The organism is Streptomyces sp. NPDC048484 (assembly GCF_040651415.1).
Lineage (GTDB): Bacteria > Actinomycetota > Actinomycetes > Streptomycetales > Streptomycetaceae > Streptomyces.
Genome location: NZ_JBEZJY010000008.1, coordinates 171,799 through 269,383, shown reverse-complemented (window position 1 = coordinate 269,383; position 97,585 = coordinate 171,799). Strand labels below are relative to the sequence as shown.

General features: G+C 69.6%; 71 protein-coding genes and 2 pseudogenes (1 of these 73 cut by a window edge). 25 read left to right on the top strand and 48 right to left on the bottom strand.

What is annotated here, in order from left to right:
* Window positions 1–95: 95 nt before the first annotated feature.
* The 6 genes from AB0D14_RS11165 to eccD all read right to left on the bottom strand — a co-directional run bounded on the left by AB0D14_RS11165 (window position 96) and on the right by eccD (window position 7,375).
* Window positions 96–548: a hypothetical protein gene (locus AB0D14_RS11165; protein WP_362777023.1), complete on the bottom strand. Its 453-nt coding sequence runs from the start codon at window positions 546–548 to the stop codon at window positions 96–98.
* Between the two features lie 5 nt (window positions 549–553).
* Window positions 554–1,306, bottom strand: a complete 753-nt coding sequence (gene dapB / locus AB0D14_RS11160; RefSeq protein ID WP_362777021.1) for a 4-hydroxy-tetrahydrodipicolinate reductase — start codon at window positions 1,304–1,306, stop codon at window positions 554–556.
* A 36-nt stretch (window positions 1,307–1,342) separates the two neighbouring features.
* Window positions 1,343–2,722 (bottom strand): pitrilysin family protein, encoded by a 1,380-nt coding sequence (locus AB0D14_RS11155; protein WP_362777019.1) that lies wholly within the window; start codon window positions 2,720–2,722, stop codon window positions 1,343–1,345.
* The gene (locus AB0D14_RS11150; RefSeq protein ID WP_362777017.1) at window positions 2,719–4,965 is read right to left on the bottom strand and encodes a polyribonucleotide nucleotidyltransferase; all 2,247 of its coding nucleotides are present in this window, start codon (window positions 4,963–4,965) and stop codon (window positions 2,719–2,721) included. The genes AB0D14_RS11155 and AB0D14_RS11150 overlap by 4 nt, the downstream gene beginning before the upstream one ends.
* Before the next feature lie 384 nt (window positions 4,966–5,349).
* Window positions 5,350–5,637, bottom strand: a complete 288-nt coding sequence (gene rpsO, locus AB0D14_RS11145) for a 30S ribosomal protein S15 (protein ID WP_020128575.1) — start codon at window positions 5,635–5,637, stop codon at window positions 5,350–5,352.
* A 226-nt stretch (window positions 5,638–5,863) separates the two neighbouring features.
* Window positions 5,864–7,375: a type VII secretion integral membrane protein EccD gene (eccD, locus tag AB0D14_RS11140; RefSeq protein ID WP_362777013.1), complete on the bottom strand. Its 1,512-nt coding sequence runs from the start codon at window positions 7,373–7,375 to the stop codon at window positions 5,864–5,866.
* A gap of 406 nt (window positions 7,376–7,781) precedes the next feature.
* On the opposite strand from eccD, the gene eccCa reads away from it, so the two are divergent.
* The 7 genes from eccCa to AB0D14_RS11105 all read left to right on the top strand — a co-directional run bounded on the left by eccCa (window position 7,782) and on the right by AB0D14_RS11105 (window position 17,060).
* Window positions 7,782–11,750 (top strand): type VII secretion protein EccCa, encoded by a 3,969-nt coding sequence (gene eccCa / locus AB0D14_RS11135; RefSeq protein ID WP_362777011.1) that lies wholly within the window; start codon window positions 7,782–7,784, stop codon window positions 11,748–11,750.
* 64 nt (window positions 11,751–11,814) lie between these two features.
* Entirely contained in the window at window positions 11,815–12,066 is a 252-nt protein-coding gene (locus AB0D14_RS11130) for a hypothetical protein (RefSeq protein WP_362777009.1), read from the top strand.
* Window positions 12,067–12,189: 123 nt separating this feature from the next.
* Window positions 12,190–12,714, top strand: coding sequence for a hypothetical protein (locus AB0D14_RS11125; RefSeq protein ID WP_362777008.1), 525 nt, complete (start codon window positions 12,190–12,192; stop codon window positions 12,712–12,714).
* Window positions 12,714–14,990 carry a hypothetical protein gene (locus AB0D14_RS11120; protein ID WP_362777006.1) on the top strand — a complete coding sequence of 759 codons (2,277 nt, stop codon included), beginning with the start codon at window positions 12,714–12,716 and terminating at the stop codon, window positions 14,988–14,990. Before AB0D14_RS11125 ends, AB0D14_RS11120 begins: the two co-directional genes overlap by 1 nt.
* Before the next feature lie 15 nt (window positions 14,991–15,005).
* Complete coding sequence (locus tag AB0D14_RS11115) at window positions 15,006–15,557, top strand: hypothetical protein (RefSeq protein WP_362777003.1); 552 nt, start codon at window positions 15,006–15,008, stop codon at window positions 15,555–15,557.
* 168 nt (window positions 15,558–15,725) lie between these two features.
* Window positions 15,726–16,238, top strand: coding sequence for a hypothetical protein (locus tag AB0D14_RS11110; RefSeq protein WP_362777001.1), 513 nt, complete (start codon window positions 15,726–15,728; stop codon window positions 16,236–16,238).
* A gap of 504 nt (window positions 16,239–16,742) precedes the next feature.
* On the top strand, window positions 16,743–17,060 hold the full coding sequence (locus tag AB0D14_RS11105) for a DUF397 domain-containing protein (RefSeq protein WP_362777000.1): 318 nt from the start codon (window positions 16,743–16,745) through the stop codon (window positions 17,058–17,060).
* Between the two features lie 201 nt (window positions 17,061–17,261).
* Here the strand turns inward: AB0D14_RS11105 and AB0D14_RS11100 are convergent, their stop codons facing one another.
* Entirely contained in the window at window positions 17,262–17,750 is a 489-nt protein-coding gene (locus tag AB0D14_RS11100) for an ATP-binding protein (RefSeq protein WP_362776998.1), read from the bottom strand.
* A 160-nt stretch (window positions 17,751–17,910) separates the two neighbouring features.
* On the opposite strand from AB0D14_RS11100, the gene AB0D14_RS11095 reads away from it, so the two are divergent.
* Window positions 17,911–18,762: a helix-turn-helix transcriptional regulator gene (locus AB0D14_RS11095; protein ID WP_362776994.1), complete on the top strand. Its 852-nt coding sequence runs from the start codon at window positions 17,911–17,913 to the stop codon at window positions 18,760–18,762.
* A 12-nt stretch (window positions 18,763–18,774) separates the two neighbouring features.
* Window positions 18,775–18,963, top strand: coding sequence for a DUF397 domain-containing protein (locus AB0D14_RS11090; protein WP_362776992.1), 189 nt, complete (start codon window positions 18,775–18,777; stop codon window positions 18,961–18,963).
* A 113-nt stretch (window positions 18,964–19,076) separates the two neighbouring features.
* On the opposite strand, the gene AB0D14_RS11085 is transcribed toward AB0D14_RS11090, so the two are convergent.
* The 7 genes from AB0D14_RS11085 to eccB all read right to left on the bottom strand — a co-directional run bounded on the left by AB0D14_RS11085 (window position 19,077) and on the right by eccB (window position 26,439).
* Complete coding sequence (locus tag AB0D14_RS11085; protein ID WP_362776989.1) at window positions 19,077–19,376, bottom strand: WXG100 family type VII secretion target; 300 nt, start codon at window positions 19,374–19,376, stop codon at window positions 19,077–19,079.
* A 59-nt stretch (window positions 19,377–19,435) separates the two neighbouring features.
* The gene (locus AB0D14_RS11080; RefSeq protein ID WP_362776987.1) at window positions 19,436–19,777 is read right to left on the bottom strand and encodes a WXG100 family type VII secretion target; all 342 of its coding nucleotides are present in this window, start codon (window positions 19,775–19,777) and stop codon (window positions 19,436–19,438) included.
* A 116-nt stretch (window positions 19,778–19,893) separates the two neighbouring features.
* Window positions 19,894–21,102, bottom strand: coding sequence for a S8 family serine peptidase (locus AB0D14_RS11075; RefSeq protein ID WP_362776986.1), 1,209 nt, complete (start codon window positions 21,100–21,102; stop codon window positions 19,894–19,896).
* A gap of 96 nt (window positions 21,103–21,198) precedes the next feature.
* Window positions 21,199–22,932: a hypothetical protein gene (locus tag AB0D14_RS11070; RefSeq protein ID WP_362776984.1), complete on the bottom strand. Its 1,734-nt coding sequence runs from the start codon at window positions 22,930–22,932 to the stop codon at window positions 21,199–21,201.
* Window positions 22,932–23,384 (bottom strand): hypothetical protein, encoded by a 453-nt coding sequence (locus AB0D14_RS11065; protein WP_362776983.1) that lies wholly within the window; start codon window positions 23,382–23,384, stop codon window positions 22,932–22,934. The genes AB0D14_RS11070 and AB0D14_RS11065 overlap by 1 nt, the downstream gene beginning before the upstream one ends.
* Window positions 23,385–23,649: 265 nt before the next feature.
* Window positions 23,650–24,906, bottom strand: coding sequence for a type VII secretion-associated serine protease mycosin (mycP, locus tag AB0D14_RS11060; protein ID WP_362776980.1), 1,257 nt, complete (start codon window positions 24,904–24,906; stop codon window positions 23,650–23,652).
* Between the two features lie 9 nt (window positions 24,907–24,915).
* Window positions 24,916–26,439 carry a type VII secretion protein EccB gene (eccB, locus tag AB0D14_RS11055; RefSeq protein ID WP_362776978.1) on the bottom strand — a complete coding sequence of 508 codons (1,524 nt, stop codon included), beginning with the start codon at window positions 26,437–26,439 and terminating at the stop codon, window positions 24,916–24,918.
* A gap of 218 nt (window positions 26,440–26,657) precedes the next feature.
* On the opposite strand from eccB, the gene eccE reads away from it, so the two are divergent.
* From eccE to AB0D14_RS11015, 8 genes and pseudogenes are all read left to right on the top strand, one after another.
* Window positions 26,658–27,986: a type VII secretion protein EccE gene (eccE, locus tag AB0D14_RS11050; RefSeq protein ID WP_362776977.1), complete on the top strand. Its 1,329-nt coding sequence runs from the start codon at window positions 26,658–26,660 to the stop codon at window positions 27,984–27,986.
* The gene (locus AB0D14_RS11045; protein ID WP_362776975.1) at window positions 27,986–28,795 is read left to right on the top strand and encodes a hypothetical protein; all 810 of its coding nucleotides are present in this window, start codon (window positions 27,986–27,988) and stop codon (window positions 28,793–28,795) included. Before eccE ends, AB0D14_RS11045 begins: the two co-directional genes overlap by 1 nt.
* A gap of 329 nt (window positions 28,796–29,124) precedes the next feature.
* Window positions 29,125–33,108, top strand: a complete 3,984-nt coding sequence (locus AB0D14_RS11040; protein WP_362776973.1) for an SCO5717 family growth-regulating ATPase — start codon at window positions 29,125–29,127, stop codon at window positions 33,106–33,108.
* Window positions 33,109–33,489: 381 nt separating this feature from the next.
* Entirely contained in the window at window positions 33,490–35,331 is a 1,842-nt protein-coding gene (locus AB0D14_RS11035) for an ABC transporter substrate-binding protein (protein ID WP_362776971.1), read from the top strand.
* Window positions 35,332–35,426: 95 nt separating this feature from the next.
* The gene (locus AB0D14_RS11030) at window positions 35,427–36,509 is read left to right on the top strand and encodes an ABC transporter permease (RefSeq protein WP_362776969.1); all 1,083 of its coding nucleotides are present in this window, start codon (window positions 35,427–35,429) and stop codon (window positions 36,507–36,509) included.
* 23 nt (window positions 36,510–36,532) lie between these two features.
* On the top strand, window positions 36,533–37,471 hold the full coding sequence (locus AB0D14_RS11025) for an ABC transporter permease (RefSeq protein ID WP_362777050.1): 939 nt from the start codon (window positions 36,533–36,535) through the stop codon (window positions 37,469–37,471).
* Entirely contained in the window at window positions 37,468–38,610 is a 1,143-nt protein-coding gene (locus tag AB0D14_RS11020) for an ABC transporter ATP-binding protein (protein WP_362776966.1), read from the top strand. The genes AB0D14_RS11025 and AB0D14_RS11020 overlap by 4 nt, the downstream gene beginning before the upstream one ends.
* A pseudogene (locus AB0D14_RS11015) lies at window positions 38,607–39,658 on the top strand (ABC transporter ATP-binding protein). Before AB0D14_RS11020 ends, AB0D14_RS11015 begins: the two are co-directional and overlap by 4 nt.
* Before the next feature lie 159 nt (window positions 39,659–39,817).
* On the opposite strand, the gene AB0D14_RS11010 reads toward AB0D14_RS11015, so the two are convergent.
* From AB0D14_RS11010 to rimP, 9 genes are all read right to left on the bottom strand, one after another.
* Window positions 39,818–40,780 carry a bifunctional riboflavin kinase/FAD synthetase gene (locus tag AB0D14_RS11010; protein ID WP_362776964.1) on the bottom strand — a complete coding sequence of 321 codons (963 nt, stop codon included), beginning with the start codon at window positions 40,778–40,780 and terminating at the stop codon, window positions 39,818–39,820.
* Between the two features lie 225 nt (window positions 40,781–41,005).
* Window positions 41,006–44,182, bottom strand: coding sequence for a trypsin-like peptidase domain-containing protein (locus AB0D14_RS11005; RefSeq protein ID WP_362776961.1), 3,177 nt, complete (start codon window positions 44,180–44,182; stop codon window positions 41,006–41,008).
* Window positions 44,183–44,620: 438 nt separating this feature from the next.
* Entirely contained in the window at window positions 44,621–45,526 is a 906-nt protein-coding gene (truB, locus tag AB0D14_RS11000; protein ID WP_362776959.1) for a tRNA pseudouridine(55) synthase TruB, read from the bottom strand.
* Window positions 45,523–46,020 (bottom strand): 30S ribosome-binding factor RbfA, encoded by a 498-nt coding sequence (gene rbfA / locus AB0D14_RS10995; RefSeq protein WP_362776957.1) that lies wholly within the window; start codon window positions 46,018–46,020, stop codon window positions 45,523–45,525. Before rbfA ends, truB begins: the two co-directional genes overlap by 4 nt.
* A gap of 58 nt (window positions 46,021–46,078) precedes the next feature.
* Window positions 46,079–46,375, bottom strand: coding sequence for a DUF503 domain-containing protein (locus AB0D14_RS10990; RefSeq protein ID WP_328493632.1), 297 nt, complete (start codon window positions 46,373–46,375; stop codon window positions 46,079–46,081).
* A gap of 363 nt (window positions 46,376–46,738) precedes the next feature.
* Window positions 46,739–49,936, bottom strand: a complete 3,198-nt coding sequence (gene infB / locus AB0D14_RS10985) for a translation initiation factor IF-2 (protein ID WP_362776954.1) — start codon at window positions 49,934–49,936, stop codon at window positions 46,739–46,741.
* A 164-nt stretch (window positions 49,937–50,100) separates the two neighbouring features.
* Complete coding sequence (locus AB0D14_RS10980) at window positions 50,101–50,382, bottom strand: YlxR family protein (RefSeq protein WP_362776953.1); 282 nt, start codon at window positions 50,380–50,382, stop codon at window positions 50,101–50,103.
* Window positions 50,383–50,485: 103 nt separating this feature from the next.
* Window positions 50,486–51,568 (bottom strand): transcription termination factor NusA, encoded by a 1,083-nt coding sequence (nusA, locus tag AB0D14_RS10975; protein WP_362776952.1) that lies wholly within the window; start codon window positions 51,566–51,568, stop codon window positions 50,486–50,488.
* Window positions 51,569–51,570: 2 nt separating this feature from the next.
* Window positions 51,571–52,089 carry a ribosome maturation factor RimP gene (gene rimP / locus AB0D14_RS10970; protein ID WP_362776950.1) on the bottom strand — a complete coding sequence of 173 codons (519 nt, stop codon included), beginning with the start codon at window positions 52,087–52,089 and terminating at the stop codon, window positions 51,571–51,573.
* A 206-nt stretch (window positions 52,090–52,295) separates the two neighbouring features.
* Here rimP and AB0D14_RS10965 point away from each other — a divergent pair, with 206 nt between their 5' ends.
* From AB0D14_RS10965 to AB0D14_RS10955, 3 genes are read left to right on the top strand one after another with little or no spacing between them, the layout of a single operon-like run.
* The gene (locus AB0D14_RS10965) at window positions 52,296–52,850 is read left to right on the top strand and encodes a hypothetical protein (RefSeq protein ID WP_362776948.1); all 555 of its coding nucleotides are present in this window, start codon (window positions 52,296–52,298) and stop codon (window positions 52,848–52,850) included.
* A gap of 59 nt (window positions 52,851–52,909) precedes the next feature.
* On the top strand, window positions 52,910–53,413 hold the full coding sequence (locus AB0D14_RS10960; protein WP_362776946.1) for a ferritin-like domain-containing protein: 504 nt from the start codon (window positions 52,910–52,912) through the stop codon (window positions 53,411–53,413).
* 28 nt (window positions 53,414–53,441) lie between these two features.
* Window positions 53,442–54,335 carry an aminoglycoside phosphotransferase family protein gene (locus AB0D14_RS10955; protein WP_362776943.1) on the top strand — a complete coding sequence of 298 codons (894 nt, stop codon included), beginning with the start codon at window positions 53,442–53,444 and terminating at the stop codon, window positions 54,333–54,335.
* Between the two features lie 168 nt (window positions 54,336–54,503).
* Here AB0D14_RS10955 and AB0D14_RS10950 read toward each other — a convergent pair whose 3' ends face one another.
* From AB0D14_RS10950 to AB0D14_RS10910, 9 genes are all read right to left on the bottom strand, one after another.
* Window positions 54,504–56,198, bottom strand: a complete 1,695-nt coding sequence (locus AB0D14_RS10950; RefSeq protein ID WP_362776942.1) for a proline--tRNA ligase — start codon at window positions 56,196–56,198, stop codon at window positions 54,504–54,506.
* Between the two features lie 112 nt (window positions 56,199–56,310).
* A complete protein-coding gene (locus AB0D14_RS10945; RefSeq protein WP_362776941.1) occupies window positions 56,311–56,880 on the bottom strand; it encodes a GNAT family N-acetyltransferase in 570 nt (189 codons plus the stop codon).
* Window positions 56,881–56,977: 97 nt separating this feature from the next.
* Window positions 56,978–57,826 (bottom strand): GNAT family N-acetyltransferase, encoded by an 849-nt coding sequence (locus tag AB0D14_RS10940; RefSeq protein WP_362776938.1) that lies wholly within the window; start codon window positions 57,824–57,826, stop codon window positions 56,978–56,980.
* Window positions 57,827–58,022: 196 nt separating this feature from the next.
* On the bottom strand, window positions 58,023–59,180 hold the full coding sequence (gene ispG / locus AB0D14_RS10935; protein WP_362776935.1) for a flavodoxin-dependent (E)-4-hydroxy-3-methylbut-2-enyl-diphosphate synthase: 1,158 nt from the start codon (window positions 59,178–59,180) through the stop codon (window positions 58,023–58,025).
* A 167-nt stretch (window positions 59,181–59,347) separates the two neighbouring features.
* Window positions 59,348–60,652 (bottom strand): site-2 protease family protein, encoded by a 1,305-nt coding sequence (locus tag AB0D14_RS10930; RefSeq protein ID WP_362776933.1) that lies wholly within the window; start codon window positions 60,650–60,652, stop codon window positions 59,348–59,350.
* Window positions 60,649–61,914 (bottom strand): 1-deoxy-D-xylulose-5-phosphate reductoisomerase, encoded by a 1,266-nt coding sequence (dxr, locus tag AB0D14_RS10925; protein WP_362776930.1) that lies wholly within the window; start codon window positions 61,912–61,914, stop codon window positions 60,649–60,651. The genes AB0D14_RS10930 and dxr overlap by 4 nt, the downstream gene beginning before the upstream one ends.
* A gap of 197 nt (window positions 61,915–62,111) precedes the next feature.
* Entirely contained in the window at window positions 62,112–64,847 is a 2,736-nt protein-coding gene (secA, locus tag AB0D14_RS10920; protein ID WP_362777047.1) for a preprotein translocase subunit SecA, read from the bottom strand.
* Window positions 64,848–64,941: 94 nt separating this feature from the next.
* Window positions 64,942–65,418, bottom strand: a complete 477-nt coding sequence (locus tag AB0D14_RS10915; RefSeq protein ID WP_362776928.1) for a hypothetical protein — start codon at window positions 65,416–65,418, stop codon at window positions 64,942–64,944.
* Window positions 65,419–65,568: 150 nt separating this feature from the next.
* A complete protein-coding gene (locus AB0D14_RS10910) occupies window positions 65,569–67,515 on the bottom strand; it encodes an acyl-CoA dehydrogenase family protein (protein ID WP_362776927.1) in 1,947 nt (648 codons plus the stop codon).
* A gap of 416 nt (window positions 67,516–67,931) precedes the next feature.
* Between AB0D14_RS10910 and AB0D14_RS10905 the strand changes: the two genes are divergently transcribed.
* Complete coding sequence (locus AB0D14_RS10905; RefSeq protein ID WP_362776924.1) at window positions 67,932–68,945, top strand: LacI family DNA-binding transcriptional regulator; 1,014 nt, start codon at window positions 67,932–67,934, stop codon at window positions 68,943–68,945.
* A gap of 71 nt (window positions 68,946–69,016) precedes the next feature.
* Window positions 69,017–71,113 carry a glycoside hydrolase family 31 protein gene (locus AB0D14_RS10900; protein ID WP_362776922.1) on the top strand — a complete coding sequence of 699 codons (2,097 nt, stop codon included), beginning with the start codon at window positions 69,017–69,019 and terminating at the stop codon, window positions 71,111–71,113.
* A 98-nt stretch (window positions 71,114–71,211) separates the two neighbouring features.
* Here the strand turns inward: AB0D14_RS10900 and AB0D14_RS10895 are convergent.
* The 6 genes and pseudogenes from AB0D14_RS10895 to AB0D14_RS10870 form a co-directional block, all read right to left on the bottom strand.
* Window positions 71,212–71,462 (bottom strand): annotated as a pseudogene (locus tag AB0D14_RS10895) (hypothetical protein); the annotation flags it as partial.
* A gap of 204 nt (window positions 71,463–71,666) precedes the next feature.
* A complete protein-coding gene (locus AB0D14_RS10890; RefSeq protein ID WP_362777052.1) occupies window positions 71,667–71,903 on the bottom strand; it encodes a hypothetical protein in 237 nt (78 codons plus the stop codon).
* 237 nt (window positions 71,904–72,140) lie between these two features.
* The gene (locus tag AB0D14_RS10885) at window positions 72,141–74,129 is read right to left on the bottom strand and encodes a beta-galactosidase (RefSeq protein ID WP_362776919.1); all 1,989 of its coding nucleotides are present in this window, start codon (window positions 74,127–74,129) and stop codon (window positions 72,141–72,143) included.
* A gap of 161 nt (window positions 74,130–74,290) precedes the next feature.
* Entirely contained in the window at window positions 74,291–75,247 is a 957-nt protein-coding gene (locus tag AB0D14_RS10880) for a carbohydrate ABC transporter permease (RefSeq protein ID WP_362776916.1), read from the bottom strand.
* 5 nt (window positions 75,248–75,252) lie between these two features.
* Window positions 75,253–76,221 (bottom strand): ABC transporter permease subunit, encoded by a 969-nt coding sequence (locus AB0D14_RS10875; protein ID WP_362777045.1) that lies wholly within the window; start codon window positions 76,219–76,221, stop codon window positions 75,253–75,255.
* Window positions 76,222–76,339: 118 nt separating this feature from the next.
* Entirely contained in the window at window positions 76,340–78,022 is a 1,683-nt protein-coding gene (locus tag AB0D14_RS10870) for an extracellular solute-binding protein (RefSeq protein WP_362776914.1), read from the bottom strand.
* A gap of 467 nt (window positions 78,023–78,489) precedes the next feature.
* Here AB0D14_RS10870 and AB0D14_RS10865 point away from each other — a divergent pair, with 467 nt between their 5' ends.
* Complete coding sequence (locus AB0D14_RS10865) at window positions 78,490–81,474, top strand: glycoside hydrolase family 3 C-terminal domain-containing protein (RefSeq protein WP_362776913.1); 2,985 nt, start codon at window positions 78,490–78,492, stop codon at window positions 81,472–81,474.
* A 95-nt stretch (window positions 81,475–81,569) separates the two neighbouring features.
* Here the strand turns inward: AB0D14_RS10865 and AB0D14_RS10860 are convergent, their stop codons facing one another.
* The 3 genes from AB0D14_RS10860 to AB0D14_RS10850 form a co-directional block, all read right to left on the bottom strand.
* Complete coding sequence (locus AB0D14_RS10860) at window positions 81,570–83,015, bottom strand: aldehyde dehydrogenase family protein (protein WP_362776911.1); 1,446 nt, start codon at window positions 83,013–83,015, stop codon at window positions 81,570–81,572.
* A gap of 227 nt (window positions 83,016–83,242) precedes the next feature.
* Complete coding sequence (locus AB0D14_RS10855) at window positions 83,243–84,982, bottom strand: PucR family transcriptional regulator (protein WP_362776909.1); 1,740 nt, start codon at window positions 84,980–84,982, stop codon at window positions 83,243–83,245.
* Between the two features lie 211 nt (window positions 84,983–85,193).
* A complete protein-coding gene (locus AB0D14_RS10850; protein WP_362776908.1) occupies window positions 85,194–87,317 on the bottom strand; it encodes an ATP-binding protein in 2,124 nt (707 codons plus the stop codon).
* Between the two features lie 366 nt (window positions 87,318–87,683).
* Between AB0D14_RS10850 and gabT the strand changes: the two genes are divergently transcribed.
* Together gabT and AB0D14_RS10840 are read left to right on the top strand one after the other, a co-directional pair.
* Entirely contained in the window at window positions 87,684–89,033 is a 1,350-nt protein-coding gene (gene gabT / locus AB0D14_RS10845) for a 4-aminobutyrate--2-oxoglutarate transaminase (RefSeq protein ID WP_362776905.1), read from the top strand.
* A 490-nt stretch (window positions 89,034–89,523) separates the two neighbouring features.
* Window positions 89,524–90,240 (top strand): phosphatase PAP2 family protein, encoded by a 717-nt coding sequence (locus AB0D14_RS10840; RefSeq protein WP_362776902.1) that lies wholly within the window; start codon window positions 89,524–89,526, stop codon window positions 90,238–90,240.
* Window positions 90,241–90,250: 10 nt separating this feature from the next.
* On the opposite strand, the gene AB0D14_RS10835 is transcribed toward AB0D14_RS10840, so the two are convergent.
* The 7 genes from AB0D14_RS10835 to AB0D14_RS10805 all read right to left on the bottom strand — a co-directional run.
* Window positions 90,251–90,703 carry a hypothetical protein gene (locus tag AB0D14_RS10835; RefSeq protein ID WP_362776900.1) on the bottom strand — a complete coding sequence of 151 codons (453 nt, stop codon included), beginning with the start codon at window positions 90,701–90,703 and terminating at the stop codon, window positions 90,251–90,253.
* 182 nt (window positions 90,704–90,885) lie between these two features.
* Entirely contained in the window at window positions 90,886–92,322 is a 1,437-nt protein-coding gene (locus AB0D14_RS10830; protein ID WP_362777044.1) for an FAD-dependent oxidoreductase, read from the bottom strand.
* Window positions 92,323–92,396: 74 nt separating this feature from the next.
* Window positions 92,397–93,197, bottom strand: coding sequence for an ABC transporter permease (locus AB0D14_RS10825; protein ID WP_362776898.1), 801 nt, complete (start codon window positions 93,195–93,197; stop codon window positions 92,397–92,399).
* Window positions 93,198–94,127: an ABC transporter permease gene (locus AB0D14_RS10820; protein WP_362776896.1), complete on the bottom strand. Its 930-nt coding sequence runs from the start codon at window positions 94,125–94,127 to the stop codon at window positions 93,198–93,200.
* Window positions 94,127–95,341: an ABC transporter ATP-binding protein gene (locus tag AB0D14_RS10815; protein WP_362776893.1), complete on the bottom strand. Its 1,215-nt coding sequence runs from the start codon at window positions 95,339–95,341 to the stop codon at window positions 94,127–94,129. The genes AB0D14_RS10820 and AB0D14_RS10815 overlap by 1 nt, the downstream gene beginning before the upstream one ends.
* Complete coding sequence (locus tag AB0D14_RS10810; protein ID WP_362776890.1) at window positions 95,338–96,582, bottom strand: spermidine/putrescine ABC transporter substrate-binding protein; 1,245 nt, start codon at window positions 96,580–96,582, stop codon at window positions 95,338–95,340. The genes AB0D14_RS10815 and AB0D14_RS10810 overlap by 4 nt, the downstream gene beginning before the upstream one ends.
* A gap of 62 nt (window positions 96,583–96,644) precedes the next feature.
* A protein-coding gene (locus tag AB0D14_RS10805; protein WP_362776888.1) for a gamma-aminobutyraldehyde dehydrogenase crosses the window boundary here: on the bottom strand, window positions 96,645–97,585 show its 3' portion. 580 nt of this gene lie beyond the right edge of the window; only the last 941 of its 1,521 coding nucleotides appear in the window; its start codon lies off the right edge, out of view; the stop codon is at window positions 96,645–96,647.

The window sequence follows — 97,585 nt, the reverse complement described above, 5'->3', positions numbered from 1 at the left end:
AGTAGCGGGTGCTGGGCTGTGTGGGGATCGGGCTTGGGGGCCCTACCCGGGGGGTGGAGGGGCCCCTTCGCCGTATCGCCACTCGGACACAGCACTCAGGCGTGTACGCGCTTTCCGTCGTGCAGGGCGATCGCGTGCTGCATCGCCCTGCGGGCCCGCGGGGTGTCGCGGGCGTCGTGGTAGGCGATCGCCAGCCGGAACCAGCTGCGCCAGTCGTCGGGGGCGTCCTCCGTCTCCGCCTTGCGCCGGGCGAAGACCTCGTCGGCCGAGTCGCGGTCGATGCGCCCGCCAGGTGTGCGCTTCAACTCGTCGACGGGCAGCCCGCCTTCGGCGTCGAGCTCGGCGGCGAGCCGATTGGCCCCCTTGACGAACTGGGTGTTCTTCCAGAGGAACCAGACGCCGATCACCGGCAGGATGAGGACGGCCACCCCGAAGGTGACGGTGAGCAGCGTGCCGTGCTGAATCAGCATCACCCCGCGGCTGCCGACCAGGACGAAGTAGACGACCAGAACGGCGGCCGTGACGGCGTACGTGATCTTCGCAGTCATGGCGGTTACTTCAGATCCAGGAAGTGTTCCAGGCCGAAGGTGAGGCCCGGGGTGTCCACGACGCGGCGTACGCCGAGCAGGATGCCCGGCATGAAGCTGCTGTGGTGCAGGGAGTCGTGGCGGATCGTGAGGGTCTCGCCCTCGCCGCCGAGCAGCACCTCCTGATGGGCCAGCAGGCCGCGCAGCCGGACCGCGTGCACCGGGACGCCGTCGACGTCCGCGCCACGGGCTCCGTCCAGACCCGTCGCCGTGGCGTCGGGCTGCGGGGCGCTGCCCGCCTGCTGCCGGGCGGCGGCGATGAGCTGGGCGGTGCGGGTGGCGGTGCCGCTGGGGGCGTCCACCTTGTTCGGGTGGTGCAGCTCGATGACTTCGACCGACTCGAAGTACGGCGCGGCCGTCTCCGCGAACTTCATGGTGAGGACCGCGCCGATGGAGAAGTTCGGGGCGATGAGCACGCCCGTCCGGGGTGACGCGGCCAGCGAGGTGTTCAGCTGTGCGAGGCGCTCTTCGGTCCAGCCCGTCGTACCGACCACGGCGTGGATACCGTGGCGTACGCAGAAGTCGAGGTTCTCCATGACCGAGGCGGGTGTGGTGAGTTCGACGACGACCTGGGCGCCGGCGTCCGCCAGGGTCGCCAGTTCGTCGTCGCGGCCCAGTGCGGCCACCAGTTCCAGGTCCTCGGCGGCCTCGACGGCCCGTACCGCCTCTGATCCGATACGCCCCTTGGCACCGAGGACCGCCACGCGCAGCTTGCTCATCTGTTCTTGCTTCCTTAATCGAGGACTTGTGCCGGTCTACGCGACGGCTTCGTGCAGACGGGACGCCTGCTTGTCCTTCAGCGGGCCGATGACCGACAGGGAGGGCCGCTGTCCCAGGATGTCGCGGGCCACGTCCCGGACGTCGTCCGGGGTGACCGAAGCGATGCGGGTCAGCAGGTCGTCGACGGACATCTGCTCGCCCCAGCACAGTTCGCTCTTGCCGATACGGTTCATCAGCGCGCCCGTGTCCTCCAGGCCGAGGACCGTGGAACCGCGGAGCTGGCCGACGGCGCGGTCGATCTCGTCGTCGGACAGTCCGTGCTGGGCGACCTGGTCGAGTTCGTCGCGGCAGATCTTCAGCACGTCGTGGACCTGGCTCGGGCGGCAGCCCGCGTACACGCCGAAGAGGCCGCAGTCGGCGAAGCCCGAGGTGTACGAGTACACGCTGTAGGCCAGGCCGCGCTTCTCCCGGACCTCCTGGAAGAGGCGGGAGGACATGCCGCCGCCCAGTGCGGTGTTCAGGACGCCCAGGGCCCAGCGGCGCTCGTCGGTGCGGGCCAGGCCCGGCATGCCGAGGACGACGTGGGCCTGCTCGGTCTTGCGGCCGAGGAGTTCGACGCGTCCGGCGGTGCGGATGTTGCGGGAGCCGTCGCGAGGGTCGATCGGGATGGCGGCCTGCTGCTTGAGCGCGCCCGCCTTCTCGAAGACGGCGCGGACCTGGCGTACGACCTTGTTGTGGTCGACGTTTCCGGCGGCGGCGACCACGAGGTGGGTCGGGTCGTAGTGCTTCTTGTAGAAGCGCCGGATGCGGTCCGCGGTGAGGGCGTTGACCGTGTCGACCGTGCCGAGGACCGGGCGGCCGAGGGGGGTGTCGCCGAGCATCGTGTGCGCGAACAGGTCGTGCACGCAGTCGCCCGGGTCGTCCTCGGTCATCGCGATCTCTTCGAGGATCGCGCCGCGCTCGACGTTCACGTCCTCTTCGCGGATCAGCGAGCCGGTGAGCATGTCGCAGACCACGTCGATGGCGAGCGGCAGGTCGGTGTCGAGCACGCGTGCGTAGTAGCACGTGTACTCCTTCGCCGTGAACGCGTTCATCTCGCCGCCGACCGCGTCGACCGCGGAGGAGATGTCCAGGGCGCTGCGTTTCTGCGTGCCCTTGAAGAGGAGGTGTTCCAGGTAGTGCGTGGCGCCGTTCAGAGCCGGCGTCTCGTCGCGCGAGCCGACGTGCGCCCAGATGCCGAAGGTGGCGGAGCGCACGGAGGGCAGGGTCTCGGTGACGATGCGCAGGCCCCCGGGGAGGGTGGTCTTGCGGACCGTACCGATGCCGTTCTCGCCCTTGATCAGGGTTTGGGTACGGGCGACGGCCCGCGCCTCCGAGGAGGTGCGGGCCGTCGCCGTAGAGCTGCTCGACGTCACTTGTCGGTGTCGTCCTTCTTCTCGCCCGCGGCGGAGCCGCTGTCAGATGCAGTGCCGTCGCTCTCGCCGTCGATCACGGGGATGAGGGAGAGCTTGCCGCGGGAGTCGATCTCGGCGATCTCGACCTGGACCTTGGAGCCCACGCCGACCACGTCCTCGACGTTCTCCACGCGCTTGCCGCCGGCGAGCTTGCGGATCTGCGAGATGTGCAGCAGTCCGTCCTTGCCCGGCATCAGCGACACGAACGCACCGAAGGTCGTCGTCTTCACGACGGTGCCCAGGTAGCGCTCGCCGACCTCCGGCATGGTCGGGTTGGCGATCGCGTTGATCGTGGCGCGCGCGGCCTCGGCCTGCGAGCCCTGCTGGGCACCGATGTAGATGGTGCCGTCGTCCTCGATCGTGATGTCGGCGCCGGTGTCCTCCTGGATCTGGTTGATCATCTTGCCCTTCGGGCCGATGACCTCACCGATCTTGTCCACGGGGATCTTGACCGTGATGATCCGCGGGGCGTTGGGGGACATCTCGTCCGGCGTGTCGATCGCTTCCATCATCACGTCGAGGATGTGGAGGCGGGCGTCACGGGCCTGCTTGAGGGCCGCGGCCAGGACGGAGGCCGGGATGCCGTCCAGCTTGGTGTCGAGCTGGAGGGCGGTCACGAACTCCTTGGTGCCGGCGACCTTGAAGTCCATGTCGCCGAAGGCGTCCTCCGCACCGAGGATGTCGGTGAGGGCGACGTAGTGCGTCTCGCCGTTGATCTCCTGGGAGATCAGGCCCATGGCGATACCGGCGACAGGGGCCTTCAGCGGCACACCGGCGTTCAGCAGCGACATGGTGGAGGCGCAGACCGAGCCCATGGACGTCGAGCCGTTGGAGCCGAGGGCCTCGGACACCTGACGGATCGCGTACGGGAACTCCTCGCGCGTCGGCAGGACCGGCACGATGGCGCGCTCGGCGAGGGCGCCGTGGCCGATCTCGCGGCGCTTCGGGGAGCCGACGCGGCCGGTCTCGCCCACCGAGTAGGGCGGGAAGTTGTAGTTGTGCATGTAGCGCTTGCGGGTCACCGGGGAAAGGGTGTCCAGCTGCTGCTCCATCCGGAGCATGTTCAGCGTGGTGACGCCCAGGATCTGGGTCTCGCCACGCTCGAACAGGGCGGAGCCGTGCACGCGCGGGATGGCCTCGACCTCGGCGGCGAGCGTACGGATGTCCGTGACGCCGCGGCCGTCGATGCGGACCTTGTCCTTGATGACGCGCTCGCGCATCAGGGACTTGGTCAGCGAGCGGTACGCGCCGGAGATCTCCTTTTCGCGGCCCTCGAACTGCGGGAGCAGCTTCTCGGCGGCGATCTCCTTGACGCGGTCCAGCTCGGCCTCGCGCTCCTGCTTGCCGGCGATGGTGAGCGCCTGGGAGAGCTCGCTCTTCACCGCGGCGGTCAGGGCCTCCAGGACGTCGTCCTGGTAGTCCAGGAAGACCGGGAACTCGCCGGTCGGCTTGGCGGCCTTCGCGGCGAGGTCGGCCTGGGCCTTGCAGAGGACCTTGATGAAGGGCTTCGCGGCGTCCAGACCGGCGGCCACGATCTCCTCGGTGGGCGCCTCGGCGCCGCCCGCGATCAGCGTGATCGTCTTGTCGGTGGCCTCGGCCTCGACCATCATGATCGCGACGTCGCCGTCCTCCAGGGCGCGACCGGCGACGACCATGTCGAAGACGGCGTCCTCGAGCTCGGTGTGCGTCGGGAACGCGACCCACTGGCCGTTGATCAGCGCGACGCGGACGCCGCCGATCGGGCCGGAGAAGGGCAGACCGGCCAGCTGTGTGGACGCGGAGGCGGCGTTGATCGCCACGACGTCGTACAGGTGGTCGGGGTTGAGCGCCATGATCGTGGCGACGACCTGGATCTCGTTGCGCAGGCCCTTCTTGAAGGACGGGCGCAACGGGCGGTCGATGAGGCGGCAGGTGAGGATCGCGTCCTCGGAGGGCCGGCCCTCACGGCGGAAGAAGCTGCCGGGGATCTTGCCGGCCGAGTACATCCGCTCCTCGACGTCCACCGTGAGGGGGAAGAAGTCGAGATTTTCCTTGGGCTTCTTGGAGGCGGTGGTGGCCGACAGCACCATGGTGTCGTCGTCCAGGTACGCCACGGCGGAGCCGGCGGCCTGCTTGGCCAGGCGGCCCGTCTCGAAGCGGATGGTGCGGGTGCCGAAGGATCCGTTGTCGATAACGGCCTCGGCGTAGTGGGTCTCGTTCTCCACTAGCGTTTTCTCCGATACTTTTCGTCTTTCGTCCCGGCCTGCCCGTGTGGCAGGGGGACGCTTCTTCGGAGAAGCGCGCCTTCTCATGCGGGCCGGTCTTCGATCGAAGCACCCGGGCTCACATCCCCCGGGGGCCACTACCGAGGACCGGCGGCGGCGAGGTGCGCTTCTCCTCGTGTCGTGCGGTGTGGCGGCCGTACGGCGCTGCGCGCTGTCACGGTGCCACGCTGTGTCCTGCGTACTGCGGTCCTGCGTATTACGTACTGCGGTCCTGCGTATTGCGTCCTGCGTTGTGCCACCACACTACAAAGGGGTGGTGACACTCCGCACGTACAGCAAAGGGAGCGGTCCCCTAAGAGTGGGAACCGCTCCCTTCACGATGTCTTACTTGGCGCCCGCCGCACCGCGGCGGATGCCCAGGCGGTCGACCAGCGCACGGAAGCGCTGGATGTCCTTCTTCGCCAGGTACTGCAGCAGGCGACGGCGCTGACCGACCAGGATCAGCAGACCACGACGGGAGTGGTGGTCGTGCTTGTGGGTCTTGAGGTGCTCGGTCAGGTCCGAGATACGGCGCGAGAGCATCGCGACCTGGACCTCGGGGGAGCCGGTGTCGCCCTCCTTCTGGCCGAACTCCGTGATGAGCTGCTTCTTCGTAGCGGCGTCGAGCGGCACGCGTACTCCTCGTAGTCTTTGTCGATGCCCACCGAGTGCCCCTGGTCCACTTCTCAGGGGAGCTTCCATAACTCGGGAGGCGGGATCCGCTGGGCGCGTCCTCCAGGGCCGGGCTCTTGGCGCTCCCTGAGGGGCGCCTCGCGCTAGGCCCGGAGGTGCATACACAAACGGCCGCTACACAGGCTACCAGCACACTCGCGCATGCCTCACCAGACCTATGTGAAGCTCAGCTGGTCATGGCCCGAGCGGCCGCGTACACGTCGAAGACCGCCAGTGCCAGCGGCACGAGGGTCAGCAGGACGAAGCTCTCCGCGATCTCCAGGAAACGGCCCCAGAAGGGGGTGACGCCACGGCGCGGGACAACCAGACCGATGGTGGTGACCAGTGCGGCGGCGGCCGCGATGGCCGCGACGAGCCAGAGCGTACGGATGTCGAGGGCCGACCGGTCGCCGGTCAGGGCATCACGGATGAGCGTCGTCGGCGGGTTGAGCGTCAGGCCGAGGCCGAGCAGGACCAGGGCGCCCAGTCCCGCGGCCAGCGTGGCGGCAACCTGCGCGGTGTAGCGGAAGAGGTGGGCACGCATCAGCATCGCGACGCCGGTGGCGAAGGCGAGCAGTTGGGCCCATACGTTGTCGGAGAACCCGAGTACGGCCGAGCCGCCGACAGCCAGCAGGGCGCAGCCTCCGACGAGGCCGACCAGGAGTTCGTGGCCGCGGCGGGTCCGGGCGGCGATGGCCTCGGCGTCGACCGGCTCCTGGGGCGCGGGTTCGGCGCCGTACCCGCCGCGTGCGGCTTGCGGCGGGTCGAAACCGATCGGGAGGCGGGCGAACCGTAGGGACATGCCGGGGAGGAAGGCGAGGGCGCCGACGGCGAGCGGGGCGCACAGCGCGGCCGTCTCGGTGGGCTCCAGGTGGGCGAGCGTCGCTACGAAGGTCGTCAGCAGGCCGACGGAGGAGGCGAAGACGAAGGCCACGAACGGGCCGTCGGCACGCGGCGACGCGATGGTCAGGACCACCGAGGCGATCAGCACGGCTGTGCAGGCGAGCAGGAACTGGAGCCTGCCCACTCCCTGGTGTTCGGGGAGAGCCAGCAGTCCGGAGCCGGCCACGCCGAGGTTCGGCAGAGCTCCGAGGCCGAGTGCGAACGCCGAGGCCCGGTCGTCGTAGATCCGTGCCCGCACCGCGCCGAGAACGAGCAACAGCAGGCCCGTGACCGCGGCGAGGATGCCCGGCAGACCGTGCATGTCGTGCCGGGGGTCGGCGGTCCACGCGACGAAGGCGAGCAGGGTCGCGAGCACTCCACCGCCGATGAGCCCGGCGCCACGTGTGAGGTCGCCGTTCCACAGTGTCCGGTCGCGGGTCACCGCGGAGGCGACCGCGTCGGAGACATCGTCGAAAACGGCGGGCGGCAGCGACTCGGAGAAGGGGCGCAGGCTGAGGATCTCGCCGTTGAGGATGCGCTGCGCGGCGAAGGATCGGGCACCGTCGAGGACGGCACCGTCCCGGCGTACGAGGTGATAGCCGACCGGGGCGCCTTCGGCCGGACTCTGCTGGGACAGCCGCAGGATCTCCGGGTACAGGTCGGCGACCGGGATGTCGTCGGGCAGGGCCACGTCGATCCGGCCGTCGGGCGCGACGATGGTGACCCGGCAGAAACCGAGGCCCGCGCCCGCCGCTGAAGGAGCCCCTGGACCGGGCCCTCCGTTTCCGGTGGTCATCGCGGAGGCCGTCATGCTCACCTGCTGCTCCCCCTCAGTGAAGATTCGCGTTTCGCGTGATGGTTCTGCGTTCATGCTCGGTCGTACGCGGTGCTGCATGCGTACGAGGTACTGCGTGCGTACGAGGTACTGCGTACACGTGCGCGATGTGGAGGTTTCGCGTTCGTTACGGAACCCTCATCCCGCGGGCCGTGCCACGACACCGGACAAAAGAGGCGCTCCGGGCGGGACTTGGGCTCGCGCCCCTCCACAGAGCGCGTAATGCCCTGTTTCTTCAGTCTGGTTCGTGTGTGCTGACACGCATGTCCGGCACCCTACCGCCAGCCGGTGTCGGTGCCGATCAGTAGGATCACCAATCGCGATCGACGTCCGCCTGACACGGGGCGGCGGACGGAACACCTCGGTCCGGCAAGGGAACTGGAGCCTAGTGAGCCACATCGTCGTCAAGCGCCCGCCGCGGACGCTGCCGTCCGAAGTGCCCACGGAAGAGGTTCTGCTGCAGCCTCCGCCCGAGCTGCCGCGCGGGCAGCAGGAGGGCGTCCTGATGCAGCTGCTGCCGACCCTCGGCATGGGCGGCTCGGTGGTCTTCTTCTTCATGAGCCCGATGCCGTTCATGCGGATCATGGGCATGGTGATGATCGCCTCGACGGTGGCCATGACGATCGCCATGGTGGTCCGCTACCGCAAGGGCACCCAGGGACAGTTGGCCGACCTGCGGCGCGACTACCTGAGCTATCTGTCGCAGACCCGGCGCTCCGCGGTGAACACCGCGAAGGCGCAGCGCGACGCGCAGTACTACCTGCATCCGTCCCCCGAGCAGCTGTGGGCGCTGGTCGCCGAGGGCAGCCGGGTGTGGGAGCGCCGGGCGGGTGACGAGGACTTCGGACAGGTGCGTGTGGGGCTCGGCCCGCAAGGACTCGCCACCCCGCTCGTGCCGTCACCGACCGCTCCGGTGGACCAGTTGGAGCCGCTGACCGCGAACGCGATGCAGCGCTTCGTCGCCACCCACAGCACGCTGGAAGACCTGCCGATGGCGGTCTCCCTGCGCGCCTTCTACCACGTGACGGTCAGCGGCGAACCGAACACGGTGCGGGGCACGGCCCGCGCGCTGGCCGCCTCGCTCGCGTCGCTCCACTCCCCCGAGGACCTGGTGATCGCGGTCGCCACCGGCCGCGAGGCCGCACCGGAGTGGGAATGGACCAAATGGCTGCCGCACTGCCAGGCCGCGGGCCCCGCCGACGGAGCGGGCAGCCGCCGTCTGATCACCGGCGACCCGATGGAACTGGACGCGATGCTCGCCGCCCGACTCCAGGGCCGCCCCCGCTTCCACCCGAGCGGAGCTCCGCTGCAGGAAGAACCCCACATCGTCGTCGTACTCGACGGCCTGTCGCTGCCACCGACATCGATGCTGGCCAGTCCCGAGGGACTGCAGGGCGTGACAGTCATCGAGGTCGTGCCGGGCGAACCGCACGGCGCACGCGGGGACCTGTCCGTCGTCGTACAGCCTCGATCGCTGCAGCTGGAGTCGGGACACGGCCTCGTGTACGAAGGCACTCCGGACGTGCTGTCGTACGAGGCCGCGGAGGCCCTGGCCCGGCAGCTGGCCCCGCTGCGGGTGGCCACGGGCGGGGACGACGGCGAACCGCTGCTCGCCAACCTGGAGTTCACCGAGCTGCTGGGTCTCGGTGACGCCGGCTCCGTCGACACGAGGCGCACCTGGCGGCCGCGCTCGCAGACGGAGCGGCTGCGTGTTCCGATCGGCCTCGGCGAGGACGGCCGTCCGGTGATGCTGGACCTCAAGGAGGCCGCGCAGGAAGGCATGGGTCCGCACGGCCTGTGTGTCGGAGCCACCGGTTCCGGCAAGTCCGAGCTGCTGCGTACGCTCGTACTCGGTCTGGCTGTCACCCACTCCTCCGAAACCTTGAACTTCGTCCTCGCGGACTTCAAGGGTGGTGCGACCTTCGCGGGCATGGCCCAGATGCCGCACGTCGCGGCCGTGATCACCAACCTGGCGGACGACCTGACGCTGGTCGACCGCATGGGCGACTCGATTCGCGGCGAGCTCAACCGCCGCCAGGAGATGCTGCGCGACGCGGGCAACTACGCCAACATCCACGACTACGAGAAGGCGCGCGCTGCGGGCGCCGCGCTCCAGCCGATTCCGTCGCTGGTCATCGTGATCGACGAGTTCAGCGAACTGCTGACCGCCAAGCCGGACTTCATCGAGATGTTCGTGCAGATCGGCCGTATCGGACGTTCGCTGGGTGTGCACCTGCTGCTGGCGTCACAGCGCCTGGAGGAGGGCCGGTTGCGGGGACTTGAGACATACCTGTCCTACCGGATCGGTCTGCGTACGTTCTCGGCGGCCGAGTCGCGCGCGGCGCTGGGCGTCCCGGACGCGTACGAGCTGCCGAACGTGCCCGGTTCCGGGTTCCTCAAGTTCGGCACGGACGAGATGGTGCGCTTCAAGGCGGCGTACGTCTCGGGGGCGTACCGCTCCGGTCCGGCGCGCGGCGCCACGCCGGACGGGACACTCCCGGTGAACCGGCGACCGGTGCTGTTCACGGCGGCCGAGGTGCCCGTCCGGTACGTCGCGGTGCCCCAGCAGCGTCCGGAGACGACGCCCGACACCGACGACGCGCTCTCCGACACCGTGCTCGACGTGATCGTGCGCCGCATCGAGGGGCAGGGCGTGGCGGCCCACCAGGTGTGGCTGCCGCCGCTGGACAGCCCGCCATCGATGGACTCGCTGCTGCCCGGGCTGGCAGCGGTGCAGGGCCGCGGACTCACACAGCCCGGTTACGAGGGGGCGGGCCGCCTCCTCGTACCGCTCGGCCTGGTCGACAAGCCGTACGAGCAGCGACGCGACCCGCTGTGGTGCGACTTCTCCGGCGCGGCGGGCCACATGCAGATCCTTGGCGGCCCGCAGTCCGGCAAGTCGACGCTGCTGCGCACACTCATCACGTCGTTCGCGCTCACCCATACACCGCACGAAGTGCAGCTCTACGGGCTGGACTTCGGCGGCGGCGGTATGGCCGCGGTGGCCGGGCTGCCGCATGTCGGCGGCGTGGCCTCGCGCCTCGACCCCGAGAAGGTGCGGCGTACGGTCGCCGAGGTGTACGGCGTGATGACCCGCCGCGAGGAGTACTTCCGCTCGGCCGGCATCGCGTCGATCGCGGACTACCGGGCGCGGCGGGCGCGAGGCGACATCTCCGTCAACGACCAGCCGTGGGGTGACGTGTTCCTGGTCATCGACGGATGGGGGAACTTCCGGTCGGACTACGAGGGGCTGGAACAGGTCGTCGTCGACATCGCCGCGCGCGGTCTCGGCTACGGCATCCACGTGGTGCTGAGCGCGTCGAGGTCCATGGAGGTCCGGTCGAACCTCAAGGACCACCTCATGAACCGCCTGGAGCTGCGACTCGGCGACACCATGGACTCCGAGTTCGACCGCAAGGTCGCCGCCAACGTCCCCACCGGCGTACCCGGCCGCGGCCAGACACCGCAGAAGCAGCACTTCATGGCCGCCGTCCCGCGGATCGACGGACTGTCGTCGGACACGGACCTCGCCGACGCCACGACCGCGCTGACCTCCGAGGTCGCACGACACTGGCAGACACCCGGGGCGCCCGCCGTGCGGCTCCTGCCCCGCGAGTTCCCGGCCGACCAGCTCCCCCCGGGCGATCGCTTCCCTCAGCGAGGCGTGGCGTTCGCACTCGACGAGGACAACCTCGAACCCGTCTTCGTGGACTTCGACCAGGACCCGTTCCTGCTCGTCTTCGGCGAGAGCGAGTCGGGCAAGTCGAACCTGCTGCGGTTGCTCATCAAACGCCTGACGGAACGCTACTCGGGCGACGCCTGCAAGCTCTTCGTCGTCGACAACCGGCGCTCACTGCTGGATGTCACACCTGCTTCGCACCTCGCGGAGTACATCCCCATGTCCAACTCGATGGGCCACCACATGGAGGCCCTGACGGACCTCATGCAGCGGCGTACGCCCACGGCCGACGTCACCGCGCGCCAACTGCGTGACAGGAGCTGGTGGAGCGGGCCGAACGTGTTCGTCATCGTCGACGACTACGACCTGGTCTCCACGTCGAGCGGAAATCCGCTGGGCGACCTGACGGAGCTCCTCCCGTTCGCCCGCGATGTCGGCGTCCGCTTCATCATCGCGCGGTCTTCGGCGGGGGCAGGACGGGCCGCGTACGAGCCGTTCATCCAGCGGATGAAGGAGCTGGGGGCACAGGGGCTGGTGATGGCCGGCGACCCGGGCGAGGGCGATGTGCTGGGCGGAGTCCGGCCGCGGCCCATGCCGGCGGGGCGGGGCATCTTCGTGTCGCGCAAGCGGGGCAAGCCGTTGGTGCAGATCGGGCTTGAGCCGGAGGAGACGTTCTGATGGGCGAGGCTGGACCGAGGGGCGCGCATTTGATGGTGCGCGCTGTATGGGGAGGTACGCGCTGATGATCGGCATGGGAATCGTCATGATCCTGATCGCCCTCTGGCTCGCCGGTCTTGGGCTGGCTGACCAGAAGGCGTTGTGGTGGCGCTTCCAAGCGCGTCGCTTCAGCGACCCGGAGGCGAACGAGCCGTCGGAATCGGGGTACCGGGCTCGGCGGGTTCTGCTGCTCTCGTGCGCGACGGCGATGGCCGTTATGGCCGTGTGGTGGTTCACCAATATTGATTACTTCCAGTCCGGTGGGCTTGAGGACTGATACCTGGGACATTGCGAAGAGACCGAGTAGCAACTCGAACGCGCAAGTACGCGTGGCTGCGCTGATCGCAGCGCGATCGTCCGGGCGCTGGCCCGGGGAAGACACGGGGGAAGGAGCACGCCGATGGCGTGGGACGAGTGGGAACAACTGAAGGCGCAGGCGGCGGAGCGGCAGTCGACGCAGATGCAACTGAACCAGGTGGATCCTGGTGGCGGCGGCGTAAGACTTCCACCTGACCCCAGTAATTACGGCAACCTCCAGACCAGTGAGGCCGGGCTGGCGAAAATCGGCCAGCACGCATTCGATCTGTACGACAAGTTGTGGACCAAGGGGCGTAGCGCGGTCTCCACCAGTGACAAGGCTGCAAGTGACCTCTCCAGGCAGGGCTTCGCGCTGGGCGGCGGACTCCAGCACGTGTCGACCCGCTGGGAGGAGCAGCTCGGATCCCTCAGGGACGCGTGCGCGCACATCTCGAATCACATGTCCGTCACCAAGAAACTGCACGCCGACGACGAGCACTACATCCGTCGACACATGAGCACCATCGCCACCCTGGACGCGAGCTTCGACGAGCGAGTCGGCGATCCCGGCAAGAAGAACCCGGTGTACGGCGAGCCGAGCGAGAAGAAGAACAAGAAGGACAACTGATGGATCTCGTCTCTCTCCGTGACGCCAACTTCAAGCTGCTCGATGATGCCGTCGAAGACTGGACGACAATGGTCGGCGATCTGGAGGACCTGAAAGACTCAGCCGACAAAGGTCTGCGGGGCGCGGCCAACAAGGCCAATTGGGCCGGCGTGAACGCCACCGTTTCCAAGGAGTTCATCGGCAAGACTGCTGGTGAGTTCGAGGACGCGCATACGCAGGCCAAGTCCATCCGCAACATCCTCAGGGATACACGGAACGAACTGAAGGACTATCAGCGGAAGCTCCGCGAGGCCATTGAGCGCGGCTTGAAGAAGAAGTTGACAGTGGCCTCCGCTCCCTCCGGCGGCTTCACTGTCAAGGGAGCCGAGGGGGCGAAAGGTGACGAGGGTGGCGTCACCACACTGCGGGATGAGCTGCAGAAGATCCTCGACGATGCCTCTGAAAGCGACAACACGGCTAGCACTGTGCTGCAAGCGCTGGTCGACCAGAGCAGGCTCGGATTCTCCGATGCGAACTACAGCGACAGAGACTCTGCGGCCGACGCGGTCAAGGAAGCCGAGCAGCTTTCCAAATTGGCGAAGAAAGACCCCGAACACCTCACCACTACGGAGTTCGACAGGCTGAACGCAGGCTTGAAGAAGTACGCCAATGACGATCTGTTCGCGGAGCGGTTCGCCACCGAACTGGGAGCAAAGGGCGCGCTCGACTTCTGGGCCAACTTCAACCAGCCGGGCGCGAATCCGGAGTTGAACGATGCAAGGCGTGAGAAGTTCGACGATTTGCAGAGGAATTTGAGCCTCACTCTCGCCAATGCAAGCCAGAGTGACACCGCCGCCATGACGGAGTGGAAGAGCCAGGTGGTCGACTCAGGCGACAAACTCGTCGGTAAGCACGGAGGCGCCCTTGGGTTCCAGGTCATGAGCAACCTCATGCGACGCGGCGACTACGACGACCAGTTCCTCAACAGCTATGGCAACAAACTGATCGAGACTGAGAAGAAGTTCACGGGCAACGGTCGCCATGGAGCCTGGCAGAGCATTCCCTCGAACCCCGAACTGAACCGCCTGGGCGGCGACACCGGCTGGGATCCGATGACCGGGTTCTTGAAGGGTCTGTCGAACAGCCCCAATGCGTCAACTGAGTTCTTCAACGACACGTTCGTCAGCAAGGACGAGGACCACGACTTCACCGAGGAGAAGGGCGGCAAGGAGGTCAAGAGGTCCCTGTCTAACTTCGACTACCTTTTCGAGGAGCGGAACTGGCCCCACGAGTTTGACAGCAAGGGAGAGGAAGTTCAGAGCGGCCGGAACAATCTGGCGCTGGCTTTGGAGGCTGCTACTACGGGGCATCCGGCGGGTGAGCTGCCGACGCTCGACACTCCGGCGCACAACGAGCAGCAGGCCAAGCTCATGGCGAGTGTCGTCGAGTCCATCAGCGAAGACCCTGGACGCCTCACAGACAACAGCTACATGTCTGACAGCGTCGGACAGATGGCATCGGAGTATCTCCCGGATATCAACCGCGCCACGACCGATGTCAAACCGGATGCCGACGACCCGGATTGGCAGCAGATCGAGAAGCTCTTCCCTGTCGCTGGCGCGTCTGCGCAGATGGACCACACTGACGTGTCTCGCTTCCTGATCTCCGTCGGACAGAACCCCGAGGGCTACTCCGCCATCGAGGTCGGCCAGAAGGCCTACATGGCGAATCTAATGGACTACCACCTGAATCCGGACCTACCCGAGGATCAGCAGTACAGGCAGAGCCCGGAGAACACCATCACGGAGATCTCCCGGCGGTCGGCAGAGGTCGGGGGTTCCGTCGCCATCGGGCGTCAAGAGGCCGTGCTGGGTCCTGCGAAGGAAGACGACGAGGCCTACAACCACGCCGTCTCACAGTGGCAGAACGTCGCGAGCGGTGTCGTCGGCACTGGTATCGGAGTAGGGACAAGTTTCATCGCGTCGCCAGCAGGGGGTGCCGCGATTGGTGGCGCCGCTGGCACCCTCGGCAGCGCCGTACTCGGAGAACTGTTCCAGAACGTCGAGGGCAGCGACCTTGAGGGGAGCGGACTCACCTCCGGTCAACTCTGGGAGGACAGTCGCCAACGGAATATCGACTTGGCTCAACTGGCCGCCACCGAGGCAGCCAAGGCGCACGACTCCCCGTATACGGGCGAGGTGGGCGAGTGGGCGCGTTACGGCACCAATGACGGCTTCAACGATGCGGCCACGAATGGACGCCATATGGCCGACGATCTTAATACCGAAATCCCCTAGCGAGGAATCTAAACGATGTCACGCATCCGCCCTCACTCCGCCGTGGCCCGCGCCGGCGGCCTTCTGATCATCGGCCTGGCCTTGACCGCCTGCTCCTCGGGAACATCGCAGGAGCAGCGGGAGTACGCGGTGCCAGAAAGATTCTGCGGGACTGCTGTCGACCGCGATGGGCTCGCCGCGCTCCTCCCGCCGGGGAAGAAGCTCACTACGCGAGAGAAGTACCTCGACGACAAGAAGTTGACCGAGCGGTGCGATATCCAGGTGGACGGCAAGCTCGTCGTCCGAACTTCGCGCGAGTGGTGGCCCAAGAAGGAATCAACGGATTGGTTCGCCACGGGAAAGACGCGGAATGACCTGGGTCACCAGGCTGACGACGGCAGGTTCCTGTACTCGGATTATGAAGCCTTCGGGAAGACGGAGAACTGTCAGCGCACCACAGGTGCTTACGAGTACGCAATGTTTACCGGTATCCAGGCATACAGCTCGGAACACCGAGACTCGAATGCCATGAAAGACCTCATCATCCACTTCACCGAAGCCGTGGAACAATCGAGCGATTGCGACTGAAGGGCGCGCGAGAGTGGCGTGAAGTGCCCAGATTCGGCACCGCTGGGCAACTCGCTGCGAGTCAGCGCGCGTGCCTCGCACGTTTCAGCCGCAGACGCGCCTTCGTAGCGCGTCCCACGGGAGCGGCAGTTCTTGCACCGCCAATCCGACCTCTCATAGGTTGATTTCATGGGACTCTTCGACAAGCTGACCGGAACCAAGCGCCCCGCCGACGATGTCGCCCCACAATCCGGCGCTGAGGTTCACGCGGCGCTTCTCGGTCTCAACGGCTCTGACGTCCCGTACCTCATCCGGGACGGCCGCGAAGAGGGCGCCGACCTGGTGGCCGAATGGCGCCTTATGGAGCCGGCCTGGCGGACCTTCTTCGTCCGCACTCAGTTGAGCCGGGTGTTCAAGGTGCGTATGCGACTGGTCCCGGAGAAGCGCGAAGTCCGCGCCATCGACCAACAATTCGAGGTCAAATGGGTCGGCGATACCCCCACGCTCGCCATCTCGGCCGAAGCCCAACGCGGGCAGGTGAAGACCGTCTCGAAGCGTTGGGCGCTCAGCAAGGATAGAGACGGCGACCTCGAAGCAACGGAGACGTTCAGCTTCGACAGCTCCGACCTGAAGAACCCTCTGCAGGACACTGTCCTGGGCGCGGGCTGGACCTGGCGCGGAGTGGTCTCCGGCAAGCTGTGAGGTTGATGGGATCCTGGCCTTCCCCTCGTAGCGTAGGCACCGTGGGTGCAGGGGAAGTTGGGAGTCATGGCGAGCAAGAGGCGGAAGTTCAACACAGACTTCCGTGCGAGGGCCGTGCGGATCGTCACCGAGACCAATCTGGTCGGAAGGTCGCCAATGTGACCCAGCTTTACCCCTCCACCTCCGTTTGCCTTCGCCTCACCTCGTGGGCGATCCCCCAGATCACCACGGCTACTCCGATAACGATGACCAACCACACCCACCATGGCGTAGCGCCCCCCTCCCCCACTCCATCCGGAGTTGCGGAACCCGGTGTTGTGATGACGGCCGGCGAGCATGACGAGTGAGGTGTGAAGGGAAGACACTCGCTCAATCTATGGGTTCGGTCAGCGGAATCAAGTGATCTTCAGGGCTGTGACCTGGCTGTTGCCCAGCGTGAGACCTACCAGGCCAAGTAGGGTGAGCCCTCAGTTCGTTCGCACGTCAGGAAGGGGTCGCAGCACCATGGCCGAGGCACAGGACAACGGCGTCGAGGCGCAGGACGAGGACGTCAAGGCGCGCAAGGAGCGGGAGAAGAACGAGCTCTACGCCCTCGACATCTCCGGCGTCGAGTGGCAGAGCGCACCGGGTACCGAGGAGCACGAAGAGCGCGTCGAGATCGCGTACCTGCCGGACGGTGCCGTGGCCATGAGGTCGTCGCTGGACCCGGAAACCGTGCTGCGGTACACCGAGGCGGAGTGGCGAGCGTTCGTACTCGGGGCGCGGGACGGCGAGTTCGACCTGGAGCCCGCACCTCACAACGGCGGCCTGCCGGCGGAGTAGCGCGCGAGTGCGTCAGCGAGTGCCCGGCCTTCTGCCCAGCTCCTGGGGAGCCTTGCGCGTCCCCTCACCCTGCTCGGCTCCGCCACCTTGCTGCTCTCCCCGCGCCCTACATGGAGTGAGAGTGCGGGGCGGAGCCACGTGGCGCCGCCCGTCGGCGTTCTTAGTGATGGGGTCGGCAGGGTGGGCGTACGCCGTGGAGGACTATTCGCAGCGGCCCGAGCGTTGGCGCGCTGCCCTTTCGGCACCCCCCAGAGCGAACGTGCACCAGACCTGTTTCTCGTCAAATCCGGTGCGGTGCCATCCCCACCGGCGTGAAAGCGCCGCGACCAGGTGGAGCCCTCTGCCACGCTCGCTGAACGGGTCGTCGTCGCCTGCCAGCTCGGGGGCCTGATCCGGCGCGTGGTCGATGACCATCACTCGCAGGGCCGGTGGTGCGAACTGACGGCCTGCGCCGAGGATCAGCTCCAGTCCCGCGAGCCCGCCCCCATGACGTACGGCATTGGTACACAGCTCCCCAACGGCCAGCTCCACAGAGTCGGCCAAGCCCGAGAGTTTCCAGTGCTGTTGGACCCATACACGGGTGCGGTGCCGGGCTTCTGCGACAGGGCGGTGGGGGTCGAGTGCGGAGGCGTCCCAGCCCACACGGGTCGGGGTTGCGTCGAAGGGGGCAGGAAGGGCCGGTGCGTCCATCGTTCACCTCGGGAGGAAGTTGGAGAGTGGCCTGAGCCACACCATAGACCTCAATACCCAACCCGTGAGACCTACGTCACCCCAACGGGTTGACCTCATGCATTCGATGGACGTGTGAACCGCTGGTAGGCACACTGAGCGCGAGCAACGAGAGGGACTCATGGCAGCAAGGCAGGCACCCACGTTCCGGCAACGGCGTTTCGGCGCTGAGCTTCGGCGGCTGCGCGAAGCCGCTGGCCTGTCCGCCCCCAGAGCAGCCGAACTGCTCGGTACGGATCGCACGACCATCTCCAACACAGAGGCTGGTCGCTTCGGCATCAGCGAGCAGCGGCTGCGGCGACTCGCCAGCATCTACGAGTGCGATGACCCGGCCCTGATCGACGCCCTGGCTTCCATGACAGGGGGCAGAAGTACGGGCTGGTGGGACGAGTACCGCGGCAAGGTGCCGCCAGACTTCCTCGATGTGGCCGAACTAGAGCATCACGCCACGATGCTCCGCACTCTGCAGACAGCCCATCTCCCCGGCATGTTCCAAGTCGAAGATCACGCTCGCGCCCTCTTCGACCTGTTCATCCCTGCGCTTCCTCGCCTCGAGGTCGAGTTGCGCATCGCCCAACGCCTGGCGCGCCACACGGTGATCACCAAGCCTCCGGCGGTGAAGTACCGAGGGCTGATTCACGAAGCTGCCCTACGCATGCAGGTGGGCGGGCCACATGTCGCAAAAGCTCAGCTCGACCGGCTCCTCGAAGAGAGCGAGCGCGACAACGTCACGCTCCTCGTGATCCCGTTCAGCATCGGCGGCTTCCCCATGGCGGGCGACTCGGTGCTGTACGCATCCGCCGACAGCCCCCACCTGGACACGGTGCAGGTGGACTCGCCAACCGGTGCCGTCTTCTTTGACTCACCCACGCAACTGGCCAACTTCCACCGACGCCTGGACGCAGTCGAACAAAGGGCGTTGAATCCCAATCAGTCGAGGGACGTCATCCTCGAAATCGCCAGGGATCTATAAGAGGAAGCTGTTTTGCCTGAGTTGAAGTGGCTCAAATCGTCGTACTCCGAGGCGTCTGGCAACAACTGCGTCGAGGTCGCCAAGAACGGCCCCCTCATCGCCGTACGCGACTCCAAGGACCCAAAACTGCCGTGGGCCGCAGTGGGGCATGAGGCGTGGGGGCGGTTCACTGGCGCGCTGGCCGACGGGCAGTTGAGCTGAGGCCGGCCAGACAGGGCTCGGTGCCGAAACGCGCGCCGGGGTGGGCACCTCCCGTGCGTGCCCACCCCGTTCTTCCGCGCTGACCGGCCCTACAGGTACGTACGCACAGATACCTACAGGTAGTAGCTGGCGGCCTTCTTGTCGCCACCCATGTAGTCACCGCCGGCTTGACCCACCACGCGGGCGATGCCCACGAGCGCCTGGTGGATGTCGTTGGCTTCCTTGTCCCAGGCGGTCTGCTGCTCGGTGTACATCTGGTGGGCGTCGCCCTCCCACCCTGCGGCTACCCGGGCGACCATCCTTTTGATCTCGCCCAGATCGTTCTCAAGCTTCTTGGCCTCGTCTCCGAGCGTGGTGGCCGCTCGGTCAAGGGCATCGTACGTAACCAGCATTTCGCCGGGATCGCCCGCCATGATTACCTCATCTCTTTCATGAATTCGTTTCGGCAGCGAGGGTCGGGAGACTCACGCGCTCAGTAACCGCTGAGGCTCGACTTCGGGGCCCCGTCATAGATGTTGATGCCCTGCACCAGAGCGCGAACCTCGTCCTCGGTGCCATCCTTGATCTTCCGAGTCTGGCTCATCGCCTCAAGGAACTTCACGAGGATGTTGCCGATCCGCACCATGGAGGTGTTGATCTCGTGCTGCTTCGTATTGAACGCACCGGCACCGATTCCCTTCCACTGTCCTTCGAGACCGTCGATGATCCCCTGCAGCTTGTGAAGCTGACCTTTGATCGCCTCGAACTTGACCTGAATGTCCTGCTCGAGCTTGATTACTTCGGTGTCGTCTAGCCGTTGGCGCGGTGCTGCCATGACTGGGGTTCCTTTCTGGACTGTCGTTGGAACGTACGTACTGAGTCCGAGTTACGCGTCACCGAGTGGTAAATCACGGAACCCAGGTCCGGCGCAATGAGCTGTGGAGGGAGTACTCAGCCGCTGCGCCGCGTTCGCCGCAGCATGGCGAAAGTGCCGCCTCCGATCACCGCCACGGCGGCTACAGCACCGAGGATCACCCACAGTTGGGTGTCGTCGTCGGAGGAGTTCGAGCTTGCTGCTGCTGCCGCGGTCCCACCGCCTGAAGAGCTCTTCGGAGGTTGGGACGAGGCTGGGGCTGAAGCGGCGGGAGAGGCTTTTGCGTCGGATTTGGAGGGGTACCCATCGGTGAGGGGATTCTCGTCGGCTGCCCCTGGGTCGATGGTGCTCTTCGCGAGGGCAACGCGGGGCCGGACCCCGCCGTTGCCGAGGTAAGTACTTACGGTGTCCTTCGGCCATTTGCGGCCCGCAGTGTCAAACAGAACCCGCGTAACCTGGTTGGCCGTCCAGTCGGGGTGGGCTGACCAGATCAGCGCGGCGGAGGCAGAGGTAATGGCTGCGGCGGCGACGGCGCCACTGCCATCGTCGCAATAGCTCTTGAAATTCGCGTCGCACCAGCGCGGAAGCCCAGCTCCGGGAGCGGCGATATCCACGTGTTTCCCGTGCTGGGAGAGATCGGACACCCTCCTGTTGCTATCGGAAGACGCGACACCGAGTACCTCCAGGAACGCGGCCGGATATTGCGGCTCGTTCCCCTTCTTGGCGTTGTCGCCCGTCCCCGCGATCAGCAGTTTTCCCTTTTTTACCGCGTACTCCAAGGCCCCGTGTTGCCCAGCCATGTCCAGGCCGATGGGGTATTCATTCCCGATGGAGATATCGATGATCTGGGCGTCGCTGTCCGCCGCGGCCCTGATGGCCTTCTCAAGTGGATCGTTGACTTGGGGGACTTCGTCGTGCTTAAGGAGAGGCAGCCGAATGGGGATGATCTTTGCGCCCGGGGCGAGACCACGAAGACCGCCCCCCTTCCCCGTACCGGCAATCAGTTCGGCCGTGGTCGTGCCTTGCCCGTCGTAGTCATCTGTCGCTCCACCCGGCTTGTCAGTGAGGTCCACTCCCTTCAGGACCTGCCCCTTCAGAGAAGGCGTGGACGAGTTGACGCCGGAGTCGATGACGGCGACCTTGATGCCTTTGCCCGTGGAGACCTTCCACATCTCCTCGGCGCGCATCGGCTCCAGGTACCACTGCTTCGACTGGACATCCTCGGCAACCGCGTTCGGAGCCAGTCCCGCTGGCGCGATGGTCAACACAGCGAGCGTCGTACCCACGGAGGACACCCGTCTCCAGGTGAGCCCGTCGAACGCAGTCCGCCTGCCACGTCGGCTGATCCCTGACTTCATACCTCTGTACGTCCTCGCTCGCACTCAGCCGACCACCGGCGGCACATCACGCCGCCGGCTGCCGGGCTGGTCTGTGTCCTGGCCCTCAACCGGGTGGTCGGGCCGCTGCCGAACTTCGTCCTCGTCACGATCGGGATCCCGGTCGGGGTTCCGCCGGTTGCCCACAGGACCACGCACGAGGCCGCTGCCACCGGCGGTAAACCCGTTGCCTCTGGTAGCGGGCGCCCGGCCCTTGGGTGTGCCGACGACACCGTCGGAGTTACCGGCAGACCTGCGAGGCGTCTGACCGGCATTGGAGCCAGGCGTCGGGTTGGACGCACCAATGACCCCACGCTGACTGGTCCTTCCGCCCCCTGCACGCGAGCCGCCTGTGCCTTCGCCGCCGACAACCGTGCCACGCGGCACTCTGGAGCCGGTCGCTCCAGGCGTTGGCCCGGTGACGGGCCTCCCGCCGACCACGCCATTACCACGTCCTGCGCCGGCACCCACACCTCCGGCACGCCCGCCTGCCGGCGTACCACCGACCCTAGGGGTTCCACCGGAGACGCCTCGGCCCATCGGTGTCTGACCTGACCCCGTGCCGGCGCTCCTGGCCATGCCTTGGCCCGTCGTGGTTCCAGCACGCCCCATCGGACCCGCGGATCCTCGTCCCGCGGCCCCTCCGGAGGAACTGCCACCAGTGGCGCTGCCCACTCGCCCCTGCGCCGATGCGGGGTTCCTCGCACCTCCGCCGAATCCCGCGGAACGACCGGCGGGCCCACCGACTAGGGGTTTCATCGCGCCGCCAGTAGCGAAGGGCAGTGGAGCTGTCCCGCCTCCAGCTCCCGTAGGGCCAGACACCGGCGGGGGCGTGCCAGTCGTCGGGCTCGAGGTCTGCGGAGGCAGCGTACCGACGCTGGCGATCTCCGTACCTACGTCCCGCCCTGGGTACGTGACCGAGCCGTTCACCTCTTTGAGGGGCAACGGGGCATCGGTTCCACGCGGCGAGTTGGTCGGCGCATCTGCGTAGGCACGGCTCGGCGTCACCGGCTCACCGGTGGCCGCACGGGTTTCGCTTCCTGCCTCGCCCCTGGTCGGATCCGGTTTCGGCACCCCCACGCCGGGCATCGGCTCGAACGTCGGGGGCTCCTGTCCTGCCAACGCCTCCTCCGACACGGCATAGAACGACGACAACCGGTTCATCTGGTTGATCGCCTCCTGCCGGTGGTCCTCGGCCTTCATTGCCGCGTCGTAGTCGGCGTTGCCTTCGACGCGCGCGGGCGTCGGGATGTCCGCGACCGTCTTGGGATCGGAGCGGGCGTCGCGGGGTGGCATGGAGCTCTTGACGGACGCCAGGCCCGTGCCCGCCGCCGTGATCTGGTTGCCCGCGACCTCGGCGAAGTCGGCGAGGCCGCGCGTGTTCGTGACAAGCTTCTTGCCCCATTTACGGAACGCTTCGCCCGCCTCACCCTCCCAGTCGACCCAGTCGATGTGGCCACTGAGCTCGTCGGCAGCGTCGGTGATCGCGTCGCGGGCGTCTCGCAGGGCTTTCCCTGCGCTTTCGAGATCGCTCGGGTTCGCCCGTTCCACCAGGTCGACCATGTCGTTGAGGCGGTGACCCTCGAAGTCCGTCTTGCCGAAGAAGCGGATGCCGCCACCGAGGAAGGTGTTGTTCAGCATCTCCGAGACAGCGGTCACCGCATCGATCGCGCCGACCTGCTGAGCCACCTGCTTCAGGTCGGCCTTGTGCTGGTCCAGGTGCTTCCCGTCCTCGCCCATCACATCCCCATCTCCTGGCCGTCGGCGGGCTTCCGCACGAGCTTCCCGGTCTTCTCGCGCTCGGCCTCTTCGTTCTCCCGCTCAACCTGCTTCTGGATTGCCCAGAAGCGCCGCCGCTGCTCCTCCTCCAGATTCCCGAAGCCGACCTCCGCACCATGTACGGCGATCCACATGGCCTCTATCTGCAGACCAAGCGTCTTGGACAGTGAAGTCAGACGCTCGTGGACTCGGTCGTACTGGGCGTAGAGGCCGGTGGCCTCCGCGAAGGTGGCGCCCTCTCCGCTGAACGAAGCGCGCGAGATCCTCTGGCCGCCCACCTTCGTCGAACTGCCCGGCGAGCCCTCGAAGGTCGCAAGCACGGTGTCGACACGCTTCTTGAAGGTGGTGAGCGCCTCCATGCTCACCTTGAGGTCGGCGCCCCCGCTGCCGCCGCCCATGTCCGCAGGAAGCACGATGCGTCCCCTTCCCCGTTTTCCTGTTTCCCCGTTGAACCGTCCGACCGCTCTGCGACCGGACTGCCCCTCATGCCTTTTACTGCACCTTTACCACTTTAGACGTCGTGTACAACTTGGCCAATCGATATGAGCCATACGGCAGTTACAAACGCGTGGTGCCATCCTGCCCAGAACGGCCTGCAAGGCCGAGACGGCGCGCCCCACAGGGCGACACGATCCCCACCCGTGCCCTTACCCGTTCTGATGAAGTCGCATCCCCGGGCTACGGACCGACCTCTCCCCGCCCCCGGCCCTGTCCCCTCCCGCGAGCGTCCCGCCAAGCCACTGCCGCCCCGCTCAGGCCCGCCACCGCGACGGCCGCCCCTACGGCGACGTACGTGGCGAGCCGTGCGTTGCGCTCCTCCGCCGTTTCGCCGAGGTGGAGCTTCGCCGGGGTGGGGGCCTCCGCCTGGGAGATGCCGCCCTGGGGGGACGGGGAGTCGACAGGGGCGTCATCCTCCGTCAGGGCACGGACGGGGTCGACGACGCCCCAGCCGACCAACCGGTCATGCCCGGCGACCGACCGTTCCGCCGTCTGTTCGATCTGGGCGACGATCTGGCGCCCGGTCCAGTCGTCGTGCTTGGCCTTGATCAGGGCGGCGACTCCGGCGACGTACGGTGCGGCGAAGCTGGTGCCGTTGTCGGAGCAGTGGCCGCCTCCGGGGACCGTGGAGATCATGTCGACGCCGGGAGCTGCCACGCCCACGAACTCGCCCGCCTGGGAGAAGGCCGCGCGTTCGTTGTTGCGGTCCGAGGCGGCTACCGCCAGTACTCCTTCGTACGACGCCGGGTAGGTCCGTTTCTCGTTGCCCCCCAGGCCGTCGTTGCCCGCCGAGGCCACGACCACGATCTCCTTCGCCAGGGCCGCGTCGACCGCCGTTTTCAGGTCCGGGTCCGGCGCGACCGCGTTCGCCGTGTCCTGGGAGATGTTGATGATGTCGGCCCTGGCCCGGATCGCGTGGCGGATGGCGGTTGCCAGGGTTTCCGCCGTGCCGTGGCCCTCCGCGTCGTTCTGCTTGACGGGGATGATCGTCGCATCGGGGGCCAGGCCCACGAAACCGGTTTTCTCGGCAGGGCGGGCCGCGATGATGCCCGCCACGCGTGTGCCGTGGCCGACCGTGTCCGTCGTACCGTCGTTCTTGCCGCGGTCGACCGGTTCGCCCTCGTCGTCCTTCTTGGGCAGGTAGTTGGCACCGCTGGATGCGTCCACCGCACGTGTGAGCTGAGGGTTCTTCACGTCCACGCCGGTGTCGATCACCGCCACGCGTACGTCCTTGCCCTTGGACTGGCGCCACAGTTCGTCCAGCAGGACGCGCTGCAGGGCCCAAGGGCGGCCGGCGTACTTCTTGTTCGGGAACGTGCACTCGTCGGAGGCGGCGTGCGCGGGAGCGGTCGCGATCACCGGCGTGCTCATGAGGACGGTCAGGGCCGCGGCCGCCCGTGCGGTCTTCCGCCGCCAGGAGGGTGCGTACGTCGTCATCAGCATCCCCTACGAGCCCTGCGGCTGGCGGGCCGCCGACGTCGACAGGCGCGGGCCCGTCGGCAGGAACGCGGACCAGCTCACGGGGATCGGGGCCGGATCGGCCTCCTTGTACCCGAGGCGGGTCTGGGCCTGCCGGGCCTCTTCGAGGAGCTGCTTGCGCTTCTCGGCGGAGGTGCCGATGCCCGCGTCGTCCGTGGCGCTGTCGGAGTTGGACTGCAGGGCGTAGCGCAGGCCTGTGTCGGTGACCAGGAAGACGGCGCCGGCCTCGGTCTCCGAGCCCTGGAACTGACGGTAGAGCTGGCCCGAGCCCGGGGTCACGTAGGCGCTGGAGGAGCCGGTGGCGAGGGTGGCCGGGAAGTCCGTACCCGCCCAGGTGCTCAGCGTGGTGGTGCCCTTGTCCGGGTCGACAGCGCGCAGGACGTTGCAGACGGTGTTGCGGCCGCCGGACGTCGCGGCCGCGTCGTTGACCGCCTTCGGCTCCGCGGTCGGCCAGTTGTGCTCCGCGCCGAACTCCTCGCCCGGAGTGAAGGCACCGGCGCTCACCTTGCGCGCCTCGCTTGCCTGGTCGAGGGAGACCAGGTCTCGGCTGTTGAGGAGCAGCGTCGCGGTGAAGGCGGAGACCGGGGCGATGCGGCCCGGGAGGACCACGTAGTACTGGGTCGTATCGCCGTTGGGCGCTTCCAGGACCATGCCCACCTTGTTGGCCTCGGCATCCTCGGTGACCTGCACTCCGGCGTCGGCCCCGGGAGAGCCCTCCACCTTCGGGAAGACAATCTGATCGCCCTTGTGGAGGGTGTCGAGCCATTCCCGGGACACCCGCTGCGGTTCGCGGTCCGATCCGACGAGGGTGCGCAGCAGGAGTTCGTTCTCGGCGGACACCTGGTACGCGGTTCCGCCGGCGTCGACCACGTACCGGGTCCTGTCGGGGCCGACGACGTACAACAGCTCGCCGCCGCGCAGCCGTTCGGTGCCCTCCGTCCTGTTCGCCTCGCGTTCGGCGAGGACGAAGGCGGCCTTCTGGATGGCCCTGCCGCCGTCGCTCGGCCGCTCGCACACGGCCCAGCGCTTCGCGGCGTCCGCCTCGGAGGCGTCGGGCAGGCGGTCGGGTCCGTACGGGATGCCGATGGTGGCTCCGTGCGGGATGGCGCCCTTGTCGAGGATGGACTCGTCGACGTTGATGACCTTGCCCTGGTCCGCGTCGAGGAGGAGCTTCGCGGACGCCATGTTGAGCACCGGGTGCAGTTGGCGCTTGCCGTCCGTGACCAGGACGACGTAGCGGGTCGTGGACTTGCTCGCGATGATCACGTTCTCGCCGGTGGCGTCCCAGTCCTTCGGCGCGGTCGGCTTGAACATCCCCCACCCGCCGAAGACCGCCAGAATGATCACTCCGACGATGACCCCGGGAAACACGGCGCGCAGCGGGCGCGGCGCGCCCTCCTCCGAACCGGTGGGTGAGGACTGGACGAAGGACGCGAGCATGCGCCGCTTCGCGAAGGTGTAGGCGTTGAGCTCGTCCCGCCGTGATGCCATCTGTGCCCGAATCTCCCCGTATCTCGCGCCGTGTCCCACCGTGCGACGCCGGGGGCCCTGCGTCCCCCGCCCCCGTTGTCGGACCCGGCACCTACTATGCCTGGTGAGTGATCGGTCCGGCGGAGCGGGTACGGTACCTGGGCCTTCAAGGACCGCGTCCGCCATGGTAATTCGGGTGAGTCGCGAAGGCGTTGCGAACAAGTCGGGGGGTTGGAGTGATGGCTTTCGGGACGCGGGCACAGCCGCGTAACGGGTCTCAGGGGGCGGGCTCTTCCGCGCCCCCGCCGGGCCAGGGGCAGCAGCGGTCCTCGCAGATGCAGGCGTCAGGTGCGTTTCATCTCAGGGCGCGCTCCGGACAGTTCGGTTCGTTCCGGCTGCAACGGATCGTTCTCATCGAGATCGCCGCCGCCCTGCTGCTCGCGGGGTGGCTGATCGGGCCGCTGGCACTGGTACCGGCGGGCGCTGTGGCGGTCCTCCTGGTCCTTTTCGCGGTCGTACGCCGCCGAGGGCGCCCGCTGCCCGATTGGCTCGGTACGGCACGCGCGTTGAAGGCCAGGCAGCGGCAGGCGGCGAGTACGCCGATACCGCCTGGCACGGAGCCGGGTCTGGCCCCCGCCGTCGAGTGCGACCCCAGTCTGCGGACGTACGCGTACGGCGGGCGGGAGCGGCGGCCGGTCGGGGTGATCGGGGACGGGACGTTCGTGACGGCCGTACTGCAGGTCGAGTCCGACGCGACCGCGTTGCGGGCCGAGCGGAGCCGGCGGCCGTTGCCGTTGGGCCTGGTGCGGGACGCGCTGGAGGTGGACGGGATCCGGCTGGAGTCGGCGCAGATCGTGCTGCACACGCAGCCCGCGCCCGCGCTGCATCTGCCTCAGCAGTCCGTGGCGGTCAGCAACTACGCGCCACTGCAGGCACAGACCGGGGCTCCCGCCGTGCGGATCACCTGGATCGCCCTCAAGCTCGACCCCGAACTGTGTCCGGAGGCCGTGGCCGCGCGCGGGGGCGGGCTCGTCGGGGCGCAGAAGTGCGTGGTGCGCATTGCGGATCACCTCGCCAGCCGGCTGACCGGGGCGGGATTCCGTACGACCGTGCTCAACGAGGAAGAGCTGACGTCCGCCATCGCCACCTCCGCCTGCGCCAACCCTCTGGTGACGGCCGAGGCCGGCCGAACCGAGCTGCCCGAGCGGCGCACGGAGGAGTCCGCACGCTCCTGGCGGTGCGACAACCGCCGGCACACCACGTACTGGGTGCGACGGTGGCCTCAACTGGGAGGCGGCGGCGGTCCCTCGCTGCACCAGTTCGTCGGGCTGCTGACGGCTGTTCCCGCGTTGGCCACGACCTTCAGCCTGACGCTCGGGCGCGGGGAACGGCAGGATGTCTCCCTGACCGGGCATCTGCGGGTGACCGGGCGCAGTGACTCCGAACTCGTCGTCGCGCGGCGGGCGCTGCAGCAGGCGGCCCGGGAGGCCGGGGCCGGACTCGCGCGGCTCGACCGTGAGCAACTGCCCGGCATGCTGGCCACTTTGCCGCTTGGAGGTACTCGGTGATGCCCGTGACCACCAACACCGGTACCTCGGGTACCTATGGAGCGGCGGGCGGGACGCTCGACACGTCCGGCGCCCAGGGCCCTTCGGCGGCCGACCGGTTCCGTACCCGGGTCAGGACCGGGTTCGGACTGATCGGGCCGCGGCACGGGCGACATGCGCTGACGGTGGAACAGCTCGACACGCTCGCGCTGCCCATCGGGGATGACGGGGTTGTCATCGGCGTGGACGCGGAAGGGCAGCCCGCCGTACTGGGGATCAACCGGCCCACCCCGTACGACGTCGTACTCATCGGCGGGCTCTGGACCGCTCAGGTGATGGCCCTGCGGGCGGCGGCGACGGGAGCGCACGTCGCCGTGGAGACCGGGCGGGCCCAGGTCTGGACGCAGCTGGTACGCGCCCTCGGAGACGGACAGTCCGGGATGACCTTGCACGACGTGGGACGGATTCCGCCACAGGGTGCGTCGGCGGGCAGTCCCGTGCTGGTCGTGCGGGACTGCGGGATGCGGCCTCCGAGGGGGCGGGTCATGTCCGGGCCCTGGCTGTCGGTGCTGACGCTGCTGCCGTATCTCAGTCCGGTAGCGCCTCGGCTTATGCGGCAGGCGCGGCTCGTCGGCGTGCAGCGCGTCTCGCCCGACGAAGCGGCCGAAATAGGACGGACCATGGGGTTGCCCGGGGCAGACGTCGACTCGCTGCCCACGCTCGCCGACGGCGTCACCCTGTGGTGCGCGGATCGCGACCGGCAGTACGTGATGACGCAGCCGACGGATGCCGAGACCGGATTGTTGGGTACACCACGCAGGATGGACTAACCGCCCGATTTTGCGGTTTTTTGGCGAATTGCGCACTTCGGAGTTCAACAACACCCGTACTTGTTTTCACCTTTGACCGTTTTGTGCACCGTTTCGAGAGACGGGTGTGCCACTTCTGGGCAGGGTGTGACGTAGTGGGCGGGACCGGAGGGGTGGGCGGGCCTGCCGTGGGGGTGGTTGTGGTGATTAGGCTGGGGTGGGCGCGGTAGCAGAACCCGTGGACGGGACCGCCGCGCACAGGGGGAGCCGGGGCGAGTCGGAATGCCTCGGACGACGAGAACGGTCGCCCCAGCTGAATATGAGGGTGCTTGACCACATCAGGAGGAATTGTGAACAGCGATCGGAACGGGATCCGCGGGGGCTGGGCCACACCCGGCGATGACCAGTCCGACGCGGAGTCCGCCGTCGAGACGACGGGCGAGTTCACCATCGACTACGCCCCTCCCGCCTGGTACACGCAGAACGCGTCGGGCGGTTCGGATGCAGCTCCCTCGGCCGTGGACGAGGAGGATTCGGACGCGGACGCGGAGGGCGACACGGACGTCGCGGACCCGACGGGCAAGGCGGAGGAGACGGGGGGCACGGGGGTGCCAGAAGCTCCCGTGGCTCCCGCCCCTTCTTTTGCTCCTGGGGCTCCGTTCACTCCCCTGGCTCCCCCGGCTCCCCCGGCTTCGTCTCCGCCCGCGGCTCCCGTCACTCCTGCTGGTAGCCCGGTCGCCGTTCCCGGGCTGCCCGTGGGCAGTGGGTTCGAGCCTCAGGGGCCGGTTCCCGAGGTGTCGACCTCTGAGGCGTCGACCTCTGAGGCGCCGTCCGCCAACACCGGAAGCCCCGTCGCTCTGCCCAACCTGCCGAACTTCCAGGGGCAGGGGCAGGTGCAGGGGCAGTGGGCTCCGCCGCCCGCCGTACCTCCGGCTTCCTTGGCCGACGCTCCTCGCCCCGCGGAGGCATCCGATGAGGCCGAGGGTGACAGCGGGGACATCGAGAGTGGCGCCACGATGCGGATTTCCGCCGGCGCCGTGAAGCGGGAGGTCCGGGAGGTCGCGGAGCGGGCCGAAGCCGAGCCCCAGCCTGAGCCCGCCGGTCCCGCCGGTCCCGCCGAGGAAACGGTCTCGGACGAGGCACCCGCCTCCGACGACGTCTCGGCCCCCGCCCACGTCGAGGAAGGCGTCGACGCGGAGGTCGTCCAGGTCGCGTTCGGGCACCAGTCCGAAGACAACGACCACGTGGACGACGGAGCCGAGGAAACCGAGGCGGCGGGGGAGGGCGAAGAGACGTCCCCGGCGGTCGCGCCCGCGCTGTCCGTCGCGGCCGACGATGACAGGGACACGGACAGGGACGGGGGCGAGAACGAAGCCGAGGGCAGGGGCGAGGACGAGAAGGACCGAGACACGGGCGGCGTCGCGGAAACGTTCGCGGATGTCGTCGAGCCACAGCCGGTTGACGCCCCCGCACAGAACTCCGACAATCTCGGCGATTTCGTGCCCGTGACGGGCCCCGGGTCGCAGGACGCGCTCTCGGAGGGCGAGGCGGGCAAGGTCGGCGAGGTCGGCGAGGTCGGCGAAATCCAGCCCCGCGACGCGGGGCTCCATGACGTCGCCCCGGAGCCCGCCGCGGGCGGGGCCGACGCCGTGCGGGACACGCCTCCCGCGTGGACTCCGCCGCCGCTGTCTCAGGGCGGACCGCCTCAGGGCGGACTGCCTCCGCTGCCGCCGTCGTACCAGCCTGCCGCCCCCGCCTCGGCCGGGCAGTGGCCCACGACGGCGGAGGACGAGGGCGGGCAGCCGCAGACGGAGACCCCGGCACAGCCGTCCGTGCCGCCGCAGGGGCAGCCGTTCCAGCCGCAGGCGCCGCAGCCCTCCCCGCCGGCCTGGCCCGCCACCCCCGGTACGCCTGGCGCGCCCGCGCCCGCCGCCGGCGCTCCGGCATCTCCTGGGCAGCCGGGCGGTTACGGGTTCCCACAGTTCAGCGCTCCGGGTGCGGCGTCGGGCCCGCAGGACAGCGTCCCCGGTACGACCCCGCCGGCGCAGGCGACCCCCGGGTTCCCGCAGCAGCAGTCGCCGCAGCAGCCCGGATCCTCGACCGTGCCTCCGGCTCAGGCCCCGGTACCGGGCCCCGCGTCGGTTCCGAACCCGGCCCCTCCGGGCGGTTACGGCTTTCCGCAGTCCGGGCCCGCCGCCGCGCAGCCCCCGGCACAGCCCGCCCCGGCCCCGCAAGCTGGGGCTCAGCCTGCCCCGGCGGCTCCGATGGTGCCCCCGCAGGCTCCCGCGCAGGCGCCCGGTTACGGCTTCCCGCAGCCGGGAGCTCCAGCACAGAGCGTGCCCAACGCGCCTGTCCAGCAAGCGGGTTACGGCTTCCCCCAGTCCACCCCCGCTCCGAACACGCCTGACGCGCCCGCCCCCGGCCCTCAGCCCGGTTACGGATTCCCGCAGCCGGGCGTGCCCAATCCGCCCGCGCAGCCCGGGGGTTACGGATTCCCGCAGCCGCCGGCCGCTCAGGCACCGCAGGCGCCCCCCTCCCAGCCCGCTGCTCCGCAGGCCCAGGCACCGGCCCCACAGGCACCTGCCCCTCAGGCCCCGGCTCCCCAGCCGCCCACCACGCAGCCGTTCCCCCAACAGGGGCAGCACTACCAGCAGCCTCAGCAGCCCATGCCTCCGCAGGCACAGGCACCACAGCAGGCGCAGCCGCACCAGGGCCAGCAGCCTCAGCCGGAACAGCAGGCGCCCGTCGACCCCCGTACCGGTACCGCCTGGCCGCAGCCCGTGCAGCACGATCAGCGGCAGCCCACCAACCCGGGGGCGCCGCTCGGTTACACGGCGGCCGTGGAGCTGTCGTCGGACCGACTGCTCAACAACAAGAAGCAGAAGGCGAAGAGCGGCCGGCCCGCCGCCGGGTCCTCCCGGTTCAAGATCGGAGGGAAGAAGGAGGAGGCCGAGCGGCAGCGCAAGCTCGATCTGATCCGTACTCCGGTGCTGTCGTGCTACCGGATCGCCGTCATCAGCCTCAAGGGCGGCGTGGGCAAGACGACCACGACCACCGCTCTCGGCTCCACGCTCGCCACCGAGCGGCAGGACAAGATCCTCGCCATCGACGCCAACCCGGACGCCGGTACGCTCGGCCGCCGCGTGCGCCGCGAGACCGGGGCCACCATCCGTGACCTCGTACAGGCGATCCCGTACCTCAACTCCTACATGGACATCCGGCGGTTCACCTCGCAGGCGGCGTCCGGGCTGGAGATCATCGCCAACGACGTCGACCCGGCCGTGTCGACGACGTTCAACGACGAGGACTACCGGCGCGCGATCGACGTGCTCGGCAAGCAGTACCCGATCATCCTCACGGACTCCGGTACGGGCCTGCTGTACAGCGCCATGCGCGGCGTACTCGATCTCGCCGACCAGCTCATCATCATCTCGACGCCGTCCGTCGACGGTGCCAGCAGCGCCAGTACGACGCTGGACTGGCTCTCGGCCCACGGTTACGCGGATCTGGTGTCGCGGTCCCTCACCGTCATCTCCGGGGTGCGCGAGACCGGGAAGATGATCAAGGTGGATGACATCGTCAGTCACTTCGAGACGCGCTGCCGAGGCGTGATCGTCGTGCCGTTCGACGAGCATCTGTCGGCGGGTGCCGAGGTCGATCTCGACATGATGCGACCGAAGGTGCGCGAGGCGTACTTCAACCTCTCGGCGCTGGTCGCGGAGGACATCGCGCGCCATCAGCAGTCGCAGGGCCTGTGGACGTCGGACGGCAACCCGCCGCCGGTCGCCGCCCCGCCGATGCCCGGCCAAGCCGCTCCGGGTCAGCCCGTTCCCGGTCAGCCGTACCCGGGCCAGCCGGTGCCGGGTCAGTATCCCGGACAGTTCCCCCAACAGGGCCAGCCCGCACAACCGGCTCAGCCCTACCAGCAGCCTCAGCCTCAGCCCCAGCAGCCCGGTCAGCCGTACCCGCAACACGGAGCCCCGCCTCAGCAGCCTGGCGGCTACGCGCCGCCGCCTCAGCAGCATCACCCCGGGCACCCGAGGCACCCCGGGCAGCGGAGCCAGCCGGACCACCCGGGCGCAGCTCCCCAGGGCTGGCAGCCCCAGCCGGGGCAGCAGCCCGTCCAGGGTCAGCCCGGCCAGCCCCAGCCAGGCGCACCCTTCCAGCAGCCTCCGGCCGCGCCCGCGCCAGGCCAGCCCTTCAACCCCAACGCGCCCGCACCCGCACCGGGGCAGCAGTTCCAGCCGGGCGCGCCCTATCAGCCCCCGCAAGAGGGCCAGGGCGGCCCGGACTCTCAGGGACAGGCCCCTCCGCCCCCGCCGCCCCACCAGTAACCGACTGCGCGAACCGCCCGCACGCCTAACCCGTACGGCCGAATTATCGGCCCTCGATCCATCCCAAGGGCCCGCCCCGTACACCCACGGCGCGGGCCCTCGGCATGTCCCGGGACGCACTCGCGCGACCGGCGTCAAAACACCGCCGCACCAGCCCCGTTCCGCGCCGCCAGCCCCCGACCAGGCTCCCTTCACCGGTCTGGACCAATAACCATGAAATCTGGGTCAACTTGTTATTTCCGCAGGCCACACGGGGTTCACGGGCCGTTGACGCATGGCGACCAGCGCTGATAGACACTCACATCAACCCGGCCGCGGTCACCGGATCAAGCAGTGCAACAGCCCATCTCCGTGCGAGTGATGACGTGAGGTCAGCGAGCCATGGACACACACGACCAGTACGGCACGAGGGGCACCGTCCTCCGTCTTCTCGCGGTCGCCGGCGCCGCCGCGCTCACCCTCACGGTCGGTCTGGTGACCCCGCTCAACCCGGCGCCCCAGCGTGCCGAGGCGAAGGACGGCAAACAGGTCCTCACGGTCGCGGTGGCGCAGAGCGTCGACTCGCTGAGCCCGTTCCTGGCGGCGCGGCTGGTCAGTACGAGCATTCACCGGCTGACGTACGAGTACCTGACCAACTACGACCCGAAGGACAACCACGCGGTCCCGGGTCTGGCCACCAAGTGGGAGCCCTCCCCCGACAAGCTCACCTGGACCTACACGATCCGCGACAACTCGAAGTGGTCGGACGGGAAGCAGGCCACCGCCGAGGACGCGGCGTGGACGTTCAACACGATGATGTCCGACGAGGGCGCGGCCACCGCGAACGGCAGCTTCGTCTCGAACTTCGAGAAGGTCACCGCGCCGAGCCCCACCAAGCTGGTCATCGAGCTGAAGAAGCCGCAGGCCACCATGGCCGCGCTGGACGTGCCGATCGTGCCGAAGCACGTCTGGGAGAAGGTCGACGACTTCTCGAAGTTCAACAACGACAAGAACTTTCCCGTGGTCGGCAACGGCCCGTTCATCCTCACGGGTTACAAGGCCGACAGCTACGTACGGCTGAAGCCCAACAAGTCGTTCTGGCGTGGGGCTCCGAAGTTCGAGGAGCTGGTCTTCAAGTACTACAAGGACGGTGACGCGGCGGTCGCGGCCCTCCAGAAGGGTGAGGTGTCGTTCGTCTCCGGCCTGACACCCGCGCAGGCCGCGGCACTGAAGAGCCAGCAGAACGTCACCGTCAACGACGCGCCCGGCCGCCGCTTCTACGCGCTCGCCACCAACCCGGGCGCGCGGGCGAAGAACGGCAAGAAGTTCGGTGACGGACACGAGTCCCTGAAGAACCAGAAGGTCCGCCGGGCGCTGTTCACGGCCGTGGACCGCGAGACCATCGTCGACAAGGTCTTCCAGGGGCACGCGGAAGAAGGCGAGGGCTATCTCCCGCCGCGCTTCTCCCCTTACTTCTGGAAACCGGCGGACGGCCAGAAGATCTCGTACGACCCTGCCAGGGCGGCGCAACTCCTCGACGAGGCCGGTTACGAGAAGAACGGCGACGGCAAGCGCGTCGGGAAGAAGGGCAAGCCGATCACCTATCGCGTTCTCTGCCACGCCACGGATCCCCAGGACAAGGCGGTCGGGAAGTACCTGCGGGAGTGGTGGGGCAAGCTCGGCATCGGGGTCTCCCTCGACTGCCGGGACAACGTGAGCGACCCCTGGCTCGCGGGCGAGTACGACCTCGCCTTCGACGGCTGGTCCGTCAACCCCGATCCCGACTTCGTCCTCTCCATCCACACCTGTGCGGCCCTCCCGGCGACGCCCAAGGACATCGGCGCGACCGACAACTTCATCTGCGACAAGAAGTTCGACGAACTGTACGGTCGGCAGCTCGCCGAGTACGACGCCACCAAGAGGGCGGAAATCGTCAAGCAGATGGAGTCGCGGCTGTACGACACCGGGTACATGAACGTCATGGCGTACCCGAACGCGGTCGAGGCCTACCGCACGGACCAGATCGCGTCGATCACGAAGATGCCCGAAGCCGCGGGCAACATCTACGGCCAGGACGGCTACTGGAGCTGGTGGTCGGCGACTCCGGCCGCCGCCAGCGAGTCCTCCGACGAGTCGAGCCAGACAGGCGTCATCATCGGCATCGTCGCGGGCGTCGTGGTCCTCGCGGGCCTCGGGGTGTTCTTCGCGATGCGCCGCCGCTCCACCGCCGAGGACCGCGAATAGGCGGACCGGCGGACCGGCGGACCGGCGGACATACAGAAATGCAGAAATGCGGGACAGCCGCATAGCCGAGAGTGGCCGAGTAGTGAGAGCCGTTCATGACCGCTGAAGCGACACCCTCGCTGGCCGGGAAGACCGGAGGCGGGAAGACCGGAGGTCCGGCCGGGGCCGGGCCGTCGGCGGCCCGCGGACCACGGGTACGCGGCACCGCGTACCCCCGGTACGTAGCCGGCAAGCTGGGCGGCGCGGCCGTCTCCCTGCTCGCCGTCCTGGTCACCAGCTTCTTCCTCTTCCGGCTGATCCCCGGCGACCCGGTGAAGTTCATGACGGGCGGGCGGCAGGTGTCGGCCGATCAACTTGCCTCGTATCGGCGGGAGTTCGGTCTCGATCTGCCGATGTGGCACCAGTTCACGGACTACTGCGGCAAGGCGCTCACCGGTGATCTCGGCACCTCCTACCAGTTCCGGGCGCCGGTCATGGACAAGATCAGCGAGGCTCTGCCGAACACGCTGCTGCTCACGGCCACGTCGTTCGTGCTCTACACGGCGATCGGTGTCTTCCTCGGCACCCGGGCCGCCTGGCGCAACGGCGGCCTCGGTGACCGCCTGAACACCGGTCTGGCGCTGATCCTCTACTCGATCCCGTCGTTCTGGCTGGGACTGCTGCTGATCATCGTCTTCTCGGTCGGGGTCGGGCCGATCCCGGGCCTCTTCCCAACGGGCGGCATGGAGTCCGGCGGCGAGGAGGGTTTCGCGTACGTCCTCGACGTCGCCCATCACCTCGTCCTACCCGTCGTGACGCTGGTGGCGGTCGAGTACGGGCAGACGCTGCTGGTCACCCGCTCAGCGCTGCTCGACGAGATGGGCAGCGACTATCTGACGACCGCGCGGGCCAAGGGACTGCGGGACGATCTCGTACGCCGTCGCCACGCGGTGCCGAACGCGCTGCTGCCGACGATGACGCTGGTCTTCATCAACCTCGGCCGGACCGTCGCGGGCGTGATCCTCATCGAGACGGTGTTCTCCTGGCCCGGTCTCGGCGGGCTCTTCTACCAGGCGCTGAGCGTGCCCGATCTGCCGCTGGTGCAGGGGCTGTTCTTCGTCTTCGCCGCGGCGGTGATCGTGATGAACACGCTCGCCGATCTGATCTATCCGCTGCTCGATCCCAGGGTGGGCCGATGACGACGACGGACCCGGACGAGCCGATGACGACGTCCGAACCGAATCCCCCGACCGCTCCCGCGGCCGCGAAGGCCGGCCCCCGCTCCCTCGCCCGGCAGCGCCGCCGCGCTTCCGCCGCCCGCTTCTGGGTCCGGTACCGCGCCCACCGCTCCGGTCTCCTCGGGCTGGCCGCGCTCGCGCTCTTCGCCCTGATCGCGCTCACCGCACCGCTGACCGTCGGCTCCGACGTACAGAGTGTGACGAACGCACCGGGGCGACCCATGGAGAGCCCGAGCCTCGACTTCCCGCTGGGCACGGACCAGTTCGGGCGCAGTCTGCTCGGCCTTGTGGTGTGGGGGTCGCGGGTCTCGCTGCTCGTGGGCCTGCTCGCGGCCGTCCTCTCGGTCGCGATCGGCGCACTCATCGGCATCACCGCCGGCCACTTCCGCGGCTGGTTCGCGACGGTGATGATGCGGGTCACGGACTGGTTCCTGGTCATGCCGACGCTGGTCCTCGCGATCGCGCTCGCGACCGTGCTGTCCCGGTCGCTGGGCACGATCATCCTGGCGATCGGTGTCACGACGTGGCCGACGACGGCACGGCTGGTGCGTGCGCAGACCCTCGCCGTGGAGTCACGGCCGTACATCGAACGCGCGAAGGCGCTGGGCGGCGGCCACTGGCACGTCATGTCCCGGCATGTGCTGCCCAATGTCATGCCGCTGGTGCTGGCGCAGACGACCCTGATCATCTCCGCCGCGATCCTCGCCGAGGCGACGCTCGCCTTCCTCGGCCTCGGCGACCCGACGGTCGTCTCCTGGGGTGGTCTGCTCCAGGACGCGCGCGAGGCGGGCGCGGTGAGCGCCGGGAAGTGGTGGTACCTCGTGCCTCCCGGTATCGCGATCGCCGTGGTGGCCCTCGCCTTCACCCTGTGCGGCCGTGCCGTCGAGTCCGTCCTCAATCCCAAGCTGGGAGTGACCCGTTGAGCGCGCCGACCGCAGAGCATCCGCCTACCGCCGAGCACCTGCTGGACGTACGGAACCTCGAAGTGACGTACGCCGGCGGGGTGGCCGCCGTGCGCGGCGTGAACCTCACTGTGGACGCCGGTCAGAAGGTCGGCATCGCCGGCGAGTCGGGCTGCGGAAAGTCCACGCTGGCGCTCGCGCTGCTGCGGCTGCTGCCGGCGGGGGCCCGCGTGAGCGGGGAGATCCTCCTCGACGGCGAGGACGTACTGGCCATGAAGTGGGGGCGGGTACGGGCGGTCCGCTGGGCCGGTGCCTCGATCGTCTTCCAGGGCGCGATGCACTCACTCAACGCCGTGCACCGCGTCGGGGACCAGATCGCCGAGCCGATCCTGCTGCACCGGAAGGCCGGGGCGGCGGGGGCGCGCAGGCGGACCGGCGAACTCCTGGAGCAGGTGGGTCTGCCGGCTGCGCGTGCGTCCGCGTATCCGCACGAGTTGTCCGGCGGTCAGCGTCAGCGCGTGATGATCGCCATGGCCCTGGCCTGTGATCCCCGCCTGGTCATCGCCGACGAGCCGACCACCGCGCTCGACGTGATGATCCAGGCACAGATCCTGCGGCTCATCCAGCAGCTCGTCTCCGAACAGGAACTGGGCCTCGTCATGATCAGCCACGACCTGGCGGTCCTGTCCGACACCTGCGACCGGCTCGCGGTGATGTACGCGGGGCGGGTGGTCGAGGAGGGGCCCGCCCGGCAGGTGTACGAGGACGCCCGGCACCCCTACGGGCAGGCGCTGTCGGCGGCCTTCCCGCGGATCGGGGACGCCGGGTCCCGGTTCGCTCCGCGCGGGCTGCCCGGAGATCCGCCCGATCCGTCCGCGCTGCCGTCCGGCTGCGCCTTCCACCCGCGGTGCGCGGTGGCGCTCGACTCGTGCGCCACGGAGGACCAGGCGCTGCGGGCGGCCGCCCCGAACCGCCGGGCGGCCTGCGTGCACGTGGACGCGGGTCGAGTGGATCCTGCCGGACCGGCACGACCGGCAGGACCGGCCGAGCTTGCGGGTCATGTGGATCCTGCCGGTCCCGTGCCTGCGGGACCTGGCGGGCCGGCGGATCCTGCCGGGTCCGCCGGACCCTTGGCGGAAGACGCGAGGAGCACTCCATGACGACAGCCGAGACGGTTTCCTCGGTGTCCCCGGCTTCCTCCTCCGCTCCGCTGTTGAGCGCCGAGGGCCTCCAGGTCTCCTTTCCCGCCCGGCGCGGGGACGCCGCCCGGGCTCGTGCCGTGGACGGTGTGGACCTCGACATCCGGCCCGGCGAGATCGTCGCGCTGGTCGGCGAGTCGGGCTGCGGCAAGACGACCCTGGCGCGCTCGCTCCTCGGTCTCGTCCCGCCGACGGCGGGCCGGGTCACCTTCGCGGGCCGGCCGCTCGACTACTCCTCACGCGCCCTCAAGGCGTACCGCAAGCGTGTCCAGCTGGTACTCCAGGACCCGAGCGGCTCGCTCAACCCCCGGCACACGGTGTACGACGCGGTGGCGGAGGGGCTACGCATCCACGCGTACGCGGGCGACGAGCGCGAGGCGGTGTCGACAGCCCTCTCGCGGGCCGGACTCCGACCACCCGAGCGGTTCTTCCTGCGCTATCCGCACGAGCTCTCCGGCGGTCAGCGCCAGCGTGTCGTCATCGCGGGCGCGCTCGTCCTGGAGCCCGAACTCATCGTCGCGGACGAGCCGGTGGCCTCGCTGGACGCGTCGGTACGCGGCGAGATCCTGGCCCTGCTGCTGCGGCTCCGCTCCGAACTCGGCCTGTCCGCCCTGGTGGTGACCCACGACCTGGGGCTCGCGTGGAACATCGCGGACCGGGTCGCGGTGATGTACCTGGGCCGGATCATCGAGACGGGGCGGTGGAGGACGTGCTGAGCGCCCCTCAACACCCTTACACACAGGCCTTGTTGTCAGTCCTGCCCGAGGCCCCCGGTGATCCGGTCCTGCTGACCGGCGAGCCTCCGGACCCTTCCCGCATCTCGCCGGGCTGCCGCTTCCACGCGCGCTGCCAGATCCTGGCGGACGGCGAGGCCGAACGCGCCGGAGTCGCGGACGCGTGCCGAGGGGAGGACCTGCCTGTACTGGACGGCGGCGGCGGTTCCCAGGTCGCATGCCACTGGGCCCGGGCCAAGGCCGAGAAGGCCGAGGCGTCAGCCGCGCCCCGCTAGGAGCGCCCCATCAAGGGCGCCCTGCCAGGGGTGCCCTGTCAGGGGCGCGGGGAACTGAGCGACCAGCCCCCCACGGACCCACAGCCGAACACACCACAGGCCGCTCACCACCGGCCGCTCACCCCGGAAAGCTCACCCCAGGCGGCTCACCGCAGGCACCTAACCGTGTTGCCCACCGTCGTACGCCTCGATGAGCTCCGTAGAGCGCTTGACGTCGTCCGAGATCGCCTCCAGCAGCGCCTCGATGGAGTCGAACTTCGCCTGCCCACGCACAAAGGCGAGGAAGTCGACGGCCACATGCAGACCGTACAGATCGAGGCCCACGCGATCGATGGCGTACGCCTCGACCGTGCGCTCGGTCCCGTCGAACTGCGGGTTCGTGCCGACGGAGATCGCGGCGGGCATCGCCTCGCCCTGCGTGTGCAGCCAACCCGCGTAGACGCCGTCGGCGGGGATCGCGGTGTGCGGGAGCGTCTCGACGTTGGCGGTGGGGAAACCGAGTTCGCGGCCGCGCTGGGCGCCACGGACGACGACGCCCTCGACGCGGTGCGGGCGGCCCAGGATCTCCCGGGCCCCTTCGACCTCTCCCTCGACAACCAGCCGCCGGGTGAGAGTCGAGGAGAAGGGCTCGCCGCCGCCGGCCTCGCCGGTCACGTAGAGGTCCACCACGTCGACCTCGAAGTCGTACGTCTTGCCCTGCTCGGTGAGGAAGGCGACGTTGCCGGCGGCCTTGTGGCCGAAGCGGAAGTTGGGACCCTCGACGACGGTCTTGGCGTGCAGCTTGTCGACGAGGACCTTCACCACGAATTCGGCGGGCGACAGCTTCGAGAACTCGGTCGTGAAGGGCAGGATGAGCAGCGCGTCCACGCCCAGTTCGGCCATCAGCTCGGCACGGCGGTGGTGCGGGGCGAGCAGGGGCGGGTGGCTGCCGGGGCGGACGACCTCGCTCGGGTGCGGGTCGAACGTGACGACGACGGATGGAACACCCAGCCCACGTGCCCGTTCCACCGCATGGCTGATGATCAGCTGGTGCCCGCGGTGGACGCCGTCGTACGAGCCGATGGTGACGACGCTGCGCCCCCAGTCCTGGGGGATGTCCGCCAAGCCACGCCAGCGCTGCACTGTGACCGCTCCTCGTCGAACCTGTGTCCGTGTCTGCCTCATACGCAGCTCTAAGGGTGCCATGCCGCGTCCTCTCGGCCCGCATCGGCATGGACCCTGTGACCGGCGGCACGTGACGGCGGCGGGAACCACGGGGTCACACCGGGACCCGCGCCCCCGCGAGGTTCTCGATCGTGCGGCCCGCACCGGGTCCCACCACAGCGTTCCAGTCTTCGGGCATGGCAATCAGCCACCGAGTGACGAGCGCGGCGAAGCCGGGGACCCGGCGGCCGAGATCGACGAGGGCACGGTCGCAACGGGTGGCGCCGTCCGGGGTGCGCACGAGCCTGGACGCCGCTCCACGACATCGCCAACGAGGGCGGCGACGCGGCGGGCCAGCGCCGGTGTCGTGACCTCGGCGAGCGCGCACAGCACCTTGCCGTCGTCCGATTCCCGCAGACGGTCGTGGAACGCGGCGAGCACCGGCTCCGGGTGCGTCGCCAGCGCGGCGCCGAGCGCGCTCGCGGGCAGCCGCGGGTCGGCGGCCCTGAACCTGGCCAGGGCCTGCGGCAGATGGCGGTCCCGCGTGTGCGGATCAAGGACCAGAACTGCCAGGGCACTCCCGTGCAGTGTGCAGTCGCCGGGCCTGGCGAGCAGGGCGAGTGCGGCGCGGCGCAGCAGTTCCCGGTCGGCCTGGGTGCGTACGTGCGGAACGGCCCGCAGCCCGTATGCCGCCGCCATCGTCCGCCGGGCCGGGCGCTCGTCGTGCGCCCAGCGGTCGACCGCGCAGCAGAGCGCGGCGGGCTCCTCCTCCGCGAGAACGTCCAGCAGCTCGTCCGCGCGGGCGTGTCCGCTGTCGGCCAGCGCCTCGGTGAGGTCGTCCGGGGCGCGGTGCCGGTGGGTGTGCAGAAGGACCTGGGCGGCGGTCGCGACGGTGGCGTCGGGGGTCGCGGGCAGCGGGCGGTCGTCGTCGAACCAGTGGGTGAGGTTCGGCTGCACGCCGGCCGGGTCGGCGACCAGGAGCTCGGACACGGCGTCCAGGTAGCGCGGTTCGGTGGCGGGCGGCGCCTCGTCCGCCACGACGAGACGCCGCAGCAGATCGAAGCGGTGGGCCTGCGGCAGGGGCAGCGCACGCCAGAAACCGGGCCCGAACTCCCGCGGCACGAACCGCCCTTCGGCTCGCCACGTCACCACACGCTCGGCGAGGTGCCGCAGCACCCCGAGATACGGGGTCGCGTCAAGCACCCGGAGCAGCACGCCACTGAGGAGCCGGGTGGCCCACCAGGCCCCGGCTTCGACCCCGGCGTCGGCGTCGGCGTTGGCATCGGCATCGGCATCGGTCCTGGTATCGCCATCACCTCTGACTCCAGACCCGGCCCCGACCCCTGCACCGGCACCGGCACCGGCACCGGCACCGGCACCGGCACCGGCGACGAACCCGTCGACCGCGTGGAGCAGTTCGCGCAGGCGGAGGGTGAGTTGGTCGCCCCCTTGTTGACGCGGCAGGAGAAGCAGGGCCCGCAGTACGGAGCCGACGCGGTGGCGGGGGACGATGAGCTGGCCGGGCCCATCCGGGCGCTCGGGGCCATGCTGGTGCGTCAGTGCCCCGAGTGCCGTGTCCAGGTCGAGGTGCATTCCCTGGATCCAGTCGGCGAACTCCTCGTGGGCGAAGCGATAGCCGTCCCCGGCCGGCACGAGCAGGCCCTCGGTGAGCACGGCGGAGGCCCACCCGGAACAGCCGCCCAGCCGCCGGTCGGGCACCGGACCCCACGGGAACAGGGTTTCGAACGCCGCACGGTCCAGCTCCCCCTCCCCCGGGCCCAGACAACGTCTCGCCGCCACGTGCACCTGCCCGGAAACCCTGGCCGCGAGGCGACGCACCGCCCTGCCACGCAGCCCGTTCGCCGCCGCGAGCCGGACGGCCACTCGCAGGCACATCAGATCGAGGTACGCGGCGAAGACCTCGTCCCGCTCCACCTTCCCGGGCGGGGCGGCGGACAGCGCGGCCCGCACCTCCGACAGAAGCCGCAACGTCAGAGGGTGCCGCGCGTCGGCCCCGCCCAGGGCTTTCTCCGGGATGCCGTACCGGTCCCGGGCCTCGCGCGCCTCGTCCTCCTCCAGATCCCCGAGGCGTACGCAGGCGGGAAACCCACCGGGCGCCTCGCTCTCGCCCCCGCCCCCGGCCTCGCCCCACCGCGGCCCGTACAGCAGTTCCCGCGGAAACTCCGCCCCCGCCCGCTCCCAGTACTCGTCCCGGCAGGCCACGACGAGGCGTACTCCGTGCTCCCGCAGCCAGTCGGCGGTACCGGCGGCCCACTTGGGCAGGCGGTGGGCGAGGCCCGGCGGCATTTCCTCAGGGCTGTCGAGGAGGAGCAGGAGGGGCCTCCCGGCCTCCCCGGCGAGGCGGGCCAGCCGCTCGGGACCGATGTCTCCCAGCGCGCCAGGCGCAGGTACCGGCGCAGACGCAGGTACAGATACAGACGAAGGCGCTGCCGCCACGATCCGCCCCGCCCGTTCCAGCGCCCGCCGGGCCGCGTCGGCCACCGACGCGTCGGTGGCCAGCAGATCGGCTCCGCGCAACCACAGGGTCGGAGCCGGTTCCGCGCCTTGGTTACGCCGGGCGGCCAGGGCCGCGAGTTCCGTCGTACGGCCGCTTCCCGGGGCGCCGACGAGCCCGAGGACGCCATACGGGCCTTCGGTGAAAGCGGTGAACTCCCGTACCACCGCGGATCGTTCGACAGGAGGGGCCCCACCGGAGCCCGGCGGTGTCGCGACGGTGCCCGTCAGTTCCAGCACGCCCGCCAGATTGAGGTCGTCCCCGTACCCGGGCACGGTCGCGGCATTGCGGACCAGCAGTTCGGCGAGCGGACAGCCGGGAGCCGTGGGGCTCGCGGACAGCGGCACGGCCAAGCCCCCGACCTGTCGGCCGGAGTGAAGTGCCGTGCCCAGGACGGCGATCACCGCACCGGTGGCCGCGTCGATCACCGGTCCCCCGGCAGCCCCGCCCCCGAGCCGCAGCGCGTCGCTGCCGGCCGTACCGATCGCCAGTTCCACTGCGGCGTCGAGGAGATGGAAGCGGTCGGTCGCCGTGTACGTCACCACGGACGAGCCCAGTACGCGGGCTTCCCGCCAGCCGCCCGCCGCGATCCGGACGTACGTGCCGGTCTCCACGGAGTCCCGGACGGTGATCGGAAGTGGGTCGAGCCCGGGACCGAGACCGTCACAGTGGACGAGGGCGAGGCCGAGGGCCGGCAGAACGGTGACCGAGTCCGCCGTGACCAGGCAGGTACGGTCCCCGGTGGACGCGTACAGGACGAGGTGGGAGAGGCCGTCCACCGCCTCGTGGCTGGTGACGACCGTGCCGAGGTGATCCGCGACGAAACCGGTACCGCGCGGCCGCCCGGCCGGATCATGGAGCCGCACCAGGGCCCGGTCCGGCGTCTCCCCGCCCCGGACCCGCGCTTCCCCGCCCCTATACCGCGCCTCCCCGACCGGACCCGGTGCCTCCCCGCCGCGGACCCGCGCTTCCGCGACCGGACCCGGCGTCTCCCGGGCATCGGGCGGCGTCTGATGACGGCCCCCGGCCCGCGGGCCCTGTACCGCCATGCTCGAACCTCCCCGCCGCGCGCGCCGTACCGTGCTTTCGGCGCTTCGATTTCCGACGGTATGGGCGAGGTGATCGGACGCGACAGATCCCGAGCCGAACAAGCCCCCTTCCACTCCCCCGGTTCACTCCGAGCGCCTGCCCGGACGGGTGAATACACGAGGGTGGATGGATACACCCTTGGGTGGGGGAACCGAGGGGGACGGTGGAGCGGCGCACACAGGCGACCGGCGTGAACGCCGCTCCACCGCGGACGGTCAGCCGAAGACCGCGAGGCTCTTGGCCTTGCCCTTCTGCTCCTCCACCAGCGCCAGGAACCGTCCCTCGGGATCGAACACCCCGACGGCTCCGGCCCCGGTGTACTCCTCGGGCATCTCCAGCCGCACGCCGTTCGTCAGCAGCTGCGCGCGCTTCGTGTCCACGTTCCAGCGGGGGAACGCGGTCGTGGCGGCCTCCGCCACCGGCATCACGGTCAGCTCCTCCTGGAGCTGGTCGAGGGTGCGGGCGGAGTCGAGCTTGTACGGGCCCACGCGGGTGCGTCGCAGCGCCGTCAGATGACCGCCGACACCGAGGTCGGCGCCCAGGTCACGGGCGAGCGCACGGATGTACGTACCGGACGAGCACACCACCGAGACGATCAGGTCCAGCACGGGCGTACCGTCCTCGGCGACCGCGTCCCGGACGTCGTACACGGCGAACGACGCGATCCGCACCGGCCGGGCCGGGATCTCGAAGTCCTCGCCCTCGCGCGCCCGCTTGTACGAGCGCACGCCGTTGATCTTGATGGCGCTGACCTTGGACGGCACCTGCATGATGTCGCCGCTGAGCTTGGCGATCCCGGCGTCGACGGCGTCCCTGGTCACCTTGGAGGCGTCGGCCGACGAGGTGAGGTCGCCCTCGGCGTCGTCCGTCAGAGTGTTCTGCCCGAGCCGGATGGTGCCCAGGTACTCCTTCTCGGTCAGTGCGAGATGACCGAGGAGCTTGGTCGCCTTCTCGACGCCGAGGACGAGCACGCCCGTCGCCATGGGGTCGAGGGTGCCCGCGTGTCCGACGCGGCGGGTCTTGGCGATCCCGCGCATCTTGGCGACCACGTCGTGCGAAGTGAAGCCCGACGGCTTGTCGACAATGACAAGGCCGTCGGGCGTCTTCTGCTTCTGCGTCATTTAGCGGCGTCGCCGTCCGTATCGTCACCGTCGGTCTCATCGCCGTCGGTCTCATCGCCGTCGGTGTCGTCGTCCTCGGGCTTCTTGTACGGGTCGGCCTCACCGGCGAAGGCGGCGCCGGCCGAGACCTCGCGGACCTTGGCGTCCGAGGCCCGTGCCTTGTCGAGCAGGTCCTCGATGGTCTTGGCGGTGTCCGGCAGGGCATCCGCCACGAAGGCGAGCGTCGGGGTGAACTTCACGCCCGCGGCCGCGCCGACCGCCGAGCGGAGTACGCCCTTGGCGCTCTCCAGGCCCGCGGCGGCTTCCGCGCGCTGTTCGTCGTCCCCGTACACCGTGTAGAAGACGGTCGCCTCCCGGAGGTCCCCGGTGACCCGGGTGTCCGTGATGGTCACATGCGAACCGAGCCGCGGGTCCTTGATCCCACGCTGCAGCTTCTTGGCAACCACCTCTTGGATGAGGTCCGCCAGCCTCTTCGCCCGCGCGTTGTCGGCCACTGGTCCGTCTCCCTCTTATCTGCTGATCCGTGTACGGCCGATCCACGTCGCCGCACGCTCATTCGTCGTCTTCTCCGTGCAGCCGCCGTCGCACCGACAGCAGCTCCACCTCGGGGCGCCCGGCGACCAGACGCTCGCACCGGTCCAGTACGTCGGTCAGGTGCCCGGTGTCCCCGGAGACCACCGCCAGTCCGATGACGGCCCTGCGGTGGAGATCCATGTGCTCCACCTCCGCCGCGCTCACCGCGTACTTGCGTTGGAGTTCGGCGACGATCGGGCGGACGACGGAGCGTTTCTCCTTCAGTGACCGTACGTCGCCGAGGAGGAGGTCGAAGGACAGAGTCCCCACGTACATATGTGTGTCCGGATGTCCCGCCGGTACGGGGTAGGTGGCCCGGCCAAGCTCTTGGCGGGACACCAGAACGGTACCTCGAACCCCTGGTGCCGCTCGACGGAGTTTCGCCCCCGCCGCCCCTTCCCATCCCGACCTCGGGGCCAGCCCCCGAACCCCCGCTCCTCAAACGCCGGAGAGGCTGGAAGACCAGCCCGTCCGGCGTTTGAGGACGAGGCCGTCCAGGCCGACAGCGGGGGTCTGGGGGCGCAGCCCCCAGGGTCGGGACGGGTAGGGGCGGCGGGGGCGAAAACCCCCGTGTGGGGCCGGCCGACAGGAACCAGTTCCCGTCGGCCGACCCCACACGGTCAAGCCAAGCCGCAGGCGCTACGCGCGCGGCTTCTCGCGCATCTCGTACGTCGCGATGACGTCGTCGATCTTGATGTCGTTGAAGTTTCCGAGGTTGATACCGCCCTCGTACCCTTCGCGGATCTCGGTGACATCGTCCTTGAAGCGACGCAGACCGGAGATGTTGAGGCTCTCCGCGATGACCTTGCCATCACGCAGCAAGCGCGCCTTGGTGTTGCGCTTGACCTCGCCGGAGCGGACCAGCACACCGGCGATGTTGCCCAGCTTGGACGAGCGGAAGACCTCGCGGATCTCCGCCGTGCCGAGCTCGACCTCTTCGTACTCCGGCTTGAGCATGCCCTTGAGGGCCGCTTCGATCTCCTCGATGGCCTGGTAGATCACCGAGTAGTAGCGGACGTCGACGCCCTCGCGCTCCGCCATCTGCGCCGCGCGGCCCGCAGCGCGGACGTTGAAGCCGATGACGATGGCGTCGGATCCGGTCGCCAGGTCGATGTCCGACTCGGTGACCGCACCCACACCGCGGTGCAGGACGCGGATGTCGACCTCTTCGCCGACGTCGAGCTGGAGCAGCGAGGACTCGAGAGCCTCCACCGAACCGGACGCGTCGCCCTTGATGATGAGGTTGAGTTCCTGCACCAGACCGGCCTTGAGGGCCTCGTCCAGGTTCTCCAGGGAGAACCGGACTCCGCGCCGGGCGAAGTTGGCGTTGCGCTCACGCGCCGCGCGCTTCTCGGCGATCTGGCGGGCCGTACGGTCCTCGTCGACGACGAGGAAGTTGTCGCCGGCACCCGGGACGTTGGTGAGACCGAGGACGAGGACCGGAGTCGAGGGACCCGCCTCTTCCACGTTGTCGCCCTTGTCGTCGAGCATCGCGCGGACACGGCCGTACGCGTCGCCGACCACCATGGTGTCGCCGACCCGCAGGGTGCCTCGCTGGACCAGGACGGTCGCGACGGCGCCGCGGCCCTTGTCCAGGTGGGACTCGATCGCAATACCCTGCGCGTCCTGCTCCGGGTTGGCCCGCAGGTCGAGCGAGGCGTCCGCGGTGAGGACCACGGCCTCCAGCAGGCTCTCGATGTTGAGGCCCTGCTTGGCGGAGATGTCGACGAACATCGTGTCGCCGCCGTACTCCTCGGCCACCAGACCGAACTCGGTGAGCTGACCGCGCACCTTGGTCGGGTCGGCGCCCTCGACGTCGATCTTGTTGACCGCGACCACGACCGGCACACCGGCCGCCTTGGCGTGGTTCAACGCCTCGATCGTCTGGGGCATCACACCGTCGTTGGCCGCCACCACGAGGATCGCGATGTCGGTCGACTTGGCACCACGGGCACGCATGGCGGTGAACGCCTCGTGGCCCGGGGTGTCGATGAAGGTGATGCGACGCTCTGCTTCGTTGACGACGGTCGCGACCTGGTAGGCACCGATGTGCTGGGTGATGCCACCGGCCTCGCCCGCGACGACGTTCGTCTTGCGGATGGTGTCGAGGAGTCGGGTCTTACCGTGGTCGACGTGACCCATGACGGTCACGACCGGCGGACGCGCGACGAGGAACTCCTCGCCACCCTCGTCCTCGCCGAACTCGATGTCGAAGGACTCGAGCAGCTCGCGGTCCTCCTCCTCGGGACTGACGATCTCAAGGACGAAGTTCATCTCGTCCGCGAGGAGCTTCAGCGTCTCGTCGGAGACGGACTGCGTGGCAGTGACCATCTCGCCGAGGTTCATCATCACGCCGACGAGCGACGCCGGGTTGGCGCCGATCTTCTCGGCGAAGTCGGTGAGCGAGGCACCGCGCGACAGGCGGACGGACTGTCCGTTGCCGCGAGGCAGCATGACGCCGCCGACCGACGGGGCCTGCATGGCCTCGTACTCCTGGCGCCTCTGCCGCTTCGACTTGCGACCGCGACGCGCGGGACCACCGGGGCGGCCGAAGGCGCCCTGTGTGCCACCACGGGCACCCGGACCACCGGGACGACCGCCGAAGCCGGGACGGCCACCGCCACCACCGGGACCACCCGGACGACCGGCGAAACCGCCACCACCACCGGGACGACCGGCGAAACCGCCGCCACCGCCACCGGGACCACTGGGACGACCGGCGAAGCCGCCGCCGCCACCACCGGGACGACCGCCACCGGCGCCGGCACCGCCGGGACGACCGCCACCGGCACCAGGACCGCGGCCACCGGGGCCACCGCCGCCGGGACGCGGGCCGGCAGCCGGACGCTGCGGCATCATGCCGGGGTTGGGACGGTTTCCGCCGGGACCGCCGCCGGGACGCGGAGCGCCACCGGGACCGCCCTGCGGACGGGGCATACCGCCCGGAGTGGGACGGGCACCGCCGGGACCGCCGCCGGGACGCGGGGCGCCACCGGGGCCGCCCTGCGGACGGGGACCACGGTCCTGGCCCGCGCCCTGGGGACGCGGGGCGCCACCCGGAGCACCGGAACCACCAGGTCCGCCGGGGCCCGGACGGGCGCCGCCCGGACGAGGCGTCTGCGGACGCGCCATGCCGGTGGAGCCACCGGAGGTGAACGGGTTGTTACCCGGACGCGGGCCGGCGGGACGACCACCGGGACGCGTGCCCTGGCCGCTGGGACGCGGGGCGCCCTGACGGTCACCACGGTCGCCGCCACGGTCACTGCGCTCGCCGCGACCCTGACCGGGACCGCCCTGACCGCCCTGACCGCCCTGTGCGGGACCGGCCGGACGGACACCGGGCTTCGGGGCGCCGGGACGGGCACCGCTCGGACGCGGGTTCGCGGCCGGGGCCGGGGCCGGGGTCACCGGAGCGGCGGGAGCCTCGGGGGGCGCCGTGAACTCGGGCGCTGCCGGAGCCGGAGACGCCGGAGCGGGCTTCGGCGCGGGCCTGGGGCCCGGCGTCGGACGCGTGCCGGAGGCCGGAGCCGCCGGTGCTGCCGAATCCGCGGGGCTCTCGGCCTCGGCCGGCTTCGGGGACGGCGGGCGCGGGGCTGCCGGACGGGCAGCCTGCGCCGGAGAGGGGCCGGCCGGCCTGGCGGGCGCGGCCTTGCGCGGGGCGGGCTTGCCGCCGCCGTTGCCCTGCTGGAGGGCGTCAGTCAGTTTGCGTACTACGGGCGCCTCGATCGTCGAGGACGCCGAACGGACGAATTCACCGAGTTCTTGGAGCTTGGCCATGACGACCTTGCTCTCCACCCCGAACTCCTTGGCGAGTTCGTATACCCGGACCTTAGCCACTTCGCTCCTTTTAGGTCCGGGTTGCGTCCGGACCGTCGCTACTTCATGGGCGTACTCATCGCGTGCTCATCGAGTGCTCATCGCAATCTCGACCTACTTCCAACTCGCGGGGTACCAGGGCCGCACGGGGTTCCGCGCGACTCTTCTCTTACGGTGTTGCCTGCTCAGCAACTGTCTGTCCGCTCGACGTACTGGCGCAACGCCTTTGTGTCGAGCTGACCCGGGGCACGCAGCGCCCGTGGGAACGCCCGGCGGCGAACCGCCAGGTCCAGACAGACCAGGGCGGGGTGTACATACGCACCCCGGCCGGGCAGCGTACCGCGAGGATCGGGGACGCATTCGCCCTCGGCCGCCACGGTGCGCAGCAGATCGGTCTTGGCCGCTCGCTCCCGACACCCCACACAGGTGCGTTCAGGGCATGCTCGGGCATGCGTCCGGCCAGACACTCTTAAGTCTACCTCCCTGCACCGACCTCACCCCTTCGGGGCAAGTGTCGAACAGTTGCCGCGCGTAAAAACTGTCGTGATCTAAGCCACCTGCGGCTTGGATCTATTCCCGGTCGCTCCCGGCCACTCCCGGTCGCTCCCGGCCACTCCCGGTCGCTCCCGGTCGCTCCCCTGACCGGTCGTCCGGCCGGTCACCCTCCTGATCACCCGGCTGCTCGGTGTCCGGGCGGATGTCGATGCGCCAGCCGGTCAGACGGGCGGCGAGCCGGGCGTTCTGCCCTTCCTTGCCGATCGCCAGCGACAGCTGGTAGTCGGGGACCGTCACGCGCGCGGAGCGGGCCGCGAGGTCGACGACCTCGACCTTGGACACCCGGGCCGGGGAGAGCGCGTTGCCCACCATGTCCGCGGGGTCGTCGGACCAGTCGACGATGTCGATCTTCTCACCGTTCAGCTCGGCCATGACGTTGCGCACGCGGCCGCCCATGGGGCCGATACAGGCGCCCTTGGCGTTCAGTCCCGACCGGGTGGACCGGACGGCGATCTTCGTGCGGTGGCCGGCCTCGCGGGCGATGGCGGCGATCTCGACGGACCCGTCGGCGATCTCCGGCACCTCAAGGGCGAAGAGCTTCTTCACCAGATTGGGATGTGTACGGGAGAGCGTCACGGACGGACCGCGGACACCCTTCGCCACCCGCACGACGTACGACCGCAGCCGCATGCCGTGCTGGTACGACTCGCCGGGGACCTGCTCCTGCACCGGCAGGATGGCCTCCAGCTTGCCGATGTCGACGAGCACGTTCTTCGGGTCGCGGCCCTGCTGGACGACACCGGTGACGATGTCGCCATCACGGCCCGCGTACTCGCCGAGCGTCGCGTCGTCCTCCGCGTCCCGCAGCCGCTGCAGGATGACCTGCTTGGCGGTGGTGGCGGCGATCCGGCCGAAGTCCGACGGGGTGTCGTCGAACTCGCGCGCCTCCTGCCCCTCCTCCAGGTCGTCGGGATCCTCCTTCGCCCACACGGTCACATGACCGGTCTCCCGGTCGAGCTTCACGCGCGCGTGACGGCGGCTTCCGTCGGTGCGGTGGTAGGCGATGAGGAGGGCCGACTCGATCGCCTCGACCAGCAGGTCGAAGGAGATCTCCTTCTCCCGCACCAGGCCCCGCAGGGCACTCATGTCGATGTCCACGGCTACGCCTCCTCCTCTTCCTTCATGTCTTTCTCGTCCTTGTTGTCCTTGCGGCTGAACTCGACCTGGACGCGCGCCTTGGCGATGTCCTCGAAGGCGAGCCTCCTGGCGGTGGGCTTACGCCCCTTCACGCCGGGCACCTCCACGTCCACGCCCTCGTCGTCGACCGTGATGATCCGGGCGACCAGTTCGTCGCCCTCTCTCAGCTGGAACTTCACGAGGCGGTCGGTGGCACGTACGTAGTGACGGTGTTCCCTGAGCTCGCGCTCGGCACCGGGCGTTCCCACCTCAAGGGTGTACTCGCCCTGGCCCATGGCCTCGGTCTCGTCGAGCTTCGCCGAGAGCGCGCGGCTCACATCGGCGACAGCGTCGAGATCGGCTCCTTCGTCGGAGTCGACGACGACACGCAGCACCCGCTTGCGACCGACCGACTCCACTTCGATCTCTTCGAGGTCGAGTCCCTGGGAGCTGACGAGCGGTTCCAGGAGCTCTCGCAGCCTCTCGCTCTGGGTGGTGCTCATCCGGGTGACTCCTCGGCCGCGTGTGCTGTTGTGGGTAGGTCGCGTGTCAGGTCAAAGGGTATCCGGTCCCAGGGGGTGTTGCCGTCCACCGTGGCCCGCCGGGCAGCGGGGCGGCGCCGCTGGTGGGTGCGGGGACGGTACGCGGGTACCGTGATCAAGGGTCTGCCGCCCATTTCGTTCGTACGAGCCATTCGAGGACGTCTGCCGTGCCGTTCACCCCGCCGTCGCGCACCCCCTCGGGGCCGCGCCGAAGGAGCCTGCTCGCCGGGGCCGCCGGTGCGGGCGCCGCGCTGCTCGCCGGCTGCTCACCCTCCGACTCCTCTTCCGCGACCACCAACGGGAGTTCGCCCGCCGCCGCGCGGGCACGTGCGCGTGCTGCCCGCGACAGCGAGCGGCTCGCGGAGCGGTACGAGGCGGTGCTCGCCGCGCATCCCGCGCTGAGCGGCCGGCTGTCACCGCTGCTGGCCGAGGTCGTACTCCACGCCGAGGCGTTCGGAGGCGGCCGGCGGACGGCCCCTTCCACTTCCATGACCCCTTCCACGGGCGCTTCGGCAAGCGCTTCACCTCCCCCCTCCCCCTCTCCCGAGGTGCCCGTGTCGGAGAAGGACGCCCGCACCGAACTCGCCGCCGCCGAGCGCGAGATGGCGGACCGGTGCACGAAGGCGCTGGTGGACGTACCGGGCGAGCTGGCCCGCCTGCTGGCCTCGGTGGCGGCGGCCGGTGCTGGGCACGCGTTTTTGCTGACGGAGGACGAGAAGTGAGCGGTTCCGACAGAGCCAGAGCACAAGCGAAGACACAGGCGCAGGTAAAGGCGCAGGCAATGACACAGGCTCAGGCTCAGACGCAGGCATCCGGGAAGGCGTCGGCGGAGCTGACGGCCACTCAGGCCGCGCTCGGGGCCGAGCATGCCGCCGTGTACGGGTACGGAGTCGTGGGCGGCAGGATCCATGAGCTCCGGCGAACGGAGGCGCGGGCCGCCTACGACGCGCACCGGGCGCGCCGGAACGAGCTGGCGCGTGCCGTCCGCGACCTGGGCGGGAAGCCCGAGCCGGCGGCGGCCGCGTACGCGCTGCCGTTCCCGGTGACGGACTCGGAGTCGGCCCTGCGGCTCGCCGCCGAGCTGGAGGACCGCGTGGCCGGTGTGTACTCGGACCTCGTCCGGGCCGCGGGGGACGACCGGCGGCGCGCGGCGGCCCAGGCCCTGCGGGACGCAGCGGTGCGGGCGGTGCGCTGGCGCGGCGAGAGCGTAGCCTTCCCTGGTCTCGCAGAGCGGTCGGCCACTGCCACCACGTCGCCGAAACCGGCGCCGACACCGACCTCGTAACGCGTCCAGGGAAGGGAACGACTCGCGCATGGCTTTCGAACCGCCGCGGCGTCTGCTCAAGGCGCTCGGCGAGGCAGCACCGGGCGATGACGACTGGCTGGCGAAGCTGCCTCAGGCGGCCGAGCAGGCTGTCGCGCTACGCGGGTCGACCGTCGAGCGTGTGCAGGTCCCCGGCGGGCGCAGCAGTCTGGTGATCCTGGTACGGCTGCCCGACAGCGCCCCCGCCGTGCTGAAGCTCGCGCCGCGCCGGGCCCGCCCGGAGAGCGAACGGGCCGCGCTGGCGCACTGGGACGGCCTGGGCGCGGTACGCCTCCTGGAACCGGCCGGCCCCGAGGGCGTACTGCTCCTTGAGCGGCTGCATCCCGATGTGTCGGTGCGGTCCCTGCCGGAGGCCAGGTCGATGCTGGAGGCGGCGGGGACCCTGCGCAGGCTGTGGATCGAGCCGCCCGCGGACCATGTCTTCGAGACCGTGGCCGAGCGGACGGGACGGCAGGCCGCGGCGATGCGGGCGGGCGCCGACGAGGAGGCGGCGCCGCTGGTCGACGCCGCCCTCGCGGTCCGCGAGGAACTGCTGGCGTCGCCGCCTCAGGCACGCCTGCTGCACGGCACCTTCCGGCAGAGCAAGGTCCTGGCCGGCGAACGCAGCCCCTGGCTGGCCGTCGGGCCCGACCCCGTGGTCGGCGAGTGCGCCTTCGACCTGGCCCGGCTGGTCCGTGACCGGATCGAGGACCTGATCGCCTCCCCGTCCGGCGCCGCCACCGCCCGCCGGCGGGTGAAGCGTCTCGCGGAGTCCCTCGACGTGGATCAGGAACGGCTGCGCGGCTGGACCCTTTTCCGGGCCGTGGAGTCGGGCGTACGGGCCCGGCGCGTGGGCCGGTCACAGGACGCCGAGCTGCTGCTGGAGCTCGCCGCGTGGCTCTAGAGCCCGAGGGGCTCACTCCGAGGGTGGCAGCTCGGTGGTGTCCGAGTCGCCGGGAGCCCGGCCCCGCGAGGCCGCGCCGCGAGAAGGGCGGGTTCGTACGCGCGCGTTGTCGTGGGTTGCTCGCGCCGTTCCCCGCGCCCCTGAGGGGCGCGGGCCGGCACCGGTGCGCTACGCCGTGAGGCGGGCGATGGCCTCGTCCACCGTCAGCTCCTCGCGCTCACCGGTACGGCGGTCCTTCAGCTCCAGGACGCCCTCGGCCGAACGCCGGCCGGCCACCAGGATCTTCGGGACGCCGATGAGTTCGGCGTCCGTGAACTTCACACCGGGCGAGACACCCGCACGGTCGTCCACGAGCACCCGCGCGCCCGCCGCGCCCAGCTTCTCCGCGACGTCGAGCGCCAGCTCGGTCTGAAGGGCCTTGCCCGCCGCGACGACATGGACGTCGGCCGGGGCGATCTCGGCGGGCCAGACCAGGCCCTGCTCGTCGGCGTGCTGCTCGGCGAGCGCCGCGACCGCTCGCGAGACCCCGATGCCGTACGAGCCCATGGTGACGCGGACCGGCTTGCCCTGCTTGCCGAGCACGTCGAGCTGGAAGGCGTCGGCGTACTTGCGGCCGAGCTGGAAGATGTGGCCGATCTCGATGGCGCGGTCCAGCTTGAGGCCGGTGCCGCAGACCGGGCAGGGGTCGCCCTCCCGCACGACGACCACGTCCACGTACTCGTCGACCTCGAAGTCGCGGCCCGCGACGACGTTCTTCGCGTGCAGGCCCTCCTTGTTGGCGCCGGTGATCCAGGCGGTGCCGGGGGCGACGCGCGGGTCGGCTAGGTAGCGGACCTTCTCCAGGCCCTGCGGGCCGACGTAGCCGCGTACGAGGTCGTCGCGGCCCGTGAAGTCCTCGGCCGTGACGAGTTCGACGGCGGCGGGGGCGAAGTGTGCCTCCACCTTGTCCATGTCGACCTCGCGGTCGCCGGGGACGCCGATCGCCACGATCTCGCCGGCCACCTTGACCAGCAGGTTCTTCAGGGTGGCGGAGGCGGGGACGTCCAGGTGCGCGGCGAGCGTCTCGATGGTCGGGGTGTCGGGGGTGGGGATCTCCTCCAGCGCGGGGACCCCGGCCGCGTCGGCCGGCTTCAGCGTGTAGGTGATCGCCTCGGTGTTGGCGGCGTAGTCGCAGTTCGGGCAGTCGGCGAAGGTGTCCTCGCCGGCCGCGGCCGGGGCGAGGAACTCCTCGGACTTGGAGCCGCCCATGGCGCCCGCCATGGCCGCGCAGATGCGGTAGTCCAGACCCAGGCGCGCGAAGATCTTCTGGTACGCCTCGCGGTGCAGGGCGTACGACTCGGCCAGGCCCTCGTCCTCCAGGTCGAAGGAGTACGAGTCCTTCATCAGGAACTCGCGGCCGCGCAGGATGCCGGCGCGGGGGCGGGCCTCGTCGCGGTACTTGTTCTGGATCTGGTAGAGGATCACGGGCAGGTCCTTGTAGGACGAGCACTGGTCCTTGACCAGGAGGGTGAAGATCTCCTCGTGGGTCGGGCCGAGGAGATAGTCGCCGCCCTTGCGGTCGTTGAGGCGGAACAGCTCGGGGCCGTACTCCTCCCAGCGGCCGGTCGCCTCGTAGGGCTCCTTCGGCAGCAGGGCGGGGAGGGTCACCTCCTGGGCGCCGATGGCGTCCATCTCCTCGCGGACGACCCGCTCCACGTTGGCCAGGACCTTCTTGCCCAGCGGCAGCCAGGACCAGAGGCCGGCGGCGGTACGGCGTACGTAGCCGGCGCGCACCAGCAGCTTGTGGCTGAGTACCTCGGCGTCCGCCGGGTCGTCACGCAGTGTCTTGACCATCAAACGGGACATGCGCTGGACCTGGGCCATGGTTCTCGACTCCTGCTGCGTATAGGTGATGGCTAGGAGGTTAGCGGGGTGTCCGCCGTCGCCGAAATCCGTTATTGGCCCATCGGCGCGGAAGCGGCAGGGGAGGGACGCCTCAGCGGCGCCGGAGGGGCAGCGGGGCGCCCATCACCACGTACGGCTTGGGCGCGCTCGGGAACAGAACCCGCACGGCCAGGTCCTCGTAACCGAGCGAGCGGTACAGCCCGCGGGCGGGGCTGTCCGTGTCGATGGCCGAGAGGATCGAGCGCGGTTCGGCCGCGCTGTCCGTGATGGTGGTGATCAGCGCGCGGCCGACCCCGCGGTTCTGGAAGTCCGGGTGGACGTGCAGTTCGGTGATCACGAAGGAGTTGTCCAGCCAGCCGTCGTGTCCCTGGCCGCGCAGATAGGGCTCGACGACGGTGGACCACCAGTGCCCGCGGTTGTTGGGCATGCCGTAGACGAAGCCGGCGAGCCGTCCGTCGGCGGTGGTCGCGCCGAGCGAGCGGGCGCCGGGGAAGGTGAGGTGACGCAGCACGATCTGGCGTCGTACGGCGATCTCGTCCGCGCCGAGTCCGAAGGCGACGGCCTGGACGGCCAGCGCCTCGTCGACCCGGGCGGCCAGGTCCAGGGGGCCGGTGACGACGTCGTCGGGCGGGCAGGGGCCCTGACCGGGGAAGCGCAGCATGCCCGGGAGACTACCCGGGCGTCCGCGCCGCGTGTGCCGCGCGTGCCGGTGGTCCTGTCGGGTGCGGGTGCGATGTGGCCGGGCGCGCGGGTCGCCGTCAGAACAGGACGCTCATGAAAGCGCCGATCTCCTGGAAGCCGGTTCTGCGGTACGTCGCCCGGGCGGCCGTGTTGAAGTCGTTGACGTACAGGCTGACGAGCGGGGCCACGTCCGCGAGGGCGTAGCGCAGGACGGCCGCCATGCCGGGGGCTGCGATGCCCTGGCCGCGGTACTCGGGGGCGACCCAGACGCCCTGGATCTGGCAGGCCTGCGACGTCGCGGCGCCGATCTCCGCCTTGAAGACGACCCGGCCGTCCCGGTCGACGTGGGCGAACGAGCGTCCGGAGCCGACGAGTTCGGCGACCCTCGCCTGGTAGAGGAGGCCTCCGTCACCCGCGAGCGGGGAGACACCGACCTCCTCCGTGAACATCGCCACGCAGGCCGGCATGATCGTCTCCATCTCGTCCTTGCGGATGCGGCGGACGTACGGATCCGGACTGATGTCGGCGGGGAGCCGGTCGGCGACCATCAGGGGCTGGTGCGGCCTGACGTCACGGGCGGGGCCCCAGTGGGGTTCGAGGAGGCCCCAGAGCTGAGCCGTGGCCTCGGAGGGGCCGACGACGGAGGAACAGCGGCGGCCCGCTCTGCGGGCGCGGTCCGCGAAGGCTCGGACGGCCCGGGGGGTGGCGCAGATCGGGACGAGGTTGGCGCCGGCGTAGCAGAGGGACGTCAGCATGCCGTCCTCGTACCAGCCCCACATCTCGCCGCCGAGGCGCCAGGGGTCGAGGCCCGCGACCTGCACTCGGGAGGTCACGAAGGCGTTCGCCACCGGCTCGCGGTCAAGGACTGCGAGCGCGGCGTCCAGGTCGCTCGGATCGAGGACCCTGGTGGTCGTCTGCGTCAACACGTGCGGGGCCTTCACCATCAGGTCTGCTGATCTCCGCACTGTACCTGGCGGCGATGTGGCGTGCCGCCCGGTAGGGGTGAGCGGGGTTTTCTTCGCCCCCTCCGCCCCCTCCCGTCCCGTTCCTGGGGGCTGCCGCCCCCAGACCCCAGCATCGCGCTGAACGCGCTCGTCCTCAGACGCCGGACGGGCTGGTGGGTCAGCCTGCCACCGACACGGACGGCTCGCCGGAGGGGATGCCGTCGGCCTCCATCTGCTCCGCGATCTTCATCGCTTCTTCGATCAGCGTCTCGACGATCTTCGACTCGGGGACGGTCTTGATGACCTCGCCCTTGACGAAGATCTGGCCCTTGCCGTTGCCCGAGGCGACGCCGAGGTCGGCCTCGCGGGCCTCCCCGGGCCCGTTCACGACGCAGCCCATGACCGCGACGCGCAGCGGCACCTCCATGCCGTCGAGCCCGGCGGTGACCTCCTCGGCCAGCTTGTAGACGTCGACCTGGGCGCGCCCGCAGGACGGGCAGGAGACGATCTCCAGCCGCCGCTGCTTGAGGTTCAGCGACTCCAGGATCTGCATGCCGACCTTGATCTCCTCGACCGGCGGGGCCGAGAGGGAGACCCGGATGGTGTCGCCGATGCCCTCGCTGAGCAGTGCGCCGAAGGCGACCGCCGACTTGATCGTGCCCTGGAAGGCGGGGCCCGCCTCGGTCACACCGAGGTGGAGCGGGTAGTCGCAGGCGGCGGCGAGCTGGCGGTAGGCGTTGACCATGACCACGGGGTCGTTGTGCTTGACCGAGATCTTGATCTCCCGGAAGTCGTGCTCCTCGAAGAGGGACGCCTCCCACAGCGCCGACTCGACCAGCGCCTCGGGCGTCGCCTTGCCGTACTTCTGGAGCAGGCGCTTGTCCAGGGAGCCGGCGTTGACCCCGATACGGATCGGCGTGCCGGTGTCCTTGGCGGCCCGCGCGATCTCCTTGACCTGGTCGTCGAACTGCTTGATGTTGCCCGGGTTCACGCGCACCGCGGCGCAGCCGGCGTCGATCGCGGCGAAGACGTACTTCGGCTGAAAGTGGATGTCCGCGATGACCGGGATCTGCGACTTGCGCGCGATGGTGGCGAGCGCGTCCGCGTCGTCCTGCGTGGGGCACGCCACTCGCACGATCTGGCAGCCGGACGCGGTCAGCTCGGCGATCTGCTGCAGGGTGGCGCCGATGTCCGACGTACGCGTCGTCGTCATCGACTGCACCGAGACGGGCGCGTCTCCGCCCACCGCCACGGTGCCGACCTGGATCTTGCGGCTCTTGCGGCGCTCGGCGAGCCTGGTCGGAACGTCCGGCATGCCGAGTGAAATCGCGGTCATCTGCTGTGCAACCCCAAGGTAAGGATTCGGTCGGTCCCGAAAGCTGACGGGCTCCAGTCATCGAGATTACGGCACCCCCGAAGGCGGGAGCACATCCCCTGTACGGGGCCACCCAAAGGAGAGCGGCCGGACACCAAGCATGTCCGGCCGCCATGAACTCCGTATGACTAGGAGATTCTCACCGGGTTGACCACGTCCGCGATCAGCACCAGGAGCGTGAAGCAGATGAAGATTCCGGCCACCACGTACGCGACGGGCATCAGCTTCGCCACGTCGAAGGGGCCGGGGTCCGGGCGCCGCAGCACCTTCGCCGCGTTGCGCCGCAGCGACTCCCACAGGGCTCCCGCGATGTGCCCGCCGTCGAGCGGCAGCAGCGGGAGCATGTTGAACAGGAACAGGGAGAGGTTGAAGCCCGCGACGAGGAACAGCATCATCGCGATCTGGTTCTCCGGCGGGATGTCGAGCGTGAACACCTCGCCGCCGACGCGTGCCGCGCCGACCACGCCCATCGGGGAGTCCGCCTCGCGCGGGCCGTCGCCGAAGGCCGCGTCCCACAGGGCGGGCACCTTGGACGGCAGGGCGATCAGCGACTCGACGCCGTTCTGCATCATGTCGCCCATGCGGTCCACGGACTGCCCGAACGACTGCTGGACGATGCCGGAGGCGGGCGTGAAGCCGAGGAAGCCGGCGTACACGTACTTGCCCTCGACGTAGCCGCCGGCGCCGTCGGTCTTGCTGACCTGGTTGCGGATCAGGTGGGCGGAGAGGTCGAGCTGCTTGCCGTCGCGCTCGACGGTCAGGGTGACGTCCTTGCCGGGGTTGGCGCGGATGTCGTCCTGGAGGGCGGACCAGTCGGTCACCTTCCGGCCGTCGAAGGAGACGATCTTGTCACCGCCCTGCAGGCCGGCGGCCTTGGCGGGCGCGGGCGTGTCGCTCTTCCGGCACTCGGTGCGGGCCTCGCTCTGCTCCAGGACGCAGTCGGAGACCTTGCCGACCGTGGTGGTCTGGGTCTGGACGCCGAAGGTCATCATCACGCCGAGGAAGATCGCGACGGCGAGGATCAGGTTCATGAAGGGGCCGGCGAACATCACGATCACGCGCTTCCACGGCTTGCGCGTGTAGAAGAGACGCTTCTCGTCACCCGGCTGGAGTTCCTCGAAGGACTGCGCTCTGGCGTCCTCTATCATGCCGCGCCACGGCGAGGTGGACCGGGCTTCGATCCGGCCGTCGGGGCCGGGCGGGAACATCCCGATCATGCGGATGTAGCCGCCGAGCGGAATCGCCTTGACCCCGTACTCCGTGTCGCCCTTCTTCCGCGAGAAGATCGTCGGGCCGAAGCCGACCATGTACTGCGGCACCCGGATGCCGAACAGCTTGGCCGTGGAGAGATGTCCCAGCTCGTGCCAGGCGATCGAGAAGAGCAGGCCGACCGCGAAGACGACTATGCCGAGGATCATCATCAGGGTCGTCATGCACGAGCCTCCGCCGTTGTCGTCGCTGTGGTGCGGGCTGTCAGTTCACGGGCCCGGGCGCGCGCCCAGGTCTCCGCTTCGAGGACGTCCGTGACGGTGAGCGAGGTTCCCGTACGGGGCGTGCCGTGTTCGGCGACGACCTCCGTGACGGTCTCCATGATCCCGTTGAACGGCAGGGTGCCGTTCAGGAACGCGTCCACGCATTCCTCGTTGGCCGCATTGAACACCGCGGGGGCCGTGCCCGCGAGCTTCCCGACGTGCCGGGCGAGCCCCACCGACGGAAACGCGTCGTTGTCGAGGGGGAAGAACTCCCAGCTCGACGCCTTCGACCAGTCGAAGGCGGGCGCGGCGTCGGGGATGCGCTGGGGCCAGCCCAGACCGATGGCGATCGGCCCGCGCATGTCGGGGGGCGTCGCCTGGGCCATCGTCGATCCGTCCGTGAACTCCACCATCGAGTGGACATACGACTGTGGGTGCACGACCACCTCAATCCGTTCGAAGGGAATGTCGTAGAGGAGGTGCGCCTCGATGACTTCGAGGCCCTTGTTGACGAGGGTCGCGGAGTTGACGGTGATGACCGGCCCCATGGCCCAGGTGGGGTGCGCGAGGGCTTCCTCGGGGACGACGTCGGCCAGTTCGGCCTTCGTACGTCCTCTGAAGGGGCCCCCGGAGGCGGTGACGACGAGCTTTCGTACGTCGGCTCTGGTGCCCGAGGCCAGCGCCTGGAAGAGCGCGGCGTGCTCGGAGTCGACGGGGATGATCTGGCCCGGCGCGGCCAGTTCCTTCACCAGGGGGCCGCCGACGATGAGCGACTCCTTGTTGGCGAGCGCGAGGGTGCGGCCCGCCTTCAGGGCGGCGAGGGTGGGGGCGAGGCCGATCGAGCCGGTGATGCCGTTCAGGACGGTGTGGCCCGCGGAGGCGGCGAGCTGGGTGGCGGCGTCCGGCCCCGCGAGCAGCTCGGGAAGGGGCTCCCCCGCCCCGTACCGCGCGGACAGGGCCTCGCGCAGTGCCGGTACGGCGTCCTCGCGCGCCACGGCGACGGTCCGGACGCGGAGCCGGTGTGCCTGCTCCGCCAGCAGCTCCACCCTCCCGCCGGCCGCGGAGAGCGCGGTCACCCGGAACCGGTCGGGGTTGCGCAGCACGAGGTCGATGGCCTGGGTGCCGATCGATCCGGTGGAACCGAGGATCACGACATCCCGTACTCCGTCCACGGGATCGAAGACGAGATGCGGGTCGGCGAGGGGGGCTGGACTGTCGCTCATCCCCCCATTGTTGCCGCAACCCCGCGGCAACGGGACAGAGGCGTCCCGCTCCTGCCCCTGTGAGGGGCGCCCGGCGCCCTGTGAGGGGCGCGGGACGCCCTGTGAGGGGCGCGCGGCTGTCTCGATCTGTGGGGCTCCGCCGCGTGGGCGCGACAAGCACCCACCGGCCCCGCGGCCGCCCACAGATCCGCAAGCCCCTACTTCTTGCGCTTCCGACGGCTCCGGGACCTGGCAGCCCGCTGGGGGCGCGGCCCCACATCGGCCACATCCTCCGCCGCAGGCGCAGGCGTGGCGTCGGCCGGTTCGAAGTCCCCTTCGACAACCCCCTCCGCCGTGTCCAGCGTGGGAGCGCTGAAATGCAGCCCGTCCGTACGGCGCCCGGCCTCCAGGGGTTCCTGGCCGGCGGATTTCCCGGCGGCGTCCAGATTGAACACGTACCCGACGGACTCCTCCTTGATGGCGTCGTTCATCGCGACGAACATGTCGTAGCCCTCGCGCTCGTACTCGATGATCGGCTCCCGGCCGAGGGTCCAGCGCAGGCCGATCCCGTCGCGCAGGTAATCCATCTCGTACAGGTGTTCGCGCCATTTGCGGTCCAGGACCGACAGCACGACGAGTCGCTCCAGGTCGCGCAGCGCGTCCGCGCCCAGCTCGGCCTCGCGCTCCTCGTAGCGGGCGTGGATGTCGTCGATGACGGCGTCGGCGAGCCCGTCGGCCGTGAGGTCGGACCGGTCGCCCACGGCGTCCTCCAGGTCCTCGACGGTGACCCGGATCGGGTAGAGCTGTTCGAAGGCGTTCCACAGCCGTTCCAGGTTCCACTCCTCGGAGAAGCCCTCGGCGGTCTCCACGGTGGCGTACGCGCGGATGGTGTCGTCCATGAAGTGGAGGATCTGTTCCCGCAGGTCCTCGCCTGCCAGCACCCGGCGGCGTTCCGCGTAGATGAGGGTCCGCTGCCGGTTGAGCACCTCGTCGAACTTCAGCACGTCCTTGCGGGACTCGAAGTGCTGCTGCTCCAGCTGGGACTGGGCGGAGGCGATGGCGCGCGTGACCATCTTGTTCTCGATGGGGACGTCGTCGGGGACGTTCGCCATCGACATCACGCGCTCGACGACCTGGGCGCGGAACAGCCGCATCAGGTCGTCCCCCAGGGAGAGGTAGAAGCGGGAGGCGCCGGGGTCGCCCTGGCGGCCGGAGCGACCGCGCAACTGGTTGTCGATGCGGCGCGACTCGTGGCGCTCGGTGCCGAGGACGTACAGCCCGCCGAGTTCCTTCACCTCGTCGTGCTCGGTCGCGGCCGCCTCCTTGATCCGGTCGAGGGTCTCCCGGTGCTCGTCCGGGCTCTCCTCGGCCGTGAGGCCGCGCCGGTCCAGCTCCGCGAGTGCCATGGCCTCCGGGTTGCCGCCGAGCATGATGTCGGTGCCGCGGCCTGCCATGTTGGTGGCCACGGTGACCGCGCCCCTGCGGCCGGCCTGCGCCACGATCTGGGCCTCGCGCTGGTGGTTCTTCGCGTTGAGCACCTCGTGCCGGATGCCGCGTTTCTTCAGCCGTGCGGCGAGGATCTCGGACTTCTCGACGGAGGTGGTGCCGACGAGCACCGGCTGGCCCTTCTCGTGCCTGTCGGCGATGTCGTCGAGGATCGCCGTGTACTTGGCCTCGACGGTCCGGTAGATCTGGTCGGGGTCGTCGGCGCGGGCCATCGGCCGGTTGGTGGGGATCGGCACCACGTGAAGCTTGTAGATCTGGTGGAACTCGGCGGCCTCGGTCATGGCGGTGCCGGTCATCCCGCCGAGCTTCTCGTACAGCCGGAAGAAGTTCTGCAGGGTGATCGTGGCGAGGGTCTGGTTCTCGTCCTTGACCGTCACCCCCTCCTTCGCCTCGATGGCCTGGTGCAGGCCCTCGTTGTAGCGGCGTCCGGCGAGGATGCGGCCGGTGTGCTCGTCGACGATGAGGACCTCGCCGTTCACGACGACATAGTCCTTGTCCTTCCTGAAGTGCTCCTTCGCCTTGAGCGCGTTGTTCAGGTGCCCGATGAGGGACGTGTGGTCGGACTCGTAGAGGCTCTCGATGCCCAGCTGGTCCTGGAGGAACTCCACTCCGCGGTCCAGGATCGCCACGGTGCGCTTCTTGGGGTCGTACTCGTAGTCGTGGGTGGCACGCAGCCCGGCGAGGCGGTCCTTGTCGGTGGGCGTGGTGAAGTTCTCGTCCTGGACTGCGACTCCGCGCATCCGGGTGACCATCGTGGCGAACGCCTCGTACCAGTGCGTGGGCTGGTCGGCGGGGCCGGAGATGATCAGTGGGGTGCGGGCCTCGTCGATGAGGATCGAGTCCGCCTCGTCGACGATCGCGAAGTGGTGGCCGCGCTGGACGAGTTCGTCCCTGGACCAGGCCATGTTGTCGCGCAGGTAGTCGAAGCCGAACTCGGTGTTGGTGCCGTAGGTGATGTCGCAGGCGTACTGCGCGCGCCGCTCGGCCGGGGTCGACTGGGTCTTGATGACCCCCACCGTCAGCCCCAGGAAGCGGTAGGCGCGGCCCATCCAGTCGGCGTCGCGCTGGGCGAGGTAGTCGTTGACCGTGACGAGGTGGACTCCCTTGCCGGTCAGGGCGTTCAGGTAGACGGGCAGGGTGGCGACCAGGGTCTTGCCCTCGCCGGTCTGCATCTCGGCGATGTTGCCGAGGTGGAGCGCCGCGCCGCCCATGAGCTGTACGTCGAAGTGGCGCATCCCGAGCGTGCGGTGCGCGGCCTCGCGCATGGCGGCGAAGGCCTCCGGCAGCAGGTCGTCGAGGCTCTCCCCGGCCTCGTACCGCTCTTTGAACTCCGGGGTGAGCGACTGGAGTTCGTCGTCGGTCAGCTCCTTGAAGTCCGCTTCCAGGGAGCCCACCTGTTCAGCGACGTGCTGCAGCCTGCGCAGGATTCTGCCCTCGCCGGCCCGCATGATCCGGCCGGTGATGCTGTCGAGACCGAGTACCGGCACTGGAATTACCCCCACTGACACGGATTTCACTGAACCGGATTCACTGACCCGGATTTCACTGGCTCGCGTCCACGAGCATGCGTATCCAGCGGTTGGCCCGCTGGAGAATGTGGACACCTTGTTGGTTCGCCTTGATCAGCTCACGCAGTACGGGGTCCTTGGCGTACTCCACCGCACCGCGGAAAAGCTGATGGATCACGGGCCGCTCGCCCGGCCGTCCGGTGTCGAGCAGGGAATCGATGTCCCTGAGGTCGATTCTTCGGACGGGCAGCGGATCGAAAGAGGCGACCGACGGCCGTGGTTCCCCGTCGAGGAGTGCGAGCGCGCAGTCGTTCAGCAGGACGGCGAGCCCGTCCCGGTGGGCCTCGAAGGTTTCCGGCGCACTCCGGCGCAGCTTGTCCGCCAGTGGCCGGACCTCGTTGCGCACCGTCCGCAGCGCCCGTACGAGTTCGGTGTCGTCCAGTTGCCGTCGCGCCTCCCCGCGGGCCCGCGTCAGCTGGACGGAAATTCCCCGGCCGTGTTCTTCTCCCACCCCATATTTTTTCCCCACACCATGTTCTTCCCCCACACCGTGGCGCATGTTTTGTCCCCGTTCGCCATTCCGCTCATTGTTGACGCACACCTTTCGCACGGCAAGCGGCAGAATGACGACGGGGACAGCAGCGCATCACTGGGGAAAAGGTCAACGGATGGGGCGGTGGACGTTCTCCTTCTCGGATGCTCCGGGTGTCGCGTCGGCGATCCAGGGGCCCTCGCCCGAGGGGTCGACGATTCCCTCCTCCAGCCATGTGTAGGCGCCGCCGAGGACGCCCTTGACGACCTTGCGGTCGATGTCGTCGGTGTTGGACCACAGCCGGCCGAAGAGTTCTTCCACCCGGACCCTGGACTGACTGCAGAAGACGTCCGCGAGCTGGTACGCCTCGCGGCCGTGCGCCTCGGTGGTCCGCAGGAGCTCGGCGCGGACACAGGAGGCGCTCATCGCGAACAGTTCGGCGCCGATGTCGACGATCCGGCCGAGGAAAGCCTGCTTGGTCTCCATCCGTCCCTGCCAGCGGGACATCGCGTAGAAGGTGGACCGGGCGAGCTTGCGGGCGGAGCGTTCCACGTACCGCAGGTGGCCGGACAGGTCGACGTGTCCGGCCGGGTGGAAGTCCCCGTACGAGCGCGGGAGCTGACCGGCTCCCGTGACCAGCTTGGGGAGCCACTTGGCGTAGAAGACTCCGGCGCTCGCGCCCGCCTTCGCCTTGTCCGAGAGGGACTTGTCGGGGTCGATGAGGTCACCGGCCACGGAGAGGTGGGCGTCGACCGCCTCGCGTGCGATCAGCAGGTGCATGATCTCCGTCGAGCCCTCGAAGATGCGGTTGATGCGCAGGTCGCGCAGCACCTGCTCGGCGGGGACGGCCCGTTCGCCGCGGGCGGCGAGCGAGTCGGCGGTCTCGAAGCCGCGTCCGCCGCGGATCTGGACCAGCTCGTCGGCCATCAGCCAGGCCATCTCGGAGCCGTACAGCTTGGCGAGGGCGGCCTCGATGCGGATGTCGTTGCGGTCCTCGTCGGCCATCTGGGACGACAGGTCGAGGACGGCCTCCAGGGCGAACGTGGTCGCCGCGATGAAGGAGATCTTCGTGCCCACGGCCTCGTGGTGGGCGACCGGTTTGCCCCACTGCTCACGCACGGACGACCACTCGCGGGCGATCTTCAGGCACCACTTGCCCGCGCCGACGCACATGGCGGGCAGCGAGAGCCGTCCGGTGTTGAGCGTGGTCAGGGCGATCTTGAGCCCGGCGCCCTCCGGACCGATGCGGTTCGCGGCGGGCACCCGGACCTGGTGGAAGCGCGTGACGCCGTTCTCCAGGCCGCGCAGCCCCATGAAGGCGTTGCGGTTCTCGACGGTGACACCCTCCGCGGCAGCCTCCACGACGAAGGCAGTGATGCCGCCCCGGTGACCCTCGGACTTCGGCACCCGTGCCATCACGACCAGCAGGTCCGCGACCACGCCATTGGTCGTCCAGAGCTTCACCCCGTCAAGGACGTAGTGGTCCCCGTCCGGTACGGCGGTGGTGGCCAGGCGCGCCGGGTCTGAGCCCACGTCCGGCTCGGTGAGCAGGAACGCGGAGATGTCGGTGCGGGCCAGGCGCGGGAGGAAGGCGTCCTTCTGTTCCTGGGTGCCGAAGAGCTTCAGCGGCTGCGGTACACCGATCGACTGGTGCGCGGAGAGCAGCGCGCCGAGCGCCGGATTCGCGGAGCCGACCAGGGCGAGGGCCTTGTTGTAGTAGACCTGCGTCAGACCGAGGCCGCCGTATTTCGTGTCGATCTTCATGCCGAGGGCGCCGAGCTCCTTGAGCCCGTTGATCACCTCGTCGGGGATGCGTGCCTCCCGCTCGATGAGCGCGGAGTCGACCTTGGTCTCGCAGAAGTCGCGCAGCTTGGCGAGGAACTCCTCGCCGCGCTTGGCGTCCTCCGCGGGGGGCATCGGGTGGGGGTGGATGAGATCGAGCCGGAAGCGGCCGAGGAACAGCTCCTTGGCGAAGCTGGGTTTGCGCCAGTCCTGCTCTCGCGCGGCCTCGGCGACCTGACGGGCCTCGCGTTCGGTGACAGCGGGCTGGTGGGGTGTTGCGGACAAGAGGCTCACCTCGCCGCGAATAGGGATCTTGGTCCGTTACGTTACTCACCGGTGCTACTCGATCGTATGTACCCGATTCCGGACCCGGCCACCAGCCCTGGCGCACCATTCGGCGCACGCGCGGGACTGGCGGGCAGACCCGCGGGGCCGCCCGACGGGGGCGCGGGGCTGTGACATCTGCGGCTCCGCCGCGCGGGCGCGCCCGGCCCCCACCGCCCCACACCCGCCAACGCACGCCGTCCCCCACCCCGGTGGACACCCCGCAGAAACGACCGAGTCGAAGCGCTTCGACAACCTATGGACACCCACCCGCCATCAGGCTACTGTCGAGCCACCCTCACTCGCCCCTGTTTAAAACGCGCACTGTCGAAGCGCTTCACACGATACCTTCGCATGGCGCCTCCACCCAACGCTTGGAGAGCTGGATGGTCACCCTCGCCGAGGTCGCCCAGCACGCCGGAGTCTCGGCGAGCACGGTGAGCTATGTCCTCAGCGGCAAGCGGTCCATCTCCGCGGGCACCCGGCAGCGGGTCGAGCAGAGTATCGAGCAGCTCGGATACCACCCCAACGCGGGAGCCCGGGCGCTGGCAAGCAACCGGTCCAACATCATCGCGCTGATGATCCCGCTCCGCACGGACATGTACGTACCCGTGATGATGGAGATCGCCATCGCGGTGACGACCTCGGCGCGCGCCCACGGGTACGACGTACTGCTGCTCACCGGCGAGGAGGGCCCGGACGCCGTGCGCCGGGTCACCGGAAGCGGGCTCGCCGACGCGATGATCCTTATGGACGTCGAACTCGACGACGAGCGGCTGCCGCTTCTGCGCGGCACCGAACAGCCGTCCGTCCTCATCGGGCTCCCCGCCGACACCAGCGGCCTGACCTGTGTGGACCTCGACTTCGGCGCGACGGGCGCGCTGTGCGCCGAACATCTCGCGAAGCTCGGACACCGTGACATCGCTGTCATCGGTGAGGCGCCCGCGGTGTACGAACGGCACACGGGGTTCGCCGAGCGCACGCTCGACGGACTCCGGTCCCGGTCGCGGGAGCTCGGTCTGCGGGTGCTGCACCGCCCGTGCGAGGGCGGCTTCGACGCCATGTCCCTGACTCTGGCGCGGGTCTTCGACGAGCGCCCCGGCACCACGGGCTTCGTCGTACAGAACGAGTCGGCGGTCGAGCCCCTGCTCGCGCTGCTGCGCCGGCAGGGCCGGGCCGTGCCCGAGGACGTGTCGGTGATCGCGATCTGCCCGGACCAGGTCGCCGTCCAGGCCTCGGTGCGGCTGACCTCGGTCGCCATCCCCGCCCAGGAGATGGGCCGCAGCGCGGTGGAGCATCTGATCGCCAAGCTGGAGGGGCACGGCAGGGACGAAGTCGCGCTCATCGCACCCGAGTTGACGGTACGGGCGAGCACGGGCCCGGCCCCGGCCGCCTCCTGAACCGACCGCCCCGCCTCCCACCTGTATGCCGCCGGGTCCTGTCGCCACTCATTCCTTCAGGAGCACCCCGTATGAACCAACCTGCCGAGAACCAGCCGGGTCAGTCCGGACAGTCCAAACAGCCGGGTCAGTCCGGACAGCTCCGCTCGGGGTCCGCCGGCCTTGCCCAGTCCTCCCCCACCGTCGGCACGTTCCGCGAACGCGACGGCGCGCTGGAGTGGAGCGGCCGCCAGGAGACCGTCCGCATCGAGCCGTGGGGCCCCGACGCCGTCCGGGTCCGGGCCAGGCTCGGCGGACCCGTCCTGGAGGGCCTGCCCGCTGCCGTGCTCGACGAGGCCCCCGCCACCGAGGCCACCGTCAAGATCGAGGGCGGGCGGGGCCTCATGACGGTCGGCGCGCTCACCGTGGAGGTCGACGCCGAGGGACTGGTCCGCTTCGTCCGCACCGACGACGGCGCCGAACTCCTCACCGAGGAGCGCGCCCACTTCTGGTGGCCGGGACCGCGCCTCTACACCCCCGTCGGCAACGGCTACCACCGCCTGGAGCAGCGCTTCGCCGCGTACGAGGGCGAGAAGCTGTACGGCCTGGGGCAGCACCAGCACGGACTGCTGGACCAGAAGGGCGCCGTCCTCGACCTGGTCCAGCGCAACGCCGAGGTGACCATCCCGGTCCTCACGTCCAGCCGTGGTTACACCCTGCTGTGGAACAGCCCGGCGATCGGCCGGGTCGAGCTCGCGGGCAACGGCACGCGCTGGGTGGCGGACTCCGCCCGGCAGATCGACTACTGGATCACGGCCGGCCATCCGGCCGACGCGCAGCGCCGGTACAGCGCGGTGACCGGCCGTACGCCGATGCTGCCCGAGTGGGCGGCGGGCTTCTGGCAGTGCAAGCTGCGCTACCGCACACAGGACGAACTCCTCGGTGTGGCACGGGAGTACAAGCGCCGCGGGCTGCCCATCGACGCCATCGTCTGCGACTTCTTCCACTGGACGCACCTGGGCGACTGGAAGTTCGACCCCGCGGAGTGGCCGGATCCGGCGGGGATGCAGCGGGAGCTGGCGGAGCTGGGCATCAAACTCGTCGTGTCCGTCTGGCCGTCCGTCTCGCCGCTCTCGGAGAACCATCAGCTCATGGAGCAGCGCGGCTGGTTCATCGGCACGCAGTACGGCCCCATGGCGCACGCGGACTGGCCGGACAAGGAGGTCGCGTCCACGGTCCAGGTCGCCTTCTACGACGCGACGAACCCCGAGGCGCGCGCGTTCCTCTGGTCGCGGATCAAGGACAACTACCTGGAGCCGTACGGGATCACGTCCTTCTGGCTGGACGCCTGCGAGCCGGAGCTGAAGCCGGGCTTCCAGGAGAACCTGCGCTACTGGGCGGGCCCCGGCCTCGAAGTGGGCAACATGTACCCGCGCGAGAACGCCCGCGCCTTCTACGAGGGCATGCTGGCCGCCGGCGAGAGCGAGGTCGTCACCCTCAACCGCTCCGCGTGGGCGGGCAGTCAGCGGTACGGAGCCGCACTGTGGTCCGGCGACATCGGCACGGACTTCGCGACCCTGCGACGCCAGATAGCGGCGGGCCTCAACACCTCGCTGTCCGGCATCCCCTGGTGGAACACCGACATCGGCGGCTTCCACGGCGGCGACCCGGACGATCCGGCGTACCGCGAGGTCATGATCCGCTGGTTCCAGTTCGGCGCGCTGTCCCCGCTGATGCGCCTGCACGGTTTCCGCGATCCGGGCACCCCGCTCGGCCCGGAGATGACCGGCGGCCCGAACGAGGTGTGGTCGTACGGCGAGGAGGCCCGCCCCATCCTGGAGAAGTACCTCCATCTGCGTGAGCGTCTGAAGCCGTACGTCCTGGAGGTCATGCGGGAGGCCCACGAGGAGGGGCTGCCGGTGATGCGGCCGCTGTTCTTGGAGTTCCCCGAGGACCAGGCCGCCTGGTCCGTGGACGATGCGTACCTCTTCGGCCGGGATCTGCTGGTCGCGCCGGTGCTCACGGCGGGCGCCACGGCCCGTACGGCGTACCTTCCGGCGGGGGCACGCTGGACGGACGCGTGGACCGGCGAGGAGTACCGGGGTGGCGCGGCCGTGACCGTCGACGCCCCGCTGGACCGCATCCCGCTGTTCCTGCGGGACGACGCGCGACTGCCTGTGGCGGAATAGCCGCGGACCGTGCCGTGCATACGTGGCCGTGAGTACGTGACAGTGCGGCCGGCTCCCGGGAGGGGTCCGGCCGCACTGTCACCCAGGTCGTACGCGGATCAACTGCTGCTGACCGTCAGGTTGTTGGTGACGAAGTCCAGGCCGCCGGACGAGGACGTGACCTCATAGCCGAACTGGACGTCGCCGATGGTCTCGTTGTAGCAGCTGGCGAGTGAGCCAAGCGAGGTGATCGTGTTGTTGATCACCTCTGCTTGACGTTCGGATACGGCTTGATGCCCCCAGATTTGGGGTGGCTGGCCCGGACGTACTGACTGTCGGCGCCGGAGCCCCAGATGTTGTTGTAGAGCGTTTGACGCCCTCACCTGCCCGAGGGCGGGTGATTCCGGTCCGTACTGCTGCGCAGCACCACCACGGGTTCCTGTTTCACGGGCCTCTGCCGACCGGTGAGGGTCAGTCTTACGTGGCCTCCGCAGGCCTGACTTCCCGCCCGTCCGGCGGTAGGTCGGACAACTCTGTTGTCCGACAAGGCGATCCTAGCCATGCCGCCGCGACCCTACGGGCCGCTATGGACAGGATGTCCCTCACTTCCACCCTGAAGAGGGGAGCACTGGGCAAGTGTTCGGTAGCCGTTCAGGCTCGTGTTGCCCCACTGGTCGCAGGAGTTCCAGACCGCGGCGGAGGCGGGGGCGGAGGCGAGCCCGACGGTGACCCCGAGGGCGAGCGCGGGAGCCAGGAGGGCCTTGGTGATCCTGTTCCTGTTCGACTTCATGTTCGGTGTGCGTGTTGCCATGGTGTTCCTTCCATGGGTGGGGGGATGTGGGGGATGGATCTGCGGTACGGCTACCGCGGCCTCAAGGGGAGGACGCGGTCCTCTCCGGCACACAGGGAGAGCTGTCGCGCTCCGGAGAGAGTTCTGAGGTCGATGCGGCAGGTACGGGTGGGCCGCACCACCGCCCGGACTTCCCGCGAACTCCAGCCGAGTGATGGGCACTCGCACCGGCACCGGGATTAGCACTGGCACCGACGCTCATGGCGAGAGCACCGCCACTGCGTACCGGTCCAACTCCACGACTCCGGTGACCTGTTGGCCGCTGAGCAGGTCCCGGTACGTGCCCGGCACCGCCACCGTGACCGGGTCACGCCCGTGGTTGAGGACGAAGAGCAGGTCCCCCCGGCGGACGGCCTCGACCTGTACGGGCAGCCCGTCGAGCACCGGCCGCACCCCCGCCCCGGCGGCCACGCCCTCCAACAGCTCGCGCAGCGCGGTGGGTTCGGGCAGCGTGGAGACGTACCAGGCGCGTCCCTTGTGCAGCACGGCGGGCAGCCCGTCGAGTTCGCCGCCTTTGTAGCGGGAGTCCGTGACGGCGTCCTCGGCCTCGATCTCCTCGGACCACAGTGTGCCCCGGAAGCCGTCGCACTCGGCGTGCTCCCCGGGGTCGAGCGGCCACCACTCGTGCAGGGTGCGGATGCCGAAGAGCTCCCGCAGCCGTTCGTCCACGCCGCCGGGCCGCACCCGGTCGTCCTCGTCCGCGACCCCGGTCAGGAAGCCGCAGACCAGGGTGCCTCCTTCTCGTACGTACGCGACGAGGTTGTCGACCGCGGCGTCGGTGAGCAGGTGGAGCTGCGGCACGACGACGAGTTTGTACCCGGACAGATCGTGTTCGGGATGCGCGAAGTCCGTGGTGACGTGGGCCTCCCACAGGGCGCGGTGCCAGGCCCGCACGACCTGAGGATGGTCGACCTCGTGGGAGAGCCGGCCGTCCTGCGCCCCCGCCCACCAGGCGTTCCACTCGTGGAGGATCGCGACCTCGGAGGACGAGTGACGGCCGCTGATGTCAGCACCCATGCGGGCGAGTTCGGCGCCGAGCTGTCTGACCTCCTGGTAGGTACGCCCCTGCTCCCCCGCGTGGCTGACCATGCCCGAGTGGAACTTCTCCGCGCCCTGCTGGGACTGCCGCCACTGGAAGTAGCAGACGGCGTCGGCGCCCCGGGCGACGGCCTGCAGGGACCAGAGCCGGTTGAGGCCGCGCGGCTTGGGGTGGTTGACGCCCCGCCAGTTCACCGGGCCCGCCGCCTGCTCCATCAGCATCCATGGCCCGCGGGCCTGGGAGCGCGTCATGTCCTGGATGAGTGCGCCGTTCTGCGCGCCGAAGGGGTCGCGCGGGTCCGGGTAGATGTCGACGGAGACGACGTCCTCCTCCTGGACCCATTTCCAGGCGTCCTGGCCCACCCACATCGGCATGAAGTTGGTGGTCACCGGAAGGCGCGGGGAGTACCGGCGGACGATGTCGCGCTCGGCGACGTAACACTCCAGGAGCATGTCGGACGTGTAGCGCTTGAAGTCGAGCACCTGGGTGGGGTTGTTCCTGTAGTGGGCGTGGCGCGGCGGAAGGATCTCCTGCCAGTCGCCGTAGCCCTGACTCCAGAAGGCCGTCCCCCAGGCCGTGTTGAGCGCGTCGAGCGTGCCGTACCTGCCCCGGAGCCAGCGGCGGAACGTGACGGCCGCCTCGTCGCCCCAGTCGTAGGTGCAGTACTCGTTGTTGATGTGCCACATCGTGAGGGCGGGGTGGCTCCCGTAGCGGGCGGCCAGGTCCTCGGTGATGGCGGCGGCGTAACGGCGGTAGGTGACGCTGGAGTGCGAGAAGTGCTGCCGGCCGCCCCACCACTCGGTGCGGCCGTCCTCGTCCCGGGGCAGCGTGTCCGGGTGGAGCCGGCCCATCCAGGGCGGGGGCGAGGAGGTGGGCGTGGCGAGGACGACCCCGATGCCGTTCTCGTGCATGAGGTCCATCAGCCGGTCCAGCCAGCCGAACTCCCGCGCCCCGGGACGGGGTTCGAGCTTCGCCCAGGAGAAGACGCCGAGGGTGACGGAGTTGACCCCGGCCGCCCGCATGAGGCGTACGTCCTCGTGCCAGGTCTCCTCGGGCCACTGCTCGGGGTTGTAGTCGCCGCCGAAGAGGAGGCGGCCGCGGGTGGCGTCGGCGAGGCCGGGTCGCCCACTGAGGCGCGGCGTGCCCATGACATACCTCGTTCCAGGAGAGGAGGAGCGGTTCAGGAGGAGGAGCGGCCCGGCGCTCTTGAGGGGCGCGGAGGACTGCGCGGCCGGCCACGACGGACCCGCGGCCGAACGACAACCCGGGCTCAAAGGACAGCGGGCCGACCGGCGCCAACAGCGCGAGGTCATCCTTTGACCGCGCCGGTCAGCATCCCCTTCTTGAAGTGCCTCTGGACGAACGGCGAAAGAAACGCGACCGGCAGCAGCGCCAGCACCATGACCGCCATCTGCACGGCGAGTGCGGAGAGCTGTCCCGTCTTGATGGCCTGCCCCAACCCGACCGGCGGTTCCTGCTTCTGGACGAGCTGGATCATGACGTTCTGCAGCGGCATCATGTCCTGGTCGCTCAGGTAGATCGACGCGTTGAACCAGGCACTCCAGTAGCCGACGGCGTAGAAGAGCGTGATCACCGCGATGACGGCGCGGGAGAGCGGGATCACGATCTGCCAGAGGATCCGCCAGTCCCCCGCCCCGTCGATCCGCGCGCTGTCGGTGAGCTCCTGCGAGACGCCCATGAAGAACGCGCGCAGCACCAGGATGTTGAAGACGCTGATCGCGCTCGGCAGGATCAGCGCCAGATACGTGTCCGTCAGCCCCAGCGACTGCACCAGCAGGTACGTGGGGATGAGGCCGGCGCCGAAGAACATCGTCGCGAGCAGGATCATCAGGAACCAGCTGTGCCCGACCGACCCGATACGCGAGAGCCCGTACGCGGAGAGGATGGACACCGCCATCGAGAACAGCGTGCCGACGAGTGTGACGCCCAGGCTGACGACGGTGGCGCGGGTGACCTGCCCGCCGCTCAGCAGCTCCTGGTAGGCGATGAGGGTGATGCCCCTGGGGACCACCACCAGGCCACCGGCCTCGCTGATGGTCTGCTTCGTGGACAGGCTGGTGACGATGACGATCCACAGCGGGAACAGGACGCCCAGGCACGCGATGACCAGGGCGATGACCTTGCCCGCGAGCCCGGCCCTGCCGGGCTCCTCCTCCCAGACGGGCCTCGGCGGCGCCGCCCAGCGGCCGGGCCGCCGCGGGTCCCGGCCGGACGACTTCGGCCGTTCGTCGGTCACAGCGGTCACGGCAGTCACTTCTTGTACACCCCCTGCTCGCCCATGAGATGGGCGACCTTGTTCGCGGCGAGGACGAGGCCGAGACTGACCACGCCCTTGATCAGTCCCGCGGCCGCCGCGTAACTGAAGTCCTGGTTGCGGACGCCGTTCCACCACACATAGGTGTCGAGGACTTCCGCCGCGCCCGGCCCCACCGCGTCCCGCTGCAGCAGGATCTGTTCGAAGCCGACCGTGAGCGCGTCACCGACGCGCAGCACCAGGAGCAGGGCGATCACCGGACGCAGCGCGGGCAGCGTGACGTGCCACATGCGGCGCCACCGGCCGGCCCCGTCCATCGCCGAGGCCTCGTACAGATCGGGGCTGACGGAGGCCAGCGCCGCGAGGAAGACGATGACGCCCCAGCCGGCGTCCTTCCAGACGCCCTCCGCCGTCACCAGGAACTTGAAGATGCCCGGGTCGGTCATGAGGTCGAAGCCCTCGTAGCCGTGCTGTCGCAGGGTCTGCGCGATGATGCCGGCGCCGCCGAAGATCTGCTGGAAGACGGTGATGACGAGCACCCAGGAGAAGAAGTGCGGCAGGTAGAGGATCGCCTGCGACACCGCCCGCACCCGGGGCCTGATCACGCTGTTGATGAGCAGCGCCAGCACGATCGGGATCGGGAAGAAGAGCAGCAGTTGCAGCACGAACAGGACGAGGGTGTTCCGGACGGCGTCCCAGAACGCCGAGTCGTCGAAGAGCCGTGAGAACTGCTCGAAGCCGACCCAGGGGCTGTGGAAGATGGCGACGAAGCCGTTGTCGCTGATGTACGGGTCGTACTCCTGGAAGGCGACGACGTTGCCCAGGATCGGTATGTAGTTGAAGACCAGGACCAGCAGGACGGCCGGCAGGGTCATCAGGACCAGCGTGCGGTCCCGCTTGAACCGGACCTTGAGGGTGCCGCCGTTCGAGGCCTTCTTCGAGGCCTTCTCCAACGCCTTCTTCAGGGTCTTCTTCTCGGCCTTGGAGACCCCGGCGGGCTTGGTGGGCGTACTCCCTCCGTCGTCGGAGGGCGGGGCGGTGTCAGGAGTGGTGCTGCCCGAAGTGGTGCTGTGAGCCACTTCGTCACCCCTGCGCGGATCCGCTGTCGTCCAGCAGCTTCTTGTACCAGTCCCGCAGCTTGTCGCCGCCCTGGCTCTTCCAGTCCGACACGGCCTGCTGCATGTCACTGATCTTCTTGCGGCCTCGGACGACGTCGTCCTCCAGCTGCTCGAAGTCGTTGGAGAGGTTGGTGTAGCGGGTGGGTTCGGTGACCTGGAGGCCGAAGAAGGAGGACTTCTTGGTGAAGGCGCCCATCCGCTGCTGCCATTCGACCTGCGCCTTGGCGACCTCCGGACGGTCGGGGTGCGCGATCGTCGAGGCGGGGCCCGCCAGCATCACGAACGCGTTCAGGACCTCCTGGTTGCCCTTGTCGTTCTTCGTGGGCGTGCCGTCCTTGACCGTGTAGTGCGTGCCCTCGACCCCGTAGTTGGTGAGCATGTACTCCTCGGTGCCGTACGGGGCGGCGGTGACGTTCGCGGCTGCCAGCACGTCGTGGATCACCGCCTTCGACGCCTTCTTGTTGACGAAGGCGAAGATGCTCGCGGGCGCACCGGCCCACAGTGTGGGGTCCCCGCCGTCGTGGCCGAAGATGTCCATGCCGTCGATGCGGAAGTTCTTGTTCTGGGCGGCCTGTTCGGTGGTCTTGGCCCACCAGTGCGAGATGTCGTTGTTGTAGATGAGGACTTCGCCGGAGGTGAAGCGCAGCCCCGAGTCGCCCTGGTTCTGCGCCTTGGCGTCCGGGTGGACGACTCCCGCGGCGTACAGCTTCCGCGTCCACTCCAGCGCTTCGAGGTACTCGTCGGTCTCGACGCGGCAGACCAGCTTGCCGCCGACGGAGTTCCAGCCGAGCGACTTCTCGCTGCCGGACAGCACTCCGAAGCTGCTGAAGGCCGTCCACTTCATGTCGTCGCAGGCCCACACCTTCGCCCTGGCGTTGGTGATCTCCTTGGCCAGGGCCAGGAACTCGGCTGCCGAGGTGGGGAGTTCGTAGCCCTTCTTGTCGAAGATGTCCTTGCGGTAGTACGGCACAATGTTGGTGACGTACGAGCTGGGCATCGGCAGGCCGCGCAGCTTGCCGCCGAAGATGGAGCGCTGCCAGGCGTCGGTCGGGACGGCGGCGAGGTTCGGGTACTCCTCGACCTTGTCACCCGAGAGGTACGGGCCGAGGTCGGCCATCTTGCTGATGATGGCGCTGGGTATCTTGCCGCCCATGTTCCACCCGGGGATCACCACGACGTCCGGCATGTCGCTGGAGGCGAGAACCGCGCCCAGTTTCTCGTCGTACGTGTTGCCGTCCTGGTTCTGCCAGACGACGTTCGCGCCGATCTTCGCGTTCATCGCCTCGTAGTAGGGGTTGTCGCCCTTCGGTGGCGTGCCCCAGAACGGGGACATGATCTTGATGGTGCTGCCCTTGCCGAGCTTCCCGGACACCGAGGTCTTCAGGTCGGCCGTGACGAGCTTGCCGGTGAATCCGAGCGAGGACCCGTTCTTCGACGCGATGTCCGGCGTCACCACGTTCTGCGCCACGAAGGTGGGGAGGATCTTCTTCGCGTCCTTGCCCGAGGTCGTGCCCTCCTTGGAGCCGCCGTCGGAGCCACCGCAGGCGGCCAGCAGCGGCATCCCGCCGGTCATCGCGGCGGTGGCGACCGCCGTGGAGGCGAGGAAGCTTCTCCGGCTCGGGCCGGAGGCAGAGGTGTTCGGCGTCATTGCGTCAACCCTTCATCGCGCACAGCAGGACACCCGGCGGTGTGGCCGTCGGCTGCGGTGTCTTGAGTGGAACTGGCTGAGCTGAAGCGAACTCTCGGAGGCCTGCGCACCCAGGAGCGGCATCCTCGACAGTCGAGAACAGTCGAAGACAGTCAAAGATGGCCTGAGTCAGTCGAAGCGCTTCGATGTTGCTGCGAGGTTAAGTGAACACCTGGGGGTGCACAAGAGCCGATTCCAAACATTCCTCGGAGGCGTGGAGCCCTGAATCGGCCTTCTCTAACCGCCGTCATGACAACGGGACAGCCATGGGGTGGCCATGAGGCCGCCAAGGAGGCGCAGAGTTGCCGCGTCGAGGCGTATCGAGGTGTGTCGGGGTGTCTTGACAGTCGGCCATCGGTCGAATCAGCATCGAAGCGCTTCGAAGAGTCTTCACCGCTCTTCTTCGTCTTCGGCAAAGGGATCCTCGCGTGACTGCACAAATGCCGCCTTTCCGCGACTCGCAGCTGCCGTTCGTGAAGCGCATCGACGATCTTCTGGCGCGGCTCACGCTGGACGAACGGGTGGCGATGCTGCACCAGTTCGGGCCCGCCGTGGAGCGGCTCGGCATCGCCGCGTTCCGCACCGGCCAGGAGGCACTGCACGGGGTGGCCTGGATGGGCCCGGCGACCGTGTTCCCGCAGGCGGTCGGCCTGGGCGCGACCTGGAACGAGGAACTGGTCCGCCGGGTCGGCGAGGCGGTGTCCACCGAGACCCGCACGATGCGCTCGCGCGACGACCGCGTCGGCCTCAACGTCTGGGCGCCCACGGTGAATCTCCTGCGCCACCCTCTGTGGGGCCGCAACGAGGAGGGCTACTCGGAGGACCCGAAGCTGACCTCGGCGATCGCCACCGCGTACACCCGCGGTCTGCGCGGCGACCATCCCGCCTACTGGCGCACGGCCCCCGTCCTCAAGCACTGGCTCGCGCACAACAACGAGACGGGCCGGGCCACCACGTCGAGCTCCGTCCGGCCCCGCGTGCTGCACGAGTACGACCTGCGCGCCTTCCGCGAGACGGTCGAGGCGGGCGCAGTGGCCGGCGTGATGCCCGCGTACAACCTGGTCAACGGCCGCCCCAACCACGTTTCGCCGTATCTGGGCGAGCACCTGCGGGCCTGGACGGACCAGGATCTGCTGGTCTGCTCGGACGCGGGCGCGCCATCGAACCTGGTCGACTTCGAGTACTACTTCGACACGCACGAGGAGGCGACGGCGGCGTCGCTGCTCGCCGGTGTCGACAGCTTCACGGACCACGGCACGGACAGCTCGCAGATCATCGAACGGGTGCGGGGTGCCCTGGACCGGGGCCTGTTGACCGAGGCCGACATCGACGCGGCGGTCCGCCGACAGCTCGCGATCCGCTTCAGGCTCGGCGAGTTCGACCCCCGCCTGGACCCGTACGCGCACTGCAAGGGCTTCGACACCCCCGCGCACCGGTCCCTCGCCCGGGAGGCGGCGGAGCAGTCGGTCGTGCTGCTCAAGAACGACGGGCTGCTCCCGCTCACCGGGGAGAGCACCCGCATCGCGGTGGTCGGCCTCCTCGCTGACGAGTGCAAGCTCGACTGGTACAGCGGCACCCTGATCCACCGCTCCACCCCGCTCGAAGGCCTGTACGAACGCTTCGGCGCCGACCGCGTGGACTTCGCCGAGGGCGTGGACCGCGTACGCCTCAAGACCTCCGACGGTACGTACCTGAGCGTTCCGCGGGCGGACGACGCGAGCGACGAGGTCCGCGGGGCCGGAGGCGCGCTGGACCCGGCCCTCCTCGCGGGCCGCACCGACCTGCCTGCGCTCACCACCGACGCCGTGGGCACCGAACTCGCGCTGGTCGACTGGGGCGAGGGTCTCCTCACCTTCCGCGCTCCCGACGGCCGCTACCTCTCGGTCGCGGAGGACGGCTTCGTCCGCGCCTCGGCGGACCAGCCCGGCGGCTGGGTCGTCCAGGAGACGTTCCGGCTGGAACCGCACGGTCCCCGCGACTCCCACAGTTCGCCCGGTTCGCCCGGTTCGCACAGTTCCCACGATTCGCACAGTTCCCACGATTCGCACAGTTCCCACGATTCGCACAGTTCCCACGATTCGCACAGTTCCCACGGTTCCCACGGGAACGGGCACCTCCTGAAGCACATCGGTACGGGCAGCTACGTCTCTGTCACCGCCGACGGAGTAAAGGTTGCCGACGAGAACCCGGTGATCATCGAGCTGGAGACCAGGGAGCGCGGCGAGGAGGCGGTGGCGCGCGCGGCGGCCTCGGCCGACGTCGTGCTCGTGGTCGCGGGCAACGACCCGCACATCAACGGGCGCGAGACGGAGGACCGCACCACCCTCGCCCTCCCCGCCCACCAGCGGCGGCTGCTGGACGCGGCGCGGGCCACGAACCCGCGCACGGCCCTGGTCATCACGTCCTCATACCCCTACGCGATCGACCCCACGGACCTCCCCGCGGCCCTCTGGACGGCCCACGGCGGCCAGGCGGCCGGCACCGCCCTGGCCCGTGTCCTGGCGGGAGACGTCTCCCCGGCGGGCCGGCTGCCCCAGACCTGGTACGCCTCGGACGCGGACCTGCCCGGTCTCCTCGACTACGACGTGATCGGCAGCCGCCAGACGTATCTGTACTTCGAGGGCACCCCGCTCTTCCCGTTCGGCCATGGCCTGTCGTACGCGTCCTTCGTGTACGGGGACTTCGCGGCGCTCGTCGGGGAGGAGTCCGTGCAGGTCACCTTCACGGTCACCAACACCGGCGGCACGGCGGCCGACGAGGTGGCCCAGCTCTACGGCCGTCCGGTGGCCCCGTCCGTCCCGCGCCCCCGGCGTGCGCTGCTGGCCCACCGCCGCGTCCACCTCGCCCCGGGCGCCACCACGGAGCTGGCCTTCGAACTCCCGCTCTCCGCCTTCGAGTTCTGGGACGTCACCCATGGCACCTGGCGCCTGGAACCCGGTGCGTACGACTTCCTGGCGGGCGCGTCCAGCGAGGACATCCGCCTGCGCGGGACGATCGAACTGGACGGCACGCCCACCGCTCCCCGCCCGGTCCTCGAACGCGGGCTGGACGCCGCCTGCTTCGACGAGCAGCGGGACGCCGAGATCGTCGACCGCGCGAAGCTGGCGGGCGACGCGGTGACCCCGGCGGACGGCGATGACGGCGATGACGGCGCGGCCGAACTGACGTACCGGGCCTGCGACTTCGGCCCGGGCGCCGGATCCGTGACGGTCGAGGTGGCGGGCGGGGGCAGCCTCGAACTGGCTCTGGACAACGGGCGGGTACTCGCGCGCCTGGACATCGGGCCCACGGCGGGCCCGTACGCCTACACGACCGTCACCGCCGCACTCCGGTCGCGGGTGTCAGAGGTGCACGACCTGTGCGTGGAACTGCGCGGCCCGCTGCGGCTCGCACACGTCGGCTTCTCCGGCTGAGAGCCTGTGGGCTGGGACCGGGCCGGGGCCGATGTCGCACGGCGACGGCCGGGGCCCCCGCACAGCGGGCTCCGGCCGTCGATCAGCGTCTGGTCTCAGAGAGCGAGCCCCGTGAGGACGAGCACGCGCTCGTACGTGTAGTCGTCCATGGCGAAGCGCACGCCTTCCCGGCCGACGCCGGACTGCTTCACACCGCCGTACGGCATCTGGTCGGCGCGGTACGAGGGAACGTCGCCGATCACCACACCGCCCACCTCCAGCGCCCGGTGGGCCCGGAAGGCAGCCTGGAGATCGTGGGTGAACACACCGGCCTGCAGCCCGTACTTGGACTCGTTGACGGCGGCGAAGGCGGCGGCCTCCCCCGTCACCTTCTGCACGGTGAGGACGGGTCCGAAGACCTCCTCGCAGGAGATCGTCACCCCGTCCGGTACGCCGGCCAGCACGGTCGGCGCGTACGAGGCGCCGTCGCGCTTGCCACCGGCGAGCAGTTCGGCGCCGGCCCCGACGGCCTCGTCGACCCACGACTCCACCCGCCTGGCGGCGTCCTCGCTCACCAGCGGACCGACATCGGTCGCGTCGTCGGACGGGTCCCCGGTCACCTGGGCCCCGACCGCGGCGACGATCCGGGGCAGCAGCCGCTCGTACACCGACGCGTCCGCGACGACCCGCTGCACGGAGATGCAGGACTGCCCGCCCTGGTAGTTGCTGAAGGTCGCGATGCGGTCCGCGGCCCGGTCGAGGTCCTCGTCGCTCGCCCAGTCGGCGAGCACGACGGCCGCCCCGTTGCCGCCGAGCTCCAGGGTGAGGTGCTTGCGCGGTACGGAGTCCATGATCGCGTAACCGACCTTGTCGGACCCGGTGAAGGAGATGACGGGCAGCCGTTCGTCCTGCACCAGCGCGGGCATCTTGTCGTTGGCGACGGGCAGCACCGACCAGGAGCCGGCCGGCAGCTCGGTCTCGGCCAGCAGCTCGCCGATGAGCAGACCGCTCAGCGGGGTCGCGGGGGCGGGCTTCAGAATGATCGGCGCGCCCGCGGCGATGGCCGGAGCGATCTTGTGGGCGCACAGGTTGAGCGGGAAGTTGAAGGGTGCGATGCCGAGCACGACGCCCTTCGGGAAGCGCCGGGTGAGAGCGAGCCGGCCCTGGCCGCCGGGGTCGGTGTCGAGCCGCTGGGCCTCTCCACCGTTGAACCGGCGGGCCTCCTCGGCCGCGAACCGGAACACGGACACGGCCCGGCCGACCTCACCGCGGGCCCACTTGACCGGCTTGCCGTTCTCGGCGGAGATGAGCCGGGCGATCTCCTCGGTCCGCTCCACGAGCCGCCTGCTCACGTGGTCCAGGGCGGCGGCCCGCACATGGGCCGGCGTGGCGGCGAACTCGTCCCGCACGGCGTACGCGGCCGCGACGGCCTCCTCGACCTGGGCGTCACTCGGCACGCCGACCCTGCCGACGAGGTGCCCGTCCCAGGGCGACGTGACGTCGAAGGTGGCCTCACCGGTGGCCTGGCGACCGGCGAGCCAGAAGGCATGGGTGGAAGTCATCGAGTTCCCGGCCCTTCCGTTGGTGTGTCTGGGTGCTGACCACCCCACGGTAGGCCTGGGACACCGCTATCCCACTTGTCCGGCCCGGAGCACTGCGCCCCGCCCCCACTCCGCTTTGTCACATGCAGCCCACGGCACAGCCACGGCCTGAGGGGCACGGGCAACTGCGCAGGACCCCGGCCCTCACCGGCGGCGCGCACCCGGCGACGCCCCGGGCGCCAGCCGGCCTACTCCCCCGCCGTCCCGGACACCGCGCCCGTCGCGGACGCCGTCGCCGCCGTCGCCTTCAGGGCCAGCCACAGCTCCATCCGCACATCCGGATCGTCCAGAGACCGGCCGAGGATCTCCTCGACCCGCCGCATCCGGTACCGCAACGTATGCCGATGCACCCCGAGATCCGCCGCCGCCGCGTCCCACTGACCGTGCCGCGACAGCCACGCCCGCAGCGAGGCGACCAGATCGCCCCGTCCCGTCGCGTCGTGCTCGCGCAACGCCCGCAGAAGCCCGTCGGCGAAGGCCCGCACCGCGTCGTCCGCCAGCAGCGGCACCACGGACCCCGTGGCCACCTCCTCGTGCTCGACCAGCACCCGCCCCCGCCGCCGGGCGACGGACAGCGCCTGCTCGGCCTGCTTGTAGGCGGCCCCGGCGGCGACGGGACCGGCCGGCGCGGAAACCCCCACGACCAGCTCGTCCTCGTCCGCCCCCTGTTCGGAACCGCCGCGCGCCATGGCGACGGTCTCCGCGTACCGGCCGCAGGCGGCGACCACCTCGCCCCCGTCCGCGGCGAGCACCACGACCCGCTCCCCGTCGGGCACGACCAGCACGGCCTCGCCGGACCGCGCGGCCGCGAACTCCACGACCTCGACGAGCCCACCCACCAGATCGCCTCCGGCGTCGGCGAGCACGGCCACGGCCGCCTCGACCTTCGCCGCGTCCATCTCGTCGGCACCGGCATCGCCCCCGGCGCCGCCGCGAGCCCGCGCCCGCCCTGCGGACGCCGAAGCGGCCTCGGCGAGCATCATGCGGTAGGGCGCGTCCAGCAGCCCCCCGTACAGGTCCCCGGCCACCCCCCGGGCGTGATCGGAATGCCCGGCGAGCAGCATCCGCAGCACGGCCGCCCCGATCCGCTGCTCGGCGGCGTACAGCGACCGGGACCGTTCCGTGGTGAGCGTCAGCAGGGCGATCGCGGAGTGCACGGCATACCGCTCGGCCGTGCCCAGCGCGGCCGCGGTCCCGACGGCGAGCGCGGCACGGGCGCGCCGTCCGGTCCCCAGCGAGTGCAGTTCGACGCGGTCCTCGTAGTCCTCGCCGTCCTCACCGTCCTCCGTACCCCCGCCGACGACGGAACTCGCGGGCGCTGGGCGCTCCCGCAACCGCTCCACGTCCCCGGTGATCCGGGCGGCCCTGCGCCCCGCCCATTCCGGCGCGGTGGCGACGACGGCCCCGGAGGCGTCGTACAGCGCGGTCCATCCGTCGACCTGTGAGGCGAGCGCGGACAGCAGCCCTTCGGGCCCGCCGCTCAGCGCCTGCTTCGTCAGTTCGCGCTGCGCGGCGAACCCGGCGGTCACCGCCCGGTACTGGTCGGCGGCGATGGCCGCGGACACGGCTTTGCTGATGGCGAGAAAGGGGGTGCGCCGAGGGACCTCAAGCAGCGGCAGCCCCTCTTCCACCGCCGCGTCGGCCAGCGCCTCGGGAATCTGTTCGTAGTGCACGCCGACGGCGAAGCCCAGCCCGGCCACGCCCGCCCCGACCAGCCGCTTCACATACTGCCGCATGGCGTCGGCGTCCTCGGCGTCCAGCTTGAGGGCGGTGATGAGCAGGAGCTCCCCGCCCTCCATGTACGGCACGGGGTCGGTGAGCTCGCTGGCGTGGACCCAGCGGACGGGGGTGTCCAGCCGTTCCCGGCCCGCGCGCACGGTGAGTTTGAGCGCCGAGTGATGGACGAGCGAGGCGAGCGTGGGGGGCATGAGGCCTTCAGGTCTTCAGGTCTTCACAGGTTCTTCGACGGTCACGGACGAGGTGATTTTTTGGCCGCGATGTATGAACGACCTATGTAGATTCTGCCTTACTGTCCGGTCGAGCGGTGACCGTATGTCCGGACGTCCTGCTGGACGCGCCCCTGAAAACTCCGGCGTGGCTCGGTTTCCCGGGTTCCGGCTCAGTTACCCGGGTTCCGGCTCAGCTTCCCGGGTTCCGCAGGTCCACCAGCAAGGGTGGCGCGTACTCTCCCCGCACGCTGGTGAGCGAGAGCACCGCGTGCCCCGGCGGCACCCCGTGCGCCAGCTCGGACGCCGACCAGCGCTCCCGTTCGACCTGCCGCACGGTCACGGCCCGGGCGGTGGGCGCGTTCCCGGTGATCACCCGGCGCAGCATGTGGACGGCCTTCCCGGCCGGTGTCTCCGCGATGATCTGCCGGTCGGTGACGTCCCGCGCCTCGATCCACTCCTTGCCCCACACCTCGGCGAAGTCCTGCCCGTCCCACGGGGTGAGCCCGGACAGCGCCACCCGGCACCCGACCGCGCCGAGCAGCGGTGACCGCAGCGGCCGCGGCGCGTCGTCGAGCGTGCGCAGGGTCATCACGACCCCGGCGTTGGCGGACCGCAGCCGCTGGATCCCCCGTACGGCCTCGGGGGTGAGGACCCCGGTGGCGTCGTCGAGTACGAGGCAGGCGAAGAGGGACCGGTCCTCGCGTACCGCGACGCTGGCCGCGAACTGGGCGAGCACGAGCCGCGACAGAATCCGTGAGGCGTCCGCGTGCCCGCGCTGGGGCAGATCGATCCGCACGCGTACGGGATGGTCGAGCGCGCGCAGCGAGAACGGCCGGGACTGTCCGGACGTGTCGAAGAATCCGGCGAAGGCGGGCCGGTCGAGCAACGCCACCCGGTCCGCGAGCACGTTCCCCACGTCACCGGACTGCCCCAGCTGCCGCTCCCGCGCGTCGAGTTCCCGCAGCAGCGACTCCTGTCCGCCTTCGGTGAGCGCCTTGCGGAGCGCCGCGAGCGGGCCGGGCGCGCCGTCGAGGAGCTGCCTCAGTTCGGGCACGGACGGAAAGCGTCCGTGGACACCCCGGTACGGCCCGAGCAGCTGGGCGAGCACGGTGGTGGACCGCCGGCTCTCCCCGCTGGGGTGCGGGTCGGCGAGATCACCGACGAGCGCCTCGGCGAGCACGGCCGCGGCCTCGTCCGGGTCGGTGGTGCCACCGTACAGATCGAGGTCGTACACGGACTCGGGATGACCCACCCGCACCACGACGTCGTACGCGTCCACCGCCCCGAGGCCCGCCCCCGCGGCCCCCACGACGACCACGGCCGCCCGTCCGGCGAGCGCGTGCAGGCACAGCGACTCGGTGAGCGGCCAGACGACACCGCCGGTCTTGCCGGATCCGGCGGGTCCGACGGCGAGCAGCGAGGTCCCCAGCAGCTCGGGCGCGAGCGCCAGGCCGGTGCCGCGGTACGCGTACGGGTTGCGCGGGTCGTCGGCGGTCGTGCCGAGGCGCACCTGCCCCGTGACGAGGTCGTGCTGCGCGAGCCGACCCGGCAGGTCCCGCTCACCCGAGGGGTGCAGACAGGCGGCCGCGCCCTCGCTCAGCACGGCACCGGTGAAGGTGGCGAGGCTGTGCCGCCCGCTGCGCACGCTCTGCCAGGCGCGGGCGATCCGCGCGTGGTCGACGTCGCGCATCAGTCCGGCCCGCGCGTCGGCGCCGAGTCGTTCGGCGGCGTCGACGGCCCCGGCGGCCCGCAGCTCGTGCCACTGAGTGGGGTCCTCCTCCGGCAGCAGCGGAGCCTGCTCGGGCACGGCTCGTCGCAGGCGGGGAGCCACGAAGCGGCGCCAGACCTCACTCCAGCGGCCCAGACGCCCCACACCGATCATGATCGCGAACACGACAAGAACGGTGTATCCCTCCCACACGAGGAGACGGACCACCTGGCTGTCGCTGGCCCGCCAGGAATCCGGCGTGAACAACTTGAGCGGCAGGATCCACCAACTGCCGAAATAGCCGTTGGACAGCAGGGACCAGATCAGCCACCCCACGAGGAAGGCGATCAGCGCCCCGCTCAGCAGCTGCCGGGTCGGAATCTCCTCCGGCTCCTCCTCCGGCCGGGGCCGGTGTCCGAAGCGCCACACGCCGGGCGCGGCCTCGGGCCGCGGGGTCCGCAGCCAGGTGAGGAAGGTGGAGCCGTCCGGCAGCGGTGGCGCTCCGGGTGCCCGTGCGGGACGCGGCGGCACCTGGGGCGGCCCGGCCGGCCGCGGCACACGATCGGCGTGCGTGCTCCGTGCGTCGTGCGTGCCGTCGCTGTTCATCGCCTCTGCCACCCCTGACCAGCCGCTCCGTACGTGGTGTTCGAGTCAATCTAACGCCCCGCCAAAGGGAGTTCACCGCTCACCGGGCCGGGTACGCGACGAGCGGACGCCGGGTCTTCTCGGCGCTCCCGGCCGCACCGTGTCCAGGACGCCATGTCCACGACGGACAACCCGTGTCCGGGACAACGCCCAGATGGAGCATGCCCACTCTCCGTTCCCGGCCCTAGCCTGCGAAGAAGGAAGCTGGGCGCGCGGGAGAAACCGCCTGCCGACCGCCCGTCGGCCGCCCGCCCGCCGCCCGCCATCCGTGTGCCAACCGCCCGTCAGTCGTTCGCCAGCCGTACGCAAGACCCCAGGGAGCCCCTCATGAGCACAGTTCCGCAGGAGCGCCGCATCGTCACCGCCATTCCCGGCCCGAAGTCGCAGGAACTGCAGGCCCGCCGCAACGCCGCGGTCGCGGCCGGTGTGGGGTCCGTGCTGCCCGTCTTCACCGCGCGCGCCGGTGGCGGGATCCTTGAGGACGTCGACGGGAACCGGCTGATCGACTTCGGTTCCGGCATCGCGGTGACGAGCGTCGGCGCCTCCGCCGAGGCCGTCGTACGCCGGGCCGCCGCCCAGCTCCAGGACTTCACCCACACCTGTTTCATGGTCACGCCGTACGAGGGTTACGTGGCCGTCGCCGAGGCGCTCGCCGAGCTGACGCCCGGGGACCACGCCAAGAAGAGCGCCCTCTTCAACAGTGGCGCCGAGGCCGTCGAGAACGCCGTCAAGATCGCCCGCTCGTACACGAAGCGGCAGGCCGTCGTCGTCTTCGACCACGGCTACCACGGCCGGACCAACCTCACCATGGCGCTGACCGCGAAGAACATGCCGTACAAGCACGGCTTCGGCCCGTTCGCGCCCGAGGTCTACCGCGTCCCGGTGGCGTACGGCTACCGCTGGCCGACCGGCCCGGAGAACGCGGGCCCCGAGGCCGCCGCGCAGGCCATCGACGAGATCACCAAGCAGGTCGGCGCGGACAACGTGGCCGCGATCATCATCGAGCCCGTACTCGGCGAGGGCGGCTTCATCGAGCCCGCCAAGGGCTTCCTGCCGGCGCTCAGCCGGTTCGCGACGGACAACGGCATCGTCTTCGTCGCCGACGAGATCCAGTCCGGGTTCTGCCGTACCGGCCAGTGGTTCGCCTGCGAGGACGAGGGCATCGTCCCGGACCTGATCACCACCGCCAAGGGCATCGCGGGCGGTCTGCCGCTCGCCGCCGTGACCGGCCGCGCCGAGATCATGGACGCCGCGCACGCGGGCGGCCTGGGCGGCACCTACGGCGGCAACCCGGTGGCCTGCGCCGGCGCGCTCGGCTCGATCGAGACGATGAAGGAGCTGGACCTCAACGCGAAGGCGAAGAACATCGAGGCCGTCATGAAGGCCCGCCTGGGCGCGATGGCGGAGAAGTTCGCCCACAACGATCGATGCAGCATCGGCGACGTCCGCGGCCGGGGCGCGATGATCGCGATCGAGCTGGTCAAGGACCGTACGACGAAGGAGCCGAACGCGGAGGCGACCGCCGCGCTCGCCAAGGCCTGCCACCAGGAGGGCCTGCTGGTCCTGACCTGTGGCACCTACGGCAACGTGCTGCGCTTCCTGCCGCCGCTGGTCATCGGCGAGGACCTGCTGACCGAGGGGCTCGACATCATCGAGCAGGCTTTTGCCCGCATCTGAGCGGGATCCGTCTCATCGGTTCCGGTCTCGGGGCCGTGAGGAGCGGGGCGTGTGAAGAAGGTGTGCGAGGTACATGGCGGGAGCCGATTCGGCCTGTCGGACTCCCTCCCCCTGTCGTAGGTTCTAGGCAGATGAGAGATACACCCCGCCCACAGGGGACTGTGGGTGACATCAGGACGGGGCCTCCCCAGCTTCGCCCTGGTCGTGCCTTCGCGCACACAACCGGAGCCTTGCGCTCCGGATATCCTCACCGATCGGACAGTCGCTCGCCCCAAACCCCCCGGGGCGTGCGACAACCCGGTCCCACAGGCCGCCTCGGCGCCCTTTCGTGAACATCCGCGCAAGCGGATCGCAGCGGACGGCCCGAAGCGCCGGTACCACCGAAGGGCTTGCACCTACCCCCCCTGGTGCAAGCCCTTCGGCGTATCCGGAGACACATACGGACACCCTCTCGTGGGCGCGGCCGGCCGTTCCTGCCACGCTGGGTGTCATGCCCACCGCCCCGGAGCAGCAGGACCCGCCCCCACCCCCGCCACAACCACGGCCTGCCGCTCCCGGCGCAGGGCGGCCCCCCGCTCGGGTGCGGCCGGCCCTGGCCCTGGGTCCACTCGTCCTCCTCTTCGCCTTCCTCACCTGGCAGGCCGCCCTCGACACCCCGCTGCGCCGCGCCGACGAGCGCCTCGCCGGGGCCATCGCGGGCAGCCGCCTCCCGGAGGGCGCCGCCGAGTTCCTCGCGGACCTCGGCAACCTCATGGTCGCCCTCCCGGTCCTGCTCGCGGTCGCCGCGTACGTCTCGTGGCGCGCCCTGCGCGCGGGCCTGCCCCGCTGGTGGTTCCCGCCGCTCGGGGCCCTGATCACCATGGCCGCCGTACCGGTCCTGGTCGTCCCGCTGAAGGAAGCCGTCGGCCGCACCGGCCCGCCCGGTGCGGCGGGCGACGGCTACTACCCCTCGGGCCACACCGCCACGGCCGCCGTCGCCTATGGAGCCGCCGTCCTCCTCCTGCTCCCCTGGCTCCACAACCGCTACCTCCGCCGCGAACTCACCATCGCCTGCCTGGTCCTGGTGGCATCGGTGAGCTTCGGCCTGATCCGCCGCGGCTACCACTGGCCACTGGATGTGGCGGGGAGCTGGTGCCTGAGCGCCGTGCTGCTGCTGGGCCTCTCGCTGTTCCTGACCCGCGGCAGCCCGACCGCCCGTCCGGCGTAGCGGCGGTCCGTCATCCGCGGTCATCGGTCGCCAGACCCGCCGCCGCCTCGTGCATGGCCAGTTCCAGCAGCGTCGGGTCGGTGAGCGTGCCGGAACCGTCCGGGGGGACCAGCCAGCGGACCCCGCCGGTCGACCGCCCGGGATAGGGCACCACGATCCACGTACCGCGTCCCGCTGAGCGCACCCCCGTGCCGAGCCAGCGTGCGGCCGTCCCCGGCGGGACGAAGAAACCCGTCCGCGCGTCGCCGAAGTCGGCGAGCACCGGGCCCGGCTGGTCGAGCACACGGGTCAGCACGTCGAGCGTCGGCCAGCCCAGCCGGCCCGGCAGGATGAGCACGTCCCAGGCCCTGCCCGCCGGCAGCAGCGCGATCCCCATCGGGTTGCGCTCCCATTCCCAGCGGCAGGCGTCGGGATCCGGTGCCACGGATGCCAGCCACTCGACCGCCGTCTTGGCCCCTGTCATGGCGGAACCTCCCTCTCTCGTGCTCTCGGGTCGACGCTGGTCGCGTCAGAGGGGAGAGGGAGGTTCGGGCCCGGCATTACGCGGCTTCCCGCCACGGATTTGCCACAGGTCCGTCGAATCCGTCGAAAGGTGACGGCGGGCCCCATGAGACGACGGGCCCCATGAAAGGTGACGTGTCCGGCTCAGCTGTCGAAGCCGAGCCCCACCCGGTCCATGGTCCGCAGCCACAGATTGCGCCGGCCGCCGTGTGCGTCCGCGCGGGCGAGCGACCACTTGGTGAGCGCGATGCCCGTCCACGCGAACGGCTCCGGCGGGAAGGGCATCGGCTTCCTGCGGACCATCTCAAGGGACGTACGCTCGGTGGCTTCCCCAGCCAGCAGGTCGAGCATCACGTCCGCGCCGAACCGGGTCGCCCCGACGCCGAGGCCCGTGTAGCCCGCCGCGTAGGCGACCCGCCCCCGGTGTGCCGTGCCGAAGAAGGCCGAGAAACGGGAGCACGTGTCGATCGCGCCGCCCCACGCGTGGGTGAAACGGACCCCCTCCAGCTGCGGGAAGCAGGTGAAGAAGTGTTCGGCGAGCTTCGCGTACGTGTCCGGCCGGTCGTCGTACTCGGCGCGCACCCGGCCGCCGTACGGGTAGACCGCGTCGTAGCCGCCCCACAGGATCTGGTGGTCGGCGGACAGCCGGAAGTAGTGGAACTGGTTCGCCGAGTCCCCGAGGCCCTGCCGGTTCTTCCAGCCGATCGAGGCGAGCTGCCCGGCGGTCAGCGGCTCAGTCATCAGCGCGTAGTCGTAGACCGGGACGGTGTACGGGCACACCCGCTTGACCAGGTTCGGGAAGATGTTGGTGCCGAGGGCGACCCGGCGGGCCCGCACACTGCCGTACGGGGTGCGTACGGCCATCGCGGCTCCGTACGGCTTCAGGGTGAGCGCGGGTGTGTTCTCGTACACGCGGACACCCAGCTCGACGCAGACGCGCTTGAGTCCCCAGGCGAGTTTGGCGGGGTGCAGCATGGCGACGCCCCGGCGGTCGTACAGGCCCGCGAGGAAGGTCGGCGAGTCCACCTGTTCCCGTACGGCTCCGGCGTCCAGGTATGCGACGCCTTCGGCCAGCCCCCGCCACCGCAACTCCTCGTACCACTCGCGCAGTTCGGCCGCCTGGTACGGCTCGGTGGCCACGTCGATCTCGCCGGTGCGCTCGAAGTCGCAGTCGAGGGCGTAGCGGGCGACGGTCGCCTCGATGCCGTCGAGGTTGCGGGCGCCCAGCTCCGCCAGCCGGTGGATCTCGTCGGGCCAGCGGGTCAGGCCATTGGCCAGGCCGTGGGTGAGGGAGGCGGCGCAGAAACCGCCGTTGCGGCCCGAGGCGGCCCAGCCCACCTCGCGGCCCTCGACCAGGACGACCTCCCGCCCCGGGTCGCGCTCCTTGGCGAGGAGCGCGGTCCACAGTCCGCTGTAGCCGCCGCCGACGACGAGCAGGTCACAGGTCTCGGCGGTGGTGAGCGCGGGCTCGGGGCGGGGCTTTCCGGGGTCGTCCAGCCAGTACGGGACCGGCTGGGCCTCGGAAAGGGACTTCGCCCAGTTCTTGCCGTTCTTGCTGTTCTTGCCGTTCTTACTGCTCATGCTGCTCTTGCTGTTCTTGTTCCGGCTCATGGCGCTCGGGGCCATGATTTCAACTCCCCACAGGAAGGTTGCGGTTATACCTTTTGGCGGTTGCGGCGATTCCCTATGACCATTCCGGCCAGCACGAACAGTACGGCGACGAGGAACATGGCCGTGCCGATGACGTTGATCTGGACGGGTGTTCCGCGCTGCGCCGAACCCCAGACGAACATGGGGAACGTGACCGTCGAGCCGGCGTTGAAATTGGTGATGATGAAATCGTCGAAGGAGAGCGCGAAGGCGAGCAGCGCTCCCGCGGCGATCCCGGGCGCGGCGATGGGCAGCGTGACGCGTACGAACGTCTGCACGGGACCCGCGTACAGGTCCTGCGCGGCCTGCTCCAGGCGCGGGTCCATCGACATCACGCGTGCCTTGACGGCGGTGACCACGAAGCTCAGACAGAACATGATGTGGGCGATCAGGATCGTCCAGAAGCCCAGCTGAGCGCCCAGGTTGAGGAAGAGCGTGAGCAGCGAGGCGGCCATGACGACCTCGGGCATCGCCATCGGCAGGAAGATCAGCGAGTTCACGGCGCCGCGCGCGCGGAAACGGTAGCGGACCAGTGCGAAGGCGATCATCGTGCCCAGGGCGGTGGCGCCCAGCGTCGCCCAGGCGGCGATCTGCAGACTCAGCGAGAGCGAGCCGCACAGATCGACGACCCCGCAGGGATCGGTCCAGGCGTCCGTGGAGAACTGCTGCCATTCGTAGTTGAAGCGCCCCTTCGGATTGTTGAAGGAGAACACCGTGACGACGATGTTTGGCAGCAGCAGATAGCCGAGGGTCAGCAGACCCGCGATGACGACGAGGTGACGCTTCAGCCAGCGTAGGACGGCCATCTAAACCAGATCCTCCGTCCCGGACTTGCGAATGTAGAGCGTGACGACGGCGAGAATCCCCGCCATGAGAATGAAGGAGAGGGCCGCGGCCGTCGGATAGTCGAGGATGCGCAGGAACTGCGTCTGGATGACGTTTCCGACCATGCGGGTGTCGGTGGAGCCGAGCAGGTCGGCGTTCACGTAGTCGCCGCTCGCCGGGATGAACGTGAGCAGCGTCCCGGAGACGACACCGGGCATCGACAGCGGGAACGTCACCTTGCGGAAGGTCGTGAAGGGCTTCGCGTACAGGTCGCCCGCCGCCTCGTGCAGCCGTCCGTCGATGCGTTCGAGTGAGGTGTAGAGCGGCAGGATCATGAACGGCAGGAAGTTGTACGTGAGACCGCAGACCACCGCGAGCGGCGTGGCCAGCACACGGTCGCCCGCGGTGATGCCGAGCCAGCTCGTGACGTCCAGGACGTGCAGCGAGTTGAGGGCGCCGACGACCGGGCCGCCGTCCGCGAGGATCGTCTTCCAGGCGAGCGTACGGATCAGGAAGCTGGTGAAGAACGGCGCGATGACCAGGATCAGGATCAGGTTGCGCCAGCGGCCCGCGCGGAACGCGATCAGATACGCGAGCGGGTAGCCGAGCAGCAGGCACAGGATCGTGGCGGTGCCGGCGTAGCCGATGGAACGCAGGAACTGCGGCCAGTAGTCGGCCACCGCGTCCCAGTAGGTCGCGAAGTGCCAGGTGACCTTGTAGCCCTCCTCCAGGGAGCCCGTCTGCACGGACGTGGAGGCCTGGTAGACCATCGGCAGGGCGAAGAAGACGACCAGCCAGAGAATGCCGGGGAGCAGCAGCCAGTACGGGGTGAGGCGGCCCCGTTTCCTGGGCGGGCGCTCCTTCGGCCCGGGCGTCGGCGCCAGGGGTGGCGCGTCGGTGACGGTCGTCATCAGGCCGCCTCCTCCTCGACCGTTTCGACGCCGGCGTCGCCCGTTTTCCCAGCAGATACAGCCTGGGCGGCGTCCAGGCCGAAGGTGTGCGCCGGGTTCCAGTGCAGGACCACCTCGGCGCCGGGCACGAGCCGTGCGTCGCGGTCGATGTTCTGGGCGTAGACCTCGAACTCCGGGCAGACCGGGCTGTCGATGACGTACTGCGTGGAGACGCCGATGAAACTGGAGTCGGCGATCGTGCCGGTGATGCGGTTGCGGCCCGCCGGGATCTCGCCCGCCTCGTCTGCGTGCGTGAGGGCGATCTTCTCGGGGCGCACGCCCACCAGCACCTTGCCGCCGGTCGTCGTGGGCGCGGAACAGCGCGACTTCGGCAGGATGAGCTTGCCGCCGCCCGCCTTGAGGACGATGTCCTCGCCGCTCCTGGTGTCGACCTCGGCCTCGATGAGGTTGGAGGTGCCGAGGAAGTTGGCGACGAACGTGGTGTTCGGGTTCTCGTAGAGGTCGGCGGGCGAGCCGAGCTGTTCGACGCGGCCCGCGTTCATCACGGCGACCGTGTCGGCCATCGTCATGGCCTCCTCCTGGTCGTGCGTGACATGGATGAAGGTGATGCCGACCTCGGTCTGGATGCGCTTGAGCTCCAGTTGCATCTGACGGCGCAGCTTGAGGTCGAGGGCGCCGAGGGGCTCGTCGAGGAGGAGCACCTTGGGGGCGTTGATCAGCGCGCGGGCCACGGCGACGCGCTGTTGCTGGCCGCCGGAGAGCTGGTGGGGCTTCTTGCGGACCTGCTCGCCGAGCTGGACCAGGTCGAGCATGTCCACGACGCTCTTCTTCACCGACTTGATGCCGCGCCGGCGCAGACCGAAGGCGACGTTCTCGAAGATGTCGAGGTGTGGGAAGAGGGCGTACGACTGGAAGACCGTGTTCACCGGACGCCGGTAAGGGGGCAGGTTCGTCACGTCCTGGTCGCCGAGGGCGACGGTGCCGGAGGAAGGGTCTTCCAGGCCGGCGATCATCCGCAGGGTGGTGGTCTTGCCGCAGCCCGACGCTCCCAGAAGGGCGAAGAACGAGCCCTGGGGCACGGTCAGATCGAGCGGCTGGACGGCGGTGAAGGAGCCGTAGGTCTTACTGATTCCCGAAAGACGGACGTCGCCGCCGGTGTCTGTACTGCTCTTCGTGCTGTTCTTCGTGCTGTTCTTCGTGGTCACGGCGATCACGCCCCCGTCAGCTTGGCGAACTTCTCTTCGTAGGCCGTCTCTTCCTTGGTGCTCAGGGAGCGGAAGGAGTGCGACTTGGCCGCCATGGCGGCATCGGGAATGATCAGCGGATTGTCCGCCGCCGCCTTGTCGATCTTCGCCAGTTCGGGCTTCACCCCGTCGACGGGACAGACGTAGTTGATGTACGCGGCCAGCTGTGCGGCCGGACCGGGCTCGTAGTAGTAGTCGATGAGCCGCTCGGCGTTGGTCTTGTGCCGTGCTTTGCCGGGGACCAGCAGGTTGTCCGTGGATGTCAGATAACCGCTGTCCGGGATGACGAAGTCGACGTCCGGACTGTCCGCCTTGAGCTGGACGACGTCGCCGGCCCAGGCGACACAGGCCGCCAGGTCGCCCTTGGTGAGGTCGGACGTGTAGTCGTTGCCGGTGAAGCGGCGTATCTGGCCCTTGTCGACGGCCTTCTGGAGACGGGCGATCGCCGCGTCGAAGTCGTCGTCCGTGAACTTCGCCGGGTCCTTGCCCAGGTCGAGCAGCGTCATGCCCATGCTGTCGCGCATCTCGGACAGCAGGCCGATGCGCCCCTTGAGCTTGGGGTTGTCGAGCATGTCGGAGAGCGACTTCACCTCCACGCCGTCCAGCGCCTTCTTGTTGTAGGCGATGACGGTGGAGATACCGGTCCAGGGATACGAGTACGAGCGTCCCGGGTCCCAGTCGGGGGTTCGGAACTGCTGGGAGAGGTTGGCGTAGGCATGCGGCAGGTTGGACGCGTCCAGCTTCTGCACCCAGCCGAAGCGGATCAGCCGCGCGGCCAGCCAGTCGGTGACACAGATGAGGTCGCGCCCGGTGTCCTGGCCCGCCGCGAGCTGCGGCTTGAGCTTCCCGAAGAACTCGACGTTGTCGTTGATGTCCTCGGTGTACTTGACCTTGATGCCGGTGCGTTCGGTGAACGCGTCGAGCGTGGGGTGGCGCTTCTCGCTGTCGTCGACGTCCATGTACTCGGTCCAGTTGGAGAAGCTGATCCGCTTCTCCTTGGCCGAGTGGTCCTCGGACGAGACGCCCGCGGTGTTCTTCGCCGCGGGGATCCCGCAGGCGCTCAGCGTCCCGAGCCCGCCCAGGGCGAGTGCGCCGCCCGTCGAGGCGCGCAGCAGCGAACGGCGGGTGAGGGAGGCCCTGCCGCTGCGGAGGCTGCGCCGCATGGCGGCCAGTCGGGCCGGGGACAGGCGATCGGGCTCGTACTGCTCCATGCTCGTGGTGCCCTTTCGGGAGGGTCGGCCCGGTCCGGGCCGGTGATGACGGCCGGTGATGACTACCGGTCCCCGAAGATCGTGCGGTGCCAGTCCTTCCTGGCCACCGCGGTGTTGTCGAACATGACGTGCTTGATCTGTGTGTACTCCTCGAACGAGTACGAGGACATGTCCTTGCCGAAGCCGGACGCCCGGTACCCGCCGTGGGGCATCTCGCTGATGATCGGGATGTGGTCGTTGACCCACACACAGCCCGCCTTGATCTCGCGCGTGGCCCGGTTCGCCCGGTACACGTCACGGCTCCACGCGGAGGCGGCGAGACCGTACGGGGTGTCGTTGGCGAGCCGGATGCCTTCGTCGTCGCTGTCGAAGGGCACCACCACCAGGACCGGGCCGAAGATCTCGCTCTGCACGATCTCGCTGTCCTGCGCGGCGTCGGCCACGAGTGTGGGCCGGTAGTACGCACCGTGTTCCAGGTTCCGCGGGATCTCGCCACCGGTGACCACGCGCGCGTAGGAACGCGCCCGGTCGACGAACCCGGCGACGCGGTCGCGCTGGGCGAACGAGATGAGCGGCCCGAGGTCGGTGTCCGGCGCGAACGGATCACCGAGCCGGACGGTGTCCATGAGGGCCGCGGTCCTCGAAACGAACTCTTCGTAGAGGGGCCTTTGGACGTACGCGCGCGTGGCGGCCGTGCAGTCCTGGCCCGTGTTGATGAGCGCGCCCGCCACCGCGCCGTGCACGGCGGCCTCCAGGTCCGCGTCGTCGAAGACCACGAAGGGGGCTTTGCCGCCGAGTTCCAGGTGGAGGCGCTTGACCGTGGAGGTGGCGATCTCCGCGACGCGCTTGCCGACGGCGGTGGAGCCGGTGAAGGAGGTCATGACGACGTCGGGGTGACCGACCAGGTGCTCGCCCGCCTCCCGGCCCGCGCCCGTGACGATGTTGACGACACCGTCCGGGATGCCCGCCTGGGTCGCTGCCTCGGCGAACAGCAGGGAGGTGA

Coding starts and splice junctions, on each gene's coding strand:
- gabT (WP_362776905.1), top strand. CDS start 87,684: ATGAGCACAGTTCCGCAGGAGCGCCGCATCGTCACCGCCATTCCCGGC.
- AB0D14_RS10810 (WP_362776890.1), bottom strand. CDS start 96,582: ATGGAGCAGTACGAGCCCGATCGCCTGTCCCCGGCCCGACTGGCCGCC.
- AB0D14_RS10820 (WP_362776896.1), bottom strand. CDS start 94,127: ATGACGACCGTCACCGACGCGCCACCCCTGGCGCCGACGCCCGGGCCG.
- AB0D14_RS10825 (WP_362776898.1), bottom strand. CDS start 93,197: ATGGCCGTCCTACGCTGGCTGAAGCGTCACCTCGTCGTCATCGCGGGT.
- AB0D14_RS10890 (WP_362777052.1), bottom strand. CDS start 71,903: ATGGCAACACGCACACCGAACATGAAGTCGAACAGGAACAGGATCACC.
- AB0D14_RS10885 (WP_362776919.1), bottom strand. CDS start 74,129: ATGGGCACGCCGCGCCTCAGTGGGCGACCCGGCCTCGCCGACGCCACC.
- AB0D14_RS11030 (WP_362776969.1), top strand. CDS start 35,427: ATGACCGCTGAAGCGACACCCTCGCTGGCCGGGAAGACCGGAGGCGGG.
- eccB (WP_362776978.1), bottom strand. CDS start 26,439: ATGGCATCACGGCGGGACGAGCTCAACGCCTACACCTTCGCGAAGCGG.
- AB0D14_RS10840 (WP_362776902.1), top strand. CDS start 89,524: ATGCCCACCGCCCCGGAGCAGCAGGACCCGCCCCCACCCCCGCCACAA.
- ispG (WP_362776935.1), bottom strand. CDS start 59,180: ATGACCGCGATTTCACTCGGCATGCCGGACGTTCCGACCAGGCTCGCC.
- AB0D14_RS11035 (WP_362776971.1), top strand. CDS start 33,490: ATGGACACACACGACCAGTACGGCACGAGGGGCACCGTCCTCCGTCTT.
- AB0D14_RS10830 (WP_362777044.1), bottom strand. CDS start 92,322: ATGAGCAGTAAGAACGGCAAGAACAGCAAGAACGGCAAGAACTGGGCG.
- secA (WP_362777047.1), bottom strand. CDS start 64,847: ATGCGGGCCGGCGAGGGCAGAATCCTGCGCAGGCTGCAGCACGTCGCT.
- AB0D14_RS11110 (WP_362777001.1), top strand. CDS start 15,726: ATGGGACTCTTCGACAAGCTGACCGGAACCAAGCGCCCCGCCGACGAT.
- AB0D14_RS10850 (WP_362776908.1), bottom strand. CDS start 87,317: ATGAACAGCGACGGCACGCACGACGCACGGAGCACGCACGCCGATCGT.
- AB0D14_RS10950 (WP_362776942.1), bottom strand. CDS start 56,198: ATGGCCCAGGTCCAGCGCATGTCCCGTTTGATGGTCAAGACACTGCGT.
- mycP (WP_362776980.1), bottom strand. CDS start 24,906: ATGACGACGTACGCACCCTCCTGGCGGCGGAAGACCGCACGGGCGGCC.
- AB0D14_RS10855 (WP_362776909.1), bottom strand. CDS start 84,982: ATGCCCCCCACGCTCGCCTCGCTCGTCCATCACTCGGCGCTCAAACTC.
- dxr (WP_362776930.1), bottom strand. CDS start 61,914: ATGAGCGACAGTCCAGCCCCCCTCGCCGACCCGCATCTCGTCTTCGAT.
- AB0D14_RS11045 (WP_362776975.1), top strand. CDS start 27,986: ATGCCCGTGACCACCAACACCGGTACCTCGGGTACCTATGGAGCGGCG.
- AB0D14_RS11120 (WP_362777006.1), top strand. CDS start 12,714: ATGGATCTCGTCTCTCTCCGTGACGCCAACTTCAAGCTGCTCGATGAT.
- AB0D14_RS10955 (WP_362776943.1), top strand. CDS start 53,442: ATGGCTTTCGAACCGCCGCGGCGTCTGCTCAAGGCGCTCGGCGAGGCA.
- AB0D14_RS10960 (WP_362776946.1), top strand. CDS start 52,910: ATGACACAGGCTCAGGCTCAGACGCAGGCATCCGGGAAGGCGTCGGCG.
- AB0D14_RS11130 (WP_362777009.1), top strand. CDS start 11,815: ATGATCGGCATGGGAATCGTCATGATCCTGATCGCCCTCTGGCTCGCC.
- eccE (WP_362776977.1), top strand. CDS start 26,658: ATGGCTTTCGGGACGCGGGCACAGCCGCGTAACGGGTCTCAGGGGGCG.
- dapB (WP_362777021.1), bottom strand. CDS start 1,306: ATGAGCAAGCTGCGCGTGGCGGTCCTCGGTGCCAAGGGGCGTATCGGA.
- AB0D14_RS11095 (WP_362776994.1), top strand. CDS start 17,911: ATGGCAGCAAGGCAGGCACCCACGTTCCGGCAACGGCGTTTCGGCGCT.
- AB0D14_RS10945 (WP_362776941.1), bottom strand. CDS start 56,880: ATGCTGCGCTTCCCCGGTCAGGGCCCCTGCCCGCCCGACGACGTCGTC.
- AB0D14_RS11115 (WP_362777003.1), top strand. CDS start 15,006: ATGTCACGCATCCGCCCTCACTCCGCCGTGGCCCGCGCCGGCGGCCTT.
- AB0D14_RS10835 (WP_362776900.1), bottom strand. CDS start 90,703: ATGACAGGGGCCAAGACGGCGGTCGAGTGGCTGGCATCCGTGGCACCG.
- truB (WP_362776959.1), bottom strand. CDS start 45,526: ATGACGCAGAAGCAGAAGACGCCCGACGGCCTTGTCATTGTCGACAAG.
- AB0D14_RS11125 (WP_362777008.1), top strand. CDS start 12,190: ATGGCGTGGGACGAGTGGGAACAACTGAAGGCGCAGGCGGCGGAGCGG.
- AB0D14_RS11105 (WP_362777000.1), top strand. CDS start 16,743: ATGGCCGAGGCACAGGACAACGGCGTCGAGGCGCAGGACGAGGACGTC.
- AB0D14_RS11085 (WP_362776989.1), bottom strand. CDS start 19,376: ATGGCGGGCGATCCCGGCGAAATGCTGGTTACGTACGATGCCCTTGAC.
- AB0D14_RS11070 (WP_362776984.1), bottom strand. CDS start 22,932: ATGGGCGAGGACGGGAAGCACCTGGACCAGCACAAGGCCGACCTGAAG.
- AB0D14_RS10990 (WP_328493632.1), bottom strand. CDS start 46,375: ATGTACGTGGGGACTCTGTCCTTCGACCTCCTCCTCGGCGACGTACGG.
- AB0D14_RS10930 (WP_362776933.1), bottom strand. CDS start 60,652: ATGACGACCCTGATGATGATCCTCGGCATAGTCGTCTTCGCGGTCGGC.
- AB0D14_RS11025 (WP_362777050.1), top strand. CDS start 36,533: ATGACGACGTCCGAACCGAATCCCCCGACCGCTCCCGCGGCCGCGAAG.
- AB0D14_RS11165 (WP_362777023.1), bottom strand. CDS start 548: ATGACTGCGAAGATCACGTACGCCGTCACGGCCGCCGTTCTGGTCGTC.
- AB0D14_RS10905 (WP_362776924.1), top strand. CDS start 67,932: ATGGTCACCCTCGCCGAGGTCGCCCAGCACGCCGGAGTCTCGGCGAGC.
- rimP (WP_362776950.1), bottom strand. CDS start 52,089: ATGAGCACCACCCAGAGCGAGAGGCTGCGAGAGCTCCTGGAACCGCTC.
- AB0D14_RS11080 (WP_362776987.1), bottom strand. CDS start 19,777: ATGGCAGCACCGCGCCAACGGCTAGACGACACCGAAGTAATCAAGCTC.
- AB0D14_RS10900 (WP_362776922.1), top strand. CDS start 69,017: ATGAACCAACCTGCCGAGAACCAGCCGGGTCAGTCCGGACAGTCCAAA.
- AB0D14_RS11100 (WP_362776998.1), bottom strand. CDS start 17,750: ATGGACGCACCGGCCCTTCCTGCCCCCTTCGACGCAACCCCGACCCGT.
- AB0D14_RS10870 (WP_362776914.1), bottom strand. CDS start 78,022: ATGACGCCGAACACCTCTGCCTCCGGCCCGAGCCGGAGAAGCTTCCTC.
- AB0D14_RS10860 (WP_362776911.1), bottom strand. CDS start 83,015: ATGACTTCCACCCATGCCTTCTGGCTCGCCGGTCGCCAGGCCACCGGT.